Source organism: Nostoc sp. (assembly GCF_036917555.1).
GTDB lineage: Bacteria > Cyanobacteriota > Cyanobacteriia > Cyanobacteriales > Nostocaceae > Nostoc.
The window spans coordinates 1-115,343 of sequence record NZ_JBALDD010000049.1; the positions used below are offsets into that span (position 1 = coordinate 1).

Here is a 115,343-nt window from a genome sequence, read left to right on the forward strand (position 1 = left end):
CACGCTCTAATTTCACAAGCAGGTCTTTTCCCATAATTGTGATATTCCGCCTCAGATGTCACATTTGTCAATACCTCTTGACCTGAATCCTTACGTTTTTGGGAGGATGACGGCGAGACAATAGATTCCTATAGATATAGTTGGGTAGGATCATATCGCCTCAACATAAACGACTTTAAAGAAGCAAATCAAGTTCACGCAACAAGAGGAATACTAAAATATTGCTTAATCATGGGTGGATTTTTCGTATTAATATCTTTAATGTTAGATAATAAACTACCTAAGATCTAATTTGTAAACTCAAGTAAAGTACTAATTGAGTAAGCGTTTCAGTAATTGCAGTCAAAAAAGCAGTTATTTGCTGAAACTCAGACCTAATGATGAGTTGAGTATCCTTAAGATTGTCTTTATGAATCAGCTCTAATAAATACATAAAGCCAAGCAAATCACCAGATTAATGAATAGCAACCACAACAATTAATTGAGGAATGTAACATGAAAACCAAGAAATTACAAACAGGTCTAGTTCGCAATTACCTAACAGCAACAACAGTTAGTGCACTCTTGTCACTTACTACATATATAGGTGCAGCTACTGCCCAATCCGCAGATCCTAAACACCCAGATCCACTGCAACCTGATGATAACATCGCTGTAATCAGCAGCACAGTTCAGATTCCACAGTACTACTATGTGACCCTTGGGCCAGGTAAGGGAACATTGACTGTTGAATTTTCCGCGAATGGATTTCCTGGGGCTGGGGGAGAGATCCGAGTTACCTTGCTGACGAATGGTAGTAATAAAAACTACAACGTAGTCGTCAAATCAACAAAAGCTGTCTTTGGTTCAAATGCAGCACAGACCGGACAAGTGACCATCCCGTTTGATGTCAAGCAGGCGAGTCAGGTGATTTTGCGTATCGACCCTCCTTCGTCAGGACTGATTGTAGCCGCAGGTCGCTACAACATAAAGGCCACTGGTGCCGTGAAATTTGCCCCAATAGATTCCAAACAAGCACAGGTAGTAGGAACCTATCGTGTTCATAGCTCTATACTTGATGAAAATGAATCCAATAAGCTGATTAAGCTAATGCCAGATGGTAAAATCCTCAGCGAGACAGGATCTACAGGCTCGTGGTCACTCTTCGATCCAAGTAGCAAAACCTACGTCTTACAACTCGCAAGCAAACGCAGCACTCTAATATTTTGGCCAGCCGTAGGCTTCTCAGCGGAATCCACTGGCAATCCCGATTTAGAACTAGTCCGATAGTGCGATCGTTATTAGAATCTTCTCTCGATATAGCAATCCTAAATGAAACAGAAACTAATGGTACATTTATACCAACTTGAAATTCTTTACCAATCACCAAGAATTTGATTTTTCTAGGCTGCATCAGTATGAACCCTGTTCAGATATCAAATAGGATTGCTATAGATAGAACTCGTCACGACCACTTGGGGGTTTTTTCCAGTTTTGTAGCGTCTGTTATCGCCTCAGCGTAACGCATCGTAAGAGATTTTCGGTACGTTAGGACTAAAGTCCATAACGCACCCTACCAAATTAAAGCTAATCTGGAGCAGATTTTTCAATTTGTGTGTACACTGTAGCCAAAACGGGAGAAGAATGTAAGCAGGGTTTTTAGTATACTTTCAGACTTGACAAATATCTTCTAAATCCCCCATTGATTACATTTTGAATTCTGAATTTTGACTTCTCATTTAAGTTTTTCGTGAGCAGCCAAAATAATTTTTTCGGTTTCTTCCCAGTTAATACATTTGTCAGTTACAGAAACACCATATTTTAATTCTTCTTGTTTACCAGTAATCGGTTGACTACCTTCATACAAATGCGATTCCAGCATCATGCCAACAATTGATGTATTACCATCCACTATTTGCTGAATAATATTTTCTAAGACAGCACCTTGTAATTTGTAATCTTTATTGGTATTGCCGTGGCTACAGTCGATAACAATTCTCGGTGGTAAATTTGCCTGTTTTAATTTCTCTTCTATCAGTTTGACATTTGCTGGATCGAAGTTGGGTTGACTACCACCCCTTAAAATTACGTGACCGTAGCCATTACCTTTAGTTTGAAAGACGCTGACCTGACCTTTTTGATTAATTCCTAGAAAATTATGCGGGTTTCTAGCTGATTGTAGGGCATTCAAAGCTACTTGAATATTGCCGTCAGTACCGTTTTTAAAACCTACAGGCATCGAAAGTCCACTTGCCATTTCGCGGTGAGTTTGTGATTCGGTTGTGCGGGCGCCAATGGCAGACCATGTAATCAGTTCACTGATGTATTGAGGTATGATTGGATCTAGTGCTTCTGTACCAGCAGGTAATCCCAACTCTGTAATTTTTAATAGTAGCTCCCGTGCAATTAATAAACCTTTCTCGACATGGAAAGAATCATCCATATCTGGATCGTTAATTAAACCTTTCCAGCCTACGGTTGTTCTTGGTTTTTCAAAATATACTCGCATAATTAGTAGCAAGTTATCCTTGACTCGCTCGGCCAATATTTTCAATCTCTCAGAATATTCGAGCGCTGCTTTTGGGTCGTGGATTGAGCATGGGCCAACTACTATAAATTTCCTGCGATCTTGAAAATCCAGGATATCTTCTATTTCCTGTCTATATCCTAAAACTCTTTGTTCGGCTAATTGTGTTAAAGGTAATTTTGACTTGACTTCATTGGGAGTTAATAAAATGCGATCGTTCTCGATATTACTATTAAATAATTTGTTGTGCATGGGGATGCTTCGGCAATTCTGTAGACGCACTTCAACTCAAAATTGTAACACAAACCTATGAAATTTTAAAATAGCTGATTTTTTGCTTGACAAATTTATAATTAAGCTGTAGACGAGTAAGATAATAACTGAAAAAGGGGAAATATTTTCCCCCTTCTCTTTGCTATTGGACTACCGACTGAGTGGTAGTGTATATTATTACTGCCATACAAGCACTTTAGCTTCGTATGGCCCCAAGTCAATTATGATGCCATCGTCACCAGCTTCGAGATCATAATTGCCTATCCACTCGTGCCATGTCCCAGCGCTAGGAAAGTTAGGAACATGATAGTCAGCTAAGAAGTTTTCTGAGAAATTTGCAATTACGACTACACGAGAACCTTCATCATTCCAACGAGTATAAGCTAATACTTTAGCTTCAGGATTTTCGTGGATAAAATCGATATTTTCTGTGTAGAGAGCATGATTACTTTTACGCAGGTTGGTTAAGCCTTTGTATGAATCAAATAAACCACGATTTAAATCATTCCCTAACAGTGTCCATTCGATTTTGGATGATTCAGATTGTTTAGGTTTATACTCGCCAAATTCTTCTCCCATCCAAATCAAAGGCACACCAACAGCAGTCATTAGGATGGCTACTCCTAATTTAGCCCGCCGAAAGGCTTCTTCGTCAAAAATTTCACGGTTCCCCAGTTCAACCATGACATGATTATGGTCGTGGTTGGTGAGATAATTTACCACATTGGTGGCACCTAAGAAGCCTTGGCGCTTGCAGTCAATCACATCTTTGAGACGCTCTAAATCAAATGTATCACCGCAAATGTGTTCTAGAATGCAGTGATAAAAACTGTCATGCCAGCAACCATCCATTGGCCCATCTACATTGGTAATGCTGCTAGTTTCAGGAATGTGTTCAGCAACATTGTAAAAAGGCTTCATGCTAGCAGTTTTTTTGGCTTCCTGAACAATCCAGTGCATAAAGTCGTAGTTAGCAATTTGCCGCGCTGCATCATAGCGAATACCATCAAGATGATATTCCCCAATCCAAAAACGGATTGTGTCACCAATAAATTTCCAGGCTGGCTTAATATCTAATTTTTCGTCATAATGTTCGTAATTAAACTCAGGCCCCCAGTTATTATCAGGGTCACGAGGTTCGTGGTGATACCAATAATCGTGGTCAATTTGTGTTAAGGGAGCAGATGCTTCTGAGTGGTTATAAATTCCGTCAAGAATTACACGAATGCCTTTGCCATGACACTCATCAATCAATTTTTTCAATTCAGCGGTAGAACCATAACTTGATTCTGTTGCAAAAAAGTGGCGCGGATTATAACCCCAGCTATAATCACCAGGATATTCTTTAAGTGGCATCAACTCAATAGCATTGATTCCTAGTTCACACAAATAGTCTAACTTTTCAATGACGTGTTTGTATTTACCTCGTGCATAAGGATCGTCCTCGCCACCAGAAAAGTCACCAACGTGTAATTCATAAATTACTAATTCGTGGTCAGCAGGTAAAGGTTTATCATCATGTTGCCAAACATAAGTATCAGTAATCCTTTTCCCATCTTTGACCCGGATAACACCATCGTCTTTTCCACTTTGTTCATCTATATCAGTTGCATAAGGATCTGTAACATCAACCCATTGTTCTGGTTCAAAAAACCATGAATTTGACTGAATGCGAAATTTATATTTATAAACGCCATCTTCTAACTCAACACTTGTGCGGAAATAACCATCATCACCTCTTTCCATTGGAATTTCTTGCCAATCAGAAAAAGAACCAATTAATGCGGCTCCTTTGTTATAAGGTGCAAATAAATTAAATTCAATTGGCTTTGCCATAGAAGTGTTTGTAATATCAAGGGTTGATAGAAATATTCTCTGATGGTCAATTAAATTTGAAAATAGCTCTAGAGAAATAATTAGATCGTGAGTGCTTCTATCTTCAGGAATAATTGATGAATCATTTATAAAAATTAACCATATTTTTTTGATTTTTGGCTGTTTATAGTATTTGTTTATTAACTAAAATACGGATTTACTATCCTGCAAAGATTGTCTATAAAACTAATCTTTTTTAAAATATTGCATCTAACTGCAAAAAATATTAAATAAAACAACAGGTTTTAAAATGTTCAAATACATTAGATATTTGGTAAAAATAGGATGTTTTTTACCAAATATCTGCTGCAAAATTACTCTTGTTTGTTATTAGCTTGTTGCAGATAACTTAATAACCAATTCGCTGCTGTCGCCCTGCGAGTTTGCCGAGGCCCAAATTCTCCAATTTTGTAACCTTTGAAACCCAGTTTTTCTTTTAGCATTTGTTTATTTTCAACAGGAATGGAACGAGTCAGCTTGACAGTTGCAGGGCGAGATTCAATGAAATCTGGTGGTTGTGGGTACTCATTGTACCATTCTGATGCAACTTGGTTAGTGTCCCATTGTGCAATTGAGGAGTCATAGCGATAACCTAAATAATGCCATAGCAACTGGTTGACTGTGGCATCATCAAGTTGATTGTCAAGAATTGCCCAAATTGTTTCTGTATTAAGTGGTGGCAGGTTAGACATAAACAATTCAAAATTCCAAGTGGAATAACTGACTACTAATTAAATTACAGCAGTTTTCAGGTATTTAAATTACGACTTAAATGGAGAGTAGAATAGTTCAATTACTTGAAAAGTGCTAGAAATGTACAAAAACTAGTAGGTATTAAGAAAGATCGGAATTAATTTCGCTAGTTGCAGTTAAAAACAGATTGTGTATACACAAACTAGGTAGACTGGAAATCGTAAAGATTAGACCAGTCTATGCAGAATTCTACAGCACTGCCAAAGATTATCCGCGCCCATGTATTCATTTCTGGCCGAGTCCAAGGAGTGGGCTATCGCTATTCCACTGTGGATACGGCTAGGCAATTGGGATTAACCGGTTGGGTGCGGAATCTCCCTGATAATCGAGTAGAGGCAGTTTTTGAAGGGGCGCGAGAGGTTGTAGATGACATGGTTCGCTGGTGTCACTCTGGGCCACCTGCTGCTGTAGTTAAAGATGTTGTGGTTGAGTATGAGGAACCGGAAGGGTTACAGGGATTTGAAGTTAAGCGGGTTGAGTAAATAGTTAGTCATTGGTTACTTGTACTGAGCGTAGTCGTTGGTGTGGTAACAGAGCTTTGTCGTACCACTTGCCTACGGTACACTCCGCGAACGTGGAAGCAAGCTACGCGCAGCGTCTCTAAGAGTTGTGCAGCCTCTCCAAGAGTTGTATTAGTCAATTGTGAACCCGGTGACAGGCTCGCATGATGATTCTTCGCTCAATTAATGATACCAATGGGGAGTATGTAAAATTCCGGTTTGAACTGCCACCCGGATCGCAAGGTAGCCTGCTACACTATCACGATACTAAGACAGAAATCTTTGAGGTCTTGAGTGGCTCACTGGAGATGGAAGTCGCAAAGAAAGAAAATATTAAAGTATTGCAGCCAGGAGAAATCTTGCAAGTTCCTGCTGGGTTATATCATAGTTTCCGCAATGCGTCTGATAATTGGCTAACTTTCACTCCTGAAGTCCGATGGCCGGGTGAATTTGAGCATTTTTTGCGATCGCTGTTTGGACTAGCGATCGATGCAAAGGTAAACAAGGAAGGAACTCCTACAAATATCTTGCAATTTGCCTTGCTGATAAAAAAAGCAGATACCATCGTCGTTGGATCACCAGTATTTTTGCAAAAGCTGACGATCGGAGTTTTAGTTAGAATTGCCGCTTTTTGAAGCTGGATCAGTCATTGGTTAAATACAAATAAATATCCTAGTAGTCTGTCCCATTAATTTTGCGTGGTTGGATAAATCTTTGACAGTTTAACTCTGGCATCTGATCTACGAAAACGCCAATTTACACAAACCTGATTAATATTGCGATCGCGCTCCCAAATCGAGACCTCTTTTTCTAAAGTTTCAAGATTCGGAATTCTACGGTTTAAACATTGGCGGACAAGTACAGATAATTCTGATTCAACCATATTTAACCAGTTAGCATGTTTCGGTGTATAGTGAATCTCTAATTTTTTGGCAATTCCTCTGGCCTCGGCTGGTTGAAAAACCTCATACAATGCACCAATCGTATGAGTATTTAAGTTATCCATTACCAATGAAATTACAAGAGCATCTGGAAAGTGGATATCGACCAATTCTTTCAGACACGGCAAAATTAGTTAACTTCCGTGGCTTTCCTGGACGCTCTTTCTCTTTTAATGTCGCCGCTAAATTTTCACAACATAACTGTTTACGAGTGCGCTCAATTGCTACTGATATCTGTAACGTTTCTGCTATTGTCTGATCCGTCTTGCCATCTGCTGCCATTAATAATCTATGTACGCGACGAATTTCTCTGGCTTTTGCTGAACCATTTTTGACTAAATTGATTAGTTCTTGTCTCTGTGATTCGTTGAGATTTATTTGATACTTCTTCCTCATACACCATTTTCCTTATGCACGCGATCGCCTGTCAGTTTGTGGATACGGATGCAGTGACATCTTTATTTAATCATGATCTAGTATTACCTAGCAAATTTAATGAGACAGACTACTAATAGTCTGTCTCATTAATTCTGAGGGGTAAAAGAACAAACCGTGAAGTACGCGAAGTACAGGAAGAAAGAGAAAAAAGAAGAGAAATTTAAAAGTTAATTCACCCTACAAATTTAATAAGACAGACTACTAGAGTGTTGGTCAAGCTACTTTGTTGGGTGAAAAAGCAGGAGGAGCAGGGGAATTAGGAGAGACAAGGGGACAAGAGGTGAGAACTTGCAACAAGTCTTTCTCCTTGTCCCCAAGTCCTCTTCCCCATGCCCAATTCCCAATTCCCCAACTAAGTATTTTCCCGGTCTTGCTTCACACAATCTTCATATAAAAGCTGGTGACAACCCTCATATCTAAAATGATATGCTGTGGTAAGTAGATGCACCCTGATGATCTGGAGAGCTGCTTAAGTAGCTCTCTTTTTTATTTTATTTTCGTGGTATTTACGGATAAAATTCAAAAACTTTTAGAAATAATCTCAATAAATAAGTATTAACCCTTAAAAAGTAAATCAGAGAGATTAGGAAGTAGATGTATCCTAACGATCTACAGAGCAATCCTAGCAGGGTTAGCGCATCTCAAACCCTATTGACAGGTGGATCATAGTATGATGGACGAGTTTGAGACAGCCGCCGCCAACACCGAAACCATGTACTGATCGTTTATAGCGGCTCGCCGTGACTTTTGGCGAATACTGCGAAGAAAAGATGTTTCTCGCTCTAATGCATTGAGCGCAATGCGACGTAGTAAAGCAAAATTCTGTGGGCTGTGTAGAGAATGAATTCGGCACTTATCTTCATCGAATGTGACATCTAATGTCCAATAGACCTCTTGCAAAAGTCACTCAGGCAAATTCAGTTTGGGAGAGATGAAGCTCGTAATTGTAGAGAGCAGCAATCAGATTAAACCTCAAACTAAATCTTTTAAGGGCGATTCCTATAAGTCAGGGACAAAATTTTAAATACCTTCAGCTTCTGATGTACATGCTCACCTAAAACTCTAATTTTCGCTAATTCTTGATTACTCTTTTTATCTTCAGAAGTTAACTTACCTCCTAGTTAGCTTTTTCTTAGGAATGCGACTATTGGAATATAATTTTTGAATACCTTGATAACCTTTATCTCCCAAGCATTCTATGTCTTCTCTCAACCTCAGCTTACTGTTTTTAAATATACGAAAATCATGCTCTTTACCTTTGCCATGAGCAGTGCAGATGATTTGACCATTCGCTTGGTCTACCACTACTTGTGACTTCAGCGGAGCCGGAGACGCTCCGCCTCCGGTGTATGCTGTTTCTTTTTACACTGTAAAACTTTTTTTGTTTTTTTTAGGGCGTTCAATCGGACTTTCTGTAACATCAACTACCACGACCTCTAACTGATTATTAGATGTAGTGAGTCTTTTCTTACCTGGAAGCGTGAAAGCCCTGGAAATAGGTCAGTGTATCTTCTATTTTTCGGATAATACGCTCACGCCGTAGACTCATTTACTCCCTGCTTATTGACCTATATGAAAGTAGGTACGGTACTCTCCAGAGGCGGAGCGTCTCCGGCTCCGCTCCAGTATTCCAATGTCATCAACAATTGGTCTTCTAAGCTTAATTTACCCGGCTGTCCTGTTTTCTGTTTTGTTCGCTCTTGCTGTCGTATCGAGCAGATGGACAACATTGAATTACTGTGTAACACCGAAATTAGCCAGATCGCAGGGGATGACTGCCTCCGTTCCATCGAGGTGAGCAACCACAAAACAGGTGAGAGGCGATCGCTTGATGTTAATGCCGTTTTCACTTTTATTGGAGCGGTTCTGAGAACTGACTGGCTGCCCCAAGCGATCGAAACCGACGACAAAGGCTTCATTAAGACCGGATTGGCTGTGGCTGACTCCACCGAGTGGTCTGCTGGGCGGCAGCCATTTCTCCTGGAAACCAGCCGTCCGGGGATTTTTGCAGCAGGAGATGTGCGGCTTGGTTCCGTCAAACGAGTTGCCTCTGCGGTGGGCGAAGGAGCAATGGCAGTGCAGTTTATTCATCAGTATTTAGCGGAAATTTGACTTATAGCAGTTGCCAGGTAGGTTAGGACATGAACTAATGAGAAAACACAAACACCAAGAAACTTTCAAGCCTGTTCTCTGTTAACGGGACTTAAACATTTTTGAAAATGTATCGTGTGTTCGCGTAGCATCTCCGTCAGGAGATGGTATCCCATTTGGTAGCTTTAAAAACGTTTTTAACCACTCATATTTTGTACAACCATATAATTCAATCGCTACCCAACTATCTGCTCCACATATTACTGCACAGATAGCAATAGTGATAATGTCAATTAACTTGTGCAGTTTTGTACGATCTACTCGTGGATCAGACATCTGTGCAAAGTGGTCAGTAATCGTGATTTTGGGCTTAAGCTTCACGCTTTTTTCGGGCTTGATTCTACTTTGACAATCACTTTACCGTCTAAGTCTAATTTCTTTCCTCCACTCAGTCCGCGATCGCCCCTAACGCCTTTATTTAGTTCACATGTACTACTATGACCATTTTTTCTTACCACTTTGTCAATATTTAGATGCGTTCGCCCTGGGGTACTATTGGGTAACATTTTACAGGTTAACATTCCTAGAGTAGTCAACTACGAAAGGAACAGCAATGCAAAAATATATTCAGATCAATTGTGACTTTCACGACGAGTAGATTAGGTTGTTGCAACAGAATTTGCAGCTTTTACCCATTAGACATACAGCAAATTATCCAATTTCTAATCAACGGTGTTGAATATGAACTACACACTCAAAAATAAACGCGCACTCGTCACCGGAGGAAGTCGCGGTATCGGGGCTGCGATCGTTAAGCGTTTGGCAACTGAAGGTGCTGATGTCGCTTTCACCTATACCAGATCGCCCGATCACGCCAAGGAAATCGCTGAAGCAGTGCAGGCCCTCGGCGTTCAGGCTTTGCCCATCCAAGCTGACAGCGCTGAAGCTAGTGAGGTGGTGGCTGCTGTTGAACAGACAGTAGAGAAATTGGGTGGCATTGATATCCTTGTGAATAATGCGGGTGTAGCGCAGATGGCTCCTATCGATGATTTCACACTTGCAGACTTTGATCGCACCTTTGCTATTAACGTGCGTGCCGTATTTGTGGCGACCCAAGCTGCAGTCAAGTATATGCAAGAAGGCGGACGCATCATCAACATTGGCAGCACCAGCGCCGAACGTATACCATTTGCCGGCGGTTCTGTTTATGCCATGAGCAAATCTGCTTTGCAAGGTCTTGCACAAGGATTGGCGCGTGACCTCGGCCCGCGCGGAATTACGATTAACAACGTGCAGCCCGGGCCGATCGCTACCGATATGAATCCCCCAGAGGGTGAGTTTGCTGAAATACTCAAAAAGCAGCTAGCGGTATCCCGCTACGGTACTGTTGAGGAGGTTGCAGGGATGGTCGCTTATCTGGCTGGACCTGAGGCAGCTTACATTACTGGTGCAAACCTAATGATTGATGGAGGATTCAGCGCCTAACTGCCGCCGATGTAGCCAACTATAAATATCAATCCTCAGCAATGAGTGAAACCAAACTAACTGCAAGGATGCTGAAACCTTTAGCCAGATATATTTTTAGCTTTTTGGGCTAAAACTCAAGATGATATCTGCATACTCATGTAAAATTGTCAATGATTGTATTGATTACATTTTCAGTATGTGGAATCCCAAGGAGGTATCTTTGTCAAAGATTTACTTTTATTTATATATCTGGTTAAAACAGCACCGTATAACTGTTGGCGGAATGCTACTGGCGATCGCCTTTATAGGCTGTAATGACTCTGTTAAATCGCAGCCACCTGCGAATACCTTAGCAGTTGCAAATTTTATCGCCTCCACTCCCACACCGTCACCAGCTTCTACCACACAAAGCCCTGCTAGTGCCGAGCCGGGGCAGCAAGCAATCCAAGTGATTCGTGACTATTATAGTGCGATCGCCCGTCAAGACTATAAACAAGCTTACTCGGCTTGGGAGGGAAATGGCGCTGCTAGCAAGCAGTCGTTTGACCAGTTCAAGCAAGGTTTTGCCAACACCACATCCGTTGCTGTAGAGGTTGGAAAACCTGGTAGACTAGACCCAGGGGCAGGCTCAATCTACATTCAGATTCCGGTTACTATTACTACTGTTACCAGCAATGGAACTCCGCAGCGATTTCGTGGCAGCTATGTGCTGCGACGAGTCAATAATGTTCCTGGCTCAACTCCAGAGCAGCGTAAATGGCATCTTTACTCGGCGAAAATTACTCGAGTTAATTAGCGGCAAAACGCTGGTTTCCTAAGATTCAAAACTAAAACCAGCGTTGCTTCAATACAAAGAAAATACAAAAACAGCAACGCGAAAACCTGGTATCAGCGCTCATTGTTACCATGTTCGGCCGATGGATACTGACCTTCAAAACAGGTTGAAACTATGGAGACAATGAGTAAAACCGACGTTATCATCGTTGGAGCAATCTTAAAGCTTAAATGAATGGCTTTATCAGATACTCTTAAACGCGACTTGCCGACTTTCGTAAAAATCGTTGCGTTGAGATATCTCACTCACAAGTACGCCAAACCTGCAAAACTCCCCATAGGATTTTTGAAGCGATCGCTAAATATCATATTCACCTTGAGCGATCGCATCTAACTTCGCTCGGTCTAACACCAGAATTTTTCCACCTCGATAATAATTGGCGATCGTCTAGATTTACTTGAACAAACATATCTAGCGGGGTAACAACTATGGAAAAAGCTTTTTCTACATCAAATGTCAGGAAATAATTTCCCAACAGAATGAACAGAAAATTGGGTGAAACTCAAAACATTTAAATTGTCAGGAGAAATTCGGATGAAATTATCAACAACTTGGATAGCAAGTATTAGTTTACTTATCGGCATTTCTGCTTTATGAATTGCTGCATCTCAAGTTAACTTCAAAGCTGTTGCTAGTCTCTTGCTATCCCACAGTTAAACCCAGAATGAAACCTGCACCAATTAAGCAAACACCAAATCGGTATGTCCTTACCTGTAAAAATAAATAGATTAGGAGCAAAAAATGAAACTTTACTATCGCGGTCTTACTTACGAATATAACTTAGAAGAAGCAGCCAAAAAGGCAACACGACCATTTACACCAGTTCGTCATCAAGGTTCTTGCACCATAGCTACTAAAGCCTTTTCCTGTTTTTAACTCCTCTGAGAGTGCTGCGATCGCCCCTAACACCTTTATTTAGTTCACATGTACTACTATGACCATTTTTTCTTACCACTTTGTCAATATTTAGATGCGTTCGCCCTGGTTTCGTCTCTGTAATCCTGGCTCTGGCATTGTTGACTTGAAAGCTTACTATCGTGGGTTTCGGTATGTTTGTGAAATGTTAAAAATGCTTTCACCAAAACCTGAGCCTATTTTATTAGCCCAGATTTTTGCCAAGCTTTCTTCTCTCAGTCGTATTCACAATGTTTCTTGTACCGTTCCAGCGTCGTAAATTGGCAAAGGTATTGCAAGGAGTACTCGATTTGTAGGTTACAGATGGGGTGAATGGCGTGGGCGCGGCGGATAGTGTCCGCTCCCACCTCTGATAACCCGATATATCGGACGTAGCCAGCCGTGACTAACTCGGCGATCGCGCCGATGGTGTCTTCAATGAGAACTTGCGGGTCTAATCGAGCCGGGCGGTAAATGTCAATGTGGTCTACTCCCAATCGGGTAAGGCTATAAGCGACAAAATTTTTCACTGAAGCGGGACGGGTATCTATACCAATCCATCTGCCATCGGGAGTACGTAAAGCGCCGAATTTCACCGAAACCAGTGCTTTGTCTCGACGAGCCTTGATTGCCCGACCAATTAACATTTCATTGTGTCCGCTGGCATAAAAATCACCAGTATTCAATAATGTAATCCCGTGGTCGAGAGCTGCTTGGATAGTTGCAATGCTTTCGTTTTCGTCTGCTGCACCGTACACGCCAGACATACCCATATATCCGAGAGCTAGGGGGGAAAACAGTTAGACCTGTAGAACCAAGTTGGCGAGGTTGAATTTGATTTTGGGTAGTCATATAGCGCTTCTGAGTTGTTTTACTGCGAGGTGAGGTTGAAAATTCTCCGCATTTTTGCGTAACTATACGCTGGCTGTGGGGCGCACGATAATCTCATTCACATCAACGTCATCCGGTTGCTCGATTGCAAAGGCGATCGCTCTGGCGATCGCTTCAGCCGGAAGCGCAATCTTGCGGAATTCCTGCATACCTTTGCCAGCTTCGGCGTCAGTAATGCTATCGGCTAGTTCTGACTCCGTTACACCCGGCGAAATAACTGTAACGCGAATGTCAGTATTTTCCTGACGCAGCCCCTCCGAAATTGCCAACACAGCGAACTTTGTGGCTGAGTAAACGGCGCAGGTTGGCCACACTGCGTGTCCGCCGATGGAGGACAAGTTGACGAACTGGCCAAATCCCTGGCGTTTCATCAGTGGTAGCCCAGCAGCGATGCCATTGAGTACGCCACGGATGTTCACGTCAATCATCCAGTCCCATTCATCAACCTTCAGCGCTTCTAGTTTCGAGAGCGGCATAACGCCTGCATTGTTGACGATGACATCAATGCGGCCAAATTTGCTCTGAGCAAATTCTATAAAGGCTTGGAAATCGGCGCGATGAGTAACATCAAGGGTCTGATACTCCGCCGAGCCTCCCTCAGCGCGGATTGTAGCCACGAGGGTTTCTAGCCGTTCCGTGCGTCGTGCACCCAAGATGACGTGGATGCCCTTACGAGCGAGTAGACGTGCTGTTGCCTCACCGATACCACTACTTGCGCCCGTAATCAGTACTACTTTCTGTTCTTTGCTAGTGTTTTCGCTGGTAGTCATAAAACCGTATCTCCAAGTTGTTGTACTCTCTAGTACACTCTTAATCTAAGAGAGTCAAAGCTTGGGGCGGTAATCTGAACCTGCGAAATTCTTGCCTAATCCTGCATTTTCTTCATTATTTATCATAAAAAGATAGGCTGACCTAAGCGGCTGAATAGATTGCGGCTGCCCTGAGTGTTAGTTTCATAAAGGATTTCAAACGATATTATGGAACAGACTGTTAGAAAGCAGCAGTCCGAGCTAGCCGCTCTGATTGCACAGAACAGTAATGGAAATGGTGTCCATCCTACAGCGATCGAGCGGTTATTCCTGATCCGCTCCTCACAACCAACTGCGCCTCTTCATGCCCTGCATGAGCCTTCCCTATGCATTGTCGCTCAGGGCAAGAAACAGGTAATGTTGGCAGACAATCTGTATGTTTATGGTCAAGACCAATATTTGGTGATGTCCATCGATCTGCCTGTCGTCGGTCAAGTGATTGAAGCGACGCCAAGTGTTCCGTATCTGTGCCTTCGGCTCGATTTAGATATGGGAGAACTCAGCACACTGATGATGGAGGCAAAATTAAAAGCTCCCGCTAATCAGCCACTAAAACCAGGCTTGTCTATTAATCCAGTTAGCCCCCAACTGCTTGATGCCGCAATCCGACTTGTACAGTTGTTGGAAACGCCCCAAGATATTGCCATCCTCGCACCTTTGATTGTCCGAGAAATTCTCTACCGTTTGTTATCAGGCGAACACAGTGCTAGATTGCGACAGATTGCTTTAGTCGATAAACAACTCCAAGCAATTAGCAGAGCGATCAACTGGCTTAAATGGAACTACGAAAAACCATTTCGGATCGATATGATCGCTCGTGAAGCGTGCATGAGTCCCTCGTCCCTTCATCATCACTTTAAGTCAGTCACCACCATGAGTCCTTTGCAATATCAAAAACAACTTAGGCTTCAACAAGCCCGTCGCCTGATGCTGGGGCAAGGTATGGATGCGGCAACAGCTAGTCATTACGTGGGTTATGAAAGCCCCTCACAGTTCAGCCGTGAATACAGTCGGTTGTTCGGCGCACCACCGTTGCGTGATATGGCTCGGTTAAAGAGTGGAGTTTTTGGGGATGAGGGATGAGGAGTAGGGGAGCAGTAAGTTTTTTCCCTCTGTGCCTCTGCTTCTTGTGCCCAATGTCCTCAAAAAATAGAAGCGATCGCACTGAAATCTGGCTCGATGAGTGAGTTCAGCAATGTCCACAACTGCAAATCAGTAAAGTCTGGAATTGCCATAAATGCGCCGACTGACTGCAAAATTTGCGGATCGTACGTGGAGGCGATGCCAATGGTGCGGATATCTGCGCCCACTGCTGAACGAATACCGGAGGGAGAGTCTTCTAAAGCGATCGCTTCTTCTGCTGTAATCCCCAATTTATTCAGGGCAACTTGGTAGGGTGCAGGGTCGGGTTTACCTGCAATACAATCATCCCCTAAAACAACTGTATGGAAAGCTTCTTTGATCCCTAAAACTTCTAGCATAAATTCTGCATTTAATCTAGGGGCATTAGTTACTAATGCACGTTTTAATTGATGTGCATCTGTCCATGCTAGTAGTTCAGAAAATCCACTTAGCGGTTTGAGATGTGGGGCGAGTTTGCGGAAAAGCGTCTCTTTTTCGTCTGCAAATCTTTGCCCTTCTAGTGCTGATAATTGTGGCAGAATGTCTTTAACAATTTCTGGATTTAGCCTTCCACTAATTTGGGATTTATAAAATGTTTCATCTATTTCTATGCTGTAATTTAACAGCATTTCCTGCCAAGCTTGGTAGTGTATAGGGTCAGTGTTGACAATAGTCCCGTCTAGGTCAAAGAGAATTGCAGCTAGCATGATTTTTGGGTACAATGTAAATAATTGTTAACTTAATTTAAATAGTTTACATTGTTTTTTGTCTTTAGTGATTGTTGCTTCGTTAATACGGGGATTGGGGACTGGAGAAAAAAATTTCAAGAGTCAGAAATTAATCTGCTAAATCCTAAAATATATACTGGATAGGGCATATAAAAGCAGACAGGTAAAACCTCAGGGCAAACTGCCGTATAATTGATAACCTTCTTCATAAGCAAATGGTAGCCGCCACAAACTTTTTTCGCGTTGATGATTTACTAGTGCAGATTTACAACTCTGAAGTCCAAATGGCTGAGGATGTTGCCAAAATCGTGCAAAAGTATTTACAGCAAGTTCTCAAGCAACAGGATACAGCTGCTGTATTGTTAGCCACAGGTAACTCCCAACTCAAATTTCTTGATGCTTTGATTGCATTGGGTGGTATAGATTGGTCACAGATTATCCTGTTCCATCTAGATGAATATTTGGGAATTACTGCTGACCATTCTGCTAGTTTTCAGCGTTATATGCGAGAACGTGTAGAGAAACGGGTTAATCCTAAGAAATTTCACTATATAGAAGGTGATACATTACAACCAGTAGCAGAGTGCGATCGTTACACTAAATTATTGCAAGCACAACCGATTGACTTATGCTGTCTTGGTATTGGCGAAAATGGACATTTAGCTTTTAACGATCCAGCTGTAGCAAATTTTCAAGATCCTTACAGCGTGAAACTGGTAAAACTGGATACTCTTAACCGTCAGCAACAAGTAAGTACAGGTCACTTTCCGAATTTAGAAACTGTCCCACAGTATGCTTTTACTGTCACCATTCCAACAATTTGTTCAGCTAAAAAAATTATCTGTCTTGCTCCAGAAAAACGTAAAGCGAATGTTGTAAAAGAAATGCTGCAAAGTTATATCGGTACAGACTGTCCGGCTTCTATTCTCCGTCAACAACCCCAAGCGACGTTGTTTTTAGATGTTAATTCTGCTAGCGTACTAGAATCAACTTTAACTTATCCACACCTCAATCTTCCAAGCTAATTATTGCAGCGATCGCTGGAATTGCATGAAATAGTTTCAATATATAGTAACGCTATAACTATCAAGCAAGTGTCTATATCCAAATTCACCAATTTTGATACACTTTGTTCTATAAATTTGATGTTTATAGAAGTCATAAACATTTCAAAATAATGAAATAAAAATTACTAAATACGCCAGCCATCAAAATTTAGCTTTATATTAAGCGACTGGCGAATCTAGAAAGTTTTAAGAGAAAGGTATAAATAACTTAATAGATACCTTCAACATCCTAAAAAATTCAAAAGTGCTAAATTCCAACAGCTGATGCTTCAGCACCCAGTGGCGAAACATAATCACGGAAAAGAGTAATCTGCTGTTCAAACTCTAAGAGTTGAATTTTGCCAAACAATGGTTTAGCTTCGGAAGGAAGTTCATAATCAGCAGGTATAGGAATGATAGTGCCATTATCCATCCCTTGAGATAATCGATACCAAAATAGGAGTTTTGTAGTATCACCCAAAGAGCCATATTGACGAGAAAGTTGGGTATCCACTTTATTAATCAAATCACGCTGAACTTGTAATTGTTGTTCGTGAGATAATTCCTTAACTTGATTAAATAAACCTTCAGCTATTTCTGGAGAAACAGTACTGGCTCCAGGAGCGGCTGGAGTAATTGAACTCCCCATTTCTTTATAGATAAACCAAAACAAAGCAAGTTGTTGATCTACATTTAAATTTTGCCAAGCTTGAACATGTTCGCGAATAGTTGGATCGTTGGTTTGTGTAGATGTCATGATTAACTTCAATTGCAATTACTTATTTATTCTTAAGTAATGTTATCAAATGTACATTTTGATTTTTACCCTACTGAAGACAGATGTCTTAAAATCATAAAGAAGATCATTCAAAGCCAAAATAATGCCTGACAAGTGCCAAATGAAAGAGTTAGCAATTATAAATTTATTGCCAAATTGAATGATTATTAAAAGGTATTTCCCTGGATAGATGTTAACTTGATTGTAATAGTGGATAAAAAAGCACTACTTGTTAATCTTTGAAAGGGCTAAATTTAGAACTTATATCATGTCCGCTTGATTACTTATTAAACCCGAAGAACCCCATCCCTTAATCCCCTCCCCGTGCTTTGGGGTGGGGTGCAATGGCTGTGGGAATCATAACTAATTATGCGGACATGATATTACGCATTGACAGAAGCAACCAACTGTGGATTAAATCTCGTTACAATGCAGAGCCTTGTAACCCTTTTGTGGGTGGGCTGGGCCTACTGCCTCCAGTCATACCAGGAGGTAGCAGCCTCTAATAAACCATTCCCGTGTTGTGTATGGGCAAGACAACAATGGAAAATCAATCTTTTTTCAACTTGTATATATACTGTAGCTTGTTAAGGGGAGGGAGACAAAGCGTAGCTTTGGCTATTTGAGGTTCTTTTTTGTATTTATGCAAGAGGTTTACTGTCTTCTCTACAAGACGTTGTGCAAACGCAGGGGTAGGGAGTTTGCAAACATTATTAGTAATTACAAATGACGAATTGTTAATGTCTATTTTTGTAGGTTGCGATCGCTCTTAAAAATTCAGTTTTTAATTATCTTTTTAACTGTCTTAACTGTCATTGCATTTTTTTGAAGATAGCGAGAAAATACAAACATGACATTCAGAAGCACAGAAAGAACGCACAGTTAAAACATTTATTTGCCAACAATGCAATTATCTCAATCAATTCTATTCTTTTTGAGGAGAAAAATTATGAACTTATTCACCTAAAGGAAAAATTATATAATAACACAAGGTCAAGGTATTTATCTGTCTGGCAATCCCATTAAAACCGAAAATTTTTCTATTCAAAAGACCCTACGCAATGGTGAAAGAATCCGTTTCAAAATTCGTTATTCTGCTGAACTACAGGGTTTCTGCCTGCGAGAAATTTTTCTAATGAGAACACAAAATGGAACACTAACTGCTAGCATGACTATCCCTAATAGTGGTTCGACAGCTAGCTAGTTTTCAAGAACAAGAGCAAAAATTTAGTATTTGGGAGCCAGAAGATTATTACTTGTTTTTCAAAATGTCTTCCAATAATGGAAAATTTTATATTAAGGATTATCAACTTTATTGGTCAAACAATTAATTGTTTTTCGTTGGAAACCTTGTTTCTAATCCCTAGAGGGTCGCCAAATAGGGGATTAAAGGGAGCCGTTACGGTGAGCGTCAGAAAAAGAGTCTGTGATAGTTTTTTCTCAGGCACGTTTTTGCAATGATTTATATTCAAATTCAGCAACACCTAGTTGTTTTTTAAAGTAAGAACGGTAGAGTTCACAACGCGGTAGGATGCGATCGCTTTCATAAGCGATCAAACCCAAGCTTTCGAGCTTATGAGCATCAATGGGATTGAGAGAAATGCTTTGCTTTGTGCCTACAACTTCAATATATGTCTTTACTAAACTAGGATTTTCTTGTAAGATTGCCCAGTGCCGCCATAAATGATAGCGATAGATACCGCCGTTAGCGATCGCATCTTGTATCAGTTCTTCTAAGGTCATTCCTTGACAGCATAGATAATATAGAGCAATCCGAATCAGTGCTGGATGTCCCCCCACGAGAGACATCAGTTGGTTAACTTCGTTATTAGAAGTCCAATCTAAACCATGCCGTTGGACTAAGTATTGTACTTGAGACTCAGTAAATTCTGGCAGATGGATCGGTAGTCCAATATTAAATGGAGAACGGTTGATATCCAGTGATACATATACTTCTGTGGAGTAAACTACCACTAGCCTTAGTTTCTGCAAGTTTTGATCTTGTCGTGCTTCTTCATACCAAGAGCGCAACAAACCAAAGAACTCTGGAGCAATTTCTGGATATTCAAAAAAGCGGTCAACCTCATTTAACACTAAAACTACTGGACTTTTGCACTGCTTGAGCAAATAAGATTGCAAATATAAACTGCAACTTAACTTACAACCTATTTCCTCATCCCAGTTGTCATCTAGCTTGGGGTCAATGTCTAATTCTGTTGCAATTTGCCAGCAAAGAGAACGCAAAAGCTTGTTTAAATCTGTCAGACAGCTTGAATCGATTTGGTTGCAATTCACGTTCACTGAGCCATAACTTTGCATCTTGGCAAAGGCTAATAGCCGCAGCATAAGAGAACTTTTTCCCATTTCTCTTGCTGCTCTAATCCGGATCACACAGCCTGGTTGAATTACTTCTCGATAAACTAGTTCCTCGATGGGGGGACGATCAACATAGAAGGGGGAATCTACAGGTACTGGGCCATCTGGGTATGACCAAAGATTTTCGAGTTGGTTATGGTGTTGAGTCGCAAGGGAATCTAAGGATAAAGACGGAAATAATTTTCTTTCTCCTGTGTCTAAACTCATTGAGAGAGTTTGAGAACCTTCAGTATGATTCGGTTCACTCAAGATTCCATAGTCTTCCCTGCATAATTCTAGGTTAAAGGCGCTAAAGCACAATTTCAAGGTTTTTTGATCCACGCCTGTATTCAACGACCATAATCGGTTCAGAGTTTTGGTAGATACTTTCATGCGATCGCCTAAATCTTCTAGAGTGAAGCGATGTCCATTGTTTTCTACCTTTTCCATAGCCAGAATCGCCCCTTGTAAACGCTTCAGCCCAGCGATCGTTAGGACAAGTCCCCGCCTTCGCGTGCTCTTAGATTGCTTCATATTACTAATTATTAATCTCCTTTCTTTATTTACTGTCTTAGCTATTTCCTCATTGTTTCATGTTTTTGAATGGTTATTTAACAGTTACTTACCCGTTCTAGAAGTACTCTTAGATTGGTAAAAAAATATACTTAGATTATTTTTGAGAGTTAGATGAGTGCGTATAAACAAACATAACTATATTGATTGTCATTTTTTCTCCCCTACGGAAAGACGCCGACGTTTCTGCATAAAGTATCTTTGACTACTTGTAAAGAACAAATGACAAGCCTTAATAGTTGACTTTATTTCTACCAATTTACTCAGTATTACTGAAAGATATTTTTATCTGCTATTAATCGGAATTTTGCAGTGCAGACGCATCCAACAAGGTCTAGGCGATTTATACGACGGGCTGTGATGCTAGTGCTAAAAGAGAATACCGCACTTACTCCCCTTAATTCTTTACCAAAGCCAAGGGAGACAAAGCATAGTTTTGGTCTTTGGGGTTCTTCGAGTTTAATAGTAATCAAACGGATGCAGTATTATAACACGCAGTAGGGGCGTACAGCTACCTGTACGCCCCTACTAAAGACCAATATTTAATGCAACTGAGAAACGCTACAATCTATTATCAGCAAGGGTGAGAGCGTTACCCAAATATTAGAAGAGTTCGTTGGTTAGACACTAGCTTTCCTAATATCACTCATTTATTGGCGAAAAGTTATTATTACTTACTGCCAAGTCAAGATTGTAACGCATTCAGCGTCAAACTTAGTTAAGGATTTTTTTGCCTGTCTGTGCTGCACTGTCCCCTACATCACTAGCAGTTTCTTTAGCGCCCTCTACATACCCAGATCCAAATTCTTTAAGGGCTTCTCCTGACTGTTGTCCAATCTTCTGAAGTCGTTCGCCAGGAGAACCTTCCGTTTCACGAGCATCTTTAAACCACTGCCCTACTGTTTTCGGTCTTTGAGCATCATTCTGCTCTACCTGTTCACGAACTCTCTCTTTTAAGCCTTTGTCATTTTGCCCATCACTAACATTCGTCGTCAGCACTAGAAAACCTACTATGACAACAGCCAAAAAACCTTTTATTTGAAGTCCTTTAAGCAGGGAACTGATCTGACTAATAGTCTTATAAATCAAATTTATCATGCCAATTAGCTTGTTTTTTGGAGTACAAATAAAGATTAACTATAAAAAAATAATTATCCTTCTAACAAAAGGCATATCTCAGTTATGAAAAATCTGGGATGAGACTATACCAATCATCCCCAAGCAAATCAACTAAATCAAACCATTCATAGAAGTGAAAAAGAATGTAGATACGTAGCAATGCTAGGTCTCTACAAGGGTTCTGGATAATGCATACTTAATTTTACCAGATGTGGATTAACAGCAATATTTAGTCACCCACGATATTTTTCATATATTGCTTGATTTTGGCATCACCTAATCGGTAGAAATTGGTGTACTCACTTTTGCTTATAAACAAAATTACAGCAAATCACTCAAAGTTGGTTTGTGCTTGGCTAGAGCAAAAGGTCGATAATTAGGGAAAAAAGCTGATTTTGTGTTGGAATAAGGCTTTGAAGACCATTGAGAATAATTGACGATGTGAGAAAACGGTTGAGATTAGCATAAATTTTCAAAATTTATCCGAAAAAAGGATTTTACTGCTCAATAGCAGCTTTTTTAAAAGTCTGATTCTTTATTTATAAATCATCCTTGAGATTCCTTCATCTGACAAATGTAGCACTAAATACATTTTTAATGCTACGTTTGGTTTTTAATACAAATAGAACTAAAAAAACATATATCTTTGGTTGTAGAAATTATCAATCTTAAAAGATAGATGCTTAATGGATAATTCCTAAATAGTTACTAATAACAATCAATAGTCATACGACTTTTAGGCTAGTACACTGTGGCAGAAGCTTGCCTACCTTTAACAAGTTGCTTGAACAATTTGTCTAGTTAATTGAGATGGTAGCTGGATTTCTGCTGTGCTGTACTAGAGGTATTGTTTATCTGACTGAGTAAATTTATACCGTAATCCCTAGATATTTGAAGGGTTTACAGACGAAAAACTACTCGATATTTTTCCTCAACACGAGAACTGCTTCAGGTGGAAAGCCAAAGGATGAAATACTGGATAACGAAATTAGCAATCTGTATAGTAGTACTGTATAGCTTGTTGCTATCAAATGATTATGCAAGAGCAAACCAACTTTCAAATACTTCTAATATTGATGTACAGCGATTAAATGCACTCCCAATAGTTGAAAACGTAGCAAATGCTGACAAGAATCTTGCTGAGATTAAAAAGGAGGATTTTTGCAGATTTAATGGGATTGTTAATCGGATAGATAAACTAGAGGGACTCTTCACAGTTTATTGCAGTGAGGATTCGGGAAAAGTTTTTTTAGAACTCAAGCCAGAGCAGCTAAATAAAGATTACCTAGCTATAGTGACATTGGAATCAGGCGTTGGTGAAAGTGGGATTTATAGTGGATTACCTCTCTCTGATTTTATCTTTTACTTCCAACGAGTAAATAATAGATTACATTTTGTTGTCCGTAATGTAAAATTCCGTACAGACAGTATACCAGAACAGCGATCGCTTGCTCGTTCATTTAGCGATTCAGTTCTTTATTCACTCGAAATAGCCACTATCGATCCAAAAAATCAAAATATTATAATCGACCTGAATGGACTGCTAATGCAGGATTTTCCGGGATTAACTCCTTTATTAAAATACTCTTTGCAGGCTGATTACCGCTTAGATGTACGCAAGTCATATTTTGGTGATGTTAACAGCTTCCCAGAAAATGTAGAAATTGATTCGATTTACGGTTTTTCATCACTAGAAGGCTCAAATTTAATCACCGTACCCGATAGCAGGGCACTCACTCTAAAGGTACACTATAGTTTTTCTCATCTGAGAGAAAACAATGGTTATATTCCTAGACTTGCCGATGACAGAGTTGGATATTTTACTACTGCTTTCCAAGATTTCTCTAACAATAATGCTCACGAATCTTATGTACGTTATATTAATCGCTGGCATCTAGAACCATCCAATCCTAGCGCCCCCTTATCTCCACCCAAAAAACCAATTGTGTATTGGATTGAAAATGCTGTGCCACTAGATTACCGCGATGCGATTCGTGAAGGTGTCTTGATGTGGAACAAAGCATTTGAAAAAGCCGGATTTCAAAATGCCATTGAAGTGCAGCAAATGCCAGATGATGCTAATTGGAAACCAGCAGATGTACACTACAACACTATTCGCTGGTTCAATTCTTTAGATGCAGGTTTTGCCAAAGGCCCGATGCGCGTCAACCCATTCACTGGAGAAATATTAGATGCAGATATCATTGTCGATGCCAATATGGTGCGTTTAGTTCAGCAAGAATATCATGCATTGATGGAGGCAAATTCATGTCCAGAAAAGATGAAAGGACGTGAAGACACGGGGAAATACCTGGATAGATTCTTTACGTCATCTTCCTCTGCTCTCTTTTTCTCCTCTGAGTCCTGCTATGGTATGGAGTCTTCAAATCAAGCAGCTATGGGGGTGCTGGCGTTGTCAATGTTGCCAAACACTACACCTAATAGTGAAACGATGAAGAAGTATGTGCATCAATATTTGCGTTCTCTCATCGCTCACGAAGCCGGGCACACTCTGGGTTTGCGCCACAACTTTTATGGCAGCACCATGTTAGCCCCAGAAGAATTAAATAATACTGAAATCACTCACACCAAAGGTTTAGTGGGTTCGGTGATGGACTATGTACCTGTGAATATAGCACCACAGGGAGTACAGCAAGGTGACTATTTCCCAGGAGTTATTGGGCCTTATGACGAATGGGCAATTGAGTATGGTTATAAAAGATTTCCATCAACAGCACTTGAGGTAACTATTCCAGAATCAGAAAAAAGTTTTTTAGACCAGATTGCACTAGCGTCGCCTCAACCAGAATTATCTTACGCAACTGATGAAGATATCTGGGACATCAATCCTTTAGCAAATATCTGGGATATGAGTAGTGATGTGCTACTTTACTCACAGTGGCAAATGGATAATGCTCGTTTTATGTGGCAGCGTCTTGATAAAGGTTATCTATCGAAAGGAGAAAGCTATAGTAACCTGCGCCTTAAGTTTAATAAAGTACTTAAATATTATTTTCGGAACGCCACTTTGCTTTCTAAATACATTGGTGGACAATCGTTTCGGCGTCTCCATACCAGTAATGATGCTGCTTGGGCATTTGTACCAGTTTCACTTTTAAAACAACGTCAAGCATTGACAAAGTTGCAAGAGTATGTATTTGCAGAGAATGCTTTCAGCTTTTCACCACAATTGCTCAATCAACTGGCACCGTCGCATTGGGGAGACTGGGGTAGTTCTGCACCTAATAATCGCCTTGATTATCCAATTCACGATCGCATTTTGAGTTTTCAAAGTGCGATATTGCGATCGCTATTAGACAGCGATCGCCTGAATCGGTTACAAGATATAGAATTAAAAACTCTGCCTGGAGAAGCGCTTTCCATGCCAGAACTGTTCGACACCCTGCAAACAGGCATCTGGACAGAAGTTTTCACCCCAGGAGAACCAAAGCCAATTTCTAGCATCCGCCGTTCATTGCAACGGGAACATCTGAATATTTTGTTACAGATAATGTTGGGTACTACTAATACACCTGAAGATGGTCGGACATTGGCTTGGTATGAATTGCGCCAACTGCAAAAAGCCATTGATGCCAGACTCAAACAACTTGGTGAACAGGGCATTGGCGGGGTTCCTTGCCTTGAAACCACTGCGTTAGCGCCAGCGATAGCGTACTCCTTTCCTGCAGAACGCTACGCGAACGGAGAAGCAAGCTACGCGCAGCGTCTCGTAGAGAGGAACGAGCGTCACCTAGACGGAGAAAGCCTTGATATTTACACCTTAGCTCACTTAGAAGCTTCTGGCGATCGCATTACTAAAGCATTAAACGCACAGTTACTTTCTAAATAGAGATGGGCATTGGGCATTCAAGTAATTCGTAATTCGTAATTAGTGAATTATTCTCCCACTTCCTCAAGATACCGCTGCAATAGACCAATGAAAACTTCTGGTATTTCCAAATGAGGTAATATTCCGGCATCTGCGCTCGCATAAAAATCTCGATTTTATTTTCAACGCCAAAAAAGCTAATTTTGAGACTACAATTGCTTTTTTAGAATATCTTCAGTCACAACGAAGAGGAGCAAAAGTTTTAGTTATTTGGGACGTGAAAGAAATATTATTGGCTGCGTTAGTTCTTTATGAAAACATTGATTGGCAGATTTTTTCAAAAATTATAACCAATTGCCCACAAGAACATAAGGGGCCCAAAAATATGGACGATTTTCTTTAGCTAGAATCGCAAGTTGGGCACGTTGCAGAGCTTGGGCTTTAGTTACTCGAGCATTCAATTGTCGGTATAATTCACCCATAAAGTCGCTAGTATATTCATCATCTACTGTCCACAAAGTTGCTAGGGTACTGCGTGCGCCCGCCCATATTGCAACTCCAGCTAATCCCAAAGCAGCTCGTTTATCGCCTGTGGCAGTTTTACAAGCACTAAGGACGAGTAATTCAATTGTTCCTCGTCGGCTTTCACCCCTAGCTCGAAGTAAATTATCTAACTCTCTAGCCTTCAGTAAGCTATCCCAGGTAAGAATATAGGTTTGTTCAATGTCTGAACTAAATTGCCCATGAGTAGCTAGATGCACTACTGAAAAGGGAGTAGATTGAATTTGCTTTTGCAGATTAGCTTTAGTAAACTCTTGATTTAAAAGTTCTTTACTTGATTTAACTTCAGATTGGACTAGTTTTAATTCCTGTGTAACATTTGAGAGTTCGGGAAATGATTTACCTTCAATCAAGCGTTCTTGCTCAACCCCAGCAATTAAAGCGTTTAGCCGCACGTTATGTAAAGGCTTAGGATCGAGGAGTTGTAGTCCGGGCATTAAAGAAATAGCATACTTTTCTATCAGATATTTCTGCTGTTGGCGATCATAAAGAATCGCCATTGGAATATTTCGCAAAGAACCATCCAGCACAAACACTAAGGATGTGATATCTGCATTTCTTAAATCTGATTCTATAGGTTTAATTAACCAGTCATATAACTGTTGCGAATGCTGCTTAACATCAGGCTCCCGGCTAGCAATGGGTAAATCTTTTCGTAGTTGTTCTACAACGTTTTCTAATACATCTTTAGGGACTTTAGTTGTTTTACGGTAGATTGCATCTTGCCCTGGCAACCTAGTAATAATTTCCAGTCGATTATCTAAAATAATTGGATAGATAACAACTGTAGATTTTTCCTTTTCGACTAATTTATCAAGGTCAACTCTTGGTAATAGGCAAGGCGAACGAAAGAAGTTATCTAATTCTGCTAACTGGAGAGATTCAATTACCTGACGGGCTTGAACGAGATTATCTGGCTTTTGAAGAGTATTTTCCTGAAGTTGCAGCAGTAAATCAACGTACTGTCGATATACGGGTTCTACGCTTTCGCGGAAAGAAAATTGTATGTCAGGATTAATCGCAACTAAATCATTGCGTAGAGATTTGAGAGCATTATAAGCTCGATTATAAGCATCTGTTGCTGGTAGGATATTGGATTGCTTTTGCAGTATGCGTCCCATTTGCCAATGCCATTGATAGGCAATGTCTTGAGCATCAAGAAATTCAGCTTTCACCAAGGCTTGTTGTGTAAGGCTTTTAGCATCGGCTAGCTGTCCGCTTTGTTCGTATAAACCACCAAGAGTACCAAGGGCATAAGACTCAGTTCGTTCATCTTTTAAACTCTTAGCTACTTGGACAGCTTGCGCTAGCATTTTAGCAACATCTTTTGGCTGAACTTCGTTCTGTATCATTTTGCTCAGACTTTGGGCAAAGTTAATTCGGTAGTTAACAGCTGTTCGACTTGGAGGTAAACTGTCTATCTGAGACTGAATTTGAGGTAATAATGCCTTTGCTGTGCTAAATTGCTCTTGCTCGACCAATAGTCTTAATAAATTTAGTTGAGCTAAAAGACGTACAGTAGGTTTTGCAGATGCAACTAGAGCTGCCTGTTGATAGTATTGAATTGCTGTTTGAGTCAAATCCTTAGCGCTGCTTGAATTACCCAAACTAAATTGAGCGTAGATTTGAGCGCGGGCTGTATTACCTAAACTAATTAAAGCATTACTTTGAGCGATCGCATCTTTTACTTGTCTAGCCACAGAATAACTTTCTTCTAGAGTTTTGTACGAATCGTCTAAATAACCCAAACTTCGCAGGACATTTCCTAAGCTATACAATCCTGTCGCTTTAACAGGAGAGTCTGGTTGTTTTTGGAGAATTTCTCGGACTGAGGTTAAGGTTTTATCTGCTTGGAGATAATTTCCCAAAGCTTGCATTGCTTGGGCTTGCTTAATGCGATTGCGAACCAGTGCAGATATATCATCTAAGCGTTGATAAATTTTAGCTGCTGATTGCCAAGTACTTAAGGCTGCTTCATTTTGCCCCTGTGCTAATTCCAGTCCACCTCGAACATCTAAAGCTTGGGCAAAGACTTGTGAAGAATCCGCATCTTTGAGAGATTGTAATAGTTTAATACTTTGGGCGATCGCTTCAGCTGCCTCTTGCCATTGTCCTAATTGCTGGTAGGCTAAAGAAAGATTACTTAAAGCTATAGCTTCATTCAATACATCATTAGTAGCTTTAAATTTAGCTACTGCTTTTTTGAGAAGTTGTACCCCTTCTATAAACTGTCCGGCTTCATAAAGTGCTTGACTTTGCTGTACTAAGCTAGAAGTCTGGGTTGGGTTGACAGCAGGTGTAGTTGCTAAAACAGAATCAAATCCAACTTTAGATTTTGCAAATCCTGCTGTTAAATAATTAAATGAATCAAAAAAATATGGTAAAAACGCACAGAGTAATACAGTCAATAATGCTAGAAAAAATTGCTGAAAAAATTTCATATAATTTTTAAACTTACTTTTTTACAGCAGTTTTCATGTATTTGAACCACATCTGTCGTAGGGACGCAAGGCCTTGCGCCCCTACCGCGTGGTCTATTTACCTGAAAATAGCTGTAAATAGTATAGCTGTAGTCACATAGGTTAGGACATTTGAAAGCGTGAAAGTTAGGAATAGTAATAGTTTCACCTCCTACCTTCAGCCTCCTGCCTCCTGCTATATTTAATCCTTATAATTAGTGAGAATACAAACCAGATATAACTCTCTGTAACTCTGCAATTTTGTGTGAAATTAAAACGGATTATATTGTACAAAAAAATATAAACCGTTTTCTTGCCATGTATTGCTTTGAGTTTGAGTATCAACAGAAACTAAAGGGATACTCCACTCAACACCAGCAGTAAAGTTATTACCCTGTAACCAACGTAAACCCAAACCAACAGAAGCTAGAGTGTTAGTATTATTTTCATCTCTACTGGAAGAATTATTCCAAGCTGTGCCAACATCACTAAAGGTCGTAACTTGCAGAACTCCATTCCATTGTGGTACACGGGCAATTGGTAGCCGGAACTCAACAGAAGCAAGAGCGCCATTATCTGTCAACAGTAAATCTTGACGATATCCTCGTACACTATTTATACCACCCAAACCAAATTGTTCTGAAGCTAAAAGCTCTGTAGAAGCTAATTGCACATTACCACGGATTAATAGTAGAGTATCAGGAGCTAAAAGGCGTACCCATTGCGCCTGTCCTCGCCAAGCGAAAAAGCGGCTGTCAGGTTCGGTATCATTAATTGTGGCATTGAATGCACCAATTCCCAGACTAAATTCAGAGCGAGCGGCAATGACTTCTTGGCTATTGCGACTCGTCCATTCTTGAAAAAAACGCAATGCAGATACTCTGGTGCGTCCTTCTTTATCAGCCCCTGGTGAAAGTTCAGAAAGAGGAACCTCATTCTCTTCTAGTAAAGAGGAGGAAATATCACTTTCTCTGCGAAAAGCGGTTATCCCAAGAACGAATTCTTGGTTAGGAGTTTGCACTAGAGGTTGGCGGAATGTCAGTTCGTAATATTGGGAAGCTGATTCAATATTTAATCTATTGAAGGGACGTTCAATGACATCAGCTGATGTAGTACCATAACTGAAGGTGAGAGTACCATTGCGGGGATTGAGAGGTAAGCTGTAGCTGGTATCTATAGTGTTACTGCCGTCGGTATTGCTATATGTTAACGATATACTATCTCCGAATCCGAGTAAGTTAGCTTCGTTTATTTGCAGTTGGCGTCGGAAACTACCAACACTAGGTGAACGACCATTATCCAAGACTGTTTGTATATTGAATGAATCAGCCTCTGTTATTTTAATAGCCAGTAAATTAGCACCAGTACGTGAGCCAGCAGACAGTTCAGCCGAGATATTTTTAATTAAAGGATTGAGTCGCAATAATTGTAGTGACTCTAATAGGCGTTTTTGATTCAAAGGAGTGGATGCGCCCAAAGCTATACGGCTGCGGATATAATTTGGGTTGAGTCGCTTAGTCCCAGTTATTTGGATATCTTCTAATTTCCCTTCTATTACCTGGATTTGGACAACACCGTTGTTAGCAAAAGTTTGTTCAGGAATATAAGCCCCAGACGTAACGTATCCCTCTTGAATATAAAGTTCGATAATTTTGGAACGAGCTTCTAACAATTGTGCAAATGTTATCAACTTGTTCGTAAAGGGAGCAAGTATCTCAGTCAACTTTTTTCGACTGAATACTGTACTGCCAATGACTTCAAACTGTTTAACAGTGAAGATTTGCGATCTCTCCAGGAGTGGTTCATCTGGTAATGGTTGTGGTTGTTCAGGTTGAAGTAATTCAGATGGAGGTGGAAGTTGGGGTGGTGTTAGTGGTGTTGGTGTTTTGGGTGAGGGTGGTTGGACATCCTGCGGTGGCGGAAGCTGCGGAAGCGAAGGAGAATTGTTTTGGGATGGTTGTACGCGATTGAGTGTCTGTGCCTTGCTGGGTGTAGTTATCAGGCTGTTGAACAACATCAGCAAGCAGGACACTATCAAAATATGAGTAACTTTAGCTACCATGACACTGAATAGGGTTGTGTCTGAAAGTGTAGGGTGCGGCAGATGAATTAGCACTCAAGACTATTTTTCCTTTGGCGTTTAGCGTCGCACCTGTGGCTTCAATAATGCGTTTGGGAGTGGAGGTAGTTGGTTTACTGGTGGTAACAGGTGGTATGGAACGATTGTTGTGAGTGGGTTTAACAGATACCCAATCGATTTGAGGCATATCAGGAGTGAGAATGTCTTGGGGATTAGGTGGTAAACCGCCGCGTCCTGTGATGACAAATCGGTTTTGGGCATAATCTGGACTGTAGCAAGTTTGTGCTACTTTAGTGTCAACTGGTATTGTTGGCAATTCCACTAAGCCACTGTTGGGGTCAATCTCAGGTGTAATTAGCTCTACAGTGCCTTGTGTACTAAATACTGAACTAGCAGTGATATCGCTTGTTTGTGGGTTTTCTTTGTCTCGGAACTCGATACCATAAATGCCAGTGGCTTGAATATCCACTCTGCCACCATTGCCTGTAAAAGCATTGGCAGTGATGTCACTATTTTCACTAGGCACAGCGAGGATGAAGCCATTAGGGGCATTGATGGTGATATTGCCACCATTACCACCAAACTGCTCAATGCCAGCAGTGCTGGTGATTTGACTGCGATCGCGTAATAATAACTCTTGCAGATTGAGAGTGATATTACCACCAGTGTTACTACGAGTTGCAGCAGAGATTGTACCTCGATCTAATGTAAGGAAGCCTGCGGTCAATTGGATATCACCGCCAGTACCTTCTCCCTGACTGTCAACGGCAATTGCAGCACCATCTCGAATTGTTATGATTCTCGGATCGATGATAATATTACCACCATTACCAATAGAACCTTCACTGGTACTGGCAAATAGACCAGTTTTTGAACCAGAGAGGGTAATGTTGTTTTTGATCTTGAATATAATATTACCAGCGTCGGATTCACCTGAAGTTTTGGTGGATACTTGACCACCATTGCTAGCCTCAAAAGTGTTAGCAGTAATGTCGATAATGCCTGCATTCCCTTTTCCTTCAGTACTGGCATTAAGTTCCGCACCATTGGTAACTGCTAATGAACCTGTCTTAATTAATATACCTCCGGCATTGCCCTGTGCTCCAGAGATGACTCGGCTGTATACCCCAGAGTTGACTGGGCTGTATGTCCCACCGTCATAAGCTCCTTCACCATCAAACTTGATAGCATCTGTAGCTTCAATGGTGACAATGCCTGCATTCCCTTTTCCTAACGTACTGGCATCAAGTACGGCACCATTGGTCACTTCTAGTGAGCCTGTGTTAATCGATACACCTTTGGCGTTGCCCTCTGCTCCATAGAAGACTCGGCTATATGCCCCACTGTCAAATCCATCCTTGCCTTCACCATCAAACTTGACAGCATCTGTAGCTTTAATGGTGACGCTGCCTGCATCCCCTTTTCCAAAGGTACTGGCACTCAGTAGGGCACCATTGGTTACTTCTAGTGAGCCTGTTCTAATCAATACACCTCCGGCGTTGCCCTCTGCTCCAGAGTTTACTCGGCTGTACGCTCCACTGTCAGATCGATTATTAGCTTCACCGTCAAACTTGATAGCATCTCTAGCAAAAATGTTGACAATGCCTGCATCCCCTTTTCCAACCGTACTGGCACTCAGTACGGCACCATTGGTCACTTCTAGTGAGCCTGTTCTAATCAATACACCTCCGGCATTGCCCTCTGCTCCAGGCTTGACTTCGCTGTATGCACCACTGTCAAATTCATACTTACTACCTTCACCGTCAAACTTGATCGCATCTCTAGCAAAAATGCTGACACTGCCTGCATCCCCTTTTCCAAACGTACTGGCACTCAGTTGGGCACCATTAATCACTTCTAGTGAGCCTGTTCTAATCAATACACCTCCGGCGTTGCCCTCTGCTCCAGGCTTGACTTCGCTGAATGCCCCACTGTCAAATTCATACTTACTACCTTCACCGTCAAACTTGATCGCATCTTTAGCAAAAATGTTGACAATGCCTGCATCCCCTTTTCCTTCAGTACTGGCATCAAGTCGGGCACCATTGGTCACTTCTAGTGACCCTGTTCTAATCAATACACCTCCGGCGTTGCCCTCTGTTCCAGAGTTGACAACTCGGCTGTATGCACCACTGTTAAATCTATCCTTGCCTTCACCATCAAACTTGACAGCATCTGTAGCTTTAATGGTGACGCTGCCTGCATCTCCTTTTCCAAAGGTACTGGCACTCAGTAGGGCACCATTGGTTACTTCTAGTGAGCCTGTTCTAATCAATACACCTCCGGCGTTGCCCTCTGCTCCAGAGTTTACTCGGCTGTACGCTCCACTGTCAGATCGATTATTAGCTTCACCGTCAAACTTGATAGCATCTCTAGCAAAAATGTTGACAATGCCTGCATCCCCTTTTCCAACCGTACTGGCACTCAGTACGGCACCATTGGTCACTTCTAGTGAGCCTGTTCTAATCAATACACCTCCGGCATTGCCCTCTGCTCCAGGCTTGACTTCGCTGTATGCACCACTGTCAAATTCATACTTACTACCTTCACCGTCAAACTTGATCGCATCTCTAGCAAAAATGCTGACACTGCCTGCATCCCCTTTTCCAAACGTACTGGCACTCAGTCGGGCACCATTGGTCACTTCTAGTGAGCCTGTGGTAATCGATACATCTCTGGCTTTGCCCCTTCCGTCTTTTTCTACTATGTTACTAACGGAACTGTTATCCAAGGCGACAGTATCGGTAGCATTAATTTTAATATCTCCTGCTGTAGCCGTTGCTGTACCCAAACCTGACTTAATCCCAGCAACAAGTTGACTTTCTTGTTTTAAATCTAAATTCCGAGCATTGACTGTAATTGAGCCTCCTCCACCAGCACTCACATCCACAACTGCACCATTACTCAAAGAGATATCGGCTGTTGGTACACCATTAGGGACACTCAAACTCAGGTCTTGACTATCAACATTTAATCCCACAGTCCCATTACCAGAGACTCCTGCCAATTCCACTAGCCCACCTAAAGCATTCAACGAGCCACCATCAAGGACGATATCTCCACCCACTAACAATAAACTTCGCCCATCTGGCACTCTCAGCCCTTTGAGATTATTTCCCGCATCGCTGGTTGACTTGTTCTCAATTCTGGCAGCTTGCAGTTGATTGAAAAATAGTGCAGAAGGATTGATTGCTAGTAACTCAGAGGGAGGTTGGGGATTGGTGGCGCTGAAGGTGCTACCATCATTCCATTTGAAACTGCTGGCTGTGGTTGCTAAAAATGAACCACCAATATCTAATCGTGCATTCGCTCCAAAGATAATGCCATTGGGATTAAGCAGAAATAGGTTAGCTGTGCCGTTGGCTCGGATTAAGCCATTAATATTGGAGATAGATCCACCTGTTACTCTAGTAATGATATTTTGAATATCCAAAGCATTATTAAAAGAAGCAGTGCCACCAGTAGGCACAGAAAACTCGCTAAAGCTGTGAAACAAATTACTTCCTGCTTGCGTTCCTCCAGTGATATTAAAGGTGTTTCCATCCCTGGCAACGCTAGAGTTATTAGGTAAGGTGTTATCTGGAGTAATTTGGGCAAAAGTATGCTCTTGCAAACAAGAAATTAACACACTTCCCACCATCAAACTACTACACCAACTCCGCCAATCTGGAGTTTTTCTTAACATAATAATCCTTATAAATTAGTAACTATAAGCAAGCAAGATGCTGCCAAAATATGAGTAACTTTAGCTGCCATGACACTGAATAGGGTTGTGTCTGAAAGTGTAGGGTGCGGCAGATGAATTAGCACTCAAGACTATTTTTCCTTTGGTGTTTAGCGTCGCACCTGTGGCTTCAACAATGCGTTTGGGAGTGGAGGTAGTTGGTTTACTGGTAACAGGTGGTATGGAACGATTGTTGTGAGTGGGTTTAACAGACACCCAATCGATTTGAGGCGCATCAGGAGTGAGAATGTCTTGGGGATTGGGTGGTAAACCGCCGCGTCCTGCGATGACAAATCGGTTTTGGGCATAAGTAGGACTGTAGCAGCCTTGAGCTACTTTGGTGTCAACTGGTATTGTTGGCAATTGCACTAAGCCACTGTTAGGGTCAATATCTGCGGTGTTGAGTTCTACAGTGCCATTAAGCTGAGGACTTTCCCCAGTAGCAGTAATGTCACTTGTGCTATCAGATGGCACATCTCGAAATTGTGTGCCAAAAATACCGATTGCATTGATTCGCACACTCCCGCCACGGAAGTTTTCAGAATCAGCACGAATGTCGCTGTTTTCCGATGGTACAGCGATGATGAAACCATTTTTAGCATCAATGATAATATTGCCACCAGTGATATTGTCTCCACTAGCGTTAGTAGTGATACTACTACCACGACGCAGTAGCAATAGGGGTGAATTGAGAAAGATATTTCCCCCTCCGCCAGTAGTATCAGCGTTAATTTTAGTAGCGTTGTTCAACACAATAGAGTTAGCATCTACAATTATGTCACCTGCCTTCGCTTTTCCACTAGAACTAGCAAACAAGCCGGTGTTAATGCGATCATCAGTAGAAGTACCAACTACTTGTACACTATTAGCACTGACAGCCAAATTCCCTCCCTTACCTGCACCAATTGTGCCAGTATAAATAAATGCCCCATCTTGAATTAGTAATTCACGAGTGTTAATCCTCAAGTCTCCTCCATCCCCTGTACTTCCTTGGTCAGCGCCAGCAGACAAAAAGCTACCAGTGCGACCATCCCTGGAGCGACCAATCACTTGTACACTATTAGCAGTGACAGCCAAATTCCCTCCCTTACCTGCACCAAATGTACTGGCATTAACCTCTGCTCCATCTCGAATTAGTAATTCACGAGTGTTAATTATCAAGTCTCCTCCATCCCCTGTACTGCCTCGGTCAGCGCTAGCAAACAAGCCAGTGCTAATGCGACTATCAGTAGAACTATCAGTCACTTGTACACTATCAGCAATGACTTGTACACTATCAGCAGTGACAGCCAAATTCCCCCCTTTACCTGCACCAAATGTGCTAGCACTAACCTGTGCCCCATCTCGAATTAGTAATTCACGAGTGTTAATCGTCAAGTCTCCTCCATCCCCTGTACTGCCGCCTAGGTTAGCTTGAGTAGACAAGATGCTGAAGCCCCCAATCACTTGTACATTATCAGCAGTGACAGTCAAATTCCCCCCCTTACCTGCATTAAATGTGCCAGTACTAACAAATGCCCCATCTCGAATTAGTAATTCACGAGTGTTAATCGTCAAGTTACCTGCATTACCAATACCTTGAGATTGAGCTGCCAAGGCGCTGTATCTACCATCACTGGAGCGACCAAACACTTGTACGCTATCAGCAGTGACAGCCAAATTCCCCCCCTTACCTGCACCAATTGTGCTAGCACTAACCCTTGCCCCATCTCGAACCAGTAATTCACGAGTGTTAATCGTCAAGTCTCCTGCATTCCCTTGTCCATAAGTTGAGGCAGCAAGTGCGCTATCTCTTAATGACAATGAACCAGAATTTATAGTAATGTTGCCCCCATTGCCAACTGTCCCAGGTTCCACCCGGCTGAAAATCCGACTAAGAGAACCATTTTTCTCCCCAGCAATGTCAACTTTCCCAGTAACATTCACATTGACATTCCCCGCATCCCCCTGTGCTGCTGGTTGGGTAGCAGATGCTTCACGAGTAGCAGTTTGCAATCGAGCGCCATCAATTAGTAATAGTGTTGCAGCATTGATGTCGATATTGCCTCCTTTACCTACACCCCCTGCTTCCACCGTGCTGAGGATGGTAGCATCTGCAAGAGAAACAGCATCTTTTGCACTCACTGTCACATTTCCCGCATTCCCTTGTCCAAATATTAAGGCAGCAAGTCCAGCGCCATCACTTAGAGAGAATGAACCAGAATCAATAGTAATGTTACCCCCATTACCTTTTGAACTAAAATCCACATTATTAAAAACTAGGCTCCCAGATGAAACTTTGATTTCCCCAGTAGCATTAAGCGTAATATCTCCTGCAACAGTTTTAGATGTCCCCAAACCTTCCCCAATACCAGCACTTAAAGTACTTCCTTCCAAAATATTTAGATTCTTGGCATTGACTGCAATATTACCGCCACCAGCAGCTTCTACAAAAACACCAGCGCTATTAGTCAAAGATATATCTGCTCGCGTCACATTCTCAGGAAATCTTAAACTAAGATTATCACCATCTAACAAGAGCAAGACAGTACCAGGTTCGCTCAATCCTCCCAACTCAACTCGTCCACCACTAGCATATAATTGTCCTGTATCCATGCTGACATTACCACCCACCAACAGTAAACTTTTGCCATCTGGTACTCGTAAACCATATGCATTCAAGCGTGCTGGATTTATTCCTGCGTATGCTATTGAATTATTTTGAATTGGCGCAGTAGCAATTTGATTGAATAAAAAAGCCGAAGGATTTACTGTTAGCAACTGTGGAGTATTCGGATTAGTCGCACTAAAAAAACCTCGCTCACTAAATCCAATTGCATTAGCTGTAGTTCCAACAAAAGAACCACCAATATCTAGCCTCGCCCCCTGACCAAAAATAATACCCGAAGGATTTATTAAAAATAAATTAGCTTTACCATAAGCGCGAATTAATCCATCTATTTTAGAGAATGAGCCACCTGTTACTCTAGTAATAATGTTTTGAATATCTCCTGCATTATTAAAAGAAGCAGTACCACCAGGAGAAACAGAAAACTCTCTAAAGCTGTGAAACAAATTACTTCCTGCTTGCGTTCCTCCAGTAATATTAAAGGTATTACCTTCTTTTGCAACGCTAGAGTTATTAGGTAAGGTATTATCTGGGGTAATTTGAGCAAAAGTATGCTCTTGCAAAGAAGCAATTAACACACTTGCCACTACCAAACTACTACACCAACACCGCGAATTTTGAGTTATTCCTAACATAACACCCTCAATAAATCAGTAAATGCATCGTGTGACTAGTCTTATTTTTCCAAGTTGTAATCCTGTACAATTGGCTCTTGAGCAATGTCTTGCAAGCCAACTACATTTAATAAGTCAACCCAATCTTGATTAAGAGTTGCATTCTGCGGATTGGTGCGGCGTTGTTGACCTAAATTAGTTAGGGCATCGTACCAAATATTATTGGCACTATAGACAATGTACTCTTTTGGTTTTGCTGACTTTAACTGACTATCAAGAGCCTCTGTCAGCACTTGCCTTTGCACAAACCCATCTACATAAAAATTGTCAGATGTTTTTTCTACATCGCCACAATAAATATGAAAGTACCAATGATATTCCTTATCTACTTTTAAAGAATATTGCGGTTGTGCTGGCAAAGTAATGCTAACGATCCCCGGTTTTTCAGACAGAGTAAGAGGTATTCGATAGACATTCTGTGCATCTTTACCATCTAGCACTTGCAACACAAACTCTCCAGAACGCATGGTTTCAGGTAGTTGGGGAACATAAAACCAAAAAGTTGGATTTTCTGCAACTGTTGATGCCAAGACTGATTTTCCTGCATCACCAGGTACTAAAGCAGTAAGACGTGTGAGATTCTTAGGACACTCAGGACTCCGCCCAGCCCCTGCTCTGCGCCGACCTGTGGGTGCGCCGTTTCTCGGCAATTTCGGTTGCTTAAAAGATTGGAAGGGCGAATTTTTAACAGTGTTTGGAATCGAATTTGTCTGTTGTGCCTGCACTGATGGTGAGTAACTCATCAAACTAATAAATATTAAAGGAATTATGCAAGCACGTTGAATTGGTTGGTCAATAAATTTTTTAATCACGATCAAAATTTAATTGTTTTCTCTTACGAAGATGTGAACGTCTAAACCATGAGATTACCATTACTTGGGTAGCTAGTAACGCTAATACTGAGGGGATAAATGGCACCCATCCAGCTAGTGTAAAAATACCAAAACATAACCCAAACACTGTTAAAAGTGTGACTATCACCGCTAGTCCCAGGTGCGACGATTTTGAATAATACCACGCTGTAATACCTCCTACTAATGACCATCCCCATATCCAAAGTGCCTCCATCCATCCAGACCACCACCACAATAAAGGTCTGTGGTCTAAAACTGCACTGAGGATTTGACTTAGCATCTGCGCCTGTACAAACACCCCCGGTGTTTGCTTTTGCTTCGGTTTGGCATTGGAACTGAAAGGTGTTTTCCAATAATCAATTGTATTGGTGGGGGCAGAAAGACCAATCATTATAATCCGGTCTTTGAGTAATTGAACTGATTCTAAGGGGATATTTTCATCTAATACATCTCTCAAACTAACTTGTTCAGCAATTTTTTCCACAGAGTCAAGAGAACGATAATTCAACAATATTTGATAACCAGATGCATTCACTTTTTGATAACCACTAGTGTGTTCGTTTAATTGCTTAAATACAACGTTACCAATTTGTAAATAACCGTCTTTTCTATCACTTGATGTTTTACCTTCTTTATCTAAATAATGAAGTGCTAGTTGTAGACTAAAAGCGTATTCTGTGGTACAAAGAGATTTTGGGGAAGGAGTCAAATGTAAAAGCTGGCGACGAACAATATCTTCATCATCTGCAACAAAATCACTAAAACTTAAGCGTTCTCTTGAAACTCCAACAGGTGGCGGAATACCATCACTATCGCCATCATCATCAGTAGTAGCAACTTTGCACACTAAAAATAGACGATTATCTTGCTGAAAATGAGTAGCTAAATCGGGATATTTGGGATCTACAATTTTATTACGATGAATATCTAAACCGATAGTTCGTGGTTGATATTTATTTAATTTATCTAATAGTTGAGCAAGGGCTTGATCAGATAATGACCATTGCCTTTGCATTCCTTTTTTGTCTTGATACTGGATATCTGCTTCATCAATTGTAATAATTAAAATCCGCTCGTCAGGTTTTTCGGTGACAAGTTGCGATCGCAACTGCGTAAAATGGTCAAAAGCCTGTAGTTCCGATGTTTGCAGATAACCCCCATACCGCACTCCCATGACTAAACTTGTTATCAACAAGCTTGCCAGCAATATTACTAAAACACTCTTAGTCGCGATCATCTTTCGGTGCGACTGCCAAATCATTGGCGCTGACAAGGGATTTTGGCAAATTACTGGCAACCAAGTTGCACAAGGATATTTATCTTCTATTCCTTCCAGCCTTTTTCGCGCCTCGCGCAGTGCAGAGTATAGTGATTGTCCGCTAGAAAATTCACCTAAAAAATGTTTTAAAAATTCCTGTGCTACCAAGTCCGGGACTGGTTCGCGCATCACAATGACTTGGGGAATATGTAAATCCTCTAACGCTTCTGCTAAACCTAAGCCATCGCAAGAATTGAAAATTGCTAAGTGCAATCCGCTTTCAATTGCTTTCTTAAGTCCATGTTTTAAATTATCTAGAGTAATTGTCGTAGTTTGATTAATTTGCAGAACTCCTCTTTCTTGACTAGAACTATGTCCAGCAAAAAATAGAATATTCCAACCTTTGCCCCAAAGTTCGTTACTTAACTCTTTTCGTTGTGGTTCAATTAAGAAATTTATTTGAGCTTGGTTTGATAATTTCTCTAATAAATACTTATCTTTACTAATATCAATTCCTTGATGATTGCCAAAAACCGCTAGAATTTTGACTTTTTTTTCTTGAGTATATATTTTATTTGGTCTTTGTGGTTCTAAGAGACTAAGTGCAACTTCAGCATTCGGATAATCTTCAAAAAAGCTCCATAAATGCCAAGGAAGTCGTCGTAATAAGCTATCAGAAGTTGCAATTATAAAGCAAATTTCTTCATTTGGATTTAATTGCGTACGTAATTTTTGGTCTATTTTGCGAAACTGCTCCGAATTGAGCCAAATATTGATTCTAGATGATAATTGCTGACATAAATCGTTAAATTCCAACTCCGAAAAATTTGTGATATCACTATCTTCGATTTCCAGACGTATCCACCATCCATAGTGACGGTAAAGAGCCGAATATAGTATTTGCCAATTTCGATAAAGTTGAGAAATTTCTGGTGCTGGTGGTAAACTCCCGCGAAATTCCATCGCACGTGGGTCATTTATTAACCCAAGTTGAACCGTGACATCAGGAAAACCTTTATGGAGGTCGCCCTTACCTAAATTCAAGACAACTAACTTACTCATTACACTCCTACAAAAAAGTGTCAGATGACAAAAGTTTCCTTAATTGTAAAATTACCATCAGACACTTGAATATTAAAGCTTTCTCCAGAATCCCCTCGAAATCGTTTTAATTGAATAAAGTTATCATTGCTTCGTGATACAACTTCTTGAAGAATCTCTCCAGATTCTGCTTGTAAATTAAGTCTCAGATTAGATGGCAAATAAGTTTTTTCGCCCATTGGATGTAGCTGTACTAGTACTTCTACTTTTTGTTCGGGTAATGGTGCGATCGCTACTATTAACGCTAGTGGTTCATTTCCCACTTTTAGTCCTAAATCTATTATTCTTGCTCGTACCACACTAGTTCTACTGAAAGATGAAACACTTCTTAACGCAAACTTTTTCTCATCTATATTGTTGAAAACTTCTTCTAAAGCTATCCAACTATTTTCAAACAGATTTTCAAACCATTGACCTAAGTTTACTCGTGTCTGCCTAGCACTGAGTGCAGGGTGAGCAACAGCGTCAGGAATACAATCAAAAAGGAAATTAAGGGGTTTGAGGCTTGTTAGTGGTATTTGCTCACAAGCAGAAGAACTAGGAACTGTTCTTACAAATCCTAGCAATTGCACTTCATTTAGGCGTTCATTAAATTGGACAGCCACATAACCAATCCTATTTTTCATAACTTCTGGGGGTAAATAAATTGTCGTTTCTCCAGGTTGAACTGGACGACACTCTAACTTACCAATGTTAGGAATAACTAAATCAGCAACATCAAATAAAGCTTGTTTCAGGGGATGCCAACTATCACCTTTCTCTAAAGCAGTATCAATATGCAACCATTTCAAGTAACTGTAAACAGCATAAACTGCTAGTGTATTTAAATAGATTTGTTTACCTTTTTGAGGTGTAGTTTGTTCAACAGCAAACTGGCGGGCGATCACATGAGCTTCTTGTCCAAGTGGAATTTTTAAATAAAGCGTTTCTGTGCTACTCATGGTTGTGGTTGTTAATTAGATTCATATCCAAGTTTAATTGCAACTTCTTGCAGGAGCGGTATTGCTTTTAATTTCCAATGAGATACTAGAGTTTGGTAATTGATTTGGCTCTCACGAGCAATATCAGCAAGTGTATCTGGTGGGTTATTAAAGATGAACAGCAATCTTTGGCTTAGTACTTGACAGTTGCATTCCGGATGTTTACGAGGATAACAATTTCGTAGTTGCTTGTCTGGGTCTTGCTCAATGTAAAGTGCCAAGTTGCTTACTAAACGTTGTTGTGACTGCTGCTGTAAATTTTCCAGATAAATTTCTAGTCCGCTCAAAATATATGGATTAGATGGTGTTCCTAATAATTGTCCTTGTTCTGACACTCGTTCTAACCAAGTTGTTATTTCTGCATCCGTATCAAAAATGCTTTCATCCAAGGATAAATGAAACTTTTTTCTCCAAGGGGGAGATGATGGATTTAAATCTTTGACACGCCAGTAAAGGTAGCTTTTGAGCCATTTGGTTAAATCATCTCGAACTGAAGATGTACATGGCTGAAAGTTTCTAATATTTTGGCTGAACCACTCCAAAGTTTGGTTTAGGGCATCTAAAAAATAATCGGGACAGTCCATGCTTGAGTATTTTCTAAATTCTGGTAGTCCCTGAATTAAAATCAGAAGCCGACTCATAGCCTTTCGCCATTCTCGGCTGCCATCTGGGTGTTGGCACACTGTTGCAATCAATTGGCGCAGGCGTTCATCCCGATCGTCCATAAAGCTTTAACCAAAAAAAGTACAGTAGACACGAGACAGCAGTACAGTTATAAGCATTGCTTTTGACCTTACTTGTATATCAGTTAAAAATCAGAAAATTATGAAAACTTTGGAATGGTACTTGCAGAGATATGAGTGATGCAGAAATTATGACAACGGTAATAACTGTGGCAATATTCTTTGATGGCAGTCAGAGTCAAGTTTGCAATGTTTCTTAAAAGACTGTCATATTTTTTATATGTCTCGTGATTTACATAACAAACAAGAATTACACGTAGGAAGAATGTTGATGAACAATTTCTTCTTTCATAACTAGCTGATTATTCACTGAATATAAAAGTATAGGCTCGATCTCGAAAGGAAATTTCAAATACTGATCACGATCAATCCCAGCCAGACCACTGGCACAGAATGCGTAACAACAATGGCGATCGCTATTAGCCTGTAGAAATCTACCGAGCCATAAATACCTATTCTATCTTTAATGCGTTAAATGTACGTGTTTTCAATCCAATTTGAGATGGGCTTACTCTAAATCTCTAAATATAAGAGGTTTCAAGTAATTAAATTCTATTAAATGATAACTCTATTAAATATTAGAAAATAAAATGGCCAGTATTTTAGTAATTGATGCTGAAACTAAAACTAAAAACCTTTTAATGGAATGCTTAGAAACAGCAGGTTTTGAGGTGGTTGGCACAAATAATGATATTATTCATGTTCAGCTAGCACAAGATAAATTGTCTACCACTGAAGAAAGTACAAAATCAAATACTCTAGGAACGTCCATATTTCCATCTGTTCCCCGACTACGTAAGGTTTTCGAGTTCATTGAATTGAATTATCATCAATCTATTAACTTGAAACAAACAGCTCAAGCAGTCGGTTATTCCTCAGCTTACTTAACTGATATAGTACGAAGACTTACTGGAAAAACGGTAAATGATTGGATTATCGAGCGTCGGCTGGCAGAAGCAAGAGCTTTACTTTTATCAACTAAAGACTCTGCTAATCAGATTGCTTTACAGGTCGGCTATCAAAATATTAATCATTTTTATTGCCAGTTTCGTGATTACCATAAAAATACTCCTCATGCTTGGAGAAAGGCACAGCGTTGCCAACTTATTCAAAACTAAATATTACAAATGTTATAACAGCATAGCAGGCTAAACAAGTCTTAAGTTTTAGATTTACCGACTATGAATAAAAAGCAGCAGCAGTAGTGTGTAATGGTCACTTACTGGTGCTTATTTATAGAGTATTTTCACATGAATACAATCTAAAAATAATTAACTACTAATTATATGATTATCAAAAAATAGTTAATTAACAATCTATTTTATTAAAGATATTATTGATATTAGGAAATCACGAAAGAGTTAGTCAAAAAGCTAACTCTTGCATTTCTTATCAAACTACTTAATGTTCATAGGGAAATATCATGGCAACACTTCAGAGAGAATTTGAAACTGTTGAAGATACTGAATTCTCAGAAGCAGAGTTCGAGAGCGTGGCATTCGAGGCAGAAGAAGCAGAAGCAATTCAAGCTGAATTAACAGGAGAAAGCACTCCCTTGGAAAATATAGAATTTGAGAGCATTGCCGAAGATATGGAAACTGAATTCGAGAGCTTTGAAAGCTTTGAAAACTTTGAAAGCTTTGAAGGTTTTGAAGCAAAGGGATTGAACGGGAGTCGCCGTCGTCCTCCCTCCGGCTTCCGCCCTACTGGCCCCCGCCGCAATCGCGGCGGTTCTGTGAATAAGCAGTTGCTCAAAACATTCACCAGCATCATTAAGACAGTAGTGAAGAAAATCACCACCAACCCGAAAACTCGTACTAAATTCAAAGCAGCCGTTCGCCAAGGTCCTGCTGCTGTGACTCGAATACTGACTCAAGCAGTGAGTAAGTCATTGCCTCCTTACTTCCGTTGGTTGGCTCCGATATACGTCCCTACTGTTGCTTCAACTTTGTTCCACCCGATTCGCACACAAGTTGGGGTGAAACGCGAGGAAGTTGAAAGCCTAGAAGGCAGCTTTGAATTTTAGTTCCATTTGGTATTCCATTTGTCTAAACGAAGCGATCGCAACTAAGAGGTGCTAGAACTCCTAAATCATCAAAATTTTAGTTAGACCTAGCACCCTTATGACTTACTCTTCCCTAGCCCTCCTGTCCTTGTGCAGGAGGGAGCATTTCCACTCCTTCAGTTAGGGGCGATGTCTACTAATTAACCTCCTACTTTGTGGGGGTTGGGGGGAGTATTGTCCTTCAATTAGGAAGACGCTAAATTTCAAGGAAAAAATCATGGCAACAGTTGACACAGAAACAATTGAAGTTCTTGAAGATACTGGATTCTCAGAATCAGATTTGAAAACCCTGGAATTGGAGACAGAAGACGCAGAAGTAATTGAAATTGAATTAACAGGAGGAAACACTCCCTTGGAAGATGTAGAATTCGAGAGCTTTGCCGAAGATATGGAAATAGAATTGGAGGGCTTGGAAGGCTTAGAAGCTTTTGAAGCAAATCAGTCGAATGGTCTTAGATTTCTTCCTGGCAAACCTCGCAATCCTAGCACTTCTGTAAATAAGCGGTTGCTGAAAACATTCACCTGCATCATTAAGAGAGTAGTGAAGAAAATCACCACCAACCCGAAAACTCTTAGCAAATTCCAAGCAGCCATTCGCCAAGGTCCTGCTGCTGTGACTCGAATACTGACTCAAGCAGTGAGTAAGTCATTGCCTCCCTACTTCCGTTGGATGGCTCCGATATACGTTCCTGTTGTTGCTTCAATTTTGTTCCACCCGATTCGCACACAAGCTGGAGTGAAACGCGAGGAAGTTGAAGCAGAACCAGAATTTTTTCCCCTTATACCCCTTCTTATAGGGGGTATACGTGCAGGGTTAGCGGCAAGTAAAATACATAACGCAAAAAAGCATCATCACAAACCAAGACGATAAGGCAGAGGATAGAAATTTAGATGGGGTTGAAGCTCTATCTAAATCCAAGCCACTAACTCAGAGATTTTGGTGGGGAACTTCAACCGCAAACTCTACAAGCGATCGTTTTTAAGTTCAAGAGTAAAAACATCAGTGCCTTTGTTGTTAAACAAATAGTGTATTTCCCTATACATTTTTTCGCTCATATCAACTACAAGAGGTTAAAAGATGATTGTAGAAGATGATTTCGACTTTACAGACGAGGAATTAGAAAGTGCTTCTCATCAAATACGCGAACTCTGGGGAGCCGAAGTAGACGACTCACTTGAGAACCTTCTAGAGTATCAAATGCTTGCTGAAGAAGGTGGTGTCAAGTCTTCTAAACGCTATCCAGTCATTGTTCATTACAAACTAAAAAAGTCTTTCGACGATTTCCTTGACGAGTTTGATAAATTTGAGGACTTCTACCAAAAACGCCAAGAAAAGTTTGAATTTAATCAGTTTGACGAGTATGAAAGTTATGGCAATGAATATATTGACTCGCTCTTAAAGGACTTGCCAGACAAGGAAACTGGGGAACATCTAAGACTAGGTAACGCCGTCGTCGCTCAACTCACTAGTCAAGAGCTGAAGAAAGTTGCAGGTCGAGATGATGTGGAATACGTGGAATTTGATAAACCCGCCAGGTTAGAACTAGACCAAAGTTCTAATACAATTGGTTTAGTTAATGCCAGAACTGAAGGACTAGTCGGCACTGGCAAGGGAATAATTATTGCGGTTATAGATGGAGAAGTTGACATCAACCATCCAGATTTAAAAGGTCGTGTTGTCCACAAGCGGAATTACACTGACGAACCTTGGGGGACTCCTATTGCCCCTGAAACCGATCCAATCAGAAACTCTTACGTTCATGGAACTCATGTAGCGGGTATCATTGCAGGCAACGGCTCCAAGTACAAAGGCATGGCACCTAAGGCAATTATCTGGAGTTACAAGATTTTTCCTACCAATGGTGAATCGAGCGAATCTAGAGGCGCAGATGCTATTGAAGATGTCATCAACGATATGAAGGAAGGAGTCAGGATCGCAAACTGTAGTTGGGGAGTCACAAGCGCCAAACTTGATGGAAAGAGTATCGTTGCGAAAACTGTTGAACGAGCCACCAAACTAGGCTTAATTTTGGTGAAGAGTGCAGGCAATGATGGTCTCAAGAAACCAGGATCTGGAAGCATTACATCCCCCGCAGATGCCAAAGGTGACGTAATTGTTGTCGGGGCATCTAGCCATGATGGTACACGAGTGATGAACTTTAGCAGCCGCGGACCAACTGATGACAATCGTCCCAAGCCCGATATCCTCGCACCGGGCGAGAAAATTATGTCTGCCAAGCCTGGTGGCGGTTATCAACCTCTGAATGGTACGAGTATGGCAACACCCCATATTGCTGGTATTGCTGCGTTGATGTTGGAGCGTAACCCGAAACTAAAACCTTGGCAGATTAAGCGAATTTTAATGCAATCTGCAAGGAAGCTGGACTCACCAGAATACGACGAGAATACCCAAGGGATGGGATTGGTTGATGTTGTCAAAGCATTCGAGCTAGTAGAGCAACCGATAGCAGATCAAGAAAAAATTACTTACTCATCAACAGTTAAAGAAAGGAAGTTATTCGAGCAACTGAATATTTGCGTGAGAAATACTGGTGAGGAAACGATGCAAGCTGTAAAAGCTAGCCTGGTGACAAATGGTAATGGCAATGGTATTAAAATTACTAAGGCTGAACAAGATTTAGGTAATCTCCGAATTGGTGCAGAGCGGATGAGCGATTTTGAGATTGAAGTACCTCCTAGCAGGAACTCAGGGCAACATGAGTTTACTTTAAATGTGAACTTTATCACACCAACTGGAGAGCAAAAAACTCAGTCTTACAAGATACCTTATAAAGTTCCGAGTCTTCAAAGATAGGATGTTGGCTAAGTAAAGCAATAACTTAGTAAAGTGAGGCAAATTCAGGATGGAAGTTGATTTCACCACGATTGTAAAAGGAACTTATAGCGGTTACGAGAAAGCCAGCCAGAAGGTAATTGATAACCAAGAACAATGGCAAGACCTTTGGCAACAGCATACCTGTGACACTGAGCCTCCTCCACCTGTTCCCCAAGAGAATTTTTCACGCTATATGATCGTCGCTGTCTTTGCAGGGGAACAGCCTTCTAGCGGTTATTCGGTTGAGATTATCTCAGTCGAAAAAACAGATAACGAATCGTTGATAATTACAGTTGAGTATGATGAGCCTGAGCTTGGAGACCTTGTTCAAGATGTGATTACTTACCCGTATCATATTGTTAGAATTTCCCAAAATTATGTAAACAAAATCGTTTTTGAGCAGGCTTAAAGGAGGAATTAAATTTTCAACATATTCTGAAAATGAATTGAATGTTGATTAACAATAACAGACAAAACCATGAAAACAGAAATAGTCGAACAAGTTGAGCTTTTTTCACAAGAGGAAATTGAGAGCCTAGAGTTACTGCCAGAGGAATTAGAAGCCATTGAAGCAGAGCTAGTCCCCAATCTGGAGAATATATATTTTGAGGATATTGCTGAAGACTTGGAAGCGGCTTTTGAGCAACACTCGGAAGCGGTTCTTGAGTCGTCACCATTCAACAAGTTCAAGAAACTTACAAACAAACGGCGACGGCGATCGCCGTCGGGGTCGCCACCAGGGACACCGCCAGGGACGCCGCCGGGGTCGCCGCGCCGATGAGTCCACAGTCGGAGATACCCCGAAAACCGATTTAGAAACAACATGGATGAAAACGGCAGGGTGAATCAATTTGTTTCATCCTGTTGGTCACAAATCCAGCATATTTGTGACTTGTGTAGAAAGGACGATGAATGACTATCTAACGCTTGTGTACTAGATAATTAGGATTCCTAAAATTGATGGAAATCATCTTTAAACACGTTTAACCAAGTGTATCGTTCACTTAATATCACTGTCACTCGATCCCAATTCAATACACTTCAAAAACAGGAGAGAAAATCATGGAAACACATATATTGAAAAAAGTTGGATTTTTTTCCAAGGCAGAACTGGAGAGCCTAGAGTTAGTACCAGAGGAATTAGAAGCCATTGAAGCAGAGCTAGTCCCTAATCTGGAGAATATATCTTTTGAGGATGTCGCCAAAGAACTGGAAGCTTGTTTCCAGGAAAATATCGAAGAATTAAGGCTAGAAGGGCGTGGCAGTCGTCGTAAAAAAAATCCCAAAAATATCACAACCCAACAGCATAAAACTCAACGTAAATGGCCAAAAGTTAACTTTAATATTAACAAAAACAAGTTAACTAAATTGCTGATGAATACAATAAATTATAGCAATAAAGAGCTAGGTCGAAAAGCCAAATTACTACTTAACCAAATGTCGAAGCAAAATTGGCAGGTTTTGGCTGGTGGTCATTCTGGTGGCTTAGGTGGTGGAGGTCGTCCAGCAGATCCAAATCCTCATATAACTCTGCGAGTTGGAAAGACCACTTACCACTTAAGATATACTTTCAAGCATGGACAAATGTTGTTAACACATATTACTCCGTGAGTCCAACAAATTAACTTTTTGACTTTACTGATTGCAATGGCAAGTGTTAAGCCGCACTCAAAGTAAATTTCACCTGGAAGCGGAAATCGACGTTGACTGATTCGCCCCTCGTAGAGATTCGTCTCGCACTTGAATTTAAGCGTAAGCTAAAAATTATGAAGGTAAAACCAATAGCTAATGAAGAAGGCAATTTTACTTTTATCGATCAACAGGGAAATCCTGATAAACCGATTGAGGTTTGGTACTATCAGCCTCCGAATTTATCTCAAGAAGCGCCAATCGTCTTTACAACTGGAAAGAGAAAATAGATTTCGCTGGCAACTTAGGATTGTTCATGGTTCTGGTCATAATGAAACGAAGATGGCAGAAGCAGCAGCAAAGGTGCTTTTGACGAATGATTAAATGCAGGCGTTGCATAATCCTGGGATGAATATTGTAGCGATCGCTCATGTTGGACGGGGAGCAAGATGCTCCCACTACCATCTTTGTCGAAACCAGTAGCTCCCCAACTCATACCATTTCACTTTAAACTTGATACAAATAAGCAGCAAGAAATGGTAATGCCTGTACTTGGTTCTAAATTTTACTTTATTTTGTGTTAGTATTTTCTCATGAATGATTTCGGATTGCTATATGATTTGACTATGAAAATTTTTCCTAATTGTTAAAGATACCGCTGCAATAAACCAATGAAAATTTCTGGTATTTCCAAATGAGGTAATATTCCGGCATCTGCGATCGCATAAAAATCTCGAATTGCTCTTGTATTTAAATTTGCCAAGCGTTGTCCTAATTTGATGTCGGTAAATTGTGCTTTTTCTCCCCAAAAAATGACGGTGGGAACTGTCAGTTGTTGAATATATAAACTCAGATCAAAGTAAAGATCGCCTCGTAAAAATGCCAAAGCAGCAAACTTGGCATTAGGTTGTTGTGCCGAGGTTAAATAAGCCTCCACCATCTCTTGAGATACTCGTTGTGACTTAGCAAAGAGAAAACTTTGTAAAAAATTTCGGACTGCAATTTCATTTTCAGCACCAAGCATGTAAATAAAATTGTCTAACAGAGGCGCATTGATTACCGAAAGTGGAAGTCTGCGTCCAGCACCCTGCCCAAAATCATCAAATCCAGAGGGGGAAACTAAAAACAGTGCTTTAAATAAATTGGGTTGAACAATAGCTAGACGAATAGCAAAAGCAGCTGTGAGAGATGAGGCTACCACTGTCACCGGCTGGCGACAAGTTTGGATGACAAACTCTGCGATCGTGCTGAGATAATCCCTAATTTTATAATCCCGCACTGGATGAGCCGATTCTCCCCAGCCGATTAAATCGGGGGCTAAAATGTGGTAATTAGAGGCAAAAGCTGGGTAAACTTTAGACCATTCATAAGCAGATGCTCCCCCACCAAAGTTATGGAGAAATAATAATGGGGGTAAATCTTCAGTGTCAGCAATCGCCCAAGGTGCATTCGTTTGGGTATAGTAAACCATTGCCCCCAAGAATGTATGGATGACTTTATGTCCAAAGCCGGGAGGTTGAAACTGAAGCATAAAATTAAAAAATTTAGTTTATTTGAATTTGCATACAGTCAAACTAATTCAGGAATCAAAATACATTTGTCTAAATAGTTCAAGAATCAGGAGAACATTTGAGGAGTCAATATATCAATTACTGCTAAATTATAGCTTCTGACCCTTCGGCAGGCTCAGGGCATCGCTCTTGGGTGCTAAATTCTTGCAATTGATAATTCATCATTTACTCTTGTTTTTTTCAGCATCTCCTGTGATTTGAACGAGTTGATGAAGGTTATCGCCATTAATATGATATGCTCTCCCAAAACCAACAACAAAACGACCTTCACTTGGAGTTAGCCGGAAAATCCGAAAGTCAGATAAGCCATGCAAAACCTCGATAATTTCACCAAACCGCCCTTGAAATTGCTCAACAATTTGATTCCAATTGTCAGTTTCCCGCTCTATCAAAGTTGCCGTACAATCAAAACTCAAACGACGACGGGCAAAAATTAGATTACTTTTAGCTTCATCCTCAATAAACAAGACACTAACATGAGGATTGGCATAAAGATTTTTGGTATGAATCGAAAGACCACTGACGTAAATGTAGATATTTTTGGAATCATCCATTACAAAGGGAGCATAACTAGCATTGGGTATTGCTTGGGCGCTCACGGTGCTAATAATTACACTCTCAAATGCTTCAGGAAACTTTTCGTACTCAGCTTGAATGTTTTCAAGTTGACTCATAAGTAAGATTACCGCTTGATTAGGAACACCTAATAAAGTATCTTAACGTGATTGAGCAATGTCTAGGATGGGCTACAGCTACGCATGGAATGCCCAAAAAAGAAAAGCGATCGCTCCCTTTAACTCAAGAGCGATCGCTAATTTTTGAATTACAGAATACAGTTTAAGCAGCAACAGGTTCCAACAATTTGATGTCAGAGAAAATAAATTCCTGAGTAGAAAATTGTCCTGCTGTCTCGGTGCGAATCTCCCGACGATTTAGGATGAAATAGTCACCAACTTTTTCATACTCATCAATAAATTCGCTTCTACCACCCTTCTGTTCCCCAGTTTTGGGGTCATGGTACACAGAGTCATAGCTGTGGGACAGGTAGCCTTCCCCGGTGTCGTGACTGCTGAAGGTGTCAATAGTAACAAAAGTACCGTGGATTAGACGGTGAACATGGCAGACTTCATTATTGCGGACTTTGTATTTATCGCCCTCAGCCTTACCACCCATTAAAAGCTCAACTGCACCAGTTTCGTCAGTTTTACCATAGCTAAACGTATTGGCGCTGTGGGTATCTTCAAAGCTGCGGCGGATGCGGTGAATTGCTATTTCCCAGGCTTGACCATGAATTGCTTTCTGGGCTGACTCATCCTCTACATCCAAAACTTCGGCTTTGAGATTGGCACTGATGATAACTTTGCCTGTAAACACTTTATCATCATGCTTAAAGGTAATATTTGCGGTATAACCAGGGAAATTCTTGTCCCAAGTATAGCGGTTTTCATAAGCAGCCCGGAAAAGTTCCTGAGCAGAGAGTTGTGTAACTGTCATGTGCTTCTCCTAGTCGCTACTGTAATTAGCGTTTTAGTTTCCTTGGTATTAGCATAGAAGTAATTGTTGAGGCTTGGATAGTCCCCAACTGGGTACACTTATGGCTAATTCTCTACACGCTGTATTTCATGCGATCGCTAATGTCCAGAATGAGCAAGAGTTAAGACTCGCTCTCACGGATCAAATTAGCGAGCATTTTGGCGTGCAAAATTGGGGTATTTATCTCCTAGATGAGCAGCCAACCACTGAGATTAATGTTACAGGCATTCCGGCAGTATGCTTAGAGAGCAATCCAGTGGGGCGCTATGTGGTTGAGCGTCATGCTCCCGCCCATGAACAGTTATTATTATCGCCAGGAGACTGGAAGCATTTTTGTTCGCGTTCCGACCACGAACACGTGATGACTGGGCCAATTGTTTGCGATGGTCGTCTTGTAGGAACCCTTAACTTGGCACGTGACAAGGGAAATCCTGCCTTTAATGGCAACGATTTAGCTGACTTGAGCGCTTTATGTATTCATTTGTCAGCAAAAATGGCAACCCTACGGACAAAACCCAAAATATCCAATTCCCTTTTAGTAAGTCCTCTAACAGCGCGTGAGTTAGAAATTGCCGAGTTAGTGGCACAGGGGTTAACGAATGCGGAAATCGGAGAAAAACTTTGGATTACGCAAAATTCCGTCAAACAAGCTTTAAAGAGGATGTTTCGGAAGTTGAAGGTTTCGGCGCGTGCAGAAATGGTGGCAAAGCTACAAGATATACAAGTTTCTTGAAGGAGGCAGGGGGCAGGGGGCAGTGTTTCGACTACGCTCAACAACCAGGCAGAGATTTTTGGGCTTTGTGCGTAGATTCGGGAATTAGAACTATTAGCCGGACATGATAGGAAAACTTTAATTCTGGGTATAAAATCCAGTTTTAAAAGAAGAATTGTATTGAGTAGAGTGTAGCGAGATACAATTCTTCTTACTTTAATCTCATGCTTTTAAAGGTGGGTTACTCCTGCCTTCTCCCAAGGGGAGACGCTAAATCTGACTCCTGCCTGCTGCCCCCTGCCTCCTGCCTTCTGTCATAAAGACTCTAACTGATGGTAATCTAAGATTGTAGAACCAAATCCAATAAAAACTTTTGTTTTTGACAGTTTTCTTTTTTGGACGATAGTAATATAAGTCGTGAATAAAGTCTTTGACAATTAAGACTTGGTTATGATTTAAGTAAGTTCTATAGAACTTAGTTAGTTTTTTAACAGGAGAAGTAGGGTGCTTAACAACCTTCATGAGTTATTATCTCCCCGAAAGTGGGGAATTCCCCTCGCGGGCTTAGGCTTACTTCTCGGTTTGGGCTTTATAGCCAAGCAGACTCAAGTAACATCATTTACAGATTCTCGATTCTCATCGGCTCAGATTCACAAAACCTCTAAAAACTCTCTTTTGTCGCAGCTTAGAAAAGTTCGAGAGCAAAGAAGTCAACTTAATGCGGCTTCTGGAGGCGGAAACACAGCACCTATAATCACAGCACTGGTTCCAGGCGATCGGGGAACTACAAAAAGCGCAGGAGTTTTACCAAAAGCAAATTTTCCTGTAAAAGATGGGATTTACCTCTATGGTCAATCCCCAAAACCAAACCAGCTTGGTCAAGGTTATATCATATTTCAAAAGCACCAGGACAAGGTAACGGGTGCGCTGTATATGCCCCAATCAGAGTTAAATTGTTTTCAGGGGACAATCAACCCATCAGGAGAGTTGGCGATGACGGTTAATAGTTCATCAAATGAAGCCAGTTCTGAAAAATCGAATCAGGTAGCTACAAGCAATAGACTGCCCAAAGTTGCTGAGGATGAGTCAAATTCTTATGCTTACTCCTTGGCTCTGCAAGACTTTTATCGCTTAAATTCGATCGCTGCTAGCGATCGCCGCACGTTACAAATGTGTAAGTAATCTCCAATGTCTTGATTATGTTCTTTTGGACTAAACACACTCAAATACCCTGAGTGTGTTATTAAGCAATCCTCAGTAGTTTTCTAAGGCTTTTCCGCCACCCGTTAAAATCGCTGACCTGTAGTAACTTCAAATCTAAGTTCTCCTTGGTCGCTAATTCCTAAGTCACCTCGAATCAGCCCAAAGGATGACTTGACGCGCAATCCTAAGCCGTAACCAAAACCACTTCCAGGTTTATTTCGTAGCACTCCTGGTTCTCCTAGCACGGTTTCGCTAGACCCGAAATCTGAAGCGAAGTCAGTAAAAAGAACTCCTCCGATTGAGTAAAAAATTGGGAAACGATATTCCACAGAAGCTAAACCATAACTCCGACCACTGGCAACTTTTCCATAACCGTAACCTCTAACAGAATCTAGTCCACCAATATTAAAAGCATTAGCTGGTGGAAAGTCTCCAATAGTCGTACCAATTTGTAAATTAATCGCCAACATTTCTGGATTGTCAGTTGGTTTACCATTACCGATCCAACTGACTGGTAAATACTGAATATAATCTCCCTGTAGGCGGTTGCTAGAAATATTACCCAGTCCAATCGGAATTGCTTGTTCTGTGCTGAGAGTGAGAATTGATCCTTGAGTCGGATTTTCTCGGCGATCGCGTTGATCTCTGGATACAGAAAATAATACTGTAAATAAGTCATCAATGCCAGTACCGCTGACAGATAGAGGATTCCCTAATCCATCGACCCGTGCGACATTATATTCGCGATCGCGTAGGCTAATTCTGGTGTAATTCAAACTTATAGCTGCATCCCACTCATCAAAAGATCGTAAAACTCCTACAGAACCACCAAATCTTCCCTCGCGTACTTTGTCACCGCTAGACAATCTGATATCTTCGTTGAAGGTTCCCGATATATTACGATTACGAAAAGCTCTGATGCTGTAGCCTAAGCGGTTTGGTTCTTCAGGACGATAACGACTAGTAAACTGACCATTAAATTGGACATCTTTACCGCTGATTTGCACAGTTGTATCTAATTTATCGTTAAGACCGCTGATATTTTCATCTTTATAACCCAACCGACCGAATAATCCAACATCTTCGTTACTACCGCCTCCTAAGATTAGAGAAGGGAAGTTACGCTCTTTAATTTCATAGATGAGATTAACGCTCTTGGCATCTTCTTGTCGATAAACATTGACTTCATTAAATGACTCTAATCTCCTCAATCGTTGCAAGTCTGCTTCTAGTAAATCTTCACGGAATACCTGACCAGGTTTGAGTTTCAGTAGACCTATGATAAACTCTTTTTGAGTACGTCCTTTGATTGGCTGACCTTTGTCATCGATCAATTGATCTTTGTTATTGACAAAACGAATCTGGATGTCTTTGACAATTCTCTGAGAAAACTCGACAGACTGGCTATCTAGTGGAGTTAATCCAATATAATCACTATATTTGGCATACCCTTCCTCTATCTGTAATGTAGGTTTTGTTGTCACAATACTAGTGCTATCTTCAGTAGAAGATTGCGAGTCTGCAACGGCCTCTAGATTTTCTCCAGCTATTAAGATGACTGCGATCGCAACTACAGCTATTTGAATATACATAAATAAAGCTTTTTCATTACACCCTTTCTTCAGTAACTAATGTCAAACTAACCCATTCGCCTTTCTCGTTGTAGCTGCGAATCATCCGTCGGCGAAGGTTTGGCTGAATTAACCAACCCGCTTCTATAAAAAATGGTTGGCGTAACTGCACCTTGAGAGGTGATGTTGCAGAAGCACCATCTGGTAAAAATAATACTTGCACCTGCTTTTCTGGGTCTTGGTCAAAGAGAACAATGGGGCCTGTGATGGTAGCAGTTGAGGTAATTGTACGTTCTGCAAAAGAGGTACTTTGAATGAATCGCCCAGTATCATCAAGTTGTAATTTGAAGGTTGTAGAGTAAGTATCAGGCGATCGCAAATCTGGATATATTGTTACTGCTTGACCTTGCCATTCTCCCAACAAATCATTTATCTGCAAAGTTGGACGTTCTGCTGCTGGAGTTCCAGCTAGATATTCTCGAATTAAGATTAATTCCTTTAGCTGACCAGTATTATCAAACAGTTGTACCAGACGCAAGCGGCGATTTTCATGAACCAAAGCGAGTTCTCCACCGAATTCGGAAAATGGCCCTAGCTGAATTACACCTTCAGAAAAGGAACCATTTTCAAAAAACAGCAGACCCCCTCCCACAGAATTAAATTCTCTGATTATATCTTGTCCCGAACGGCTTAGAGTTAGGCGCACTTTCTGGCTATTGTTCAAACCTTCTAGGGAAAGACGACTAGGAGTATCATTCAAAAGTGTTCCTTGGGGGGAAAAATTCGTAAATGAACCTTCCCAAACACCGAGATTCTGCAAAAAACATTCCCATTGTGATTTCATAGTGATTTTGTCATTTGTCATTTGTCATTTGTCATTTGATTAGCCCTGTTAAGTTGATATTTAGGTTCAATTTCATATTCGTTCAAGCAAAACTTCAGTTATTCTTTTAAAATTTTGAAAATTTCGAGTTCAGAGGTCGAAGTTCCCAGTTCAGAGGTCGAAGTTCCCAGTTCAGAGGTTGAAGTTCCGAGTTCGGAGGTTGAAATTCCGAGTTCAGAAGTTGAAATTCCGAGTTCAGAAGTTGAAATTCCGAGTTCAGAGGACAAATGACCAATGACAAAGGACTAATGACCAATGACTATCCTTTAGCAAAACGTCGGACAGCAAATAAGCTCCCCATTAATCCTACACCTGCACCGAAACTCAAAAGGATCAGGGGCAATAATAAAATTTCTGCTGGAGTGAGTTGCACTCTGTTGGTGATGACTTGGATAAACTCAGGTTGATTGACTAGCAACTTACCGAGAAACTGTTGAATCACAGAAATGAAACTCCAAGCGATCGCACCACCAACCAAACCAAAAGCAATTCCTTGTAAAATAAATGGGAGGTAAATCCAAACAGAAGTTGCTCCCACTAGTTGCATAATTTCAATTTCCTGGCGACGTGCCATAACAATCAGCCTAATTGTGGTAGTAGTCACTGCGATCGCTGTTAAAGTCAGAATAATCGTAATTGTTAAAGTAATCCAGTTCAGGCCTCGGTGCAACTGGGCAATGCGTTTGACTGCTTCATCGACATACTGCACCGTCTCAACTCCTTGTAATTTAGCCAATTGTGTTGCTAAGGTTGGTACAACTTGAGAATTACGTGCTTTCACCTTCATCTCATCAACCAGAGGATTCTCACCTAGCTGCTGAGTCGCACCCTCAATATCAGAAATTCTCATTTCCTTAACTAACTTAGTCCAAGCTTCTTCTTTGGTAATGGTTTTTATCGCCGCCACCTCTGGCATTTTTGCGATTAGTGGCTCCATGCTTTCCATCCGTGTATCCGGTTCGAGATAAACTGATACTTCTAGCTGGCTACCAAACTGATAAAGAAGTTTTTCAACTTGCCAAGAGGTTTGCAGACTCAAGCCGAATAAAAACAGTAACACCGTCACGGTACTTACAGCAGCCCAATTCATCCAACCTCCCCGCAATAAACCGAGGAAAGTTTCTTTCAGCAGATAGTCAAGTTTCGTGAAAGATTTAAACACACATCACCTCAAAATTTGAACTTAACGCCAAAGCACTAAGTTCAGCTTTTGCGTCTTTGCGTCAATAACACCACTATTTATAGTCAATGGTGCAAAGTTTGCCAATACATCAGCTTTTATCTATTGCTACTTTTTTCCTCTGTCCTCCTGCTGTCTCGACCATTTACCCGATCTTCATACCATTTGCCACAAATATACTCACTATTGCTTTTAACAGTTATTGATAATAATTGGCTAGCTGTTCTGATTCCTAAGCAATTTTACTGTTCTTTAAACTTGACCTCAAAGACCTAACCCCCTAGTAAACCTTCCTGACAATAAGTAATCGGCATTTAAGTTGCATAAAAGCAGGGCTGGAGCCGCTTACTACGAGCGAATCATTCTGGAAAAGTGAATGACGATTAGCTTAAAATAAGGGTTTTACAGCCTCTCCCCTTTGGCATCAGCCTGCCGTTAGGCAAGCAAAGAGAGGAATGGCATCTGGGTTTTTGGTATACTCCAGGACTTTTTAAACATCCTCTAACTGAGATTGATAGAATTAGAAAAGTAGGAATTTTCACCATCTAGCCATCGAGACTCATGCCCTCTGAAATTGCTGTCGAGAAAAAAAAGTTAAAAAATCCACCTTTGGAGCTTCATTATTTAGGCGATCGCGTGCTGCGTCAAGCTGCAAAGCGGATTTCTAAAGTTGATGACGAACTTCGCCAAATAGTGCGCGAAATGCTGCAAACTATGTACAGCAAAGATGGCATTGGTTTGGCTGCGCCCCAAGTAGGAATTCACAAACAACTAATTGTCATCGATTTGGAACCAGAGAACGCAGCTAATCAGCCTTTGGTGTTGATTAACCCCACTATTAAACAAGTCAGCCGCGACATCTCTGTTGCCCAAGAAGGATGCTTGAGTATTCCCAACGTATATTTAGACGTGAAGCGCCCTGAAGTCGTGGAAATTGCCTATAAAGACGAGTACGGTCATCCCCGAACATTAAAGGCTAATGACCTCTTGGGACGGTGCATTCAGCACGAGATGGATCACCTTAACGGCGTGGTATTTGTAGACCGTGTAGAAAACTCCTTGACTTTAGCCCAGGAGCTATCTAAGAATGGCTTCTCGTATCAAGCGGTGAAACCAATAGCATAGGGGGGGCAATAGTGTATTTAACTCCAAAAAGCAGTTTATTTCTGGGTGGTTCTTGTGTAAGTGCGATCGCCGCCGTCGGTTCGATTTTTGAACTCGGTTACGGACAACCAGATTTTGGTGTCACAGCCACGGCAATTATCCTGGTATTGAGCATTCCACTCACAGGATTATTTTTCTTTGCCGCAGTTAAGGACGCAAGGGCTAACATGAAATAAGCATCAGGTACATAAAAAAGGTAAAAGGATGAAGGAAAAAGGCAAAATTCATTCTTTTACCTTTTATTTTTGCTCTCCATCTTCCACTGCCCCTAAAGCTTTTAGCGTCACTAACTGCGCTGTGGTTAACCCTGTAACCCCGGTGATATTCATTTTTTCGTAGGGTCGTGGCGATCGCAGTATTCTTAGGCAATCACCCGTCGATACATCCCAAAGCTTAATTGTCTCATCTTGGCTACCACTAATCAGGGTTTGACCATCGGGACTAAAGGCAACTGACTTTACCCAATTAGCCCCTTGCAAAGTTTTCAAGCACTTGCCATTATAGACATCCCATAATTTTATCGTTTGGTCTTCACTGGCACTAGCTAAAATTTGACCATCGGGACTAAAGGCAACTGACCAGACTCGATTAGTATGTTCTTGCAAAGTTGTAAAGCACTTGCCCATGAAAACATCCCATAATTTCACTGTTTGGTCATCACTGCCACTAGCTAAAGTCTGACCATCTGGGCTGAAAGTAACTGACCTGATCCGATTGCTATGTCCCTCCAAAATATGGAGACATTTTCCTGTATAAATATCCCATAACCTCACTCTTTGGTTTTCACTGCCACTAGCTAAAGTTTGACCATCGGGACTAAAGGCAACCGATCTTACCCAACTTGTATGCCCTTTCAAGGTTTGGAGACATTTACCATCACGAAGATCCCATAATTTCACCGTTTGGTCGTCACTGCCGCTAGCTAAAATTTGACCATTAGGACTAAAAGCAACTGACCTAATTCGATTAGTATGTTCCTGCAATTTTTTGAGGCATTGTCCCGTCTGAACATCCCATAATTTAATTGTTTGCTTTTCACTGCCGCTAGCTAAAATTTGACCATCAGGACTGAAGGCAATTGACCGTACCCAACTATTATGCCCCTCCAAAATTTTGAGGAATTTATCGTTACGGACATCCCATAATTTCACTGTTTGCTTTTCACTGCCACTAGCTAAAATTTGACCATCGGGACTGAAGGCAACTGACCTTACTCGATTGCTATGCCCCTGCAAGGTTGTCAAGGACTTACCATCCTGGACATTCCATAACTTCACTGTTTGGTTTTCACTACCACTAGCTAAAGTTTGACCATCGGGACTGAAAGCAACTGACCTTACCCGATTGGTGTGCCCCTGGAAGGTTTTCAGACATTTACCATTACTAACATCCCATAAATTCACGGTTTGGTCGTCACCACCGCTAGCTAAAGTTTGACCATCGGGACTAAAGGCAACCGACCATACCCGATTGGTATGTTGCTGCAAGGTTTTCAGACATTTACCATCACTAACATCCCATAATTTCACGCTTTGGTCGTCACTGCCACTAGCTAAAGTTTGACCATCGGGACTAAAAGCAACTGACCTTACCCAACTGCTATGTCCCTGCAAAATTTTCAGGCATTTACCATCACGAACATCCCATAAATTCACGGTTTGCTTTTCACTGCAACTAGCTAAAGTTTGACCATTGGGACTGAAGGCAACTGACATAATTCGATTGGTATTTTCCTGCAAAGTTATCAGACATTTGCCGGTGTGGACATTCCATAACTTCACTGTTTGGTCTTCACTGCCACTAGCTAAAGTTTGACCATCGGGACTGAAAGCAACTGACCTAACCCAACTGCTATGTCCGTGCAAGGTTTTCAGGCATTTACCATCATGAACATCCCATAATTTCACTGTTTGGTCATCACTGCCACTAGCTAAAGTTTGACCATCAGGACTGAAGGCAACTGATTTTACCCAACTGCTATGTCCAATACAGGTAAAAAGTAGCTTTCCATCTTCAACTTGCCACAAGTAAGTCTTGCCATCAGCATCACCCGTAGCCAAAAGTTTTCCATCCGGGCTAAATGCGACTGACGAAATACTAACTAATGTTTCTGAAAAAACGCATTTAGCTAAATCAGCATTGGCAAAACTTACCCGATGCAAATGCACACTTTGTAAATATGCTTGCCAAATAGTCAGATTAGAAAAATCATAGCCTCTAAAATCAGTTTGTAGTTGACAAAGGATATTTAACAGATTTCCACCTGCATATCCTGCTGTTTGGGGAACCTGTCGCAGGTACAATAAAATTTGATATAGATGATGTTCGATATTTTTAGCATATCTAAAAATAGTTAATAACCTATCTATAATTGGTTTAATAATCAGGGTAATCTGAGTGTTTCTAATATAATCTTTGGCCGTAGCTTCCATTAAAGCATGGCTCATAAATAGTCTAATATTACGAGTGGTAATTTCGTGACAAACCTGTTCAATCAGTTGGTCAGTCATGTATTCCATGACCACAGACTGGAGGGTGAAAAGTGCTGTTCTTTGTTCAATTAGCGACCGCCTCCGTAGAGATTCTAGCGCTTCCATCACTTCCCTTTTGGACAAGGTACGCACAATATCATTTAGGAATTCGTCGAGAGAAACTAACTCGCGCTTGATTGCTAGCCAATAAATTATTTCTTTTTCTATTTTTGACAACCGCTCAAATTGCTGGTTTAGTAAATTTCGGGTGTCACCAAAAATTATCTCTCCTTCAGCTAGAAAAGCAGCGATATCACCACCAAATAACTCCCGAATGGGTTCAGAAACAAGCTTTAATGCTAAAGGATTGCCTGAATATTTCTCAATAAGTTTGGCCCATTCCTGTTGTGAGCCAAATAACCTTTTATCTTGGAGAATTTCTTGTCCTTCTGTTTCTTCTAAGCCAACTAATGATAATGTTCTGACTGGTGATGCTTCTCCCTCTAAAGGCGCAAATTCTTTTGGTTTTTCACGAGATGTTAGCACCAAGCAGCTTTGGTGCGCTTCTTCCCCTACCCGCCTAAGTAATTGACCGTAATCTTTATATTCTTGTCTATATTGTCCGGCGCGATCGCCTTCTTGTAAAATTGTCTCTGTATTATCAAATACCACAAGGCAACAACGCTCTCGTAAATAATGAATCAGCAGCGTTACTCTACCATCTACGCTTTCTGGCAAATCTGTTTCCCTATCATCAGATAAAAACCCGATCAGGTTCGCTAACATCTCTGCAACAGGTGGCGCATTGCGGAGACTTCGCCAAATCAAATACTCAAAATTCTCCTGAACTTCCTTTGCCAGTTTCACAGATAAAGCAGTTTTGCCGATTCCTCCCATTCCCAATATTGCCACTAGTTGGCAGTTATCCTTAATGAGCCACTGCGTTAGCTGAGACAATTCTGCTATGCGTCCCCGAAAAAAGCAGACACCAGGCGCTTCACCCCAATCTTGACGGTTTTGGGTAATGGATTTCTGATTGTGTGAAGATGCTTGATACTCAGATTCTATAACTTGCTGTAACTTAGTGAGCTTACCTGGACCGCTACCAGTAACATTAAATTTCTTGTAAACTTCACTTAATCTTTTGCGTACTGCCTCGGCACTGATTGCCAATCTTTTGGCGATCGCATTTGGCGATTGTCCCTCAACAGCATATAAAAAGACTTCAATTTCGCTGTTAGACAAGCACCGTTTTTCGGCTAAAGCCAAAAGAACGTTTTCGGGAATGACACTCATACTCACACAAAGACATATTACAAACCAATGTTATCTCACATAGTGAGATAACATTACTGCCAATCTGGTATCCCCTCAATATTTCGGGGTAAACATTTGCTGTGGGAATGTTTTCTTAGGCTTTGTCGTTCTTTTTTTGACAGGATGGGCGATCGCGCGGATGAGTTTAGTGTACCTCACTTAGATAGATTGAGTCTACTTTCTATGTGCAACTGGCTGCACGCGCAAACCCTCTGTCTCATCAACTGTAGGAGTGGCAATCAGCGATTCGTTTCCTGTCAGACCTGATGTAATTTCTACTTCAGTACCATAATCTCGCCCGACGGCAACTTTTTGATAATGCACTGTATGGTCTTTGGTTACAGTTGCTACCTGCGTACCTCCGGCATTAACAACTAAGGCACTATCTGGCACAACAAAGGGAGGATTAGTACGGTTAATCGCAAATCTGACATTGGCATACATCCCAGGTCGCAGCGTCGCGTCTAAATTCTGCACTTCTAATTGTGTCAGCAAAGTGCGAGTAGTTGGATCTATGGCATTGCTAGTACGTATTACTTTACCCGTAAACACTCGTTGGGGTAGCTCTCTGACTGTAATTTGTGCTGTTTGTCCAGTTTGAAGTGACTGTGATAAACTCTGGGGAACACTCACATTTACCTTTAGATTGTCATAAGCAGCAATAGTATAAAGGCTACTATTGCTAGTGTTAGTGTTGCTGGTACTGTTACTGGTGTTGCCATTACCTGCTGAAATTAAAACACCTGTATTGACATTACGTGCAGTAATCACTCCTGCAAAAGGAGCAGTGACTTTCTTATAAGACTGCAATACGGTATTACGCTGGAAGTTTGCTTGACTTGCGTAGGCATTAGCTTGTGCTGCTTTGATGTTGGCAGAGTCAGAATTAATAGTGTTTTGTGCTGCCTCAACGCTGGCAAGATTAGCTTGATATGTAGCATATCTTGTATCTGCTTCTTGTTGAGGCACTGCACCTTGCTTGACAAGAACACTCCAGCGCTGCCAACTCTGACGTGCGATCAATAGATTAGCGCGGGCTTGCTTCAAATCAGAAACGCTTTTAGCTAAATTAGCACGAGTTTGAGATACATTGGCTTGTGCTTGCACTACCTCTGCCTTCGCTTGCAGAACTTGCTGATCGATGTCTGGTGAATCAATTTCTGCCAACAACTGACCGACTCGGACGCGATCGCCAATATCTGCGTACCACCGCTTTAAATACCCAGTACTGCGAGCGTAGATGGTCGTTTGATTCAGGGCTACAACACTGCCAGGTAGTTCCAATTTGGTAGCACCAGTAGCGCGACGGGGAGTAATCACGTTGATCGAGGGGAGGGTGCTTGCTTCCTTGACTGCTGCTTGTAATTCTGACTTTTGGCTTAATCGGGGTAGAATGCCTACGGCCAGTAAGCTACCAAAAAAAACAGCACCAATTACAGCCCAACCAATTGCACCGATGCCGCGCCTGTGTTTTTTAGAAGTCGTTTGTTGTTCAGAATCAGGAGATGGACGATGCTGAGAATCCATAGGTAAACTGTCCTGTATTATCTAAGAAAGCAAAAATTTAGCGGCTAGAGTCATTACCATCATTGGTTTTGACAAGAAAGCAGGGGAGCAGAGAGGCAGAGGACAAAAAACTCTGTTCGGTACAAGCCTCATATATTATGGGCGATATCTTCCTTTGAAGTAGAGGAGGTTCGGTGCGCTACAACTTTTCTCCTCTGCTTCCCATCCCCTCTGCCCCTTTGCCTCTGTGTAACCTGCTCAAATGGCAAAGTTTGAATTGCTCATGACTTGCCTTGAGATGATGACAACGAATATGCTGTCTGCGAATCTGAGAAATTTAAATCGTCATCATCCTGATCGATAGGACGAGGTTGTTGACGCCGCATAATGCTGTATACAACAGGTACAAAGATGAGAGTAGCAACTGTTGCAGCTGACAAGCCACCAATTACAGCGCGACCCAAGGGTGCATTCTGTTCACCACCTTCACCAAGACCAAGAGACATTGGCACCATGCCGATAAGCATAGCTAAGGCAGTCATCAACACCGGACGTAACCTTGTATAGCCTGCCGCTAAAGCTGCTTTATAGGCATTTTCCCCTTCTACACGTTGCTCGTTAGCAAAAGTGATCATTAGAATACTGTTTGATGTCGCCACACCTATACTCATAATTGCACCCATTAACGAAGGAACGCTGAAAGTGGTGCCGGTGACAAACAGCATCCAGACAATACCAGCTAAAGCACTTGGCAGTGCCATCATAATAATCAAGGGATCGAGCCAAGATTGGAAGTTCACCACCATTAAGCAGTAAACCAGTACAATTGCAAACACAAGTCCTAAACCAAGTCCCAGAAAGGAAGAGTTCATCGTTTGCACTTGCCCACGGACATTAATCTGACTTCCCTTAGGCAATTTTTTCTGATAATCAGCGATAATTCGATTTACATCGCTGGCAACTCCCCCAAGGTCACGGCCAGAGGAGTTAGCGTAGATATCGAAAACTGGCTGAATGTTGTAGTGATTCACAACTTGCATCACTGTGTCGCGTTTGACACTAGCTAAATTACCTAAAAGTTGGGGTGCAGTTTGAGCGTTGCCAACTGGCGTATTTTTCAGGCTGTCAATAGAGTCAAGTTTGTACTGGGGAACTTGTACAGCAAGAGTGTAACTCACGCCTTTTTTGGGATCGAGCCATTGGTTGATTGCAGATTGACCGCTTGAACTTAAGGAAGTGAGGACGCTATTGGCAATATCACGCTGGGTCATACCCAGTTGTTGAGCCTCGGTGCGATCTACATCAAGACGTAATTTGGGAGCATCGACAACTTGGTGAAGATGTACATCTACAGCCCCAGGAATGCGCGTCATCCGGGCGGCGATTTGTTGGGCAATTTCAAAGTTGCCCTTTGAGTTTTTCAGAGGGCCAGATATTTGCACGTCAACAGCAGCAGGCAAACCGAAATTGAGAATTTGAGTCACAATATCAGCCGGCTGAAAAAAGAAGGTGTAGCTGGGAAATGTCGCTTTCAATTTCTGGCGGAGTTCCTTGATGTAAGAAGAAGTTGCACCAGATTCTTTTAGAGACACAAGAATATCAGCATCAGCCTGTCCAATTGTGGCACCGTTGTAGCCATAAGTAAGGTTAATGCCACTGGTGGGTAAGCCGATGTTATCCAAAATCAGAGAGAGATTCTCTTTGGGTACAGTCTGGCGGATAACGTCATCAACTTGGCTAACAATTCTTTCTGTCTCTTCCAAACGAGTGCCAGGTAAGGCTCGAACATGGAGGCTAAACTGACCACCATCGACTTCAGGGAAAAAGTCTTGACCGACGAACGGCAACAAAACTCCTGCACTGACGATAAAAGCACCAAATAATACAAAGACTATGCGGCGGTGATTTAATGCTGAAGTCAGGACATTGTAGTACCAACTGCGAAGCTTCTCAAATTGTCGGTTAAACTTTTCGTGTAGCCGCCATATCCAATCTTTCTTCACAGGTTTGGCAGTTGTCGTTGTTGCTTCTGACTTTTGGTGGTGGTTGTCGTAACCATTATTGTTTTGGACTGGCGAATCTAGATGATGGTTGTCGCGATTATCATGGATTTCGACTAGTGAAGAATGGCTGTGGTGATTGTCGCGACCATTATTGCTTTGGACTGGCAAATCTAGATGATGGTTGTCGCGACCATTATTGTTTTGAACTGGCGAATCAAAATGATGGTTGTTGCTATGACCATTATGATCCTCGCTTTCTCTATGCCAGTCTACTTCAGATGGTAGAAAATAGCTTGCCATTGTCGGGACTACAGTCCGAGATAGCACATAAGAAGCAAGCATCCCAAATACTACCGCCATTGCTAGGGGGACAAACAGGTACTTTGCCACTCCACTGAGAAACACCACCGGCACAAAGACAATACAAATACATAATGTTGCTACAAGTGCTGGAGTGGCGATTTGCTGCGCCCCATCTAAGATTGCTCGCTTGATGGGTTTACCTTGTCCAAGATTTCGGTGGATATTTTCAATTTCTACTGTGGCATCATCTACAAGAATACCGACAGCTAAGGATAAACCACCTAAAGTCATGATGTTGAAAGTTTGTCCCAAACGACTCATTACAATAATTGAAACTAGCATCGAGAGAGGAATCGATACGGCTACAATTACGGTGCTGCGCCAACTTCCCAAAAAAATCAAAATCATTAGTGCGGTGAGACAGGCTGCAATCAATCCTTCTTTGAGAACGCCTTGAATCGAAGCTTTCACAAATATAGATTGATCAAACAAAAACGCTAAATTCAGTTCTGGGGGCAAGGTGGATTGGATGCGAGGCAAAGTTTTTTTAACCCGCTCGATCACATCAATCGTTGAGGCATTGCCACTTTTCAGGATACTAAGTAAGCTCGATCGTCTGCCATTCTGACGTACAATGTTTGATTGCACACCAAAGCCATCTCTTACCTGGGCGACATCACGAATGGAAATGACAGTACCATTAACTTGCTTAATCGGTAAGTTATTGAGGGCTGCCACCACATCTGGACTATTGTTGATTTGGACGGCGAAGTCGCGAGCGCCTATTTTCATATCACCTGCGGGCAAGACCAAGTTTTGGGCACTGACAGCATTAGTCACGTCTTGAGCAGAAATGCCATTAGCCAACATCGCTTGGGGATCGATATCAACCATAATTTGCCGAGGTTTACCACCATAGGGCAGAGGTATACTCGCTCCTTGCACTGTTGCCAATTGGGTGCGGACGAAGTTGGTAGAATAGTCGAAGAGTGCTTCTTCTGGCAAGGTTTTGCTACTGACACTCATCTGGATAATCGGCACCGAAGAAGCGTTGTATTGAATGATGAATGGCGGTGTGATCCCCGGTGGCAAAGGGCGGAGAATTGTTTGGCTGACAGAGGTAATTTGAGCAACTGCTGAGGCGATATTGGCGTTGGGTTGGAAGAAAACCTTGACAACGCTAACACCGCTTAAAGATTGAGACTCAATGTGTTCGATGTCACCAACGGTTGTTGTCATAGCGCGTTCGCTAATGGTAACGATTCGCTGTGCCATTTCCTCAGATGTGGTACCAGTGTAAGTCCAAACTACGCTGACAACCGGAATATTAATTGAAGGAAAAATGTCAACTGGTGTACCAAATATCGTGACTGCACCCAGGATCGCAATCATCAAAGCGGCGATCGCGAATGTATACGGAAGACGTAAAGCAATTTTGACGATCCACATAGTTAGTTAGGATACTTCAAAAGTTTTTTGTGTTAAAGCTGACTGAGGTTGGCGTTTGAGCTAATTGAAGTTGTTCTGTTTGGAGTTGCTCAACTAGCCACTCAATTTCTGATTTGATCACTTCAACTGCGCGCTTTTGCACTTTCGCTTGATATAAATCATCAGTAACTTCAAGTGCTTTTTTCTCTGCAAGGCGTAACTGACATAACATCAATCGGTGTTCAATTAACTGGACTCGTTCTTTCGGTAATAAATGACTAAAGAAAAAAAATTTGATAAAGAATCGCGATCGCATATTCACCCAGCTTTCATGAGGATATGCCAGCATCTCTTGATACCAAGTGGTTTTACCGAGGGGTGTAATCTCATATACCTTTCCACACTGTCCACCTTCTTCCCCTTGTTCTGCACATAGGATCACTTCACCTTGTTCTTCCATGCGCTTCAACAGAGGATAAATCGCGCCATAGTTGACACAAATACTGCAACTCATAAACATCTCTAGTTGCTGTTTGAGCCGATAACCATTTAATGGCTCTCGCTGTAATAAACCTAATACTGCCAACTTCAGCATTTTGATATATCAATTTGATATGTCGATCAACAATATCAAATTGAGCCTTTTTAGCCAAGTACCCAAGGTTCAATTGTCAGAATTCTCTGTGATGCAGTAAAGGCGAAGCCGCATAAGTTACCTGTGGGCTAGTTACAGGCAAGTGAGACGCTCACCTCACAATAGGTAGTTGAGTATTTTTTATTTGAAAGTCCCTTAGTGCCAAAAGTGAGGATTCATTTGGAGACTTCAGCCGGATTTGTAGTATTTTATGCGGTTTAAATAATTTTCTCTATAATTTACCTTTACCTAACAATTAAGTAACTAAGTTACTTGACCTAGAAACTTAGTTACTCTATAGTTAGTATAAACCACGGTAACTTAGTAAAGTTAAGGGTGAATTAAAAGGAACTTAGTGAGTAAAACATAAAGGCAAAGACTGGAATTGTAAATTCTGAAACAGGCAATTTGTATACAAGTTACCTGTAGGAATTTCGAGGGTTCAATGCGCGTAGTGCGCGTTCTATGCTACTAAGCGCATTGAACGCCTAATTTTTAATATCCAGATTGCCCTAGTAATTCATCAAACAGCTTAATTTTTCATGAGCCGCAAATATCAAAACTACCTTTGTTGGTATTCCCACTCCACTCAGGAGTAGGACTTTTGTCTACTTGACTTGGTAGGAGCAAAACTGTGGAGATTCGCTGTTTCCTTAGTGTGGTCAGGGGAGCGCGAACTGCTGCCTAGATTCAACTTTCAAAACAGGAAGAAAACTATGAAACCCAGTCTCAAAGATAACGATAATCTGTTTTTCAGGTGGTTTTGTATAGGACTCAAATATTTTCTGCTGGCGCTGCTGGGGCTGGGAATAGCCTTTGTTGTGTCTCACACTTTTGGGGCAAATGCGATAGTTGGGATGCTTTTATCCACAAGTCTATGGTCATGGATTGCGAAGATAGCGATTTTCCTAGTCTGTCTATTTGCGATCGCAATGATATTTGAGTCTTGGGGTTAAGACCCATCTTGACAATAAATAGCCTTTGGCTAACTTCCACTTAGCTAAAGGCTTCGTAACTTTCCATTCGGAGATTATATCATGCCTAACAACAACGGCTCTGGGTTAGAACCAATTTCGCCACTTTATAGTTATCTTAGTGGCAGGATCTATTTCTTTAGCGATCGTTAACAAAGCTAATCACCCGGCATATTTTGACATAGTTAAAATAGCTATGATCTATAGCTTTGGTTCAATCAAGTCCCAAGGAAAAACTAAACATTGCAATCACTAGGATGAGGAAGATCGAGACGAGTTAAAGTAGCAGATGTGAAGGCAGTAAAAAATACCTGTTTTTACAGATAGTCTGCCAAAGGTGAGTTGCAGATTATAATTTACTTCTAAAATAAAAGAATGCTGTCAACTTCCACTCAACTACTGCGACTGTCTCAAGGACAACTTAACTTACTAGAAGCTTGTCCGCGTAAGTTTCAACATACTTACCTCGAAAAACTTAATTCTCCCTCAAATCCAGAGCAAGAAGAACGGCTAACTTTGGGTAGTCGTTTTCACTTGTTAATGCAGCAACGAGAAATGGGTTTGCCAATAGATAGTTTCCTGGAAGCAGATGCTCAACTGCAAAGTTGGATGCTAGGTTTTGCCGATGCAGCGCCAGAAATTTTAATGGCTGCATCTGATAATCAAACTTTCCGTGAAAGCGAACACTACCGGACTCTGCAAGTTCAGAACTATTTGCTGACAGTTGTCTATGATTTATTGATTGCAGATAACCAACAAGCGCAAATTCTCGACTGGAAAACTTATCCTAAACCACCCAATAAACGCAAATTAGAATCCAACTGGCAAACACGGCTTTATCTGTATGTATTGGCAGAAACTAGCGACTATTTGCCAGAAAAGATTTCCATGACTTATTGGTTTGTCCAATCTGAAGGCAAACCGCAAAATATTAAATTTAATTACAGTACTGCTCAACATACACAAACAGGAAAGAAACTTAATCAACTATTAAGTCAGTTAACTAATTGGTTGGAAAATTACCAAAATAACCAGCAGTTTCCTCAAGTGGTGGAGGGTAGCAAAACCTGTGATTATTGTCAGTTTGCCAAACGTTGCGATCGCATCCAATCTACTGAAGAAGCAGTGAAAGACTCATTGCCAAATTTTGACAGTATTCAAGAAATCTCACTCAACCCTCTAAATTAGAGGATGTTTGTCAAATCCAATCAAGGTATAAAGAAGTTATAACTTTTAAATTTATGTAAAATTATGTCAAGTTTTGAGGAGACTGAAGCAACTTATGTACGCGAATTAGGAATTGATGATATTGCTCCCGTTTACCACTTGGGAGAAGGGTTATTTACCAGCGATTTATATCCTTATTTATACCGTACCTGGGATGAATGGGAGGTAATTGGACTTTACAACACCGATCCAGAATACTGTCTTGTGGCTGAAACAGATGGGGAATTAGCAGGATTCATTTTGGGAACCATCATCACCAAAGCATCCTGGACTTATGGATATATTTTATGGCTGGGAGTTAGCCTGAAGTATCAGCGTCCGGGAGTTGCAGACAAGTTGGTTGATAAAGTCGTCGCCCGGATGATTGAAGATGGGGCGCGGTTCATGCTGGTAGATACTGACCCTACCAATACTTTAGCATTAAAGTTTTTTAACCGCAAAGGTTTTGGTAATATCCGCCAGCATATTTTCTTGTCGATGAATTTAAGCAAGCATGAATATTATGGCAGATTGATTGATTACGAACACCAAAAAGCTGAAAGAGCAGGTTATAGGCGATGTCTACGACGGGCTACGCCTACGCGTCCAGCAATTCGTGCGCGTAAACCTGATAGTGTAGCTAATGAAGTCGTCCTTAATCCTCTAGTGAGTGAATCTCAAATAACTGAGGAGCAATCTCCAATCTAACAAAAGTTAGGAGTAGCTCTTTCAAAGTGGGTAAAATTTTTGGACAATAATTCCTCTTTTTTCCGTGTTCTCTGCGTCTCTGTGGTTCAATAAATTACTTTTAAATCAGTAGACGCACAGAAAACGCAGAGGAAAAGCATGATGGCGATTGTTAATTTTGAATTTAGAGCAAAGCAACGTGACTTATGTGTATAGAATTTGGGCGAGAAATCTGCGGCAATCTTGACATTGCAGAATCGCGGGAGTGGTTAGTGACTAACGGTATTGGTGGTTACGCCTCTGGGACTGTGGCTGGTTTATTGACCCGGCGCTATCATGGACTATTGATAGCAGCATTGAAACCACCTTTGGGTCGTACTTTAATGCTGACAAAACTAGATGAAACTGTATTGTATGATACCCGCTCTTATTCTCTAGACACTAATCGTTGGGTAGATGGGATTGTCAGTCCGCACGGTCATCAGCATATTGAACGTTTTTCTCTGGAAGGTACAATTCCTGTATGGCGTTTTGCTGTTGCCGATGCCTTATTAGAAAAACGGGTGTGGATGCAACAAGGCGCGAACACAACTTATGTCCAATATACTTTGCGTCGTGCCACTCAACCATTAAAGTTGACGCTCAAAGCAATAGTCAACTACCGCGATTATCATAGCGATACTCAAAGCAATGGTTGGCAGATGTCTGTTGAGGAGGTGGAACAGGGGATTTGTGTAACTGCTTATCCGGGTGCTGTACCACTATATCTACTGAGCGATAGGGGTAGTGCATCTGTTGTCCACAATTGGTATCATGGCTTTGACTTGGCAGTTGAACGCTATCGAGGATTGAGAGATAAAGAAGACCACCTCCACGCCGCCACCTTTGAAGTTACACTGAATCCTGGAGAAGCGATGTCTACGACGCGCTACGCCTACGCGTTTGTAGCCAGCACAGAAAAACAACCAAATCTCAATGGTGAAGCGGCACTAAAGTTACGTCGCGCTCAAGAGCAGAAGTTAATAGGATTTTGGAAAACTAATCGACCCCTCAAGACTAAAGAATCACCTAGCTGGATCAACCACCTAGTACTAGCTGCTGACCAGTTTATTGTCGATCGCTCATTGCCAGAAGACCCGCAGGGTAAAACCATCATCGCTGGTTATCACTGGTTTAGCGACTGGGGACGCGACACGATGATTAGTCTACCTGGTTTGACAATTTCTACTGGTCGTCCAGAGGTAGCACGCTCAATTCTTCGCACCTTTGCCAGATACGTAGACCAGGGAATGTTACCTAATCGCTTTCCTGATGCGAGTGAGCAACCAGAATATAATACAGTCGATGCCACACTCTGGTACTTTGAAGCAGTCCGCGCCTACTACAGCGCTACGGACGATGATACTTTGCTTGGTGAACTCTTTCCCATACTTGCAGACATCATTAATTGGCACTGTCGCGGTACACGCTACAACATTCATCTCGATGCCGCCGATGGCTTACTTTATGCAGGCGTTGCAGGTGTACAACTGACCTGGATGGATGCCAAAGTTAACGATTGGGTAGTTACGCCCCGAATTGGCAAACCGATTGAAGTTAACGCCCTCTGGTATAATGCTTTACGGACAATGGCAAAGTTTGCCCGTCAGCTTGGTAAACCACACCAAGAATATGAGGCAATGGCAGACCGGGCAAAGTACAGATTTTCTCGCTTCTGGAATGACGAGACAGGTTATTGCTATGACGTTTTAGACAGTCCTGATGGTGATGATGCGTTATTGCGTCCTAACCAAATATTTGCTGTGTCATTACCAGAAAGCCCGCTTACACCTGCCCAGCAAAGGGGTGTGGTGGAAGCTTGTGGGCGAACGCTGCTGACTTCTTATGGGTTGCGATCGCTAGCCCCTGCTCATTCCCAATACCAGGGTAAATACGGTGGCAATCAGTATCAACGTGATGGAGCTTACCACCAGGGGACAGTTTGGGGTTGGTTATTGGGGCCGTTTGTCTTAGCACACCTGCGCGTCTACAAAAATCCTGAGCAGGCTCGTCAATTTTTGGAACCAATGGCTAATCACCTCAACGCGCACGGTGTTGGTAGTCTCAGCGAAATTTTTGATGGTGATGCCCCGATGACTCCACAAGGATGTATTGCCCAAGCCTGGACAGTGGCAGAGGTTTTGCGTGCTTGGTTGGCGACAACGAGTTGATGCGGGGAATAAACCAGGACTTAAAGAGCAGTTTAACAGCTAAATTGATCAGCGAAAGAGCACCTCATTTTAATCAAAACTTTAGCACAATCTCGGTTAAAAAATGGATACTCAAGATAGCAAATTAATTAAAGTGTATATATGCACAGGATGATATTATGACAAATCTAACCCAAGAAGAAATCAGATTAGCAGAAGCTTTGAGTCACAAAGCTCATTGGCGCAGATGGGGGCCATATTTAAGCGATCGCCAATGGGGAACAGTACGTGAAGATTACAGTCCCAATGGTACAGCCTGGGACTATTTTACCCACGATCAAGCTCGTTCTCGTGCCTACCGTTGGGGTGAAGATGGTATTGCTGGCATTTCTGATAACCATCAACGACTTTGTTTTGCGATCGCACTTTGGAATGGCGAAGATTCTATTCTCAAAGAAAGAATTTTTGGTCTAACTGGTAGCGAAGGAAATCATGGGGAGGATGTTAAAGAATATTACTTTTATTTAGACAATACTCCTACCCATTCATATATGAAAGCACTTTATAAATATCCCCAAAAAGCCTTTCCCTACTCTCAATTAGTTGCCGGAAATCAACATAGAAATCGCCACGAGCCAGAGTTTGAATTACTAGATACATGTATATTTGATGAAAATCGTTACTTTGATGTCTTTATCGAATATGCCAAAAATTATGCTGAAGATATTCTCATTCAAATAAAAGTAGTCAACAGAGGGTCAGAAGCAAAGACACTACACCTATTACCTACTCTCTGGTTTCGTAATACTTGGTCTTGGAATGGAGATACCAGCAAACCGACTTTAAAAGAGGTCGAATCTGGTAATGGCTTTCATCTGCTTGAGGCGTTTCATCCAACTTTAGGTAAAAGGTGGCTGTATTGTCAGGAAGCAAACGAAATTCTCTTTACAGAAAACGAAACAAATTATCAGCGATTATTTGGCTCTCCTAATTTATCTGCCTATGTAAAAGATAGCATTAATGACTATATCGTTCAGAGTAAAAAAGAGGCAGTAAATCCAAATCAAGTTGGCACCAAGGCATCTGCTGATTATTTTTTAACAATCGGCGCAGGTGAAACTAAAATCGTTAAATTACGATTGAGTGATGTACCTCATTTAGTTGAGCCATTTGGGAAAGAATTCGATACAGTATTTTGGGAACGACAACAGGAAGCAGATAAATTTTATCAGCGTATAACGCCATTTCCACTCAGTAAAGATATGCGAAATGTGCAACGACAAGCATTTGCTGGAATGCTCTGGAGTAAACAATATTATCACTATGTTATAGAGGATTGGCTGAAGGGCGATCGCAATACACCAGCGCCACCTCCAGAACGCCAACAAGGCAGAAATCGGGAATGGTTTCATCTTTACAATAAAGATATTCTTTCTATGCCCGATAAGTGGGAATATCCTTGGTTTGCAGCTTGGGATTTGGCATTTCATACCATTCCTTTGGCAATGATTGACCCCGATTTTGCTAAGTATCAGTTGGATGTTTTAACACGGGAATGGTATATGCATCCCAACGGGCAAATTCCTGCCTATGAATGGGCCTTTGGTGATGTTAATCCACCTGTTCATGCTTGGGCAACTTGGCGAATTTATAAGATTGAGCAAAAGATTTATGGACGAGCAGATAGACAGTTTTTAGAACGGGTTTTTCAGAAACTAATGCTCAATTTTACCTGGTGGGTAAATCGCAAAGATACTGAGGGTAACAACGTCTTTCAAGGGGGATTTCTTGGTTTAGATAATATTGGTGTATTTGACCGCAGTGCAGCTTTACCTACAGGTGGACATATTGACCAATCTGATGGTACGAGTTGGATGGGAATGTATTGTTTAAATATGTTAGCGATCGCTTTAGAATTAGCTAAAACTAATCCTGTTTACGAAGACATTGCTACCAAGTTCTTTGAGCATTTTCTTTACATTGCCGATGCTATGAATAAAATTGGCGAAATAGAATCTAGTTTGTGGAATGATTCAGACGGATTTTACTACGATGTGCTGCATTTACCGGAACGACAAATTACCTTAAAAGTTAGATCAATGGTAGGTTTAATTCCTCTATTTGCCATTGAAACTATTGAACCAGAAACTTTAAAACTACTGCCCGGTTTTAAAAAGCGATTGGAATGGTTCATCCAAAACCGTCCTGATTTGCGGCAAAATGTGGCTTGTATGGAAACAAAAGGAGTGGGTGCAAGGAAATTACTGGCGATAGTTTCCAGAGATAAGCTTAGAAGTATTCTACAAAAAATGCTGGATGAAAGCGAGTTTTTTGGAGATTACGGCATTCGGGCACTTTCTAGATTTCATGCTGAAAATCCTTATATTTTTGATGTCAATAGTTCGCAATTTCGAGTCGATTATGAACCGGCTGAATCTAGTAGTGGTTTATTTGGTGGTAATTCTAACTGGCGCGGCCCCGTTTGGTTTCCAGTGAATTTCATCCTAATTGAGTCTCTACAAAAGTTTCATTATTATCTAGGAGACGATTTCAAAGTTGAATGTCCAACAGGTTCTGGTCAAATGATGACACTTTGGGAGGTTGCATCAGAATTATCTCAAAGGTTAACCAAAATTTTCTTGCAAAATACTTTTGGTAAACGTCCTGTTTATGGTGGAATGCAAAAGTTTCAAAATGATCCACACTGGCAAAATTTGATTTTATTCTATGAGTATTTTCATGGTGATAATGGAGCCGGAATTGGCGCTAGTCATCAAACTGGCTGGACAGGTTTAGTTGCGAAATTAATCCAGCAATTTGGTGAATATGAAGCACAGGATCGAGAACCAAAAATAGAGAAGGATAAAAATGCGATCACTCTAACATAAAAATATCCAAATCCGATTCTATCTCGCCTTCATGAAAAAGGCTTGTTGTTACTATCCCACCTCGTAATCAATTTCGAGGATTAAAAATCTTAAGGTAATTCTCAGCAAAAATTAATTTAATTGCTAGTAAATGCATTTAAATTATTATTAGACAAGAATTCGCGGATTTGAGATGGCAATTAAATAAAAATATTTAGCAATCTTTTTGAAATTGCTGCATTTTTCACTGTAGATATGCAACAGAGGTAAGTTAAAATCAGCTATAACTAAAGATGTAGCGGTTAACAGTAACTTTACATAGTCCTGATCATAAAATTTTAGCAAAATCTACCACTTTGGATTTATTATCTGATACTACGGTAGCTGAGTTAATATCCCTGACTAAGATGCCAGGATATTACCCACGAACAGAGAATGTTTGTAGTAATGGTGCAGAGTTTAGGTATTAATAGGGTTTTAGCAATTCTTGTTTTAACTGCTGCGATCGCATTTTATATTAAACTTTCTCTGCAACCTCTGCGCCAGCTAAATCAAATAGCTTCTGTAATTTCCACTGAAGATTTAGGACAAGCACAGCTATATCTTGATAATGCACCAAGTGAAGTTAAAGAATTAGCTCAAACTTTAACCATGCTGTTATCGCACCTTTCCCAATCATGGGAGCAAGAGCAAGAATTTGTGAGTAATGTTTCTCAGGAATTATGCACACCTTAAACGATTGTACATGGTTATTCACAAAGTTTTTTGTGAAGGCAGAATAATTTAACCCAAACTCAACAATAAGCTTTAGAAACTGCGGCATCAGAAGCCGAACGTACTATCCGTATGCTACAAGATTTACTTGATTTAGGCACGTGCAGATAGCGGTTATTTATACTTTCAAATGAAATCTTATGTGCGGAATGACTTGGTTGAAGAAGTTGTCATGATGGCAAAAAAATATAGCGATCGCACAATTACAATCGAGTCAGAAATTTATCCAATTGAGATCAAAACAGATTATAGCCGCTTTAAACAAGTGTTATTAAATTTAATTGATAATGCCATTAAGTATTCTGATGCTGACACACCCATAATTTTCAAGTTAGATCGGTTTCAAGATCGGGCTATTATTCAAGTTTGTGACAAAGGTTATGGCATTCCTTTGCAACAGCAAGCACGGATATTTGAGAGATTTTATCGTGTAGATGAATCTCGCTCTCATACTACTGGGGGTTGTGGTTTGGGTTTATCGATTGTTAAGACACTTGTAGAAGGTATGGGAGGTAGTGTAAGTGTAGAATCAAAGTTAGGAGAAGGGAGTATGTTTATAATCAGTTTACCTACATATAGTAGCTCTATCTAATTTGTAAAAATTGCAAGATTCAGATATCCAGTTTCTTGATTTGATTGCAGACATAGTACAGATGACAGAGAAATTTGGTATTGGTGAATTCTAGGATGAAAATGATTTTGTGTGATTTCAAAACCTTTGTAGATACTTTGCAATGCAACATTTATACACCAAAATTCATACATCTAATCAGCAATGCCAGAAATTTAAGCATCAGGTAATCTATTTGGAAGTCACCCTGTTTCCTGTGAGAATAAAGGCAGCCCTCGTTTAACTGGCAAAGCAGGTTTGGGTTTATCGATTGTGAAACACCTAACCGAAGGTATAAAAGGCAAAATTGCCATCTTTTCAAAGCCAGATTATGGTAGCACTTTTATTCTCACATTACCTGCTTTAAGAGCAAAAATATGACAGCACATATCCTTTTGGTAGAAGATGAAGTCAAACTGGCGCGATTTGTCGAATTAGAACTTAATAGCGAAGGATACCGGGTAAGTGTCGCCCATGATGGCATCACAGGCTTGACTTTGGCGCGAGACTCATCACCAGATTTAGCGATTCTGGATTGGATGCTTCCAGGGTTGACGGGTTTGGAAATTTGTCGCCGGTTGCGAACAACAGGTAGTACAGTACCAGTAATTTTGTTGACAGCAAAATGATCAAGTGAGCGATGCCTACGGCAAGCCGCTCTGCATCTACGCGTGGCCGGATTAGATGCAGGAGCCGATGATTATGTAGTTAAGCCATTCAGCATTGAGGAACTATTAGCTAGAATTCGCGCTCATCTTTGCCGCACGCAAGAAACAGACGAGGATTTGTTGCAATTTGAAGATTTAAGCTTAAATCAGCGCACCCGTGAAGTATTTCGAGAGAAATGAAGCATTCAGTTAACAGCAAAAGAATTTAACTTATTAGAATATCCCCTTTCACATTCCCGTCAAGTATTTACTAGAGATCAAATTTTAGAGAAAGTTTGGGGTTACGACTTCATGGGTGATTCTAATATTATTAAGGTTTATATTCGTTATTTGCAACTCAAGTTGGAAGAAAATAATGAAAAACGTTTAATTCATACAGTCCGTGGTGTAGGCTATGCACTACGGGAATAATCGTAATGACTTGGTGATTTCAAGAAAAAGCAGCATATTGAAGATAAAAGAAAATTATGAAGAAAAAATGGGCTGTTAAACGACTGACAGTAAATCTCACAACCGAGGAAATGAAGAAACTTGAACAATACTGTACTCTTACAGGAAGGCCAGCAACAGATGTAATTCGAGAATTGCTCCGAAGTCTTCAGGTTGACAATGCTGAAAACTCTGAGATGGGAACAGCAGACTCAACTATGACTGTTGGCAGTTGGTCAAAATCACACTAATTATCGACTCGAATATAGCGTTTCCTAATCAGAATGAGGTATAACTTAACCTCACTCCCAACCTCTTGATAAAAAGAGGGGTTGGGGGTGAGGTTTTAATATGTACTTCATGCACCTGGGAACTTCTATATCCCGCCAAATTAACGTCTTTACGCTTTTTGCCTTTCCTATGTCTTAACAAGCATCGATTATGGGCATCATAATCCCAGTCCGAATACATCAGCTAGCAGCCAGAAAACTATTTGGCAGCAAGTTTTTCATTTACAAATATCGTATCAACCGATGGTAGATAATTTTAGACCTTATCTCTTTGTTTCTCGATATAGTTTGTACGCTGTATTTCTTTTAGGATGCCTACAGATTCAATTGGGAGTAATCTGTAGCGTAGGTGTTTGGATATTATCAGCAGCTAAATTACAAGCAGCCCAAGCACATCAGACTTGGAAATCACCTTCAGAATTGACTGAGCAAGTCACCATAATAAATCCTGAGTTAGCAGAGCAATACTCAAAACCACTCCCTTATCGATTAAAACCAGCACCTATTTTGCTGGCGGCACCCGAAAACTTCAATCCTGATTTGCGATTACCATCATCGCTACCCGAACCACCGCAGCAGAATTCTAGTCCACCAACAACTCCCACCAAACCAAAAACGCTGGATGCAGTTTTGGAAAGTATTTATACGGACTATCACTATGAGACAGACAACTTTGGCCAAACAAATTTTTTCCTTGAGCCAACAGTTCAGTTCCGATTGAGAAATGGCAATAAAATATTTTTTAAGACAGGTTTTAATTTCTTTGAGCAACGCGGTGTTGAATCAATTACCAATTTTCCCTTGCAAGTTGGATGGCAAGGAAAAATTGGACAAGTGACTCTACAAACAGCAGCTGGAGTCGATGTGTTCAATCGTTTACCCACAGCTATCAATCTCAATGTTAAGGTGGAGGCTCCCATTTCGCCGCCGCGAGTTTCGTCATTAGGTCGGTTGCTATCGGCAGTAGTACTATCAGGTAATTTAGAACAAGGGCCTTATAAATCCAATGTCCGAACTTTAGACAATCAAATTACTGCTTGGCGATTTGGCCCTGATTTATACTGGCAGATTGACCGGGACACCAGCTTGTTTTCCTCATTGCGTTTGGGTAGTTACAACGATGGTAATTCCGATGTGCAGTCTTTTAGTAGGTTAGAGCGCAAGTTCGGACAATTTTCTTTGGCAACTAACTTATTCACTTGGAGTTACGATCGCGATTTAGAACGTACAAGCGGTTATTTTTCTCCACCAGATTTCCTAGTTTACAACGGTGAGGTAGCTTGGGAGGGAGATATTACTAATTTTTTACGCTGTCGCCTTGCTGCCAATTTAGGACGACAGCGACTTAAAGGAGAATTTGACAACGCCAATACCTATCAAACGCGCTGTACGGTAAAACTGTCGCCCAATATAGAAGCAGACTTGGGCTATAGCTTTAGTAATGTCCGAAATCAAGAAACCGGGGGAAGTACCTACGGTAGTAATGCTTTAACAGGACAGTTGCGAGTCAAATTTTAACAAAAAAGAATTCAGGAGTCAGAATTCAGAATGAATATAGAATCAAGCGCACTATATATTTTTGATTTTTTGATTTTCTTAAAATTATAAACTTTGACTATCAAAGTATTCTTAATTTTGACTCCTAACTCCTGGATTCTGGATTCTGAATTCTGAATTCTGAATTCTGTTTTTTAAAATTCAAAATGGTATAAGGCTGAAGAATGAAAGCACCATTACCTGATAACGAAACACAGCGAATCGAATCTCTTTTGGAGTATAAGATTCTCGATACTCCTTCGGAAGCAGCTTTTGACGATCTTACCCGTTTAGCCTCATATATTTGTGGAACTCCCATTGCCTTAATCAGCTTAATTGATACTAATCGTCAGTGGTTCAAGTCAAAAGTTGGTTTGGATGCCCTAGAAACACCCCGCGATTTGGCATTCTGCGCCCATGCTATTCTGCAACCTGAAGTTTTTGTTGTGCCTGATGCCACAGAAGATGAAAGGTTTGCGACAAACCCGTTTGTTACCTCTGACCCAAATGTTCGGTTTTATGCTGGTGTACCGCTGACGAACCCTGAAGGATATGCACTAGGAACACTTTGTGTAGTTGACCATGTAGCAAGAAACCTCTCTCCAGAACAAGTTGAAGCATTACGAATTCTCGGTCGCCAGGTAATAAAACAACTAGAAATGCGCCGCACTTTAGCAAGTTTGGTATTGGCAAGTGATACACGCAAACAGGTGCAGAAGACACGGAAACAATTTTTTCAAAGAATAGCTGGAGGGTTTGGATTAGCATCGGCAATTTTAGTTTTGATTGGCGTGATTTCTTATCAAAATACACGTATATTGATTGATACGAATAAGCAAGTACAAAAAACCCAAGATAAAATCAATAAACTAGAAGAATTACTGTCCGAGATGAAAGATGCTGAGACTGGACAACGCGGTTACATCCTCACTGGACAAGAAAGTTATCTAGAACCCTATCAAGCAGTAGTTGGAAACATTGATCGCAAAATTGTAGAACTGAAGGATTTAATCGCAGATCAACCTAACCAACAAAAGCAGTTCGCAACCCTTGAATCTCTAATAGCTGCAAAACTTGCCATACTCAAGCAGACTATAGACCTGCGTCAAAATCAGGGATTCGACGCAGCGTTGCAGTTAATCCAGACAAATCAAGGAAAACATCTCATGGATGATATTCGCAAGATCGTCCATGAGATAGAGAATCAGGATAAAAGGTTGCTTCAACAGCAGTCACAAGCTGCAAAAGCCAGTGCTAACTACACGGTTTTGACACTGGCGATCGCTATAAGCCTAAGTTTTTTGATTCTGGCTATAGTCTACTATTTAATTTCTCGTGAGGTAAAAGAGCGTAAATTAACAGAGGAAACACTGAACCAAGAACGCAACTTTATCTCAGCAGTCCTTGATACAGCCAGCGCTTTGGTAATAGTTATTGACACACAAGGACAAATCGTTCGCTTCAATCAAGCTTGCGAACAAATAACTGGTTACTCATTTGATGAGGTGAGAGGAAGGCATTTCTGGAACCTGTTTTTACTTCCTGAACAGGTAGAGCCGATTAAAGCAGTTTTTGAGCAGTTGCGAGGTGGTGAAGGTCCTAAGGAATACGAAAACTATTGGGTAGCTAAGGATGGCAGTCGGCGGCTCATTTCTTGGACTAACACTACCTTGCAAGACCATAAGGGCTACGTTGAATACATTGTCGCCACAGGTATCGATATCACCGATGTCTTCGAGGAGCTGCGCTTACGCAAACGAGCTGAACAACATCTGAAAGCTGAGTATGTTACAACCCGGATCTTAGCAGAGTCAACCACAATCAATGAAGCCATGCCCCAAATCCTGCAAGGAATCTGCGAAAGTTTGGGATGGGATTTAAGTGAATTTTGGATGCTAGATCCACGATCAAATCTACTGTCTTTGCTAAATTCATGGTATAAAATCTCCTTTGAGATGCAAGAATTTGACATCCTCAGTCGGCAGATTACGTTTGCACCAGGAATTGGGCTGCCTGGTCGTGTCTGGACTAGCCTTGAACCTGTTTGGATTGCTGATGTCGCTAAAGATCAAAGTTTCATCCGCTCTCAAATCGCTGCCCAAGCAGAACTGCACGGAGCTTTCGGTTTTCCGATCCGTAGTGGTAAAAAAGTTATCGGTGTCATTACCTGCTTTAGCCATGAGATCCAACAAGCTGACCCAGATTTGGCAAAAGTCATGAATTCGATTGGCGAGCAAGTAGGGCAGTTTATTGAGCGCAAGCAGGCAGAAGAACAACTCCAACGCCAAAACTTGCGATCGCAACTATTTACTGAAATCACCCTCAAGATTCGTCAGTCTTTGCAAATCAAAGAAATTCTCCAAATCACTGTCACCGAAGTCCAAAAAATTCTTCATAGCGATCGAGTTTTGATTTATCAGCCTTTGGCTGATGGATCTGGAGCCACCGTGGTTGAAGCAGTAATTTCTGGCTGGCTGGCAATTAAAGATAAAAAGCTTACTGATGCTTACTTTCAAGCCGAATACATCCAGCAGTACTATCTACAGCAGTACCGTCAAAGACCGAATCTAGGGCTTGCTGACTTAGATATAGTTGAAGTCCAAAAAAATCATCTGGAATTACTGCAACAATTTGGAGTCCAATGTAATTTAGTCATACCCATTCTTGTCAAAGAAGAACTCTGCGGTTTACTGATTGTCCATCAGTGCGGCAGTTCCCGCCAATGGTCTAGCTTTGAAACTCATCTTTTACGGCAAATAGCTGACCAAGTAGGTATTGCCTTAGCCCAAGCCCAAATGTTAGATGCAGAAACTCAACAGCGACGAGAACTCGAAATTGCCCGTCACCAAGCTGAATTAGCTTCTCAAACCAAAAGTGCCTTTTTGGCCAACATGAGCCATGAAATTCGGACTCCCATGAATGCTGTGTTAGGGATGACAAGCTTAATGTTAGAAACTCCCCTAAACTCCGAGCAGCGGGATTTTATGGAAACAATACGCATTAGTGGCGATGCTCTGTTAAGCCTGATCAACGAAATTTTGGATCTGTCCAAACTAGAGGCTGGGGAAATGGCACTAGAAACTCTAGATTTTGACTTATCTACCTGTGTAGAAGAGGTGTTGGAATTATTGGCTCCCTCAGCCCATCATAAGGGATTAGAAATTGCAGGATTAATTTATAGCAACGTCCCCACCCGCCTCCAAGGCGATGCTGGCCGCCTGCGGCAAATTCTCATGAACCTGATCGGGAATGCGATCAAGTTCACCAGTAATGGAGAGGTAGTATTACGAGCAGAATTGCGTTCGCTTTCTCTGACTACAGCCACTATCTATTTTGCCATTACAGATACAGGTCTTGGCATTACCCCAGAAGATCAATCCAAACTCTTTAAGCCATTTACCCAAGTAGATGCTTCCACCACTCGTAAATATGGCGGCACAGGTTTGGGATTAGCCATCTGTAAGCAACTGGTAAGCTTGATGGGGGGAGAAATGGGCGTAGAAAGTCGCTTGGGCAAAGGATCTAAGTTTTGGTTTGAAGTAACTCTCACCAAGCAACTTGACCCTATTTCCTTAGAAGGCGAACGCGAACTTTTGCTGAATCGGCGCTTGTTAGTGGTGGATGATAATGCTACTAATCGCAAAATTATCCACCATCAAGCTACCCGTTGGGGGATGCTGGTGGATCAGGCTGCTTCGGCTACTACTGCCCTCAAAGCTATTCAGGAAGCCGCCAAGCAAAAAAATTTCTATGATATAGCTGTGATTGATATGCAGATGCCAGAAATAGATGGCATGACTTTAGGAGAACAAATTAAAGCAAATTCAGCGATCGCTGGGCTACCTTTGATTATGCTTACTTCTACTAATCAACGCGATGAAATCCAGCGATCGCTAAAAATAGGATTTGCAGCTTATTTAGTCAAACCTGTTAAGCCGTCCCGACTCCTCGATACCATCATGACTATTTTAGGAACGCAGCTAGAACAAGAAACAGAAGTCAGAATTGAGGAGTTAGAAGTCAGAAGTCAGAATTTAAAACTGAAAAATTCTGAAAACAACCGCAACTATTATTCTCCTGACTTCCCCAAACTTAGAATTCTCTTAGCTGAAGATAATTTGGTGAATCAAAAAGTTGCCTTGAAGCAACTCCAAAGCCTGGGTTATAGTGCTGATGTCGCTGGTAATGGGAAAGAAGTTTTGCAGCTATTAGAAAAAATTCCTTATGATTTAATTTTGATGGATTGCCAAATGCCAGTTCTCGACGGTTTAGAAACCACAAAAGAAATTCATCGTTGGCAAGAAAGCTACTTTGCCAGTGGTTATCGTCCTGTGGTAATTGCAATGACAGCTAATGCCATGAAAGAAGACCAGCAAATGTGTCTAGATGCCGGAATGGATGACTATTTGAGCAAGCCAGTAATCAAAGAAAAATTGGCACTGGCGCTTGAGTGTTGGGGAAATGTGATATTCGAGGCAAAAGAAACAGCTGCCACAGAGCAAACAATTTCTACAACAGATGTCGGTGCAGTTGATCTCCCAATTGATTGGGAACGCTTGCATGAACTTTCAGAAAATAACCCAGAATTTGAATTGGAACTACTACAAATATTTGTTGAGGATATTCAACCTCGTCTAGAGTTAATTAAAATAGCGATCGCAGATCATGACTTTGAGCAAATAGCCCTCCAAGGTCATCAAATTAAAGGTGCTAGTGCCAATATGGGAGTTAGAACCATGCATCTGGCAGCAGAAAAACTAGAACAACTAGCGATAAACCAAGAGCGTCGAGGTACTAATAACTTAATCGTAGAGCTAGAAGACTTTGTTAAATGCATCCAAGAATTTTTGAACTGTAAAGATAGTAACGCCAAAAACTTAAAAAATAATAATATTTATTAATAAATTAACGGAGCAGTTTTTTCTAAGTAAGTTATGAAAAACACTTATTTTCCATTTCTCACTACTCATTTCCTATTTTATAGATAGAAATTGTGAATGATTGGGAATAATAACAAAGTATATTCGGTGAGTTAGCTGCATCATAAGCTAAGGATTTTTAGCCTAAATATCAGTTAAATGCATCGCCTATTATTCCCAATTGATTCCCGAAAAGGGAGGTTTTACTAATGAGTCAGATGAGTAGAGACGATGTACGAGAAAGACTTGGCAATATCGATCAGATCCGCGATATTATTCTTGGAACACAGCTAAGAGACTACGAAAATCGATTTAGCAAGCTGGAGTCAGATATATCTCTCCTACAACAACAGACGCGATTGCATGTCGAGCAACTCAAGTCCAACTTTTCGGCTGAACTAAAAGCGGGGTTTGAGTCGCTGGATAAAAAGCTGAAGTCACTTAACCTGGCAACTCAAGAAGAAACTCTTGACTTACGGCAACAGGTTGATAGACTTAATAAAAAGTTCTCTAGCAGCGTTCAGTCGCTTGATGAAACCTTAGATAGCCAAACTACCTCGATTCGAGATGAAATATTTCAAACTAAAGTCCAATTACAAGATGATGTTACAGCATTACGGGATCTGATTTTAGAAGAAATAGATCGACGCTTCTCGCAGTTGACAGACACGAAAGTTTCTAAAGACGATATGGCTGAAACTTTGTTTGCCTTGGGAATGCGTCTGAAAGAAACTGAATTTATTCCTAAATTACGAGAAGCAGCCAATGAACGCAGCGACGAATATACTGGTGTACCGCTTCTAGAAACTACAAAGTTATCAAAAGTAAGTGTTAACTCACTCTAACAGTACAGCAGAATTGCATTAGTAATTAAGTCAGAAGGCAAAGAGAGAGGGGGGAGATATAGCGTTGCCCATTCAGATGCAGTACAACGTTATATCACAAGGTGTAGGGAACATGCCGTGCCCCTACAGGTGTACCTCACTCCAAACTCTAAACTCCTAACTCAGCACTTTCAAAAGGATGACTCAGGTGGAAAATTCGGTTTCTCAATCTGTTGAGTTGAAGTCAGAAACATCTGTGCAGCTTGACAATTTGCTGCATTTGCTTATCGATCTCAAAATTATCGAATCACCTGAGCAATCTCCTTTATCACCATCACAAACTGATAATAGTAATGAGTATCTTCCAGACGAAATTGAATTCCTGCAACTTCCTCCAGTGACATTAGAAGTATATGAAGCTTATTTAGAGTCGGATTTTAATTTTCCTCAAGATATATCTAATCACTCACAAACTACTCAAGAAGAATTAGAAGAATCTATTGAAATTTTTACAGAATTTGAGGAAAAATTAGACAACTCAGAGGATGCATTGCAAAAATTACGGGAGATATTGGTCGGATATGAGTTATCAGAAATAAACAATATTACAGATAAACTCAAACAAAAATTAACAAAAATAGAGCATCAAATTTATGACCCTAAAGAGCTAATAAATCTACTACTACCGTCTATTTCTGAACTTTTAAGGCTGAAGATTACAGAGTCGAGAGAGGAAATTGTCCAGATAATTGCTCCGATCATTGATGAGACTATCTGCAGTCGCACTGAACAGGATAAAGTTAGCATGGGTACAGCGATCGCACCTGTAATTCCTCTAGCTATTTCCCAACAGATTATTATAGCTCCAGAAGAAGTTTCAGATGCGATCGCTCCGGCAATGGGACGAGCCATAAAAAAGCAAATTGAAATTGAGCAGAATATTGTGGTGGATGCACTCTACCCAATTATTGGTAGTACCATAGCCAAATATATGGCAGAGACAATCCGTGCCATTAACCGACAAGTTGAAGAAACCCTTAGTGTTGAAGGCATTAAACGTAAAATTCGTGCCAAGCTACAGGGAGTTTCAGAAGCAGAATTAATTCTTAAAGAAGCTCTACCATTTACAATTCAAGCCATTTTCTTGATTCATAAAGCATCTGGTTTAGTTATCTCAAATATTCAGCACTCTGATGCAGAGCAGTTAGAGGCTGAAATGGTAGCAGGAATGCTGACAGCAATTCGCAGCTTTGCCAATGATTGTATCAATCAATCTGGAAGCATAACAGAATTAGATGCAATTGAATACGGAACATCCAAAATAATTTTAGAAGTTGCAGGATACTGTTATGTAGCGATTGTTGTCCGAGGAGAGCCAAGCAAAAACTTTATTGGGAAAATGCGGCAAGTCTTCAGCACAATTATTAAAAAATATGGTGATTTAATTGAAAAGTATGATGGCGACCCAGATTTAATTCCTATTGAAGTTCATACACTTCTAGAAGAACTGAAAAATACAGATATTCAGGAGAAAAAGAAAACAAAAATATCACCGTTACTGATATTAGGTTTAACAGTTATCAGCACCATTTTCATTCCTTGGGGTATTTGGCAATACCGTAGTGGAGTTATACATTCTATTGAAAATCAAACTTCGTTAGCTCTAACTTCTGTTCCAGAACTAGCTGTATATCGGCTCAATGTACAAGTAGAACACAATAAATTAAAATTAACAGGACGATTACCTAATCAACTTCTTCGCCAGAAAGCCGAGCAAATTGTCAAAATAACCTCTCCTAATTGGTTGATTGATAATCAAATTTTATTAGTAGAAGTACCAGCAGACCCCGTATTAGCTGCTGCTGAAGTCAAACGAGTCGCAGCAGTTTTAAATCAGACTAACGATATCGCAATTTCCGCTCAATACATCGCTGGTAAAGTAGCTGTTGAAGGAACTGTCAACCGAATTGCAGATGCTCAAATTATGAATAATGCATTTGGACAAATTCCAGGCGTAAAATCTGTGTCTAGTGCAGTGCAAGTACAACCCCCACAGATTGAAGTTCGATTTTATTTTCAACCCGACTCAGCAAGTTTAATGAAAGCAGATACAGCGCACAAGATTCAACAGGTTAAGTTTTTCCTTAATCAGTACCCAAATAAGTATTTAAAAATTATTGGTTATAGTGACCTTACTGGCGCGAATAAATCTCAAAAATTGGCACTGGCGCGAGCAAAGGCTGTACAACAAGCACTGATTAAATTAGGCATCGAGCCATCTCGCCTACAGGTCATTGGTAGGACAAATTTACCACCAGGAATTGATGAAACTCAACCCTTGTGGTTAAGCCGCTGTGTTGCTCTAGAATCGATAAACAAGCAATTTTAAGTTTATAGGAGCTATGATTTTGATCAAACATTCTCTATTTTTCTTCAACTATGTCTATAATCTCTAAAAAAGTATGCTTATTTGGTGATTTTGGTGTTGGTAAAACTAGTCTAATTCGCCAATTTGTAGAGTGTCAGTTTAGTGATGAATACCTTTCAACCGTAGGAGTAAAAATCTCTCGTAAATTGGTTTGTGTTTCAGAAAAAGACCTACTTGTTGAACAAAATTTACAGTTAATCATTTGGGATATTGAAGGTAGTAATAAGTTTAAGGCAGTTGCTAAAAATTATTTTCAAGGTTCTAAAGGTGCTGTGATAGTTGGTGATGTGACACAAGCAGAAACGCTCAATCATATCCAGGAGCATATTCAAACTTTTTTAGCTGTTAATCCTAACAGCTATATTGTTGTTGCACTGAATAAATCAGATATGATTGCAGCCGAATATTTAGAAAAAATTCGTCAAATGTATCAATTTAACAATCAAGCTAATATATTAGACACTTATGTAACTTCAGCTAAAACTGGCAATAATGTTGATAAAATATTTCAAACTTTAGCCAATCGTTTAATTTAATTAAGATGAATTCATTTTTTACAAACCTATTATCTGTATGTGGTATTGAATATTTGATAATTGATGAAAACCTCAAGATTCTAGAGATGTCTTTGGGATTAAATCATTTTGCTGATATTCCTAATGAAGTAAACCTCGGTCAAGATGTTCGGATTGTATTTCCAGAATTAGAGGGACTTGAAGATATTTTTGATGCAATTTTACAGGGGGAACAAGATAATTTTGACTTAAAAGGAATTATGCGATCGCAAGATACGCCTTCTCCTTTATATATTGATATTCGTATTACTAATAATCTCCAAGAACACCATTTTAACAATCGACTAATTATTGTTGTCGAAGATGCAACAGAACGGATGGTGCTTGAGCAATCTTTGTTTCAAGGTGCAAATGAAGCAAATCTTTTGCTACGTAACTTAAAGGCTTCTAAACAATATATTGACCAAATTGTGACATCAATGGCAGACGCCTTGTTAGTGACAACGCTATCAGGCGAGATAAAAAAAATGAATTATGCCGCACAAATTTTATTGCAATATAACGAAATAGAACTCATCGGTCAACCAATAGCAAAAGTCATTAGAGAAGTCAATAAGTATCCATTGACAATTGATGATACTGATATATCCCAAAGTCCAGACATAAATCCTTTAATAAAAGAAGTAGAAACCGTTTGTTATACCAAAAATTGTAAAACAATTCCCGTAGCTTTTTCATCCTCAATCGTAAAAACAGAAATTGAACATTTTCAAGGCTATGTTTACATTTTGCGAGACATGACCGAACGAAAACAGGCAGAACTTGCTAAACAGGAATTCTTAGCCATGATTAGCCATGAAGTTCGGACTCCGATCGCATCGGTAATTGGTATGGCTGGTTTGTTGCAATATACTAAATTGACTGCTGAACAGCAAGATTTTGTTGAAACTATTTACACCAGTGGAAATTCTTTACTGAAAATTATTAACGATTTCCTTGACTTCTCCAAAATACAATCAGGTAACTTGGAACTAGAAGCGGAACCTTTTTGTTTGCGAAATTGCATTTATGAGGCTTTTTATCTGCTTGCACCTACAGCTAAAGAAAAAGGTTTAAAACTCACATTTTTAGATACTCCTGAACTTCCTACTACAATTGTGGGGGATATCACCAGACTGCGCCAAGTCTTGATTAATTTAATCAGTAATGCGATTAAATTTACCGAAACTGGAAGCATAGAAGTTTCAGTTATAACCCGCAATAATAGCAATATTAATCATTCTTGTGCTGCAAATACTGACGAAATTCAGTTTAGTGTTAAAGATACAGGCATCGGAATTCCCCGCGATCGCGTGGAGCGTTTATTTAAAGCTTTCAGTCAAGTTAACTCCTCCATTACTCGACAATATGGCGGTACTGGGTTAGGTCTAGCCATCTGTAAGCAACTGTGCGAGTTAATGGGTGGCAGAATTTGGGTTGAAAGTGAGCTTAATGCAGGTAGTACATTTTACTTTACGATTGCCGCTTCTGTTGTTCCAGAGGAGTCAGCAGGAGCCAGTGCGGTCTTTCCCCAACAAGAGATACCAGAAGCGATCGAGTCTCCCCAAGTGGAGCAACTGGCGTTCAAGAGTCAGGAGTTATTCAGCGTCCCCGCGTCTTCTTCCCCGTCTCCTGACCTACATAAATTAAGAATTCTTTTAACTGAAGATAATCTGGTGAATCAGAAAATAGCCTTGAAGCAACTCAAAAACCTGGGCTACAGTGCTGATGTCGCTAATAATGGGAAAGAAGCGTTGCAGCTATTAGAAAAGATTCCTTACGATTTAATTCTGATGGATTGCCAAATGCCGATTCTCGACGGTTTGGAAACCACAAAAGAAATTCATCGTTGGCAAGAAAGTAGCTTTGCTAGTGGTGGTCGTCCTGTGGTAATTGCGATGACAGCTAATGCGATGAAACAAGACAAACAAATGTGTCTAGATGCCGGCATGGACGACTATTTGAGCAAGCCGGTGATGAAAGAAAATTTGGCCGCGACGCTAGAGCATTGGGGAAATGTGATATTCAGGGCAAAAGAAACAGCTGCTACAGAGCAGACAGTTTCTACAACAAATGTCGGTTCAGTTGACCTCCCAATTGATTGGGAACGTTTGCATCAACTTTCAGAAAATAACCCAGAATTTGAATTAGAACTATTGCAAATGTTTGTTGAAGATATTCAACCTCGTTTAGAGTTAATTAAAATAGCGATCACAGCTGATGACTTTGAGCAAATAGCCCTCCAAGTCCATCAAATTAAAGGTTCTAGTGCCAATATGGGAGTTACAACCATGCATCTGGCAGCAGAAAAACTAGAACAATTAGCTTACAACCAAGAGCGTCGAGGTACTACTAACTTAATCGTAGAGTTAGAAGAGTTTGTTAAACGTGTCCAAGAGTTTTTAATCAGAAGTCAGTAGTCAGTATCTCCCCACTCCCTACTCCAATCATTTTTTGTAATATTTACTAATAAATAAACAGTAACGATTATCTACCATCGGCTCATAACTCAACTTGTCGGCAATGGCGGACATAATTTTTAAACCGCGCCCGCGCTCTTGATCGTTATCCTCAAATTCAGATGTTTGGCGCAATTGCTGTTCTAAGTTAAATGGTTTGCCTTGAGACCAAATGCGAATTTCTATGTAATCATCTAACCGCACAGCTTCTATCTCAATCGGAGTTTCAATAGGTAAATTTTTGTGGGCATGTTCAACAATGTTAGTAAAGCCTTCTATAATCAGCGTTTGACATTGCCACCAAATTTGTTGATCGGGAATAGGTGGTTGATTCATCTGCTCGAACCAAGACAAAACTTGAGGTGAAGCTGTCAGGTCTGTGTTGACTTTGAGAGAAATTTTATTATTCACTTCTTAACTAATAAAATATTGTGAAATCATCATATTCGTTAATTAGTTTATTTAATTTGAGTATTTTTACTATACATTAAAAACTAAATTGCATATAACTTAAATTAAAGTAACTATTTAACCCTCGTTTTACTTAGAAAATTGTAATTTATGTTTAAAATTCTGGTTATTGATGATGACCCGACAGTGCGAGCAGTACTGAAAAGCACACTCCAAAGGCAGGGTTATGAGACTACTGTAGCCAGCAATGGCGAAGAAGGAATTATCCAAGCACAACTGCTACGTCCTGCTCTAATTATCTGTGACTGGATGATGTCCCAGGTAGATGGGCTAGAAGTGTGTCGCCGAATTAAAACAGATCCAGAGTTAGCAACTACTTTTTTTATTCTATTAACGGCTAGGGGAGCAGCTCGAGGAGAGGAGGAAGATAGAGTTAGAGGACTTGATGCTGGAGCAGACGAGTTTATCTCTAAACCAATAGAGATGAATGAATTGAAAGCACGAGTAAGAGCAGGACTAAGGTTACACCAGCTAAATCAGGATTTACAAAGTCAAAAGCAAGCTTTGGAAACACTAAATCAGGATTTGCAAACTCAAAAGCAAATTTTGGAAGCCGAATTGGCTGAGGCTGCTGATTATGTGCGATCGCTTTTACCCTCACCGCTTGTAGGAGCAGTAACTACAGAAAATTTGTTTATTCCCTCAGCACAACTAGGAGGCGATTGCTTCGACCATCATTGGATTGATGAGGATCATTTGGCAATTTATTTGTTGGATGTATCAGGTCATGGAGTGGGTTCAGCCCTCCTATCAGTATCGGTGTTGAATGTTTTGCGATCGCAATCTCTACCGAACACTAACTTTTGTCAACCAAGTGAAGTCCTGAAAGCTCTCAATCATGCCTTCCAAATGAGCAAGCACGGTGATAAATACTTTACAATCTGGTATGGAGTTTATCACCGCCTTAAACGTCAACTCATTTATGCCAACGCCGGACATCCACCAGCTTTACTATTATCTAATACCTCCACAAATAACATCGAAGTTAAACAGCTAACTTCTTTAGATTTACCAATTGGCTTTTTACCTGAAGTTCAATTTGAGGATGCTATTTTCGGGGTCGAAGAAAACAGCACTTTATACATCTTTAGTGATGGTGCTTATGAAATTAATCAGTCAGATGGTAAAATTTGGGGAATCGATGCATTCATTGACTTACTAACCAAATATAGTCAGAATACCTCTAACCTTAATCAACTCTTAGCGAATATTCTCACTTTAAATACTCAAGATAATCTGGATGATGACTTATCTTTAGTAAAAGTTAACTTTGGTTAGAATAGTCAACTATACATACTTAAATTTTGATTACTTAACAGCTTATTGTGTTGCTAATACTTGGCGTTCAAATTCATCTTTATCAGCAAAGGTTTGAAAAATTCTATCCATTTTAGTTAGTTCAAACAACATCCTGACTTGATCGCTTATTGAACAAACAAACAGTTTGGCGTTAGCAGTTCTTACCATTTGCATTGCTGATACTAAAGCACCTAAACCAGAGCTATCAATAAACTTTACTTCTTTCATATCGACCAACAAAATTTCGGCTCCATTTGCCAGTATATCACTAACTTCACGACGTAGTTCGTTACCTCTAATACCATCTAAAATTCCAGATAGTTCTAGGACTTTTACATTCAAACTCATGGTTTTATTTCCCTATTATGTAGTTATATTTTGGCATTGAATTAAGGCAAACTGCAATAGATAAAGTCTGGAATTAGCTTTATTTTAATACTTGCTGATTACTATTATTTGCTATAGCGGTAAAAAAGCTAGCATCAACCCATTGCCGAGAAATTTCAAAAGCTTCAAAATAGCCGTCTTTTTGACCTAACTCTCGTGCCCAAAAGCGAGACAGAACAAGTATGGCATCAAGTTGCATAAATGCTTTATTTAACTCCGATTCATAACAACCGATAGCTGCAACTTTTTCCTCAATTACAGAGGTGATATCTACAAAAAAGTTGGGTTCAAAACCCCGCAAAAAAACAGGTGGTGCTGAATACCACAAGGGTATATTTTTGCGAGTAGCAACATTAGAAACTGCGATCGCACACACTTCATGATCTCTATGCCCATATTTTTCAGGTTGTGGTGCGTGAGTAATAATCAGATCCGGTTGCCAACGCCCAAGAGCTTCTTCAGTAACTTTAATCACTGCTTGTGTAGAGAAATTACACTCCTCAAGTGCATGAAACTCGTAAGTTGCACCGATGATTTTACCAGCCGCATCTGCTTCTTGATGACGTGTACCCTTAACAGGCGAACTAGAAAGACCGCCATCAGTCAAAATTAAGCAACGAACATTCCATCCTGCTTGAGACATCAGACTGAGAGTACCAGCAGCAGGTAGAACTTCATCATCAGCATGAGCATAAATTGTTAAGACGGTTCGCCCACCAAGGTTGTTTGAGTCAGAATAAGTGTTCATAGCTGTTTTCTTTCTAAATTGGATTTGCAAGTCAGCAGTCATGAGTTGTTTATTCACCTGCTCTTCCCCAGCTTTCCCTGCTAGCCTTTTAGGCTTCTTTTGAGGGCTGCCAAACAGATGCGCGGATGATAGCCCATAAAAGTAACAAGTTATAGATAGCCCATGCACCGTTAAGTAGGTGAACCAAAGGATAATTTAGATGACCAATCGCAAAGCGGTAAAGACTCCACAATAGTCCTAGAATCGTGAGGGCGAAGATAGCCAACTGTGGCCAAACAAGCCGGAGATAAATTCCAGATTGGCGTTGCTTAGGTGTGACTTGGAAATTGAGTTTTTGTCCTGTGAACACACTCCATACAGCTTGGATTAATAAAGGGAATAAAGCGATCGCATATTGTTCAGAACGCCATACTTCTCTAGCTGGAATACCCCAGGTGGCTGCCAGAAAAGTCAGACGGTTAATAATAAAAGCTGGAAAAAAGTGTATGGCAAAGTCAGGGCCGTAGCTTCTAACTGGAACAATGTCCGTAAAAAAATAGATAATTGGACAAGAAATAAAAACCAGAGTTGCAAAACCAGAGAAATAACTATACATCGTCTTGAAATATTGCAACCTTTGCCAAAACGTTAGCCCTGATTTTGTCAGTGGATTTTCCCTCACTAGCACTTGGATAGTTCCTTGTGCCCAGCGTAGCCGCTGTTTAAGAGTAGAACTTAGATCGTCTGGCGCTAAACCTTCTGCCAAAAGTTCATTGTGATAAATAGATTTCCAGCCAGCACTATGCAGACGCATGGCTGTATTCATATCTTCTGTGATGCTATTACTGGATACCCCACCAACTAAATCAAATTCATCTAAACGTTTTTCATTTTTGGCAAATTCATCAGCAAAATTTTGCAGTCCTACACTAACTAATGCTTCACGTCTCAAGATCGCATTTGTCCCCGTATAGAACGCAGCATTCATGCCATCTTTACCTTGTTGAAGTGGCCCATAAAATAAATTTGCTCGATGTCCAAAAGGATCGCCTGGAGGAATATTATAAAAATCCTGGCGGGTCTGTACAAAAGCAATTTGATTTTGGTCGTATTTTCCTGTTGAAAGATTATAGGTGTAGAAATAAGGCAGAACTCGTTTGAGAAAACTTGGCTTGGGAATGTGGTCAGCATCTAGAGTAACAATAAAAGTTCCTGCCGTTTCTCCTGAAAAAATTGCATAATTGATGTTGCCTGCTTTGGCATGATGTGCTACACCAGGCGTCTTAGGACGAGCAATGTAGCGAAACCGGGAGATTTCTAGCAGTTCTAGTTCTTTTTTGCGAATAGCTTCTTCTAAGGCTTTGCGTTCGGTAATTAGGCGATCGCTAATACTTTGATGAGTCGGAGGTAGCCAAAGAATAAACTGTCGTAGACTTTGCACAAATTCAGTAGCAAACTGGTTAACCGCTGGTTCTGATGATGCTTGCAGCCATTGTTCTGCGGCTTGAGTATTAGGTGTTAGATTTTCCAGTTGCTTCAGGCGCTCTAACAAACAAGAGTGTTCTACATCAATCCGATTTGCTTCTTGTCGTAGTAGTGGTGACTGCAAATCCTGAATACACAATCTTTCTGTCATAGCCCGCATATCAGCCGAGTTACCGTCATCCAGCACATAAACGCGTAACTTTGTTGGCGGGTAATCTATTGTTAGAGCAGCTTTGGCAGTTTCTTCTACAATTTCCGGCGGCTCGTTGTAGCAGGTGACAAACACATCCACTGTTGGCCAGTCGGATCTGGGTAGAGGTGGGATCATCTGGTCAAGAGACTTAATCTGTCTGACTAAAGGACGCCATAACCCAATTACAAACATCATGCCACCGAGATAGCTATAAATTTCTGCTATCAGCAAAGGAATCGAGAGCCAGAGGGCATCAAAATTGATCGAATGGGTGACGCGCCATTGCAAATACCAGATACCAAAAATTAAATTGATTTCTGCGAGGTAGCGAAATAACAGCGTTCTTTTTTTGAGTAATGAGCGGCTGTTGCCGGAAAATTTTGAGGAATTATCACTAATAGAAACTGAAGTCATTTTAGTACCAGTAATTAAAAAAATTAAAAATTGAGGATGAAAAATTAAAAACTCAATTGCTTTAATTTTTAATTTCCGAAGGGTCAAGCACGAGTGGATGTCTGCCTCTGGTTTGGTAAAGCAGACTTTCTAAAACGATCGCATTCGTATTCACGTCAACAGATGCATTAATACCTAGTTTTGAAGTTTCATATCGTCCTGAAAAATAACCGTGATTTTTATCGGATAAATTTTGAGCAAAGTCTCGCAGCCTTTTTGCATAAGGCTCATCTGGCATGAGCGCAAACCAAGAAAATGCTGCTTTCGTACTAACAAACCGCAATTGGGGATAGGCTTTTCCTCTAGTGTTAACGGCTTGCCAAGCTTGATCATTGGAGTAGACGCTGTAATAGAGAAAGTAAGGAGGACGATCCAAGGAATCTTCATTTACAGCAGTTAAAATTCCAGTACGCTTAAATCTTTGTAATTGCACTTTAAAAAGATTTTGTACTTGCGGCTTAACAGCATTATCCCAACCAATTTCCAAACCCCAAAGCAAATAAGGATCATTCGTCAGGTAGTTGCTAGCTCCAGAGTTTTTGAAATTACGCTCATCAATTTGCAAAGTAATACCATCAACTTGAACTGCTTTGACTGGTGGATTGGTGAGAGCATTAGTAGCTTGAATATTCCACAACTTTAAACTGTGGGCAGCATATTGCTCGTAGCCTAATCGCCCTTCCTGCACTTCGAGAAGTTTGCCTGCTTTAGGAATAGCTCCATTTAACCAACCATCCTTGACTAGTTTTGATGTATGCCAACGAGCGACAATGTGATTAATGCGATCGCTATATTCTGGATAATGCGATCGCATAACATGCAATCCGATCAAAAATCGTGCCATATCCAAAGCTGACCAACCACTTGTACCTTTGGGATCGGGTGTGTCATTGAGTTGGCGCATTTCGGCAGTATGGGTGCTATAAGCTTTATTGGGTAACCCAGTTGCAGGTAGCGGCAGTTTTTCCAGCGTCTGTAGCAATGTGTTCATTCGCTGTTGAAACATTTCTTTCGGCAATAAACCTAACTGGCGAGCCGCATGAATTCCTAATAAAGCGCTACCCTGATCCCACCAAGTTGTCCACGGCAAGTTGTCTACCGAATTTACTAAACCTGTTTGAGGATTCCAGTTACGCTCAAAATACTTCCAAGCCCGCCTGGCAGCAATTTGATCTGCTTCTTGGTTCAATCTAGGCAAAAAAGTTGTGGGCGTTGGAGTCGCAGGTTTTTCTGGACTAGCTGTTGGTTTTGGTGGTGTCAGTTTTGGTTTTAGCGGTAGTGGCGTGACTGTGGGAGCAGTCTGTTCTGGAACGGTTTGTGAGGGTGGTGTTTGGATATCAGGGTTAAAGTTGTCAGGGGCAGCAATGAGCGTAGATGGGGTAGGAGAGCATTGCCACGTCCCCGTACTCGGACAAAGCAGGGGTTGTTGATTTGTCGTTGCGTACAATACTGTTTGCAAAATCATGCTTTTGATGCCGCTTGTTGCCATTTATATCTTCTTTGCCAACTCAGCAGGCGATAAATAGCCAAAAGCCGAATTATTTACTGCGTCTTTATAACCAGCAGATTTGCCGCTATTACTATTAATTGCCCAATCACATTCCTTATTAATATTGAAATAAAGAATGGCTCTTACACCCATCCCAGGTAGCTGCGTGTAAGAGTCTCTTAACCATTGGTCTTTGGCAGTGTTGGGCAAACCATTTTGCGTATTACTCGTACTAGCTGTTTGAGCGATGAAAATCGGCTTACTGCCAGCCATAACCTTCATCCGCTTGATATATGGTTCAAAAACTTCTTTTGGGCTACTCCAGTGTTTCCAAGAAGAATTACTACAATACCCCCAGTTGTACGAACTAAAGGCAACGACATCTACCGATTTGTCCCCAGGATAGTAGTTTTCAAAGCGATGTTCATTGTTTTCACTCCAACCATTCGGTGCAAATACCCAACGGATTGCTTGTGAAGATACACCAGCCTCTTTAAATATCTTTTGGATACGTTGATAAGCTAACTTGAAGTTCTGTGGGTCTTTGCTGTATGCTTCTCCAGAAATGTTCATCTCTTGCAACGGAGCGATAAACGCAATCCGACCCTCGCCTCGTTTTGCCCAGTCAGAGTATGCTTTTGCCACTTTTTGCAGAGAACTATCTATGTCTCCTCTAGCAATCTGCGCTGCTGAACGAATGGATTTGAGATTAATAAAGGCTGTGTATCCGTTGTGTTTCAGTTGTTCTAGGGAAACTGGGATGTTGTAGGCAGGATTCGAGTCTTCGATATCAAAGAAAAATCCAGCAATAGAATGGCGCTTACCAGTCCATTGATCGACTTGACGCAATTGGCTGTCAATTGTACTTTGATTTCCCATGTAATCTGGAGTGTACAGTCCCAGTAGTACAGGAGTATTGGAAGCTGTTTGGTTGCGAATTTGGTTTAATTTCCGGTTTTCGAGTTGCCTTGAGGCATCAGCAACCGCCATTAGATTTTTACTCGCAAAGATGCTTCCTAGTAAAATTAGCATCATTAGCGCCAGTCGTACCTTGTTCATAGATTTGAAGGAATAACCAGGGATTTTGAATCGAGATGTCTGTTGCTGGTGCAAGCTACGGACTGCATTGACTCATGTACAAGTATTCCCAAATACAACTGATTATTAACAAACACAGCTTTGTAATTACAGTGAGTTGCATTCCAACTTATTCTGTAACTTTTGTGCCAGTTACTAACGGAGTCTTTTCGCCACCTGAAACCCAGTAACTTCCAGAACTATCAGAAATTAACTTAGTTCGTTGTATTGCAGTTTTGGGTAGACCTCGCCCAGAATTTCCCTTAGTAACTTCTTGCCACCAAGGAGATTTCATGATGTAAGTCGGACGAATTAGGGGTTGTCGATTCATTACCTTGTATAGCAACGATTGCAAAATCATACTGTTGGTGCTGCTGGTGAAACCAACTGCCGTTTTACCCGTGGTTTCATAAAAGCCCTCATAAAATCCAACTAATGGATTGTATAAGTCAGTCGTTCCTTGCAGTAACTGTTGACTGTACTTGTTTTCTGGAAGCAAGGCATGATAGGCAAAAGCGACTGCTGTACTTACCAATCGCCCTTTTGGTACAGGTTGACCATTATCTCCTAAAGCCACCCAAGGATCACCCTGCCCAGTAATTGTACTGTGGACAGTGTAAGGTTTACGATCAATCAAGGTGGTGGCTGAGGCTGTGAAGATGCCGGTGCGACGGTAACGTTCAGCTTGCGCCTCGAAAATTGGCTCAAAGAGCGATCGCATTTTTGGATCTAGTCCAAACTCCAATCCATAGAGTACAAAAGGATTGCTAACTGTGTATTGGTTTTTGGAATTAGTATCTGTGCGATGGCGTTGAATTGGGACTTTCAATCCCTCCACTGAGGCAGTTTGATATTCACCCCCAACAGCAGAACGATCCACATTAAATCCCCATAATTGAAAAGCACGAGCTGCATATTCCTCATAACCTAAGCGAGTTTCAGGATTAACACGGGTAAGCGATCGCCCATCTTGCTCTTTGGTGACAGTGGCACTAGAAAGAATACCTTCGCGCACCACACGCAAGTATGACCAATCCAGCACAATTTTATCTACGGCAACCGTGTATTCTGGATGACAGCTTTTTAAGTTGTAAAGCGCTGCCAGCATTCTACCTAAATCTAAAGCTGACCAACCGTTTCCTTCTGGAACTGGATTTCCACCATAATCGACTGGTTGGAGGGTTCTGGTATCATAACCTCGACTTGGTAATTCGCCAGCAAATAATGGTAACTTTGTCAAGGCTCCTAAGAGATGGCGGGTGCGCTGGTCAAATTCTTTGGGGGTAATTGTATCGAGCGATCGCGCGGCATGGAGTGCCGCTAGATAATCTCCCAATCCCCAGAGGGTTGCACCTTTGAAATCACTGCGATCGTCTATCAGCCCACTTTTGGAGTGATAATTTGCTTGAAAGTATTGCCAAGCCGCCTCTGCATAGCGCCGTTCAACAGGCGTCAGTGGTCGAGCTAGTTTCAGTTGAGATGATGGCTGGGGACTATCTACTGGTGGAATAGGTGTAACAGCTACTTCTGTAGGTTTAGAAGTATCCGCAGGGGTTGCAATTGGAGTTGTAACAGTAGAATTCGGTTGATTTGAGGGTGTTGCTGAAGTAGCATTTTCACTGGGATTGCCAGTAGAATTCAGTTGATTTGAGGGTGTTGCTGAAGAAGCATTTTCACTAGGCTTGCTAGTAGACACACTCGCAGAAGTGGAAGCAATTAAAGGGTGATTTCCCCTAGCTTTGTAGTATAAAATCTCCAAAATTAACCCATTAGTATTACCTGTCAAAGCTTTGTTGGGTTGTTTTGATTCTTCATAGATACCAGCATAGTAACCGCTATCATCAGGACTGCGGAGATCCTTAACTGCATCAAAAACCTTTTGGGCATAAGCATTATCTGGAAACAGATAGCGCCAACCAAAAGCAGCTTTTGTGCTGATACTGCGAAACTGTGGATAAGGCTGATTAGCATCGGTAATAGTTGCCCAGTTTGCACCGTTGGCATAGACAGTGTTGTAGAGAAAATAAGGTGCTTGGTCGATATTATCTTCTGTTACCGCAGTTAACTGACCTGTGGTATCAAAACGCCGTTTTTGCACATCTAAAACCCTGGCAGCAAAATCAGCTAACTCACCTTGCAAGCCAAATTCAATCCCATCAAGGATATAAGACTCACTCACAACATAATTATTAGCGTTGGTGCTTTGAAAGTCACGGCTATCAACAGGAATTTGCACACCATTAATTTCAACTAACTTAAATGGTTCTAAAGCAATAGCCTTGGGTGCTGAGAAACCCCAAAGTTGATAACCCCTAGCGCCGTATTCTTCGTAGCCGAGTCGTCCCTCTTGTACTAGTAAGGTTTTCTTGTCAGGCAGAACAGTAGCGCCAAAAAGTTGTCCATCTTTGAGCGATCGCGCCACCTGCCACTTCGCTACAATTCCTTTGAGCCACTCATTATATTGAGGATGACAGGTACGGATGACATCAAACGCAGCCAGTATTCGCCCAACATCCAAAGCAGACCAACCAATACCCTGCTCGAGCGGATTGTTACCATAATCAACCATTTGTGCGGTGGCTGCGTTATAGACTTTATTGGGCAAAGCATCTTCAAATAACTTCAGGCTGTTGAGAGTTGTCAAAAACTTATTGAGGCGGGTATCAAAGTCTGCTTGATCGGTAAGATTCAACCAACGTGCAGCATTCAATGCCATCAGGTAATTACCCATATCCCAGAGTGTACCTGAAGGATAACCCCCAGTAGAATTGGTAAATCCCGTTGCTGGCTGATAATTTTTGACAAAATACTGCCAAGCCGCACGAGCATAAGTTTGTTCTTCAGATGTGAGCGGGGTTGTAATATTGCTACAGCTATTGGAATTTTGAGATAAGACTGGTGTCGGGATGTAAAACAGTAATTGCAGAAATGTTCCAATTAAAAACAATGCAATCCATCTCAACAGCTTTTGTTGAGGGAGTTTGTATATCATAATTCAAAGAAGAAGTTAAAAGAGGGTCATAGCCCGTCTGTACAGTTATAATTCATAAATCAAGTTTTATCAGGTATAAAAAATAGACTTGGCGATCGCTTTGATCGATAGCGGCCAACTATTTCCACCGCAGAGATGCCGTCTCTGCTACTCCTGTAGAAAATCAAGATAGCGAAAATGGAAACTGGGGCGATCGCAGCAGCCGGGAGCAACGCGATTTTGTGAGGTTGGGTGAAAAAGGTGCGATGCCTTCTCTACGAGACGCTACGCGTAGCTTGCTTCCCCAAAGGGCTACGGCGGGCTACGCCTACGCTAATCAATATATTTAAGTATAATACAAATATTTATACATTTGAAACAGTATTAACACTGCTACAAATTTCAGGTTCTATTGTAGGATGTGAAGATGACTCGTTTTTGTGGCAAAAAAAAGGTAGGATTCGCAAATAGCAAAGGTCTTTGTTGCGATGCCCACAACATATCTTCAATCGGAATAATCACATGAAGCCGTTTGTATGGGGATTGCGGTTTAGCGGCAGTGGCTGACTTTTTGGGAATGCGTTAGAAACACACTTAAAACGGGAATAATAAAGTGTTTAGATATACTAAATAGTTAGAAATACAATGCAACCCCAACATACTGCTGTAATCTTGATTGGTTATCAAAATGACTACTTTGCAGCCGATGGTATTCTACATAATGTTATTGAGGAATCCTCAAGGGCCACCAAAGTATTAGAAAACACCGTTGAGCTTGTACGATGTTTGCTACAAACTCCAGTGTTGATGATTGCCACACCGATTTTTTTTACGCCAAACTACCAGGAATTGGTTGAACCTGTTGGCATTCTTAAAACTATCAAGGAAGTTGGGGCTTTTCAAGCTGGTACGAAGGGATCGCAGATGATTGATGAGTTGCTACCCTTTCGCAGCAGAATTCTCGAAGTTCCCGGAAAACGAGGATTTAATGCTTTCATAAATACTAACTTAGACACGATTCTCCATGAAAAAGAGATTACTCATGTAGTTATAACTGGTGCAGTCACTTCGGTCTGCATTGATTCTACAGGTCGTTCTGCCCATGAAAAAGGCTATAAGGTTGTTCTTTTGTCTGATTGCACTTCTGCTCGCACAGTGTTTGAACAAGAATTCTACCACACTCACGTTTTCCCCTTATACGCCGATACAATTAACCATACCGAGTTACTTCAGCGTTTGACGAGTACAGTAGAATGTCAGATTTAAGCAATGAATTGCATACACAGATTCAATACAGTTTGATTGAGAAATTGTCTGAATCTGAGCGGCGTTACCGGGAATTGGTGAATAGTCTGCGCGAAATTGTGTTTAAGTGCGATCGCTTGGGTAATGTCAACTTCCTCAACCGAGCCTGGACAAATACCCTTGGTTATGGGATAGCAGATGTCATCGGTAGTGCTTTAGGCAATTTCATTGACTTGGATGATCAATACTTGTGGTCAGAAACTCTAGAAAAGCTACAAAGCGGAGTAGAGGTTTGCCAAAAACTCCGCTTTTACCATCAAACTGGTGTAATTGTTTGGTTGGAACTGTCTGCTCAACCTCAAAGTGAAACAGAATTCTCTGGCTCACTGATCAATATTAGCGATGTCTACGACGAGCTTCGCTTACGCAAACACGCAGAAGCATTACTGAAGCAAACGAATGAAGAACTGGAAGCTAGGGTAGAACAACGAAATATTGAGCTAATTCAAGCTAATCACGACCTAAAAGTTACCCTTGAGAAACTCAAATATACTCAGGCTCAACTGGTGCAAACTGAAAAAATGTCGAGTCTGGGGCAATTAGTTGCAGGGATTGCTCACGAAATTAATAATCCAGTTAACTTTATTTACGCTAATCTCACCCATGCATCTGAGTATACAAAAGTCTTATTACAAATCTTGCAACTCTACCAGCAAACCTATCCAGTTCCCTCACCACATATTCAAGAAGCAATAATAACCTGGGATTTGGACTTTATTCAACAAGATTTAGGTAAGGTGATGGAGTCGATGCAAGTTGGCAGCGATCGCATTAGAGAAATTGTGCTGTTACTGCGAAATTTTTCTCGGTTGGATGAAGCAGAAATCAAAAATGTTGATATTCACGCAGGGATCAATCACACAATCACATTTCTGCGTCACCGCTTCCAAAGCAAGTCGGGAAATATGGAAATTCAAATAATTAAAAATTATGGAGTAATTCCCCAGTTAGAGTGCTATCCCGCGCAACTGAATCAAGTATTCATGAATATTTTAAATAACGCTATCTATGCTTTAAATGAGGTAGTTGCTAACCTATCAATTAGTCAAAATCTTCAATCTCAACCGTTCGTTCCTACTATTTGGATTAGCTCTGAGGTCATTGATAAAACTTGGCTTAATGTTCGTATTAAAAACAATGGTCTGGGTATTCCTGAATCGGTAATTTCCAAAATATTTGATCCGTTCTTTACAACGAAGCCTGTTGGTAAAGGAACTGGACTTGGCTTATTTATTAGTTATCAGATTGTAGTAGAAATGCACCAAGGCAAGTTAACATGCACCTCAAAAACAAGCCAAGAAACAGAATTTTGTATCCAAATTCCCATCTAATAGAACTATCGCTTTCAAAAGGTTGACTAATGCTGATTTAACCCTCTTTTATTACTCTATACAGAGTAAAATAAAGCTAAAACTCTAAAAGGAAGGCTGGAACTATGACACAGCCCAAAACTCCTAATACTACAGTCACCTTTATAGATAATGATAATCGCAGCTAAGATACTCAAAATTATTTTTTATACTAAACCGTTTAGTTTTACAATAGTCATTAGTAAATTTTTGACTTACTTGTGACTAATAATTTCTTGAGAAGTTACGATGAAATTACAATCGAACTTTAGTTGAGACATTTCCTTCCCAGGCAAATAAAAGCATCAAACAGCAATGCCTCTTCCGTCGAATTTCACCAATTTATAGTAAATCTCACTTACCAATCCCATGCCAAATCGTCATTATCCTCCCGCCTACTTACGCTATCTCAAAGCCAGGTTATGGAATCTAGGGCGGCCTGGTTTTTGGGGAACTGCGATTTTTTTATCTGTAGTCGGGCTAGCAACCTGGGAATACTGGTCAAACCCAGATATTTTCGTTTATAAACAAAAAAAACCAGTCGTTTTACAAAAGTCTGCTGATTCCTCCCTGTCAGAAGAAAACAAAGCTATTGCAGCAGATATTGATAACCTACCAGTTTTATTTAATGACTTTGAGCAAGCAACTCTTTCATCAACACCAAATGCGCCTGAACAACAGACTGAGGCGAAAAAGAGCAAAGGCTTATTAGATGATGTAATTAACAAACAAAAGTCTGCTAATAATACCAAATTAAATCCTGGTTTAGGCGTTAACGGCGACACCTCCCCAGCCGCGAAAAATCCCTTTGTCGTACAAACAGACAATTTATTGCGTACTGGAACAGTTGATAGTAGTAACCAGTTTCTAGGTCTTAAAACCTTAAATGCGGCGTCTGAACCAACAGGGGGAAACGCAACATCTTCTAGCCTAGACGTTGGATTCACTAATCAAACCAATAAGAATCAAAATTCTCTCTCTATCAACCCTCTGCAAACAGCACTTAATCAATCGACAAACCAGAAATTGTCTGACTCCAATGGTAGCACTGCAACTCAGACAAATGCCTTGGGGCAAGTCTCCGCTCCAGGAACAACGCTAATGCCACCCATTAATAGCTTAACCAGTCAGAATTCTCTACCAAGCACTGGGTTAACTGCTGGGACAGGCAACACGTCAACGGGTACGAACTTACCACAAAATTCCTACAACAATTTAAATAACGGTCAAGTAGTGCCTAATAATGGGTTAACTACGGGTACGAACTTACCGCAAAATCCTTACAATAATTTAAATAACGGTCAAGTAGTGCCTAATGTAGCACCAAGTAATACTGTACCTTACTCTAGCCAAAGTCCAAGTCAAAGTGTTGTTACACCCACAAACCCTGTAGGGTATGGAAATTATGGCTTGCAGCAGCCGATGCAACCACCACAATCTACCTATGGGAATTATGGCTTGCAGCAACCGACGCAACCACCACAATCTAATTATGGGAATAATGTGTTGCAGCAACCGACGCAACCACCACAATCTAATTATGGGAATAATGTGTTGCAGCAACCAACACAGTCTAATTCCTTATATCTTCTTCGCCAACTTCGAGACAAGTATAAAAATCCGGGTCAAAACTGATTTTAAGTACGTCGGCTAGAAAAAGTCTAGTTAAGGTGATTGTGGGCTATTTGGAATCATCGGAACTTCTGGTGTTTCGGGTTGTTGCTGTTGTCGTTGCAAATATTTACTCAATACATAAGCCATATCCCCACGGGTTACGGGTTTTAATGGAGAAATATTGCCTTGAGCATCTGTATTCAGAAATCCCTCAGTAGCTACTGTAGCGATCGCTTTTCTAGCCCAAGTTGGAATAGATTTTTCATCTGGATGTGAAGCTAGAATCTCATTCACAGCGGCATCAGGAAATTGAAATACACCATAAGCCTGGGCGAAAATAGCCAGAGCTTCTGCCCTTGTCACCTTTTGGTTAGGGAAGAATTCATTGCCCCGATAGCCTTTCATGATGTCAGTTTTTAAGACTGTCTGTATATCATTAAATGCCCAATAAGAACGAGGAACATCTGGAATAGTTAAATTTTCTTTGGTAACAGCTTCTCTTTTATCTAGGCGAAATGCTTTTACCATAATCGAGGCTAATTCTGCCCGACTCAGTAACCTTTCTGGATAAAATTTGCCATCAGGAAAGTTTGTCATCCATTTGACAGCAGTTACCTGTTGAATGGAATCAGCTGGTATTCCAGAAGTAGATTCTGGTACTTGAGCAATTGCTGGCAAGCTTTGTAGTAGTGCCATTAAAGATAGAGAAATTGAAAGCTGACGTATCATGATAAGCACTTTTAACTGCTAACGTGAATTTAAAAAACTACGTTACTGAGGTTAACGCAAAATTTGGTGTTCCTAATAACCTGTAACTCAGCTAGTGACGAATTTAGGCTGGGCAATGTTGCTTTAGCTAAGTAGGGTGTAGGTAGAAATTTTAAAAATTAGGACTGTGTTCAGAATCCCAGCACTTTCCATCATGCCAGATTCTACCAGTGTGTTCACATTCTGATTTATTGTAAATCCAAGGAATTGAAGTAGGGTAATAGGAGCTAGATGTGAAAGTAAGTGAAGAAAATGCAAAAGAAAATATAGTGTAGCTACAAGTCGATAGAATGACTAAAAATCCTATGAGGAACAAGATATTGGCAGGAGTCCAAAAAGGATATAAACCTTTTTCAGAGCGTAAACGCACTTGAGAGCGACGTTCTGAACCTGCTAGCAACACCAGATAAAACCTTAATCCGGGAATTGGTACTGAAACTCTTATGTCTAAAGAATGACCTGTCCTAGCACGAGAGGCCAAACCCTTTTTTATTGCTTCTAATTGCTCTACCGTGAAGGTATTTGCTATTTCCGGGTCAATCTCAGCGAAAAGTTGCTTAAAAGTAGGAGCAGTGTACTGGAGGTTTTTCATTAATTTCGTATATTAATATACATTATTTCTACATCAGTCATCTCCTTTGTTCCGGACACTAGGATGTTTTATTTTTTGGAAGTCCCTAATCAAGGAAGTAGAAATTAGCAAAAACTTGTTTTTTACCTTTCATATTTTGATGTTATCTGCCCACTACTATGGACTATAGTCAGTTTTTCAGGAGTTTTGGGAATGACAGCAGCAGCAGATCCCGTAAAGTTGATGAAGCAAGAAGTTGGCAAAGCCGCCGCCGCCTTAGTCAAGTCGGGTTCCATTGTCGGGTTGGGTACGGGGTCAACTACAGCATATACGATTCAGTTTTTGGGCGATCGCCTCAAGTCTGGTGAACTCAAAGATATCATTGGTATACCTACCTCCTTTCAGTCAGAAGTGCTGGCGAAGCAGTATGGTGTTCCTCTCGCCACCTTAGATGCTATTGACCACATCGATATTGCCATTGATGGTGCAGATGAAGTCGATCCGCAGAAGAATTTGATTAAAGGCGGTGGTGCAGCACATACCCGCGAAAAAGTCGTAGATTACCTAGCAGAACAGTTCATCGTCGTGGTAGACAGTGGCAAGTTAGTAGACCACTTAGGTTCTAGTTTCGCTGTGCCTGTGGAAGTGATTCCAATGGCAATTACTCCTGTAACTAATGCCATCAAAAAACTCGGTGGTAAACCAGAACTCCGCATGGGTGTAAAAAAAGCTGGGCCAGTAATCACTGACCAAGGGAACTTTGTTTTAGATGTCAGATTTGACTCTATTGAAGATCCAGCTGGACTTGAAAAGATATTGAATAACATTCCCGGCGTTTTGGAAAATGGTATCTTCGTTAACTGTGTTGATTTAGTTTTAATTGGCGAAGTCAAAGATGGTCAGCCATTAGTGCGGCAACTGTAAGAGTTCTAGATTTTAGATTTTGGATTTTAGATGTCTCTGAAATCTAAAATCCAAATTTTCTATAAAACCTAAAAAATAGCCTTAGCCCATCTTCCGCTTTAAGCTTGCTGTACTCCCGCGTTATCATCTGAGAAAGATAAAACTGTTGTGATCGTGGGGAGGTCTTTCTCACTTCAGGAATTTCAACAACTAAATCATCCCGTAAAATAGACAGGCAAGAACCCTGCCCGATAAAAATATGGGAAAATTTTTGGGAAATCCCTCAAGACTCAGGACTCGCTACTTATCTGCTCGCTCAGGACTCAGGACTCTTTATGTTAGCAGGCACAATTTTGCAGGATGGAAAATATACCCTAATTCAAGAAATAGGGCGGGGTGGCTTTGGCATTACCTTTAAAGCTAAGCATCACTACTTGGGTCAGGAGGTGGTGATGAAAACCATCAATGAACGGCTGCGACAACATCCTGATTTTGCCAAATTCGAGCGCCAATTCCAAGATGAAGCCAGACGATTAGCTACGTGTATTCACCCAAATATAGTCCGAGTCAGTGACTTTTTTGTGGAAGCTGGATTGCCTTATATGGTGATGGAATACATTCCTGGTGAAACCTTGGGAGACGCATTTGTATTACCAGGAATAACTTTACCTGAAGCCACAGCAATTCATTATATCCGGCAAATTGGGGCAGCGTTGCAGGTAGTACACAACAACGGTTTGTTACACCGCGATGTCAAACCAGATAATATTATTCAACGCCTTGGAACACAGGAAGTAGTACTGATTGATTTTGGTATTGCCAGAGAATTTAATGGTGGTGTCAGACAGACTCACACAGGTCTGGTTTCTGAGGGTTATTCTCCTATTGAGCAGTATATGACGCAAGCGGCGCGCACACCCGCCACAGATGTTTATGGTTTAGCAGCAACCTTGTATGCACTGTTGACAGCCCAAGTTCCCATACCAGCATTATTGCGCGATCGCGAACAAATGCCTTCCCCCCGCGAACTGCAACCACACTTGAGTGCTGCTGTCAACCAGGCAGTAATGCGCGGTATGGCGGTAGAGTCTCGTTTTCGGCCAGCGACAGTTGCGGAGTGGCTGCAATTGCTACCTGGAAATCAGGTGAATGGAACATCGCAAGTCTTACCCACTTACGCAGTGCCAACTGTTAATTTATCTGCTCAACAGGCAGCAACTTTAATTGGGAAAACTGCCCAAAATTCTATTCATAGACCATCTGTGTTGGTGCAGCCTAACCCAGGTATGGCTAAGGAAACTGTACTGGCTAAAAAGCTGGGGTCATCTAAAGTATTTATTGGTATGGGTGTAGCCCTAATTGCTGCTACAGCAGGTTTTGGGATCGCGAGTATATTACCCAAATCTCAGCAGCAGCCGACTGCCAAGCCGCTTTTTCAACAGCCAACTCAAGAACCAGCCGCGAAAGCACCTAATTTTGATAGTACATCTTCACCCAGAAATGAAGAGACTAACACTACCTCAAGAAGCGAAACAGCACCTGGCTCTAATTCCAAACAGCGTCGCCGCAATCGTCGTTCTTCCCAAGAAGAATCTACCAGCAGCCCTACAAGAGAATCGCAACGCGGTAATTCCGAACAATCCACACCTTCGCCTAGCGTTTCACCCACACCCTCCTTAGTGGAGAAACTACGGGCAATCCGCTCATCTCGAAATGCTTCCCCCACACCATTGCCATTCCCACAAAATAACTTACCCGCTTCTAGTCAAAATCCTGCCTCCCCTCAACCCGTAAGTCCATCAAAACCTGTACTTATACCACCAGCACCACCAACGGAATCCAAACAATCAGATCCTTCTGCTGTGGTAGTACCAACACTGGAAAAGCAAAATTCACCCACTAATAGTCAACCTCAGAATATTCAGAAGTTCGAGGAAAAGCCACAAGATGACAATAACTAGTCAATTTTAGATTTTCAATTTGGGATTTTGGTGAAGCAGCGCGGTGAGTCCAGCACAGCCCTGACTCCTATTAAGTAATTACAAATTACGAATTAGTAATTATTTTAGGAAGGATCAAGCCTATTCTGTATAACAACTTCCCCCTTCTTATTAATCTTCACCGGGTTCTTGGGAAAAGCTTGATTATTCAAATAACGCATAAGTCTCACAGTTTGAAAACTCTGATCGATATGAGGAATTCCCTGCCGATCCATCCGAACAGGAATAATTTTACTTGATACCAAATCTCCTGCTGAGTTGAGTTTGACTTCTAAAATCATTGAGTCACCTGTTTGGGCATTTGTAGATAAAGTCCGATATCCCAAAAAGTTTCCTAAAGAATAGGCAATGATTTTTCCTTTATAAATTTCCATTGCTCTGGGAACGTGAGGCCCATGTCCTAGTACTAAGTCTGCTCCTGCATCAATCATGTTTCGAGCAAACGCGATCGCATTACCTCGGTTTTCTCCATAAAAAAACTCTGTTTGATTCTTAACGTGTAGTGCCCCCGTTCCTTCTGCTCCAGCGTGCATCGATACTACTACAATATTGGCTTTATTTTTGGCTTCTGCCACAAGTGCTTTAGCTGCTCCTAAATTATGGATGGAATTATACATTTCATAAGGAGAAAACCCGATCATCGCCACGGGGATATTATTAGCTTCCAAATAAAGAATTTGATTTTTATGACCTAATGTTGCAATGCCCACAGCCTGAAGATTTTTCATTGTATCTTTGAACCCTACTGATCCAAAGTCCATTGCATGGTTATTTGCCATATTGAACACATTAAAACCAGCTTCAGCAAAAAGCTGGGCATATACAGGTGGAGAGCGAAAGGCAAAGACTTGTCCTCGACTAATATCTTTGGCAGTATAGGGATAATTGGTTAGACTACTTTCAAAATTACCAAACAAGATATCAGATCCTTGCAAGTGAGTTCTCACTGACTTTGGTAATAATTGATCTCGAAAGCGGGGTAATCTATAGTTAGGAAAATTAGTGCCAGGAATAATATCTCCAACGGCTTTGATGGTAATAGTATCTGGAAAGGTTTGTTGTTCTGTTGTTGATGGCGTAAGTTCAGGAATAGCTAATGGAAATCGCACAGGCTCAGTAGGTGTAGTAGCAGCGTTTAATCGCTGTGATTGCCCAAGCCGGATAATCACTCCTATACTAATACCTAGATATAAACAAATGCTGATCAGACTAAATGAGAATACTCGCCCCAAGCTGCGATCTACCATCGTTCACTCCTCACACGATGGCATTAGTTTATCCCAAAAATCTGTGTTGGCGGTGTATATTTTAGTGTTTTTGGCAAATATTTGACTACGTAAATATTAAGCGATAATCCTATCTCACTTGCAAATAAACAAACAAGTTGCTCAAGATTTTTGTTAAAGGTAGGCAAATTTCAGCCACCTTGTAGTAAATTTTTAGTAATTTTTTGAACGGAGAGGGGGGGATTCGAACCCCCGTTGGGTTTCCCCAAAACGCATTTCGAGTGCGTCACCATGAACCGCTCGGACACCTCTCCAACTATTTCTTCAGACATTTGAGTATCTATTCTACATTCAAATGCTATAAATTTAGGGAAATCTTGCTGGATTCCCAATACTACTATAGCATTATTGCTTTTTTTGCGTGACGCAATCCTCCAAGAACGCCAAGGGCAAATTAAGGTCTGTAGACATCAAAAAAGACATCACAAAATTCATCTTATTACATTAGCATGACTTAAAAATAACAGCACTCGTATTATTCTGTGAAATATTTTTTAATCAGCATCCTCTTATCTCAACCATTCCAATAAAAGCGATCGCACCAAGTGACTCATGCTGATACCAGAGGCAAAACTGAGCAAAAATTATGCATCGCCGGATTAACATCACCTTGCCAGATGAAACAATTGAACTAATTGATCAAGTGATATAAAAAGGTGATTCTCCAGAAGAGACGCTGCGCGATCAATTAATCTAAAAGACGCGATTAATCGCGTCTCTACTTCTCTGGCTCAGACCTTAGTGTAATTATTGATTACTTTGGCTAAGTCTGGCACTGCTTCTTCTACGTGCTTTTTGGCTGAACCGCGAAGTTTTTCATAAGTTCCTCGCACGATTTGGCGGTTTGAGTTCTTGACTCTCCCATCAGTAACACTCAGTAGTGCATCTGCTGTATTAGAGCGATTCGCACTCAGATATTCAACTGGGTCGCCTTTCTCTACGCCTTGACTCCAGATGGGATCGAGAGCTGTAAAGCATTGCGGTAATATCTGCTCAACGACATAGGGAATGTACCCTGGCTTAACCCCCTTCAAAGCAGCAAAGGCAGTTTTCAAAGCGATACCACTCATACCTGACTTGGATGCAAGCTGTCCTTCGATCATGTTGCAACAGTCCTCTATGACCATAGCCTTTTTGGTCGGGTTCAAAAGTCCGTCGCTAAGTCCCATTTCACTCTTCCTTATCTAAGTACTTAATTTCTATTCGACTAATTTTTTTAGCAAGCAGGAAATTACAGAAAATGTTATCAGAGTTAGAGGATGTTGTGGATAAGCTGATACGCTTTTAACCTGTATAATTCAACAAAAAGGCAAGGGGCAGGGGGAAATGACCCCTTCCTGCTGCCAGGAATCAGAGCGGAACATTAGTCTGAGTCCCCTTTATGTTTTGTCCCCCTGCTCCCTGCTCCTTTGCCTCTTTTTCAAATTGTTAGAAAGATACAGGGATGACGAGGAGTCCCCTAACACTGGCCAGCAAGCTCAAGTTAGTCTGCACTTTGCTAGGAGACTTAAGGGCAAAAGTTAGGTTAGCCCATCCTGCTGAGACCTAAGTTGCGTCTCTGGCTGACTTGAACCAGCAGGTAGAGCTTCATGTCTAGGTTCGGAAGTTCCATTTGGAGAATCTGGAGGTTTTGAACCTCCCGATCCCTTCCGAGGTAATATAGCCTGAGCCAAGCTCTTAACCAAAATATACAAAATTGGCACTAAGAATAAACTCAAGAACGTCGAAAGCATCAACCCCCCAAATAGCGCTGTTCCTAAAGACCAACGGCTGCTGGCTCCAGCCCCTTGAGAGATTACCAAGGGTAAAAATCCTAACAGCGCTGCAAAGGAAGTCATTAAGATCGGTCGCAGACGTTCTTGCCCCGCTTTCACCGCCGCCCGCGTGTAGCTCATGCCCTGCTCATGCAGCTGATTGGCAAATTCTACGACTAGAATTGCGTTTTTCGCAGCTAGACCAATCAAAGTCACCAAACCTACCTGGCAATAGATATCATCCACCACTTTCGGGAAGAGGCTACCTACCATGAAAATATTCGATCGTAGCCAAAGGGCTGTCATCGCTCCCAAGACTGCTAGAGGAACCGTCAGCAAAATAATGATCGGGTCAATGTAGCTTTCATACTGAGCCGATAGCACCAGAAAGACAATCACGATCGCTAAGGCAAAAATCAAGCCCGTAGCTCCCCCAGATGTCTTCTCTTGGAGATAAGTCCCTGTCCACTCATAACCAAATCCTTGAGGTAAGTTTTCTGCTGCAATTTGCTCCATCGCTTTAATTGCCTGTCCAGAACTAGCACCGGGAGCAGGAGCGCCCTGTACTTTGATTGACCTGTACAAGTTGTAATGGGAGATGGTTTTTGGCCCCACAAAGGGAGTAATTTTCACCAAACTGCTCAACGGAATCATCGCACCATTTGCAGAGCGAACATACAGCTTGCCAATATCATCTGGATTAGAGCGGAACACCCCATCTGCTTGGACATATACTCGATACTGTCGCTGTCCCTGCACAAAGTCATTCACATATTGCGACCCCAAGTAACTTTGCAAAGTCCCAAAGATATCGTTGAGTTCGACGTTGAGAGCTTTGGCTTGGTTGCGGTTTACCTGAATGTCAAATTGGGGAGTGTCTGCGGTGAACTGAGTGAAGACTCGTTGTAAAACAGGATTTTTATTTGCCACCCCAATCAATTTTTGAGCATTCT

Annotated in this window: 86 protein-coding genes, 1 tRNA gene and 7 pseudogenes (1 of these 94 running past the window's edge); 46 read left to right on the top strand and 48 right to left on the bottom strand. The window is 41.0% G+C overall.

Going from position 1 to position 115,343, the window contains the following annotated elements; all coding sequences use genetic code 11:
* Nucleotides 1-495: 495 nt before the first annotated feature.
* Nucleotides 496-1,269, top strand: coding sequence for a hypothetical protein (locus V7K60_RS18955; RefSeq protein WP_334927359.1), 774 nt, complete (start codon nt 496-498; stop codon nt 1,267-1,269).
* 445 nt (nt 1,270-1,714) lie between these two features.
* Here the strand turns inward: V7K60_RS18955 and V7K60_RS18960 are convergent, their stop codons facing one another.
* From V7K60_RS18960 to V7K60_RS18970, 3 genes are all read right to left on the bottom strand, one after another.
* Nucleotides 1,715-2,758: a 3-deoxy-7-phosphoheptulonate synthase gene (locus tag V7K60_RS18960; RefSeq protein WP_334927360.1), complete on the bottom strand. Its 1,044-nt coding sequence runs from the start codon at nt 2,756-2,758 to the stop codon at nt 1,715-1,717.
* 198 nt (nt 2,759-2,956) lie between these two features.
* Entirely contained in the window at nt 2,957-4,615 is a 1,659-nt protein-coding gene (locus tag V7K60_RS18965; RefSeq protein ID WP_334927361.1) for an alpha-amylase family glycosyl hydrolase, read from the bottom strand.
* Between the two features lie 353 nt (nt 4,616-4,968).
* Complete coding sequence (locus V7K60_RS18970; RefSeq protein ID WP_334927362.1) at nt 4,969-5,346, bottom strand: DUF1823 family protein; 378 nt, start codon at nt 5,344-5,346, stop codon at nt 4,969-4,971.
* A gap of 240 nt (nt 5,347-5,586) precedes the next feature.
* Here V7K60_RS18970 and V7K60_RS18975 point away from each other — a divergent pair, with 240 nt between their 5' ends.
* Together V7K60_RS18975 and V7K60_RS18980 are read left to right on the top strand one after the other, a co-directional pair.
* On the top strand, nt 5,587-5,889 hold the full coding sequence (locus tag V7K60_RS18975) for an acylphosphatase (protein WP_334927363.1): 303 nt from the start codon (nt 5,587-5,589) through the stop codon (nt 5,887-5,889).
* Nucleotides 5,890-6,071: 182 nt separating this feature from the next.
* Nucleotides 6,072-6,542 carry a cupin domain-containing protein gene (locus V7K60_RS18980; protein ID WP_334927364.1) on the top strand — a complete coding sequence of 157 codons (471 nt, stop codon included), beginning with the start codon at nt 6,072-6,074 and terminating at the stop codon, nt 6,540-6,542.
* 53 nt (nt 6,543-6,595) lie between these two features.
* Here V7K60_RS18980 and V7K60_RS18985 read toward each other — a convergent pair whose 3' ends face one another.
* From V7K60_RS18985 to V7K60_RS35335, 4 genes and pseudogenes are all read right to left on the bottom strand, one after another.
* A complete protein-coding gene (locus V7K60_RS18985) occupies nt 6,596-6,913 on the bottom strand; it encodes a transposase (RefSeq protein WP_334927365.1) in 318 nt (105 codons plus the stop codon).
* Nucleotides 6,906-7,244, bottom strand: coding sequence for a hypothetical protein (locus tag V7K60_RS18990; protein WP_334927366.1), 339 nt, complete (start codon nt 7,242-7,244; stop codon nt 6,906-6,908). The genes V7K60_RS18985 and V7K60_RS18990 overlap by 8 nt, the downstream gene beginning before the upstream one ends.
* A 705-nt stretch (nt 7,245-7,949) precedes the next feature.
* A pseudogene (locus V7K60_RS18995) lies at nt 7,950-8,177 on the bottom strand (transposase); the annotation flags it as partial.
* A 219-nt stretch (nt 8,178-8,396) separates the two neighbouring features.
* Nucleotides 8,397-8,621 (bottom strand): annotated as a pseudogene (locus V7K60_RS35335) (transposase family protein); the annotation flags it as partial.
* A 384-nt stretch (nt 8,622-9,005) separates the two neighbouring features.
* Here V7K60_RS35335 and V7K60_RS19000 point away from each other — a divergent pair.
* Nucleotides 9,006-9,398 carry an NAD(P)/FAD-dependent oxidoreductase gene (locus tag V7K60_RS19000; protein ID WP_334927367.1) on the top strand — a complete coding sequence of 131 codons (393 nt, stop codon included), beginning with the start codon at nt 9,006-9,008 and terminating at the stop codon, nt 9,396-9,398.
* A gap of 93 nt (nt 9,399-9,491) precedes the next feature.
* Here the strand turns inward: V7K60_RS19000 and V7K60_RS19005 are convergent.
* Nucleotides 9,492-9,758, bottom strand: a pseudogene (locus V7K60_RS19005) (transposase family protein); the annotation flags it as partial.
* Nucleotides 9,755-9,943 (bottom strand): hypothetical protein, encoded by a 189-nt coding sequence (locus V7K60_RS19010; protein ID WP_334927368.1) that lies wholly within the window; start codon nt 9,941-9,943, stop codon nt 9,755-9,757. The pseudogene V7K60_RS19005 and the gene V7K60_RS19010, both read right to left, overlap by 4 nt.
* Before the next feature lie 175 nt (nt 9,944-10,118).
* Between V7K60_RS19010 and V7K60_RS19015 the strand changes: the two genes are divergently transcribed.
* The 5 genes and pseudogenes from V7K60_RS19015 to V7K60_RS19035 all read left to right on the top strand — a co-directional run.
* Nucleotides 10,119-10,862 carry a 3-oxoacyl-ACP reductase family protein gene (locus tag V7K60_RS19015; protein ID WP_334927369.1) on the top strand — a complete coding sequence of 248 codons (744 nt, stop codon included), beginning with the start codon at nt 10,119-10,121 and terminating at the stop codon, nt 10,860-10,862.
* A gap of 202 nt (nt 10,863-11,064) precedes the next feature.
* A complete protein-coding gene (locus V7K60_RS19020) occupies nt 11,065-11,640 on the top strand; it encodes a hypothetical protein (RefSeq protein ID WP_334927370.1) in 576 nt (191 codons plus the stop codon).
* 213 nt (nt 11,641-11,853) lie between these two features.
* Nucleotides 11,854-12,012 (top strand): hypothetical protein, encoded by a 159-nt coding sequence (locus V7K60_RS19025; RefSeq protein WP_334927371.1) that lies wholly within the window; start codon nt 11,854-11,856, stop codon nt 12,010-12,012.
* 408 nt (nt 12,013-12,420) lie between these two features.
* Nucleotides 12,421-12,555, top strand: coding sequence for a hypothetical protein (locus V7K60_RS19030; RefSeq protein ID WP_334927372.1), 135 nt, complete (start codon nt 12,421-12,423; stop codon nt 12,553-12,555).
* A 109-nt stretch (nt 12,556-12,664) separates the two neighbouring features.
* Nucleotides 12,665-12,853, top strand: a pseudogene (locus V7K60_RS19035) (IS4 family transposase); the annotation flags it as partial.
* Here the strand turns inward: V7K60_RS19035 and V7K60_RS19040 are convergent.
* Nucleotides 12,810-13,340: an aldo/keto reductase gene (locus V7K60_RS19040; protein ID WP_334927373.1), complete on the bottom strand. Its 531-nt coding sequence runs from the start codon at nt 13,338-13,340 to the stop codon at nt 12,810-12,812. The pseudogene V7K60_RS19035 and the gene V7K60_RS19040 overlap by 44 nt on opposite strands.
* A 147-nt stretch (nt 13,341-13,487) precedes the next feature.
* Complete coding sequence (locus tag V7K60_RS19045) at nt 13,488-14,234, bottom strand: SDR family oxidoreductase (RefSeq protein ID WP_334927374.1); 747 nt, start codon at nt 14,232-14,234, stop codon at nt 13,488-13,490.
* A 207-nt stretch (nt 14,235-14,441) separates the two neighbouring features.
* Here V7K60_RS19045 and V7K60_RS19050 point away from each other — a divergent pair, with 207 nt between their 5' ends.
* A complete protein-coding gene (locus V7K60_RS19050) occupies nt 14,442-15,356 on the top strand; it encodes an AraC family transcriptional regulator (RefSeq protein ID WP_334927375.1) in 915 nt (304 codons plus the stop codon).
* Between the two features lie 59 nt (nt 15,357-15,415).
* On the opposite strand, the gene V7K60_RS19055 is transcribed toward V7K60_RS19050, so the two are convergent.
* A complete protein-coding gene (locus tag V7K60_RS19055; RefSeq protein ID WP_334927376.1) occupies nt 15,416-16,102 on the bottom strand; it encodes an HAD family hydrolase in 687 nt (228 codons plus the stop codon).
* 236 nt (nt 16,103-16,338) lie between these two features.
* On the opposite strand from V7K60_RS19055, the gene V7K60_RS19060 reads away from it, so the two are divergent.
* Nucleotides 16,339-17,148, top strand: a complete 810-nt coding sequence (locus V7K60_RS19060; protein WP_334927377.1) for a glucosamine-6-phosphate deaminase — start codon at nt 16,339-16,341, stop codon at nt 17,146-17,148.
* Nucleotides 17,149-17,437: 289 nt separating this feature from the next.
* Here the strand turns inward: V7K60_RS19060 and V7K60_RS19065 are convergent, their stop codons facing one another.
* The 3 genes from V7K60_RS19065 to V7K60_RS19075 form a co-directional block, all read right to left on the bottom strand.
* Nucleotides 17,438-17,926: an orange carotenoid protein N-terminal domain-containing protein gene (locus V7K60_RS19065; protein ID WP_334927378.1), complete on the bottom strand. Its 489-nt coding sequence runs from the start codon at nt 17,924-17,926 to the stop codon at nt 17,438-17,440.
* A 1,461-nt stretch (nt 17,927-19,387) separates the two neighbouring features.
* Complete coding sequence (locus V7K60_RS19070; protein WP_334927379.1) at nt 19,388-20,836, bottom strand: AAA-like domain-containing protein; 1,449 nt, start codon at nt 20,834-20,836, stop codon at nt 19,388-19,390.
* Nucleotides 20,837-21,589: 753 nt separating this feature from the next.
* Nucleotides 21,590-21,973 carry a hypothetical protein gene (locus V7K60_RS19075; RefSeq protein ID WP_442944426.1) on the bottom strand — a complete coding sequence of 128 codons (384 nt, stop codon included), beginning with the start codon at nt 21,971-21,973 and terminating at the stop codon, nt 21,590-21,592.
* Nucleotides 21,974-22,961: 988 nt separating this feature from the next.
* Here V7K60_RS19075 and V7K60_RS19080 point away from each other — a divergent pair.
* The gene (locus V7K60_RS19080; RefSeq protein WP_334927381.1) at nt 22,962-25,844 is read left to right on the top strand and encodes a zinc-dependent metalloprotease; all 2,883 of its coding nucleotides are present in this window, start codon (nt 22,962-22,964) and stop codon (nt 25,842-25,844) included.
* 323 nt (nt 25,845-26,167) lie between these two features.
* On the opposite strand, the gene V7K60_RS19085 is transcribed toward V7K60_RS19080, so the two are convergent.
* The 8 genes from V7K60_RS19085 to V7K60_RS19120 all read right to left on the bottom strand — a co-directional run bounded on the left by V7K60_RS19085 (nt 26,168) and on the right by V7K60_RS19120 (nt 42,847).
* On the bottom strand, nt 26,168-28,825 hold the full coding sequence (locus V7K60_RS19085) for a CHAT domain-containing protein (protein ID WP_334927382.1): 2,658 nt from the start codon (nt 28,823-28,825) through the stop codon (nt 26,168-26,170).
* Between the two features lie 289 nt (nt 28,826-29,114).
* Nucleotides 29,115-30,905: a ShlB/FhaC/HecB family hemolysin secretion/activation protein gene (locus V7K60_RS19090; RefSeq protein ID WP_334927383.1), complete on the bottom strand. Its 1,791-nt coding sequence runs from the start codon at nt 30,903-30,905 to the stop codon at nt 29,115-29,117.
* Nucleotides 30,895-34,608 carry a two-partner secretion domain-containing protein gene (locus V7K60_RS19095; protein ID WP_334927384.1) on the bottom strand — a complete coding sequence of 1,238 codons (3,714 nt, stop codon included), beginning with the start codon at nt 34,606-34,608 and terminating at the stop codon, nt 30,895-30,897. The genes V7K60_RS19090 and V7K60_RS19095 overlap by 11 nt, the downstream gene beginning before the upstream one ends.
* A 60-nt stretch (nt 34,609-34,668) precedes the next feature.
* Nucleotides 34,669-37,890 carry a two-partner secretion domain-containing protein gene (locus V7K60_RS19100; protein WP_334927385.1) on the bottom strand — a complete coding sequence of 1,074 codons (3,222 nt, stop codon included), beginning with the start codon at nt 37,888-37,890 and terminating at the stop codon, nt 34,669-34,671.
* Nucleotides 37,891-37,931: 41 nt separating this feature from the next.
* Nucleotides 37,932-38,741, bottom strand: coding sequence for a DUF928 domain-containing protein (locus V7K60_RS19105; protein WP_334927386.1), 810 nt, complete (start codon nt 38,739-38,741; stop codon nt 37,932-37,934).
* A complete protein-coding gene (locus tag V7K60_RS19110) occupies nt 38,734-41,103 on the bottom strand; it encodes a CHASE2 domain-containing protein (RefSeq protein ID WP_334927387.1) in 2,370 nt (789 codons plus the stop codon). The genes V7K60_RS19105 and V7K60_RS19110 overlap by 8 nt, the downstream gene beginning before the upstream one ends.
* Before the next feature lie 20 nt (nt 41,104-41,123).
* A complete protein-coding gene (locus tag V7K60_RS19115) occupies nt 41,124-42,083 on the bottom strand; it encodes a DUF1822 family protein (RefSeq protein ID WP_334927388.1) in 960 nt (319 codons plus the stop codon).
* Nucleotides 42,084-42,094: 11 nt separating this feature from the next.
* Nucleotides 42,095-42,847: a hypothetical protein gene (locus V7K60_RS19120; protein ID WP_334927389.1), complete on the bottom strand. Its 753-nt coding sequence runs from the start codon at nt 42,845-42,847 to the stop codon at nt 42,095-42,097.
* A 608-nt stretch (nt 42,848-43,455) separates the two neighbouring features.
* Here V7K60_RS19120 and V7K60_RS19125 point away from each other — a divergent pair.
* The 8 genes from V7K60_RS19125 to V7K60_RS19160 all read left to right on the top strand — a co-directional run bounded on the left by V7K60_RS19125 (nt 43,456) and on the right by V7K60_RS19160 (nt 49,685).
* Entirely contained in the window at nt 43,456-43,983 is a 528-nt protein-coding gene (locus tag V7K60_RS19125; protein ID WP_334927390.1) for a helix-turn-helix domain-containing protein, read from the top strand.
* A gap of 305 nt (nt 43,984-44,288) precedes the next feature.
* Nucleotides 44,289-44,891 carry a hypothetical protein gene (locus V7K60_RS19130; RefSeq protein WP_334927391.1) on the top strand — a complete coding sequence of 201 codons (603 nt, stop codon included), beginning with the start codon at nt 44,289-44,291 and terminating at the stop codon, nt 44,889-44,891.
* A 256-nt stretch (nt 44,892-45,147) separates the two neighbouring features.
* Nucleotides 45,148-45,801 (top strand): hypothetical protein, encoded by a 654-nt coding sequence (locus V7K60_RS19135; protein ID WP_334927392.1) that lies wholly within the window; start codon nt 45,148-45,150, stop codon nt 45,799-45,801.
* 207 nt (nt 45,802-46,008) lie between these two features.
* Nucleotides 46,009-47,745, top strand: a complete 1,737-nt coding sequence (locus tag V7K60_RS19140) for a S8 family serine peptidase (protein WP_334927393.1) — start codon at nt 46,009-46,011, stop codon at nt 47,743-47,745.
* Between the two features lie 49 nt (nt 47,746-47,794).
* Nucleotides 47,795-48,175, top strand: a complete 381-nt coding sequence (locus V7K60_RS19145; RefSeq protein WP_334927394.1) for a protease complex subunit PrcB family protein — start codon at nt 47,795-47,797, stop codon at nt 48,173-48,175.
* A gap of 69 nt (nt 48,176-48,244) precedes the next feature.
* Nucleotides 48,245-48,547: a hypothetical protein gene (locus tag V7K60_RS19150; RefSeq protein WP_334927395.1), complete on the top strand. Its 303-nt coding sequence runs from the start codon at nt 48,245-48,247 to the stop codon at nt 48,545-48,547.
* 281 nt (nt 48,548-48,828) lie between these two features.
* On the top strand, nt 48,829-49,377 hold the full coding sequence (locus tag V7K60_RS19155; RefSeq protein ID WP_334927396.1) for a hypothetical protein: 549 nt from the start codon (nt 48,829-48,831) through the stop codon (nt 49,375-49,377).
* A gap of 92 nt (nt 49,378-49,469) precedes the next feature.
* Nucleotides 49,470-49,685, top strand: a complete 216-nt coding sequence (locus V7K60_RS19160) for a hypothetical protein (protein WP_334927397.1) — start codon at nt 49,470-49,472, stop codon at nt 49,683-49,685.
* A 14-nt stretch (nt 49,686-49,699) separates the two neighbouring features.
* On the opposite strand, the gene V7K60_RS19165 is transcribed toward V7K60_RS19160, so the two are convergent.
* From V7K60_RS19165 to V7K60_RS19180, 4 genes are all read right to left on the bottom strand, one after another.
* On the bottom strand, nt 49,700-49,891 hold the full coding sequence (locus tag V7K60_RS19165; RefSeq protein ID WP_334927398.1) for a hypothetical protein: 192 nt from the start codon (nt 49,889-49,891) through the stop codon (nt 49,700-49,702).
* Nucleotides 49,892-50,041: 150 nt separating this feature from the next.
* Complete coding sequence (locus V7K60_RS19170) at nt 50,042-50,926, bottom strand: alpha/beta fold hydrolase (RefSeq protein ID WP_334927399.1); 885 nt, start codon at nt 50,924-50,926, stop codon at nt 50,042-50,044.
* A 201-nt stretch (nt 50,927-51,127) separates the two neighbouring features.
* Nucleotides 51,128-51,640: a HugZ family pyridoxamine 5'-phosphate oxidase gene (locus V7K60_RS19175; RefSeq protein WP_334927400.1), complete on the bottom strand. Its 513-nt coding sequence runs from the start codon at nt 51,638-51,640 to the stop codon at nt 51,128-51,130.
* A gap of 163 nt (nt 51,641-51,803) precedes the next feature.
* Nucleotides 51,804-52,460, bottom strand: coding sequence for a DUF3386 domain-containing protein (locus V7K60_RS19180; protein ID WP_334927401.1), 657 nt, complete (start codon nt 52,458-52,460; stop codon nt 51,804-51,806).
* A 100-nt stretch (nt 52,461-52,560) separates the two neighbouring features.
* On the opposite strand from V7K60_RS19180, the gene V7K60_RS19185 reads away from it, so the two are divergent.
* On the top strand, nt 52,561-53,232 hold the full coding sequence (locus V7K60_RS19185) for a LuxR C-terminal-related transcriptional regulator (RefSeq protein WP_334927402.1): 672 nt from the start codon (nt 52,561-52,563) through the stop codon (nt 53,230-53,232).
* Between the two features lie 483 nt (nt 53,233-53,715).
* Nucleotides 53,716-54,393: a hypothetical protein gene (locus V7K60_RS19190; protein ID WP_334927403.1), complete on the top strand. Its 678-nt coding sequence runs from the start codon at nt 53,716-53,718 to the stop codon at nt 54,391-54,393.
* A 104-nt stretch (nt 54,394-54,497) separates the two neighbouring features.
* Here V7K60_RS19190 and V7K60_RS19195 read toward each other — a convergent pair whose 3' ends face one another.
* Both V7K60_RS19195 and V7K60_RS19200 read right to left on the bottom strand, forming a co-directional pair.
* Nucleotides 54,498-56,006 carry a BamA/TamA family outer membrane protein gene (locus V7K60_RS19195; RefSeq protein WP_334927404.1) on the bottom strand — a complete coding sequence of 503 codons (1,509 nt, stop codon included), beginning with the start codon at nt 56,004-56,006 and terminating at the stop codon, nt 54,498-54,500.
* Nucleotides 56,007-56,022: 16 nt separating this feature from the next.
* Nucleotides 56,023-56,829, bottom strand: a complete 807-nt coding sequence (locus tag V7K60_RS19200) for a DUF3598 family protein (protein WP_334927405.1) — start codon at nt 56,827-56,829, stop codon at nt 56,023-56,025.
* 114 nt (nt 56,830-56,943) lie between these two features.
* Between V7K60_RS19200 and V7K60_RS19205 the strand changes: the two genes are divergently transcribed.
* Nucleotides 56,944-57,099: a hypothetical protein gene (locus V7K60_RS19205; protein WP_334927406.1), complete on the top strand. Its 156-nt coding sequence runs from the start codon at nt 56,944-56,946 to the stop codon at nt 57,097-57,099.
* A gap of 28 nt (nt 57,100-57,127) precedes the next feature.
* Here the strand turns inward: V7K60_RS19205 and V7K60_RS19210 are convergent, their stop codons facing one another.
* Nucleotides 57,128-58,030 carry a cell division protein FtsX gene (locus V7K60_RS19210; protein WP_334927407.1) on the bottom strand — a complete coding sequence of 301 codons (903 nt, stop codon included), beginning with the start codon at nt 58,028-58,030 and terminating at the stop codon, nt 57,128-57,130.
* A gap of 579 nt (nt 58,031-58,609) precedes the next feature.
* Here V7K60_RS19210 and def point away from each other — a divergent pair.
* Entirely contained in the window at nt 58,610-59,173 is a 564-nt protein-coding gene (def, locus tag V7K60_RS19215) for a peptide deformylase (RefSeq protein ID WP_334927408.1), read from the top strand.
* Nucleotides 59,174-59,184: 11 nt separating this feature from the next.
* Complete coding sequence (locus tag V7K60_RS19220; RefSeq protein WP_289798204.1) at nt 59,185-59,388, top strand: hypothetical protein; 204 nt, start codon at nt 59,185-59,187, stop codon at nt 59,386-59,388.
* Between the two features lie 63 nt (nt 59,389-59,451).
* Here V7K60_RS19220 and V7K60_RS19225 read toward each other — a convergent pair whose 3' ends face one another.
* From V7K60_RS19225 to V7K60_RS19240, 4 genes are all read right to left on the bottom strand, one after another.
* Nucleotides 59,452-62,979 carry an NB-ARC domain-containing protein gene (locus V7K60_RS19225; protein WP_334927409.1) on the bottom strand — a complete coding sequence of 1,176 codons (3,528 nt, stop codon included), beginning with the start codon at nt 62,977-62,979 and terminating at the stop codon, nt 59,452-59,454.
* Between the two features lie 195 nt (nt 62,980-63,174).
* Nucleotides 63,175-64,527: an efflux RND transporter periplasmic adaptor subunit gene (locus V7K60_RS19230; protein WP_334927410.1), complete on the bottom strand. Its 1,353-nt coding sequence runs from the start codon at nt 64,525-64,527 to the stop codon at nt 63,175-63,177.
* Nucleotides 64,528-64,787: 260 nt separating this feature from the next.
* Nucleotides 64,788-68,261 (bottom strand): efflux RND transporter permease subunit, encoded by a 3,474-nt coding sequence (locus V7K60_RS19235; protein ID WP_334927411.1) that lies wholly within the window; start codon nt 68,259-68,261, stop codon nt 64,788-64,790.
* 16 nt (nt 68,262-68,277) lie between these two features.
* Nucleotides 68,278-68,835: a PadR family transcriptional regulator gene (locus tag V7K60_RS19240; protein WP_334927412.1), complete on the bottom strand. Its 558-nt coding sequence runs from the start codon at nt 68,833-68,835 to the stop codon at nt 68,278-68,280.
* Between the two features lie 755 nt (nt 68,836-69,590).
* Here V7K60_RS19240 and V7K60_RS19245 point away from each other — a divergent pair.
* The 15 genes and pseudogenes from V7K60_RS19245 (at nt 69,591) to V7K60_RS19315 (ending at nt 92,249) form a co-directional block, all read left to right on the top strand.
* Nucleotides 69,591-69,830: a hypothetical protein gene (locus V7K60_RS19245; protein WP_334927413.1), complete on the top strand. Its 240-nt coding sequence runs from the start codon at nt 69,591-69,593 to the stop codon at nt 69,828-69,830.
* Between the two features lie 393 nt (nt 69,831-70,223).
* Nucleotides 70,224-71,036: a PD-(D/E)XK nuclease family protein gene (locus V7K60_RS19250; RefSeq protein ID WP_334927414.1), complete on the top strand. Its 813-nt coding sequence runs from the start codon at nt 70,224-70,226 to the stop codon at nt 71,034-71,036.
* 63 nt (nt 71,037-71,099) lie between these two features.
* Nucleotides 71,100-71,762, top strand: coding sequence for a GNAT family N-acetyltransferase (locus V7K60_RS19255; protein ID WP_334927415.1), 663 nt, complete (start codon nt 71,100-71,102; stop codon nt 71,760-71,762).
* A 185-nt stretch (nt 71,763-71,947) separates the two neighbouring features.
* On the top strand, nt 71,948-73,951 hold the full coding sequence (locus tag V7K60_RS19260) for an amylo-alpha-1,6-glucosidase (RefSeq protein WP_334927416.1): 2,004 nt from the start codon (nt 71,948-71,950) through the stop codon (nt 73,949-73,951).
* A gap of 158 nt (nt 73,952-74,109) precedes the next feature.
* On the top strand, nt 74,110-76,818 hold the full coding sequence (locus V7K60_RS19265; RefSeq protein ID WP_334927417.1) for an MGH1-like glycoside hydrolase domain-containing protein: 2,709 nt from the start codon (nt 74,110-74,112) through the stop codon (nt 76,816-76,818).
* A gap of 293 nt (nt 76,819-77,111) precedes the next feature.
* A pseudogene (locus V7K60_RS19270) lies at nt 77,112-78,163 on the top strand (sensor histidine kinase); the annotation flags it as partial.
* Nucleotides 78,164-78,424: 261 nt separating this feature from the next.
* Nucleotides 78,425-78,562 (top strand): annotated as a pseudogene (locus V7K60_RS19275) (ATP-binding protein); the annotation flags it as partial.
* Nucleotides 78,559-79,260 (top strand): annotated as a pseudogene (locus V7K60_RS19280) (response regulator transcription factor). The pseudogenes V7K60_RS19275 and V7K60_RS19280, both read left to right, overlap by 4 nt.
* Nucleotides 79,261-79,316: 56 nt before the next feature.
* Complete coding sequence (locus V7K60_RS19285) at nt 79,317-79,529, top strand: CopG family transcriptional regulator (RefSeq protein WP_334927418.1); 213 nt, start codon at nt 79,317-79,319, stop codon at nt 79,527-79,529.
* Between the two features lie 282 nt (nt 79,530-79,811).
* The gene (locus V7K60_RS19290) at nt 79,812-81,086 is read left to right on the top strand and encodes a hypothetical protein (RefSeq protein ID WP_334927419.1); all 1,275 of its coding nucleotides are present in this window, start codon (nt 79,812-79,814) and stop codon (nt 81,084-81,086) included.
* Nucleotides 81,087-81,289: 203 nt separating this feature from the next.
* Nucleotides 81,290-86,005: a response regulator gene (locus V7K60_RS19295; RefSeq protein WP_334927420.1), complete on the top strand. Its 4,716-nt coding sequence runs from the start codon at nt 81,290-81,292 to the stop codon at nt 86,003-86,005.
* A gap of 227 nt (nt 86,006-86,232) precedes the next feature.
* A complete protein-coding gene (locus V7K60_RS19300; protein WP_334927421.1) occupies nt 86,233-86,868 on the top strand; it encodes a hypothetical protein in 636 nt (211 codons plus the stop codon).
* 178 nt (nt 86,869-87,046) lie between these two features.
* Nucleotides 87,047-89,236, top strand: coding sequence for an OmpA family protein (locus tag V7K60_RS19305; protein ID WP_334927422.1), 2,190 nt, complete (start codon nt 87,047-87,049; stop codon nt 89,234-89,236).
* Nucleotides 89,237-89,286: 50 nt separating this feature from the next.
* Nucleotides 89,287-89,811 (top strand): Rab family GTPase, encoded by a 525-nt coding sequence (locus V7K60_RS19310; RefSeq protein WP_334927423.1) that lies wholly within the window; start codon nt 89,287-89,289, stop codon nt 89,809-89,811.
* Between the two features lie 356 nt (nt 89,812-90,167).
* Entirely contained in the window at nt 90,168-92,249 is a 2,082-nt protein-coding gene (locus tag V7K60_RS19315; protein ID WP_442944429.1) for an ATP-binding protein, read from the top strand.
* A 27-nt stretch (nt 92,250-92,276) separates the two neighbouring features.
* On the opposite strand, the gene V7K60_RS19320 is transcribed toward V7K60_RS19315, so the two are convergent.
* The gene (locus V7K60_RS19320) at nt 92,277-92,699 is read right to left on the bottom strand and encodes an ATP-binding protein (protein WP_334927425.1); all 423 of its coding nucleotides are present in this window, start codon (nt 92,697-92,699) and stop codon (nt 92,277-92,279) included.
* Between the two features lie 150 nt (nt 92,700-92,849).
* Here V7K60_RS19320 and V7K60_RS19325 point away from each other — a divergent pair, with 150 nt between their 5' ends.
* Nucleotides 92,850-94,037 carry a PP2C family protein-serine/threonine phosphatase gene (locus tag V7K60_RS19325; protein ID WP_334927426.1) on the top strand — a complete coding sequence of 396 codons (1,188 nt, stop codon included), beginning with the start codon at nt 92,850-92,852 and terminating at the stop codon, nt 94,035-94,037.
* 42 nt (nt 94,038-94,079) lie between these two features.
* On the opposite strand, the gene V7K60_RS19330 is transcribed toward V7K60_RS19325, so the two are convergent.
* The 7 genes from V7K60_RS19330 to V7K60_RS19360 all read right to left on the bottom strand — a co-directional run bounded on the left by V7K60_RS19330 (nt 94,080) and on the right by V7K60_RS19360 (nt 103,073).
* Nucleotides 94,080-94,406, bottom strand: coding sequence for an STAS domain-containing protein (locus tag V7K60_RS19330; protein ID WP_334927427.1), 327 nt, complete (start codon nt 94,404-94,406; stop codon nt 94,080-94,082).
* Nucleotides 94,407-94,485: 79 nt separating this feature from the next.
* Nucleotides 94,486-95,193, bottom strand: coding sequence for a PIG-L deacetylase family protein (locus V7K60_RS19335; RefSeq protein ID WP_334927428.1), 708 nt, complete (start codon nt 95,191-95,193; stop codon nt 94,486-94,488).
* A gap of 88 nt (nt 95,194-95,281) precedes the next feature.
* A complete protein-coding gene (locus V7K60_RS19340; RefSeq protein ID WP_334927429.1) occupies nt 95,282-97,264 on the bottom strand; it encodes a glycosyltransferase in 1,983 nt (660 codons plus the stop codon).
* A 61-nt stretch (nt 97,265-97,325) separates the two neighbouring features.
* Complete coding sequence (locus tag V7K60_RS19345) at nt 97,326-98,792, bottom strand: DUF3131 domain-containing protein (protein ID WP_334927430.1); 1,467 nt, start codon at nt 98,790-98,792, stop codon at nt 97,326-97,328.
* On the bottom strand, nt 98,793-99,851 hold the full coding sequence (locus V7K60_RS19350; RefSeq protein ID WP_334927431.1) for a hypothetical protein: 1,059 nt from the start codon (nt 99,849-99,851) through the stop codon (nt 98,793-98,795).
* A gap of 148 nt (nt 99,852-99,999) precedes the next feature.
* The gene (locus V7K60_RS19355) at nt 100,000-102,861 is read right to left on the bottom strand and encodes a DUF3131 domain-containing protein (RefSeq protein WP_334927432.1); all 2,862 of its coding nucleotides are present in this window, start codon (nt 102,859-102,861) and stop codon (nt 100,000-100,002) included.
* A 59-nt stretch (nt 102,862-102,920) separates the two neighbouring features.
* A complete protein-coding gene (locus V7K60_RS19360) occupies nt 102,921-103,073 on the bottom strand; it encodes a hypothetical protein (protein WP_334927433.1) in 153 nt (50 codons plus the stop codon).
* A 412-nt stretch (nt 103,074-103,485) separates the two neighbouring features.
* Here V7K60_RS19360 and V7K60_RS19365 point away from each other — a divergent pair, with 412 nt between their 5' ends.
* The 3 genes from V7K60_RS19365 (at nt 103,486) to V7K60_RS19375 (ending at nt 107,129) form a co-directional block, all read left to right on the top strand.
* On the top strand, nt 103,486-104,106 hold the full coding sequence (locus V7K60_RS19365) for a cysteine hydrolase family protein (RefSeq protein WP_334927434.1): 621 nt from the start codon (nt 103,486-103,488) through the stop codon (nt 104,104-104,106).
* Nucleotides 104,094-105,476, top strand: a complete 1,383-nt coding sequence (locus tag V7K60_RS19370) for a PAS domain-containing sensor histidine kinase (RefSeq protein WP_334927435.1) — start codon at nt 104,094-104,096, stop codon at nt 105,474-105,476. Before V7K60_RS19365 ends, V7K60_RS19370 begins: the two co-directional genes overlap by 13 nt.
* Before the next feature lie 387 nt (nt 105,477-105,863).
* Nucleotides 105,864-107,129, top strand: coding sequence for a hypothetical protein (locus tag V7K60_RS19375; RefSeq protein ID WP_334927437.1), 1,266 nt, complete (start codon nt 105,864-105,866; stop codon nt 107,127-107,129).
* Between the two features lie 30 nt (nt 107,130-107,159).
* Here the strand turns inward: V7K60_RS19375 and V7K60_RS19380 are convergent, their stop codons facing one another.
* Both V7K60_RS19380 and V7K60_RS19385 read right to left on the bottom strand, forming a co-directional pair.
* Nucleotides 107,160-107,837, bottom strand: coding sequence for an S-layer homology domain-containing protein (locus V7K60_RS19380; RefSeq protein ID WP_334927439.1), 678 nt, complete (start codon nt 107,835-107,837; stop codon nt 107,160-107,162).
* 151 nt (nt 107,838-107,988) lie between these two features.
* A complete protein-coding gene (locus V7K60_RS19385; RefSeq protein WP_334927441.1) occupies nt 107,989-108,468 on the bottom strand; it encodes a hypothetical protein in 480 nt (159 codons plus the stop codon).
* Nucleotides 108,469-108,660: 192 nt separating this feature from the next.
* On the opposite strand from V7K60_RS19385, the gene rpiA reads away from it, so the two are divergent.
* Nucleotides 108,661-109,371 carry a ribose-5-phosphate isomerase RpiA gene (gene rpiA, locus V7K60_RS19390; protein ID WP_334927442.1) on the top strand — a complete coding sequence of 237 codons (711 nt, stop codon included), beginning with the start codon at nt 108,661-108,663 and terminating at the stop codon, nt 109,369-109,371.
* A 314-nt stretch (nt 109,372-109,685) separates the two neighbouring features.
* Entirely contained in the window at nt 109,686-111,311 is a 1,626-nt protein-coding gene (locus V7K60_RS19395; RefSeq protein ID WP_334927444.1) for a serine/threonine protein kinase, read from the top strand.
* A gap of 104 nt (nt 111,312-111,415) precedes the next feature.
* On the opposite strand, the gene V7K60_RS19400 is transcribed toward V7K60_RS19395, so the two are convergent.
* The 4 genes from V7K60_RS19400 to V7K60_RS19415 form a co-directional block, all read right to left on the bottom strand.
* On the bottom strand, nt 111,416-112,597 hold the full coding sequence (locus tag V7K60_RS19400; protein ID WP_334927446.1) for a CapA family protein: 1,182 nt from the start codon (nt 112,595-112,597) through the stop codon (nt 111,416-111,418).
* Between the two features lie 208 nt (nt 112,598-112,805).
* Nucleotides 112,806-112,890, bottom strand: a tRNA-Ser gene (locus V7K60_RS19405).
* Nucleotides 112,891-113,367: 477 nt separating this feature from the next.
* The gene (locus V7K60_RS19410; protein ID WP_334927448.1) at nt 113,368-113,805 is read right to left on the bottom strand and encodes a DUF6918 family protein; all 438 of its coding nucleotides are present in this window, start codon (nt 113,803-113,805) and stop codon (nt 113,368-113,370) included.
* A gap of 351 nt (nt 113,806-114,156) precedes the next feature.
* Nucleotides 114,157-115,343, bottom strand: the final stretch of a protein-coding gene (locus V7K60_RS19415) for an efflux RND transporter permease subunit (RefSeq protein ID WP_334927450.1). The gene runs 2,167 nt beyond the window's last position; the window shows 1,187 of its 3,354 coding nt (coding positions 2,168-3,354); its start codon lies off the right edge, out of view; it ends in the stop codon at nt 114,157-114,159.

What these genes read in the sequence shown, in the direction of transcription:
- V7K60_RS18955 (WP_334927359.1), top strand. Translation starts at nt 496, where the DNA reads ATGAAAACCAAGAAATTACAAACAGGTCTAGTTCGCAATTACCTAACA.
- V7K60_RS18960 (WP_334927360.1), bottom strand. Translation starts at nt 2,758, where the DNA reads ATGCACAACAAATTATTTAATAGTAATATCGAGAACGATCGCATTTTA.
- V7K60_RS18965 (WP_334927361.1), bottom strand. Translation starts at nt 4,615, where the DNA reads ATGGCAAAGCCAATTGAATTTAATTTATTTGCACCTTATAACAAAGGA.
- V7K60_RS18970 (WP_334927362.1), bottom strand. Translation starts at nt 5,346, where the DNA reads ATGTCTAACCTGCCACCACTTAATACAGAAACAATTTGGGCAATTCTT.
- V7K60_RS18975 (WP_334927363.1), top strand. Translation starts at nt 5,587, where the DNA reads ATGCAGAATTCTACAGCACTGCCAAAGATTATCCGCGCCCATGTATTC.
- V7K60_RS18980 (WP_334927364.1), top strand. Translation starts at nt 6,072, where the DNA reads ATGATGATTCTTCGCTCAATTAATGATACCAATGGGGAGTATGTAAAA.
- V7K60_RS18985 (WP_334927365.1), bottom strand. Translation starts at nt 6,913, where the DNA reads ATGGATAACTTAAATACTCATACGATTGGTGCATTGTATGAGGTTTTT.
- V7K60_RS18990 (WP_334927366.1), bottom strand. Translation starts at nt 7,244, where the DNA reads ATGAGGAAGAAGTATCAAATAAATCTCAACGAATCACAGAGACAAGAA.
- V7K60_RS19000 (WP_334927367.1), top strand. Translation starts at nt 9,006, where the DNA reads ATGGACAACATTGAATTACTGTGTAACACCGAAATTAGCCAGATCGCA.
- V7K60_RS19010 (WP_334927368.1), bottom strand. Translation starts at nt 9,943, where the DNA reads ATGTTACCCAATAGTACCCCAGGGCGAACGCATCTAAATATTGACAAA.
- V7K60_RS19015 (WP_334927369.1), top strand. Translation starts at nt 10,119, where the DNA reads ATGAACTACACACTCAAAAATAAACGCGCACTCGTCACCGGAGGAAGT.
- V7K60_RS19025 (WP_334927371.1), top strand. Translation starts at nt 11,854, where the DNA reads ATGGCTTTATCAGATACTCTTAAACGCGACTTGCCGACTTTCGTAAAA.
- V7K60_RS19030 (WP_334927372.1), top strand. Translation starts at nt 12,421, where the DNA reads ATGAAACTTTACTATCGCGGTCTTACTTACGAATATAACTTAGAAGAA.
- V7K60_RS19040 (WP_334927373.1), bottom strand. Translation starts at nt 13,340, where the DNA reads ATGTCTGGCGTGTACGGTGCAGCAGACGAAAACGAAAGCATTGCAACT.
- V7K60_RS19045 (WP_334927374.1), bottom strand. Translation starts at nt 14,234, where the DNA reads ATGACTACCAGCGAAAACACTAGCAAAGAACAGAAAGTAGTACTGATT.
- V7K60_RS19050 (WP_334927375.1), top strand. Translation starts at nt 14,442, where the DNA reads ATGGAACAGACTGTTAGAAAGCAGCAGTCCGAGCTAGCCGCTCTGATT.
- V7K60_RS19055 (WP_334927376.1), bottom strand. Translation starts at nt 16,102, where the DNA reads ATGCTAGCTGCAATTCTCTTTGACCTAGACGGGACTATTGTCAACACT.
- V7K60_RS19060 (WP_334927377.1), top strand. Translation starts at nt 16,339, where the DNA reads ATGGTAGCCGCCACAAACTTTTTTCGCGTTGATGATTTACTAGTGCAG.
- V7K60_RS19065 (WP_334927378.1), bottom strand. Translation starts at nt 17,926, where the DNA reads ATGACATCTACACAAACCAACGATCCAACTATTCGCGAACATGTTCAA.
- V7K60_RS19070 (WP_334927379.1), bottom strand. Translation starts at nt 20,836, where the DNA reads ATGAAGCAATCTAAGAGCACGCGAAGGCGGGGACTTGTCCTAACGATC.
- V7K60_RS19075 (WP_442944426.1), bottom strand. Translation starts at nt 21,973, where the DNA reads ATGATAAATTTGATTTATAAGACTATTAGTCAGATCAGTTCCCTGCTT.
- V7K60_RS19080 (WP_334927381.1), top strand. Translation starts at nt 22,962, where the DNA reads ATGAAATACTGGATAACGAAATTAGCAATCTGTATAGTAGTACTGTAT.
- V7K60_RS19085 (WP_334927382.1), bottom strand. Translation starts at nt 28,825, where the DNA reads ATGAAATTTTTTCAGCAATTTTTTCTAGCATTATTGACTGTATTACTC.
- V7K60_RS19090 (WP_334927383.1), bottom strand. Translation starts at nt 30,905, where the DNA reads ATGGTAGCTAAAGTTACTCATATTTTGATAGTGTCCTGCTTGCTGATG.
- V7K60_RS19095 (WP_334927384.1), bottom strand. Translation starts at nt 34,608, where the DNA reads ATGTTAAGAAAAACTCCAGATTGGCGGAGTTGGTGTAGTAGTTTGATG.
- V7K60_RS19100 (WP_334927385.1), bottom strand. Translation starts at nt 37,890, where the DNA reads ATGTTAGGAATAACTCAAAATTCGCGGTGTTGGTGTAGTAGTTTGGTA.
- V7K60_RS19110 (WP_334927387.1), bottom strand. Translation starts at nt 41,103, where the DNA reads ATGAGTAAGTTAGTTGTCTTGAATTTAGGTAAGGGCGACCTCCATAAA.
- V7K60_RS19115 (WP_334927388.1), bottom strand. Translation starts at nt 42,083, where the DNA reads ATGAGTAGCACAGAAACGCTTTATTTAAAAATTCCACTTGGACAAGAA.
- V7K60_RS19120 (WP_334927389.1), bottom strand. Translation starts at nt 42,847, where the DNA reads ATGGACGATCGGGATGAACGCCTGCGCCAATTGATTGCAACAGTGTGC.
- V7K60_RS19125 (WP_334927390.1), top strand. Translation starts at nt 43,456, where the DNA reads ATGGCCAGTATTTTAGTAATTGATGCTGAAACTAAAACTAAAAACCTT.
- V7K60_RS19130 (WP_334927391.1), top strand. Translation starts at nt 44,289, where the DNA reads ATGGCAACACTTCAGAGAGAATTTGAAACTGTTGAAGATACTGAATTC.
- V7K60_RS19135 (WP_334927392.1), top strand. Translation starts at nt 45,148, where the DNA reads ATGGCAACAGTTGACACAGAAACAATTGAAGTTCTTGAAGATACTGGA.
- V7K60_RS19140 (WP_334927393.1), top strand. Translation starts at nt 46,009, where the DNA reads ATGATTGTAGAAGATGATTTCGACTTTACAGACGAGGAATTAGAAAGT.
- V7K60_RS19145 (WP_334927394.1), top strand. Translation starts at nt 47,795, where the DNA reads ATGGAAGTTGATTTCACCACGATTGTAAAAGGAACTTATAGCGGTTAC.
- V7K60_RS19150 (WP_334927395.1), top strand. Translation starts at nt 48,245, where the DNA reads ATGAAAACAGAAATAGTCGAACAAGTTGAGCTTTTTTCACAAGAGGAA.
- V7K60_RS19155 (WP_334927396.1), top strand. Translation starts at nt 48,829, where the DNA reads ATGGAAACACATATATTGAAAAAAGTTGGATTTTTTTCCAAGGCAGAA.
- V7K60_RS19165 (WP_334927398.1), bottom strand. Translation starts at nt 49,891, where the DNA reads ATGAGTTGGGGAGCTACTGGTTTCGACAAAGATGGTAGTGGGAGCATC.
- V7K60_RS19170 (WP_334927399.1), bottom strand. Translation starts at nt 50,926, where the DNA reads ATGCTTCAGTTTCAACCTCCCGGCTTTGGACATAAAGTCATCCATACA.
- V7K60_RS19175 (WP_334927400.1), bottom strand. Translation starts at nt 51,640, where the DNA reads ATGAGTCAACTTGAAAACATTCAAGCTGAGTACGAAAAGTTTCCTGAA.
- V7K60_RS19180 (WP_334927401.1), bottom strand. Translation starts at nt 52,460, where the DNA reads ATGACAGTTACACAACTCTCTGCTCAGGAACTTTTCCGGGCTGCTTAT.
- V7K60_RS19185 (WP_334927402.1), top strand. Translation starts at nt 52,561, where the DNA reads ATGGCTAATTCTCTACACGCTGTATTTCATGCGATCGCTAATGTCCAG.
- V7K60_RS19195 (WP_334927404.1), bottom strand. Translation starts at nt 56,006, where the DNA reads ATGTATATTCAAATAGCTGTAGTTGCGATCGCAGTCATCTTAATAGCT.
- V7K60_RS19200 (WP_334927405.1), bottom strand. Translation starts at nt 56,829, where the DNA reads ATGAAATCACAATGGGAATGTTTTTTGCAGAATCTCGGTGTTTGGGAA.
- def (WP_334927408.1), top strand. Translation starts at nt 58,610, where the DNA reads ATGCCCTCTGAAATTGCTGTCGAGAAAAAAAAGTTAAAAAATCCACCT.
- V7K60_RS19225 (WP_334927409.1), bottom strand. Translation starts at nt 62,979, where the DNA reads ATGAGTGTCATTCCCGAAAACGTTCTTTTGGCTTTAGCCGAAAAACGG.
- V7K60_RS19230 (WP_334927410.1), bottom strand. Translation starts at nt 64,527, where the DNA reads ATGGATTCTCAGCATCGTCCATCTCCTGATTCTGAACAACAAACGACT.
- V7K60_RS19235 (WP_334927411.1), bottom strand. Translation starts at nt 68,261, where the DNA reads ATGTGGATCGTCAAAATTGCTTTACGTCTTCCGTATACATTCGCGATC.
- V7K60_RS19240 (WP_334927412.1), bottom strand. Translation starts at nt 68,835, where the DNA reads ATGCTGAAGTTGGCAGTATTAGGTTTATTACAGCGAGAGCCATTAAAT.
- V7K60_RS19245 (WP_334927413.1), top strand. Translation starts at nt 69,591, where the DNA reads ATGAAACCCAGTCTCAAAGATAACGATAATCTGTTTTTCAGGTGGTTT.
- V7K60_RS19250 (WP_334927414.1), top strand. Translation starts at nt 70,224, where the DNA reads ATGCTGTCAACTTCCACTCAACTACTGCGACTGTCTCAAGGACAACTT.
- V7K60_RS19255 (WP_334927415.1), top strand. Translation starts at nt 71,100, where the DNA reads ATGTCAAGTTTTGAGGAGACTGAAGCAACTTATGTACGCGAATTAGGA.
- V7K60_RS19260 (WP_334927416.1), top strand. Translation starts at nt 71,948, where the DNA reads ATGTGTATAGAATTTGGGCGAGAAATCTGCGGCAATCTTGACATTGCA.
- V7K60_RS19265 (WP_334927417.1), top strand. Translation starts at nt 74,110, where the DNA reads ATGACAAATCTAACCCAAGAAGAAATCAGATTAGCAGAAGCTTTGAGT.
- V7K60_RS19285 (WP_334927418.1), top strand. Translation starts at nt 79,317, where the DNA reads ATGAAGAAAAAATGGGCTGTTAAACGACTGACAGTAAATCTCACAACC.
- V7K60_RS19290 (WP_334927419.1), top strand. Translation starts at nt 79,812, where the DNA reads ATGGTAGATAATTTTAGACCTTATCTCTTTGTTTCTCGATATAGTTTG.
- V7K60_RS19295 (WP_334927420.1), top strand. Translation starts at nt 81,290, where the DNA reads ATGAAAGCACCATTACCTGATAACGAAACACAGCGAATCGAATCTCTT.
- V7K60_RS19300 (WP_334927421.1), top strand. Translation starts at nt 86,233, where the DNA reads ATGAGTCAGATGAGTAGAGACGATGTACGAGAAAGACTTGGCAATATC.
- V7K60_RS19305 (WP_334927422.1), top strand. Translation starts at nt 87,047, where the DNA reads ATGACTCAGGTGGAAAATTCGGTTTCTCAATCTGTTGAGTTGAAGTCA.
- V7K60_RS19310 (WP_334927423.1), top strand. Translation starts at nt 89,287, where the DNA reads ATGTCTATAATCTCTAAAAAAGTATGCTTATTTGGTGATTTTGGTGTT.
- V7K60_RS19315 (WP_442944429.1), top strand. Translation starts at nt 90,168, where the DNA reads ATGGTGCTTGAGCAATCTTTGTTTCAAGGTGCAAATGAAGCAAATCTT.
- V7K60_RS19325 (WP_334927426.1), top strand. Translation starts at nt 92,850, where the DNA reads ATGTTTAAAATTCTGGTTATTGATGATGACCCGACAGTGCGAGCAGTA.
- V7K60_RS19330 (WP_334927427.1), bottom strand. Translation starts at nt 94,406, where the DNA reads ATGAGTTTGAATGTAAAAGTCCTAGAACTATCTGGAATTTTAGATGGT.
- V7K60_RS19335 (WP_334927428.1), bottom strand. Translation starts at nt 95,193, where the DNA reads ATGAACACTTATTCTGACTCAAACAACCTTGGTGGGCGAACCGTCTTA.
- V7K60_RS19340 (WP_334927429.1), bottom strand. Translation starts at nt 97,264, where the DNA reads ATGACTTCAGTTTCTATTAGTGATAATTCCTCAAAATTTTCCGGCAAC.
- V7K60_RS19345 (WP_334927430.1), bottom strand. Translation starts at nt 98,792, where the DNA reads ATGGCAACAAGCGGCATCAAAAGCATGATTTTGCAAACAGTATTGTAC.
- V7K60_RS19350 (WP_334927431.1), bottom strand. Translation starts at nt 99,851, where the DNA reads ATGAACAAGGTACGACTGGCGCTAATGATGCTAATTTTACTAGGAAGC.
- V7K60_RS19355 (WP_334927432.1), bottom strand. Translation starts at nt 102,861, where the DNA reads ATGATATACAAACTCCCTCAACAAAAGCTGTTGAGATGGATTGCATTG.
- V7K60_RS19365 (WP_334927434.1), top strand. Translation starts at nt 103,486, where the DNA reads ATGCAACCCCAACATACTGCTGTAATCTTGATTGGTTATCAAAATGAC.
- V7K60_RS19370 (WP_334927435.1), top strand. Translation starts at nt 104,094, where the DNA reads ATGTCAGATTTAAGCAATGAATTGCATACACAGATTCAATACAGTTTG.
- V7K60_RS19375 (WP_334927437.1), top strand. Translation starts at nt 105,864, where the DNA reads ATGCCAAATCGTCATTATCCTCCCGCCTACTTACGCTATCTCAAAGCC.
- V7K60_RS19380 (WP_334927439.1), bottom strand. Translation starts at nt 107,837, where the DNA reads ATGATACGTCAGCTTTCAATTTCTCTATCTTTAATGGCACTACTACAA.
- V7K60_RS19385 (WP_334927441.1), bottom strand. Translation starts at nt 108,468, where the DNA reads ATGAAAAACCTCCAGTACACTGCTCCTACTTTTAAGCAACTTTTCGCT.
- rpiA (WP_334927442.1), top strand. Translation starts at nt 108,661, where the DNA reads ATGACAGCAGCAGCAGATCCCGTAAAGTTGATGAAGCAAGAAGTTGGC.
- V7K60_RS19395 (WP_334927444.1), top strand. Translation starts at nt 109,686, where the DNA reads ATGTTAGCAGGCACAATTTTGCAGGATGGAAAATATACCCTAATTCAA.
- V7K60_RS19400 (WP_334927446.1), bottom strand. Translation starts at nt 112,597, where the DNA reads ATGGTAGATCGCAGCTTGGGGCGAGTATTCTCATTTAGTCTGATCAGC.
- V7K60_RS19410 (WP_334927448.1), bottom strand. Translation starts at nt 113,805, where the DNA reads ATGGGACTTAGCGACGGACTTTTGAACCCGACCAAAAAGGCTATGGTC.